Here is a 110523-nt window from a genome sequence, read left to right as displayed (position 1 = left end):
TGGCGTTATCGGCATCGACGCGGGCCAGTACCAGGATCTCGCTGATCAGTGCCTCCAGGCGATCACATTCGCGGGTCAGGCGAGGCCAGAGTTTTTCCCGTTCTTCGGGGCTGGCGCGTTCGGCCAGGGCCAGGGCGATGCGCAGGCGGGCCAGCGGCGAACGCAGTTCATGGGACACGTCGCGCAGCAACTGGCGCTGGCTGCCGATCAGGCTTTGCAGGCGCGCGCCCATGCGGTTGAAGTCGGTGGCCAGCACGCCGAATTCATCGCGTCGGTTGGCCAGCTGCGCCAGGCTGTTTTGCTGGTAGGTGGCTTGCCCCAGGTCATGCACGGCGCCGCGCAGTCGGCTCAAGGGGCGCGTGATGGACAGCGTCACGAACAGGCTGAACAGGGTCAGCACCACCAAGGCGATGACCAATGCGCTCAACGGCCATGTCAGGCTGCTGCGATGCCATTCGTCCAGTTCCGGGTGCGGGATGCGGTAGATCAACAGGTAAGTGTCGCCGGTCTTCTCACTGGTGTATTCAGCGGTCAGGCGGCGCCAGGGCAGGTGGCTGTCCTTGCTATCGTTCTGGCGGGCTTCGAAGGCGGCGGCTCTGCGGGGAAAGGTGCCGCGCACCACCGGCTCGCCGCTTTCGTTCAGCACCTGCACGTCGATGTGGTACTGGCGTTTGCGCTGTTGCAGCAAATCCTGGGCAGCGTCCTCACCCTGGGTTTCGTAGAGTTGGGTCCACTCTTCGGCCAGGTTGTTGAGGCCTGGGTGACGGCTGAGAATCCAGGCATCTTGATTGAGCATATGCCCAAGCAGGATCGACAACCCGGCAACCAAGGCGATGGCCAGCCAGAAACTGGCCAGGATGCGCCAGAACAATGAACGCACAGGAAACCCTCAAGCAGGAAAAGCCCAGTGGCGGGGGCCACTGGGCTGGGAGCGTTAACGCGGGGGCATTATTGCGCTTTTTGCGGCTGTTGCGCTTTCCAGGCCTGGAATTCCTTCCATTCGGCGCGGCGCTGTTCCTGCTGCTTGACGATCTCGTCGAATTTCTTCTGCTGGTCAGGCTTGAGTACGGCGCGGATATCCGCCTGGGTTTTCTGCTTGCCGGCGGCGATTTCGTCCTGCATGGCCTTCTGGTCAGCAGCCGGGAGCTTGTCCAGGTACTTCCTGGTCAGGTCCTTGCGAGCGTGCCACTGGTCGCCCATCAATTTGCGGATCTGCTCGCGCTGTTCCTTGCTCAGGTCCAGTTGGCTGAAGGGCCCGCCTTTGCCACGCGGACCGTGTTCGCCGCCGTGACCCGGGCCACCCATCATATGGCCTTCAGGGCCGCCCATCGGGCCCGGGCCTTCGGGCATTGCCGCCATGGCAACGGTCGGCAGGGCAGCGGCGAACATCAAAGCGATAAGGGTCTTGCGCATGGTGATTCTCCTGTCTCTATTCCGGTGAGTCCGGATGTGAGTAGATTAAGGCGATCAAGGTCAGCGGCGGTCAGGTGTGGGTAAAGCTTGGGTAAAGAGGGTTTTGGGCTGAGTTGACAAAACTGCCGATAGCTATAGGAAAAGAGGCTCACTCAATTGCTACAGCATGTCTTGAGGGAGTTGGCGTGTGGTCGTGATGGCTGTATAAATGAACAGCTTTTTTCGATGAGGCCCTGAGTGCTAAACATTTTTAACCTGTCAACTACAATTTGACGGGGTCTATCGACTTGTTCAGACTTCGATCTCATTTCTGACCCCGTCAAACTATCGTTCCCGCCATCTATTAAGGAGGCCGCATGGAGTACCGAACTGCAGACGACGTCCTGCGTGCCCACTGGAATGGTCGGTTGCCGGTGAACCCGATAGCCATTGCCGAGGCAATGGCTATCGAGGTGAAGGCGCTTGCACCTTTTGAACCGGATACCTGGCGACCGAATGAAAGCGGCCATTACTCCTTCCGGGACGGCGCTCCGCTGATTACTTACAACTTCATGGATGCGCCGGTAAGGCAGCGTTTCACCATTGCGCACGAGATTGGTCACCATGTGCACGGAGACCTGGACGCACCTCGAGATACTTCCGAGCAGTTCAGTGCCAAGTCCAGGGACCCGAAAGAGATCGCAGCCAATCGATTTGCCGCTGCTCTGTTGATGCCGGCCGCGCTGGTGAAACATATGGTGCTTGAGCAGCGCGTCACAGACATCGTAAAGCTGGCCAGTGCTTTTGGTGTGTCGACGGCAGCAATGGAATTCAGGCTGAAGGCGATTGGGCTTTTATGATTGATACCAGCGACGACCTGGCGGGAGGCGAGGCTGATAATCCTGGCCTGATCAGCGACTATCTGAGAAGAGAGTCCTGGCGCTTCAGGTGGGAGAAGCGACTGACGACCGTCACCGTCGTCTTGATCTTGTTGTTTTACATTGCGCTGTTGGGCTTCGTCTTTTTGGGAAACATCCGGGTCTCAGCCGGCGCCTGGTATTTTTTCAGCGCCGTGCGCCCGCACAGTACGGGTGATATTCCCATCATCGTGGCCCTCTCAACCGTCCCGACCCTGCTGTTGATCGCGCTGCTACGGTATTTCCACCACCGGCCCAAGTCAGATCCAGATGATTTGCAGGCACCGCTGCCCATCAGTGTCGAAGCGGCGAAAGCGATCATCAAGGCGACGACCGACGCGATGAAAACCCCTTGAACAACAAGCCCAGCCTGCCAGCTGGGCTTTTTGCATCAGAATGGACCCCGCGTGTTTTTACAGGCTGTAGTAGTAACCCCGACTGCGCAACGCCACGATGCGTGGCCGTCCGTCCGGGTGCGGGCCGATTTTTTTGCGCAGGTTGCTCACGTGCATGTCCAGGCTGCGATCGTAAAGGGTCAACTTGCGACCCAGGGCGATCTGCGCCAGTTCCTGTTTGTCCAGCGGCTCGCCGGGCTGGCGCAGCAAGGCTTCCAGCAGGCGGCTTTCGGAGACGGTGAGGGAAAATTCCTGTTCATCGATGCTGACCACGCCGCGCACCGGGCTGAAACACAGGTCGCCCAATTCGAGCTGGGTGGACACGGCGGCCGGGTGGCTGCGGCGCAGCACAGCGCGCAGCCGGGCGGTAAGCTCGCGCGGGTCGCAGGGCTTGGCCAGGTAATCGTCGGCGCCCAGTTCCAGGCCGAGGATGCGGTCCAGCGGTTCGCCGCGTGCCGAGAGCATCAGCACCGGCAGCTCCGGGTGGTCGTTGCGCAATTGCTTGAGCAGTTCCAGGCCGCTGCCGTCGGGCAGCATCACGTCGAGTACCACCGCGGCCGGGGCACTGTCGGCCAAGGCTTTGCGGGCGCTCAAGCCATCATGGCAGGCACGCACCTGGAAGCCTTCCTGGCTCAACCAACTGGTCAGCAGCTCGCAGAGCTCCTGGTCATCATCTATCAGTAACAGCTCGCTCATGACTCACTCAATTTAGCCATTGTCGACGGCGACGGTGCCCACCGCTGGCGAAGATCCCGCACAGCAAGGCGATCAGCGCGACGGCCCCACCGGTGACGAACCATTGTTGCTGCTCGGTCAGCCATCGGGTCAAGGCGCCGCCCTGTGTTTCTTTGAGTTGCTGGGCCAGGCGTTGGTTCTCTTGGCGAAGGCGACTCAGTTGGGCGCTTTCTCGGGTAGCCTCTACGTTTTGCAGTTGCTTGCTCAATTCTTCACGCTGGCGTTCGCTTTCTTTCAACCGCTGCTGCAACTCGGTGATCTGGGCGCCGGCACTCAAGGACAGAGGCGTGGAACTGCCGGTGTTCGAGGTTTCTTCAGCGTGGGCCGTAGCCCCGATCATTACCACTGCCAACAGACACAACTGACGTAAGCGCATCGGAACTCCTGATTCCACACGAATATTCAGAACGTTGTCGGCAGGTTACCGAGAATAATGAGCAATTAGGAGCGCGCCGAACCGATTAGGTTCGGCGTGGCCGTGATCAAGGCAGGACTTGCTTGAACGGCTTGATCACGACGTCGGCGTAAACGCCGGCAGCTACATAAGGATCAGCCTTGGCCCAGGCCTGGGCATCGGCCAGGGAGGCAAACTCGGCGACGATCAGGCTACCGGTGAACCCGGCGTCGCCTGGGTCGTTGCTGTCTACCGCAGGGTGTGGACCCGCCAGCACGATACGGCCTTCCGCCTGCAGCTGCTTGAGGCGCTCGACATGGGCCGGGCGCACGCTCAGGCGTTTTTCCAGCGAGTCGGCAACGTCGGTGGCAATGATGGCGTAGAGCATGTCAATCCTCGGTTTTCGGGGTGGTAGGGGCGACGTCATGCAGGTGGCGCGACAGGTAGATACCCTGGCCGACCAGGAACAGCACGGTCATGGCCAGGCTGCCGAAGACCTTGAAGTCGACCCAGTAGTCCTGGAAGGTAAAGGCCACGAACAGGTTGGCGGCGCCGCAGAACAGGAAGAACACGATCCACGCAACGTTCAAGCGTGTCCACACCGGATCCGGCAGGGTCAGCGCGTGGCCCATTATCCGCTTGATCAGCAGGCGGTCACCGATGAAGTGGCTGCCGATAAAGACCAGGGCGAACAGCCAGTTCACCACCGGTGCTTTCCATTTGAGGAAGGTTTCGCTGTGGAACGCCAGGGTCAGGCCGCCGAATACCAGGCATGCGACCAGGGTGAGCCATTGGCTTTTTTCCAGTTTGCGCTGGGAGATGAAAATGGCGCCGTAGACGACGATAGAGCTGATGATCAGCACAGCGGTGGCGCTGTAGATGCCACCGAACGAGAACGCATGACCGGCGATTTCGATGACCCTGGGGTCGAGCTTGGTAACGATGAAAAACAGCAACAGCGGGATGAAGTCGATGAATTGTTTCACAGTAAGAGCCAGAAGCTGGATGTGGCGGCATAATAACAAACATCCTTGGTAGCGAAAGCGCCAGCTGACTTGAGGTTACAGATCCCCGTGAATGTTGATTTGCACTGCCACAGCACGGCCTCCGACGGCGCCCTGGCGCCCGCGGTACTGGTTGCGCGTGCGTTTGAAAAAGGCGTGCGAGTCCTGGCGTTGACCGACCACGACACCCTCGAAGGCCTCGACGAAGCCCGGGAAGCCGCGCATGCCTTGGGCATGCAGTTGGTCAACGGTGTGGAATTGTCCTGCACCTGGGGCGGCGCCACCATTCATGTGCTCGGCTACGGTTTTGATCAAAACGCCCCGCCTTTGGTTGAAGCCATCGCCCAACTGCACGATGGCCGCTGGCTGCGGTCCGAAGAAATAAGCCGCAAACTCGGCCTTAAAGGTATGTCCGGTGCCCTGGACGGCGCCCGCGCCATCCAGCAGGAACTGGGTGACAGCGGTAACGCACCGGCCCGGCCGCACTTTGCCGACTGGATGGTACGTGAAGGTTTTGTAAAGGACCGCGCCGAAGCGTTCCGCAAATGGCTGGGCGCCGGCAAGTTGGGGGATGTGAAGCAACACTGGCCGACCCTGGAAGACACCGTCGAGACCCTGCGCACCTCCGGGGCCTGGGTCAGCCTGGCCCATCCCTGGCACTACGATTTCACCCGCAGCAAGCGCCGCAAGCTGATTGCCGACTATATTGGAGCGGGCGGCCACGCAATCGAGGTGGTCAACGGGCATCAACCCGCCGAACAGGTCGGCAGCCTGGCGATTCTTGCCCGCGAATTTGGTCTGCTGGTCAGCGCCGGCAGTGATTTTCATGGCCCAGGCGGCTGGTCCGAGATCGGCGAGTATCGCCCCGTCCCGGAAGATTTGCCGCTCTTGTGGGGGCGATTCAAGCATGACCCCATTATTGCCACCGTCTGAACAGGTAGAACACGTGAGTCAATTCTTCCAGATTCATCCGGAAAACCCCCAGGCGCGCCTGATCAAACAGGCCGTCGAGATCATCCGCGCCGGCGGCGTGGTGATCTACCCCACCGACTCGTCCTACGCCATCGGTTGCCAGATCGGCGACAAGGGTGCGGTCGAGCGGGTAAGACGCCTGCGTCAGCTGGACGACAAGCACAACTTCGCGCTGATCTGCAGCGACCTGTCCCAGTTGGGGCTGTTTGCCAAGGTCGACACCGGCACCTTCCGCCTGCTCAAGGCGCACACGCCGGGGCCCTACACCTTTATTCTCAACGCTACCCGCGAAGTGCCGCGCCTGCTGCTGCACCCCAAGAAGCGCACCATCGGCCTGCGGGTGCCAGAGCACCCCATTGCCCTGGCGCTCCTCGAAGAGCTGGGTGAGCCGTTGATGAGCGTGTCGTTGATCATGCCGGGTGAAGACGAGCCGCTGTACGATCCTTACGAAATGCGCCGGCTGTTGGAAAAGCACGTCGACCTGATCATCGACGGCGGCTACGGCGGCAACAAGGCCTCCACCGTGATCAACTTGGCCGACGGCGAACCCGAAGTGATCCGCGTGGGTTGCGGCGATCCGGCTCCGTTCATGGTCGAGGCCTGAATGTCGGCCGTGGAAACCGTCGACAGCCAGGCGGGGGCCCAGCAGGAACTGCCGTTTGCCATGGTGTATGGCCAGGCGGTCATGGAAATGCCTCTGGACCTGTACATTCCGCCGGACGCGCTGGAAGTCTTCCTTGAGGCGTTCGAAGGCCCGCTGGACTTGCTGCTGTACCTGATCCGCAAGCAGAACATCAACATCCTCGACATCCCGGTGGCGGAGATCACCCGTCAGTACATGGGCTATGTGGAGTTGATGCAGTCGGTGCGCCTGGAGCTGGCCGCCGAGTACCTGGTGATGGCTGCCATGCTCGCCGAGATCAAGTCGCGCATGCTGCTGCCGCGCTCGGAGACGGTGGAAGCCGAAGAAGATGACCCGCGCGCCGAACTGATCCGCCGCCTGCAGGAGTACGAACGCTTCAAGGCCGCCGCCGAAGGCATCGATGGCCTGAGCCGGGTGGGCCGCGACGTGGTGGTGCCCAAGCTGGATGCCCCCGAGGCCCGTGCGCGCAAACTGTTGCCGGACGTGAGCCTGGAAGAATTGCTGATGTCCATGGCCGAGGTACTGCGCCGCGGCGATATGTTTGAAAGTCACCAGGTCAGCCGCGAGGCGCTGTCCACCCGCGAGCGCATGAGCGACGTACTGGAGCGCCTCAAGGGCGGTGGTTTCGTGCCGTTTGTCGAGCTGTTCACCGCCGAGGAAGGGCGCCTGGGAGTGGTAGTGACGTTTATGGCGATCCTCGAACTGGTCAAGGAGTCCCTGGTCGAGCTGGTCCAGAATGAGCCTTTTGCGGCTATCCACGTGCGGGCGCGAGCCGAATAACGAGCTGAATCGATGAATCTGACTGAACCCCGCGAACTGGCACCGCTGCTGGAAGCTTTCCTACTGGCGTCGGGCAAACCGCAATCCCTGGAACGCTTGTTCGAACTCTTTGAAGAAGCCGAACGCCCCGAACCGCCGGTGTTCAAGAAGGCGCTGGAGATTCTGCGCAAGTCCTGCGACGGTCGTGCGTTCGAACTGCGCGAGGTGGCGTCGGGTTATCGCCTGCAGATTCGTGAGAAATTTTCCCCTTGGGTGGGCCGCCTGTGGGAAGAGCGCCCCCAGCGCTACTCGCGGGCGATGCTGGAGACCATGGCGCTGATCGCCTATCGCCAGCCCATCACCCGGGGCGAGATCGAGGACGTGCGGGGCGTGGCGGTCAACAGCCACATCGTCAAGACGCTGCTGGAGCGCGAGTGGATCCGCATCGTCGGTTATCGTGACGTGCCCGGCAAACCGGCGATGTTTGCCACCACCAAGGTGTTCCTCGACCATTTCAACCTGAAAAACCTCGACGACTTGCCGCCGCTGGCCGAATTGCGCGAGATGGAAGCGGAGCCGGTGCTCGACTTCGACGATGCCCCGGTGCCGGCCAGCCTGCAAGAGCTCGCCGATGCGACAGCAGAGCCGGAAGAGCCGAAGGACGAAACCAGTTTCCATACCTTGCTGCTGGAACTGGACGACATGGAGCAGGGCATCAAGACCGACTTTGATGACTTGTTGCGTGACGGTGCGACTGAGGCAGAACCCCAGGAAACCGTTGACCCCGAGCCGGAACCCGACCCTGAAGAAGACATCCTCGGCGTCGCTGAAGCCCGCGAAAAACTCCTGGCCGCCGTCGCCGCCCTCGAACAGCCGCCGTTGAGCGACGAAGAAGACGAAGCCCGGGCCCTGGCTGAAGCCATTGAGGCCGAGCGCCGCCAGTTCGAAGATTGACCCGGACCCCCCATGGCTCACCGGTCGGCGGAAAAACCGACGACCGGCCACTAATCGACTAGTCTCTGATGCGCAACGCGCGCCATGCGCGTATGATTCGCGACCCTTTGCCGAGCTATTCGGCCAAAGCCCCGCTTTCAACACTCTTCAGGCCATGCCTGAATCGACCCACCGGGAGGTGCTTAAGATGAACGACAAAGACCAGAACGACAGCCAGGAAATCGGCCCAGCAGGCGAAAAACTGCAAAAGGTGCTGGCGCGTATCGGCGTGGGCTCGCGCCGCGACGTCGAAGCCTGGATCACCCAGAAGCGCATCAAGGTCAACGGCGTCGAGGCTACCCTCGGCCAGCGCGTCGACCTGCACGACGCAATCACCATCGATGGCAAGGTCATCAAGCGTGAAGAGGCCGCCGAATCGGTGCGCCGCGTGATCATGTACAACAAACCCGATGGCGAGATCTGCACCCGTGACGACCCGGAAGGCCGTCCGACCGTGTTCGACAAGATGCCCAAGCCCAAAGAAGGCCGCTGGATCAACATCGGTCGTCTGGACATCAACACCACCGGCTTGCTGATGTTCACCACTGACGGTGAGCTGGCCAACCGCCTGATGCACCCGTCCTACGAGATGGACCGCGAGTACGCCGTGCGTGTACGCGGCGAAGTCGATGACGAGATGATCGAGCGCCTCAAGGCGGGCGTGGTGCTGGAAGACGGCCCGGCCAAGTTCACCGACATCAAGCAGGCACCGGGTGGCGAAGGTTTCAACCACTGGTACCACTGCGTGGTGATGGAAGGCCGTAACCGTGAAGTGCGTCGCCTGTGGGAATCCCAGGGCCTGGTGGTCAGCCGCCTGAAGCGCGTGCGTTTCGGTCCGGTGTTCCTCAACTCCGACCTGCCGATGGGCCGCTGGCGCGAAATGAGCCAGTACGAAGTCTACATCCTCAGCGCCGAAGTCGGCCTGACGCCGGTGGCGATGCCGCAGATGAACGCCAAGAGCAAAGACAAGCTTGAGCGGATGCAGCGTAAATCGTCGCGCCCGGTGGCGCGCACCGAGCGTGTTGCCCGCACCCTGCGCCCTGCGTTGAATGCACCGGCGACTGGCGGTCGTATCTCCCGAGAGCCGCAGATCGAAGGTGAACGCCGCCCAACCGCGCCGTCGCGTCAGGAAGGCGAGCGTGCGCCGCGTGCGCCGCGTGCACCGCGTCCGGCCCCGGCCGGTGGTCGCAGCAACCGGGGTGAAGCGGATCGCCCAGCCGACAACGCCAGCACCAAGCGTCCAGCCAGGCCGGCGGCGAACAAGCGCCCTGGCCCGAAACTGGTCGCGGACGAGCCGTCTGGCAAGCGCCGTGGCGCACCGGCCGGTTCCGGCCAGCGTCCTGGTTTTGGTCGCAAGAAGCCGCAGTGATTTGATCGCCGCATAAAAAACGCCAACCCTCGAGTTGGCGTTTTTTTTGATCTGAATTTGAAATGCATTCAACTGTGGGAGGGGGCTTGCCCCCGATAGCGGTATGGCAGCCACCACATACATCAACTGACCGACTGCCATCGGGGGCAAGCCCCCTCCCACATTCAGATTTTCAGTGTTAGTTAAAGCTTTGCTCAGAACGCAAAGGCCCCGTCAAACACCGGCTTGTCATCCAGCGCCAACACCCCACTGGCAAAGATCAAGTCCAGGTGATGGCTGCCTTTCTGCCCACCTCCCAGTCCCAGGTGCAACCCGCAATGGCGCTCCTCGAACCCGGCGTTGCGCGCATACAGATCCTTCACCCCTTCATTGGTACCAATCCCCAACTCTTCCACACGCCGGTTCGACGGATTGGCATTCAGGTACTTGTTGAAATCATCGGCCAACCCCGGCACTTCACTGGCCACGCTGCAGATGGTCGAGTTCTCGATCCACAGCTCCAGCGGTGACTCCAGCACGCCGTATTTGCGTGCGAACGGGATAGTGCTGAGAAAGGTGCCGACAAACCGCACCTGGCCATTGATCGCTTCGCTGTGCGTGGCGATCTCACCCGGCGCCAGGTCGTGGTTGCCGACGCCATTGATATTGGTCCACTTCTTGATGCTGCTCATTGGCGCTTCCAGCCGCGAGCCATGTTTGTCGGTAAAGCTCAGCACGTTGGCCTGGGACATGCGCCGAATCAGCATGGCGTTGAGGTCGGCGATGCGCTGCGGCTCGACGCTGAAGGTGTCGTAGAAATAGTCGCCGTAATCCTTGAACAGCAGGGATTTTTTCCAGTGTTCGGCCATCACGCCCTGCAGGGCACGGATGAAGTCCGGGCCTTCGGCGCGTGGGTTGGGCAGGGTGGAGGAATCGTAGAGAAACAGGTACAGGTCGCAGGCTTCGATGGCAGTGGCCAGGGTGTCGCTGGCGGCCAGGTCCAGGCGCTGCACCTGGAAGTTGAAACGCGCGGCGCTGCCCTGGGTGATCGCCTGGGCGATGGCGTCGTAGCGCTCGGTATGGCCCAGCAGCACGGTGGGGCGGCTCAAGCCACTGAGGGCCGGATGGTGCGCGAGGTAGTAGAGAAAGTGTTCGACGGCGCGGGCCTTGTCCATGACGTACATCCTTCTGTGCCTTGGGTAAGGGAGCAGGTGCCGAGCGCGGCACCTGCCGGGAGCGTGCCGGTTTTAGAAGGGCCACATCGCGGTGCCAAATGGCACAACGGCATCGGCTTGCATCATCTCAACGGCGGCGTCATGGGTCGGTGCTTCAAACCAGTCGTCGAGTTGCAGTTCGGTTTCCAGGTCGTTTTCCAGTGCTTGCATGGTGTATCTCCTAGAGGACGGTGTTTGAGAACGGCTTGCCAACGGGCTTCGTCAGCAAGTGGGATGAACCTAGGAGAGAGTGTTTCAAAATGCAAAATTTTTATTGACACGGTTTCATTTGGATATTTTGTTCTGTTTTTCCCATTTGGTTTTTTCTTGAGTAAATACAGGCGGCTGAAGCGACTGCTGGGTCAGAATCTTCCTACCGTCAATTTTTATGAAGATCATGGCTGTAACGTTAATTTTCCGTGCTGTAACGATTAATTTACGAGTAAATGTCGGCATCATTGACCGTTTTTGCCCTGTAAGAATTACCTGACAGATCGTCGCACTCGCTTTTCGCCGGCGCCTCCAAGCTGTCGAGCGGTGTACAATCCGCCGCGTTTTACTGTGACCCCCTTGCGTAACCACGCAAAAGGACAAGACCTCAGGGTTCACCCACCCTGATCACTCCGCCTGGCCATGAGCCGGACGGGTTCGATTTCGTCACAGATAAAAACAAACAGGTGACGCATGACCGTAAGAAAGACGCTGTACTCCTGGTGCCTGCGCTGGGGTTTGAGCGGCGCTGCTTGAGTCGTTGATTCAACGCAGCAACCTGCAGTCAAAATTCTCAAACCTTGCGTGAGACCCTTTTCATGAGTGGACCCCATTCCTCTTCAGGCGAGCTGAAACGCGGCCTGAAAAACCGGCATATCCAGCTGATCGCCCTCGGTGGCGCCATCGGTACCGGCCTGTTCCTCGGCTCGGCCGGGGTGCTCAAATCCGCCGGGCCGTCGATGATTCTGGGTTATGCCATCTGCGGCTTCATTGCCTTCATGATCATGCGCCAGCTTGGCGAAATGATCGTCGAAGAGCCGGTCGCCGGTTCCTTCAGCCACTTTGCCCACAAGTACTGGGGCGGTTTCGCCGGCTTCCTGTCGGGGTGGAACTGCTGGATTTTGTACATCCTGGTGGGCATGTCGGAACTGACCGCCGTCGGCAAATACGTGCACTACTGGTGGCCGGAGATTCCGACCTGGGTCTCGGCCGCGGCGTTCTTCGTGCTGATCAACCTGATCAACCTGGCCAACGTCAAAGTGTTCGGTGAAGCCGAGTTCTGGTTCGCCATCATCAAGGTGGTGGCCATCGTCGGCATGATCGCATTGGGCAGCTACCTGCTGGTCAGCGGCAGTGGCGGGCCACAGGCCTCGGTGACCAACCTGTGGGAACACGGCGGCTTCTTCCCTCACGGCGTCGGCGGATTGGTGATGGCCATGGCGATCATCATGTTCTCCTTCGGCGGCCTGGAAATGCTCGGCTTCACCGCTGCCGAGGCGGACAAACCGCGCACCGTGATCCCGAAGGCGATCAACCAGGTGATCTACCGCATCCTGATTTTCTACATCGGCGCCCTGGTTGTGCTGTTGTCGTTGACGCCGTGGGACAGCCTGCTGGAGACCCTCAACGCCTCGGGTGACGCCTACAGCGGCAGCCCATTCGTGCAGGTGTTCTCGATGCTCGGCAGTAACACTGCCGCGCATATTCTCAACTTTGTGGTCCTGACAGCGGCGCTGTCGGTGTACAACAGCGGCACTTACTGCAACAGCCGCATGTTGCTGGGCATGGCCGAGCAGGGCGATGCGCCCAAGGCATTGGCCAGGATCGACAAGCGCGGCGTGCCGGTGCGTTCCATCCTCGCCTCGGCGGCGATCACCCTGGTGGCGGTGCTGATGAACTACCTGATCCCGCAGCACGCGCTGGAACTGCTGATGTCCCTGGTGGTGGCTACGCTGGTGATCAACTGGGCGATGATCAGCTTCTCGCACTTCAAGTTCCGCCAGCACATGAACCGCACCGGCCAGGTGCCGTTGTTCAAGGCATTGTGGTACCCCTACGGCAACTTCGTGTGCCTGGCGTTCGTGGTGTTTATCCTGGTGATCATGCTGATGATTCCGGGCATCCAGGTGTCGGTGTATGCGATACCGGTGTGGGTGGCGTTTATGGCGGTGTGTTACTGGATCAAGAACAAGCGTCGTGCGCAGCAAGCCTTGGACGCGGCAGTGCCCGCAGTTAAGTAAGCGTAATCCGTGATCAAGCAAACCCGGCCGTGTGCCGGGTTTGCTGCTTAGAGGACGGAGGGAGTGCGCATTCGCGTATCCTTGAGCTTCTCCATTCGAGGTAGCTGCCGCTCATGCTGGTAATTTCCAACAACGTCCACCTGCCCGACACCGAGATCGAGCTGACCGCCATTCGCGCCCAGGGCGCTGGTGGGCAGAACGTCAACAAGGTGTCGAGTGCGGTGCACCTGCGCTTTGATATCCCGGCATCGTCGCTGCCGGCGTTCTACAAGGAGCGTTTGCTGGCGCTGCGCGACAGTCGGATTACCAGTGAGGGCGTGCTGGTGCTCAAGGCCCAGCAATACCGGACCCAGGAGCAGAACCGCGCGGATGCGCTGGAGCGCCTGGTGGAGTTGATCCTCAGTGCGACCAAGGTGGAGAAGAAGCGCCGCCCGACCAAACCGACCCTGGGCTCGAAAAAGCGTCGCCTCGAATCCAAGACCAAGCACGGCAGCATCAAGGCCGGGCGTGGCAAGGTCGACTTTTAGTCGCCGCGTGCCTCACGGGCTTTTGGCGCTTGTCGGTACAGGTAAACACTGAGCAGCAAGCCACCCAAGGCGGCGAGGGCGGCGAACAGGAAGATCGACGCAAAGCCGAAGCCTGCCGCCACGGCCCCGGCGAGCGGGCCGGTGATGCCCAGCGACAGGTCGATAAACAGCGAGTAAGCCCCCACCGCCGAGCCTCGGCTGGACGCCGGTACCAAGTTGACGGCTTCGACGCCCAAGGCGGGAAACACCAGGGAGAAGCCAAACCCGCTCAACGCCGCGCCGGCCAGGGCCAGGCTGGCATCCGGGGCGAGCCACAGCAACAGCAGGCCGAGGATCTCCACCGACAGGCAGGCAATCGCCACGCGAAACCCGCCGATCCGGTTGATCAGGTTGCCGAACAGCAGACGTGCACCGATAAAGCTGGCGCCGAACAGGCTCAAGGCCCACACCGCGTTATCCCAGTGCTGGGTGGTGTAGTACAGGGTGATGAAGGTCGCGATGGTGCCAAATCCAATCGAGCCCAGCGCCAGCGCGCAGCCGTGGGGCAATACCCGGCCCAGCACATTCATGAAGGGCAGGCGCACGCCGGCCACGATCGGTGCGGCGACCTTGTTCCAGGCCAACAGCAGGCCGACGATGGCCAGCAGGATGATGCTGACCCCCATGCTCCACAGCCCGAAACTCTTCACCAGCACGACGCCCAACGGTGCACCGACCGCCAGTGCGCCGTAGCTGGCGATGCCGTTCCAGGAGATGACCTTGGCGGTGTTCTGCGCGCCGACCCGGCCGATGCCCCAGCCGATGGCGCCCGAGCCCACCAGGCTTTCCGCGCTGCCCAGCACCAGGCGGCCGATCAACAGGCTGCCCAGGCTCAAGGCCGGCAGGCTGGAGAACCACGCAGCGAGCAGCATGAACACGCCGCTCAGGCCGCAGCCGGCCAGGCCTATCAGCACGGCGCGCTTGCTGCCCAGGTTGTCGATGATCTTGCCCGCGTACGGGCGGCTCAGCAGGGTAGCCAGGTATTGCACGCTGATCACCAGGCCGGCAATCACCGCGCCGTAGCCCAGCTCACTGTGGACATAGCCCGGCAACACGGCCAGGGGGATGCCGATATTCAGGTAGCCGATGAAGGTGAACAGGACGATGGAAACAACTTGCAGCGTGACCGCCATGGGGCGCTGGGTATCGAGCATGGGAGGGGTCCACTGTCGCAGCAGGTAAAGATAGGTTGCTAATGATACCGGTGGTTTGCTTCGCGCAGGGCGCTAAAACACAAAAACCTCGGATCAAAAAGACCTCAGGCGCGCGCAGGGGCCAGCAGTTGGGTGGTGACCAGGGCGGCCAGCGCGTTTTCCTGGGTGCCGAAACGCTTGAGCAGTACGGCCTGTTTCTCCGCGCTGAGGCGGTTCCACACCTCGACCATCTGCAGGGCTGCGTCGAGTACAGCGGTGTCCGGGTTGTCGGGGAGGGTATCGGTCATGGCGGGGCCTCGATTCATTCAGGCAGTGTGGAAAGCGCTCAACATTGCGCTTTCCACACGGTCTGGTACGGCGTCAGTCCTGGCTTTTGCTGTCGACTGGTTTGGCTTCTTTTTTGGCCTCAGGCTGTTTATCGCTGGCCTGCTGCGGTGTTGGCTGCTCTGTAGGGTGCAGGCTTGGGAAGGGGAGATTAGGTATCTCGTGCATCGTGGTCGCTCCTCGCAAGGTCTGTTTTTTCAATCGCAGGTGATTCCGCGCTCTCAAAAAGCCTTGGCAGGATACAGCACCGCAAATGACAAAAAGATTTTTATGTCGCCGGATGCAGGAACTTTCATCGTTTAAACGGTCGTTCGCCTAGAACGGCACCTTGCCCAGAATCATGTCGCGGTACATCACAAAGTCCCCCAACAAGCTGTAAAACGGGTGCTGAAAGGTCGCCGGGCGGTTCTTTTCGAAGAAGAAGTGGCCGACCCAGGCAAAGCTGTAGCCGGCAATCGGCAACGCCACCAGCAAACCCAACGAACCGCGGCCGATGGCATACGCCAGAATGCCGATTACCAGCGTGGTACCGATGAAATGCAGGCGCCGGCAGGTACTGTTGGCGTGCTCGGCCAGGTAATAGGGGTAGAACTCAGCAAAGCTATTGAATCGCTTGACGTTTTCCACAGTGGCTGGCCCTTTGATTGTTATGCCGCCCAACAGATGTTCGGCGGGGAGCTTATTTGAGTCTAGAGTGATCAGTAGTAACAGCCAGTGACAATAGATGCCACTTTAGTATCCTTGGCTTCCTGGCTGTCGTTTGAGCCTGCTTTATTAAGAAGACGCCATGAGCGAACGAACAACTTCTGCAAGCTGGGCGATGGGGATCGTCAAGGCATTGGAAATGGACGGCCTGGATTGCCGCGCCTTGTTCAGGCAGTTGGGTCTGGACTACGCCGCCCTGAATGACCCCGATGCGCGGTTTCCACAGGATTGCATGACCCGCCTGTGGCAGCGCGCGGTGGAGCTGTCGGGCAATCCGGCGATCGGTCTGAACATGGGCAAGGTGGTGCGCCCGGCGTCGTTTCATGTGGCCGGCTATGCGCTGATGTCCAGCAACACCCTCGCCGAGGGTTTTATGCGCCTGGTGCGTTACCAGCGCATCATCGCTGAAAGTGCCGACCTGAGTTTCCGACTGATCCCCGAAGGGTATGCGCTGATTCTGACGGTGCACGGGGATCACCTGCCGCCGACCCGGCAAAGCGCCGAAGCCTCGCTGGCCAGTGCCCTGGCGCTGTGTGGCTGGCTCACCGGCCGCACCCTGCAGCCGCGCAAGGTGGTGCTGCAAGGTGATCAGCCGGCGGACCTTGGCCCGTACAAACAAGCCTTCCACGCACCCCTGGAGTTCAACGCGCCCTACGACGCGTTGATTTTCGAGCGGGCCGACATGGAAGCGCCGCTGCCCACGGCCAACGAGGCCATGGCGCTGTTGCATGATCGATTTGCCGGTGAATACCTGGCGCGTTTCTCGGAAAGCCGCGTGACCCACAAGGCGCGGCAAGTGCTGTGCCGGCTGTTGCCCCAAGGCGAGCCCAAGCGTGAAGTGGTGGCGCAGACGTTGCACCTGTCCCAGCGCACCTTGCAGCGGCGGCTACAAGAGGAGGGCACCAGCTTCCAGACCCTGCTCGACGACACCCGACGCGAACTCGCCGAGCAATACCTGGCACAGCCGAGCATGACCTTACTGGAAATCGCTTACCTGTTGGGTTTTGCCGACCCGAGCAACTTCTTCCGTGCGTTTCGTCGCTGGTTCGATGCCACGCCCGGCGAATACCGGACGCGGTTGTTGGAAACCTCGGTTGTCAGTGACGCCAAAAAGCCGGAATACACAGAACAAAGACCGTAATGATCTCCAGTCGACCGAGCAGCATGCCCAATGACAGGATCCATTTGGCCGCATCCGGCAGGCTGGCGAAGTTGCCCGCCGGGCCGATGGTTTCCCCCAGGCCCGGGCCGACACCGGACACCGTGCTGGCGGCGCCGGTCAAGGCGGTCATCCAGTCCAGGCCCAGCAGCGACAAAGCGAGGGCGATGGCGCAGATGGTGATGGCGAAGAAAAACGAAAACGTCAGGATCGAACGCACGATCTCTTCGTCCAGACGATGGCCGTTGTACTTCTGCTTGATCACCGCGCGCGGGTGAATCAGCTGGTTCAAGTTGGCTTTGAGCAGGATGTAGGCGACTTGGAAACGGAAGATCTTGATCCCGCCGGCTGTCGAGCCCGAACAACCACCGATAAACCCCAGGTAGAAGAACAGCATCAGTGAGAAGTTGCCCCAAAGGCTGTAGTCCCCCAACGCGAAACCGGTGGTGGTGACCACCGAGGTCACGTTCAACGCCACATGGCGCAGGGCATCGAGCCAATGCAGGTTGGTGGTCCACCAGTACCAGGTACCGAGCACCAACCAGGTCACGATCAGCAAACCGAGCAAGCCTTGTACCTGCTGATCCTTGATCAGTGCCTTGCGGTTGCCGCGCAACGTGGCCACATACAGGGTGAACGGCAGGCTGCCGAGAATCATCACCACCACCGCCACCCAGTGCACCGCCGGTTGTTTCCAATGGGCCAGGGACTCATCCGAGGTGGAGAAACCGCCGGTGGAAATCGCCGACATTGCGTGGTTGATTGCATCGAACAGGCCCATGCCCGCCCACCAGAACGCCAGGCTGCCAAGGATGGTGATGCCCACGTAGGCCGCCACGATCAGCCGCGCCACCATGTGCGAGCGGGGCATGACTTTTTCCGAGCGGTCCGAGGACTCGGTCTGGAACAGGCGCATGCCACCGATGCGCAGCAGCGGCAGGATCGCTACCGCCATGCCGATAAAACCGATACCACCGAGCCAGTGCAGCAGCGAGCGCCACATCAGGATGCCCGGCGACAGGGTGTCCAGGCCGCTCAACACCGTGGAGCCGGTGGCGGTGATGCCGGACATGCTTTCGAAGAACGAGTCGGTGTAGCTGATGTGCTGGGTCAACAGAAAGGGCAGCGCGGCGAAGACACACACCACCACCCAGCTGCTGACGGTCAGCAGGTACATGTCCCGCGGGCGCAGGTGCACATGCTCGGGGCGACCGGGAATCACCAGGGCCAGGCCGGCGAGAAAGGTGATCATGCTGGCCCACAGGAACGAAGGCAGGTCGCTGGTGCGTTCGAAAATCACCAGGGTGGCCATGGGCACGACCATGGCGATCGCGAGGGTGATCAGGAAGATGCCGATGATGAAACCGATGATACGCAGGGTCGGCAACGCCATGAAATTCGCTCGAGGTAGGGCAGAGGCGCCATTCTACCTGGGGTGCGGGGCATGTAAACCGGGGTTTGAGGCAATGCAGTCAAATGTGGGAGGGGGCTTGCCTCCGATGGCGATGTGTCAGTAAACACCTGCTTCACTGACACACCGCTATCGGGAGCAAGCCCCCTCCCACCTGGATCAGAACTCGTGATCAGCGTTATCCGGGTTCAGGTCGCTGATACCCAGCTTGCCCGCTGCCGCTTCGATCGAGCCAGTCTGCTTGACCAATGCGGCGATGGCGTCGCGCACGATCTGGTTGCCCGCGTCATTGCCGGCCGCGATCAACTGGTCGTAGTGCTCACCCTTGTTGGCGTGGTCCACCATGACCTGGATCTTCGCTTCGGTCGCCGCCAGGTCCGCTTTCAAGGCGGTGTCGGCAGCCGGGTCGGCCTTGGCCACCAGGGACGACAGGCTGGCGCCGGTCATTTTGGTGCCGTCGACGCGGGTGTACTCGCCCAGGTAGACGTTGCGGATGCCCTTGGCGTCGTAGAAGTGCGAGTTGTGGGTGTTGTCGCTGAAGCAGTCCTGTTCGTCTTCCGGCGAGTTGGCTTCCAGGGACACCTTCATGCGCTCACCGGCCAGTTCGCCCAGGGACAGGCTGCCCATGCCGAACAACATTTTGCGCAGGCCGTCGGTGGCAGGTTCTGCCTCCAGGGTGGCGCGGTAGTTGTCTTCGACGTTGGGTTTCCAGTTGCCGACCATTTCTTCCAGATCGCTGACCAGCAGTTGGGTCACGGCACGCAGGTAAGTGCGGCGGCGCTCGTTGTGGCCACCGGTGGCACCGTCGCCCGTCAGGTAGTCCGACGCCGGACGGTTGCCGGCGCCTGGGCCGGTGCCGTTCAGGTCCTGGCCCCACAGCAGGAATTCGATGGCGTGGTAGCCGGTGGCGACGTTGGCTTCGGAACCGCCCAGCTCATTGAGGCTGGCGAGTTTTTCCGGCGTGATGTCCTTCACGTCGACCTTGTCTTCGCCGACCTGGATCTGGGTGTTGGCAATGATATTGGCGGTGGCGCCCGGGTTACCCAGGGCGTGCTCGTAGGACTTGTCGACGTAGTCGATCAGGCCTTCGTCCAGCGGCCATGCGTTCACCTGGCCTTCCCAGTCGTCGATGATGGTGTTGCCGAAGCGGAACACTTCGCTCTGCAGGTACGGGACGCGGGCCGCGATCCAGGCGGTACGTGCGGCTTTCAGGGTTTCGTCGTTCGGCTTGGCGAGGAACGCGTCGATCGCGGTCTGTAGGGTTTTCGCGGTGGACTCGGCATCGCTGTAAACCGCAAATACCATGTCTGCGTAATGCGCGACCACGGCCTTGGCGGCCGCTTCGTCGACCTGACCGGCAGGGGTGGCAGCCGCTGGAGCGGTAGTGCTGGCAGCCGGGGTCGGCGCCTGTGGCGCTGCGGCCTTGTCTTTACCTTCGCCACAGCCGGCGAGAGAAATGGCAATGGCCAGCAGACTGGCGGTGGCCAGGGGCATACGAATCATGGCGAACATCCTGCTTCGGTTGTTGATGGGGCGCGCGGGGGGGAGCGCAAAAACTGCGACATAATGCGAAAGATTTGCATTTTGTGTAAAGGGTTATACGCGGGAAATATTCAGTATCGTTTTGGCCGGTCAAAGAATGACGGCGTTGTTACGCTCCGACTGCTTCAGAAATGCCGCCAACTCCCTGGCCTGCAAGGGTTTGCTGTAGTGGTAACCCTGACCCTCATGGCAGCCCTCGGAGATGATATAGGCCTCCTGCTCAGCGGTTTCCACGCCTTCGGCGATCACCTGCATGCCCAGGCTTTTGCCCAGTTGGATGATCGCGCGCACGATGGTGGCATCGTCGTCATCGTCCAGCAGGTCCTGGACGAAGCTCTTGTCGATCTTGATCTTGTCCAGGGGCAGGCTTTTCAAGTAGCTGAGGGATGAGTAACCGGTGCCAAAGTCATCGATGGCAATCAACGCCCCGGAGCGACGCAGGCTCAGCAGATGCTGGGCTGCGGTGCTGATGTCTTCCATCAGGCCGGTTTCGGTGACTTCCAGTTCCAGGCTGCGCGGCGGCAGGCGGTAGATCTGCATCAGGTTATTGACCACCCGTGGCAGTTCGGTGTGGTGCAGTTGCACGGTGGACAAGTTGACCGCCATGCGCAGGTCGGTGAAGCCCAGGTCGTGCCATTCGCGCAATTGCCGGCAGGCCTGGTCCAGCACCCATTCGCCAATCGGAATAATGGTGCCGTTCTGCTCAGCGAGCGGGATAAACAGGTCCGGCGGTACCAGGCCATGCTCTGGATGCTGCCAGCGGATCAGCGCTTCCACACCGACCACGCGGTGATCGCGGTAGCTGATCTGCGGTTGGTACACCAGGTGGAACTGGTCGCGGCTGAGGGCTTCGCGCAGGTCTTTTTCCAGCTCGCGGCGGCGGCGCATTTCGCTGTCGACGCTGGCGATGTAGAACTGATAGCGGTTGCGCGAACGGGTCTTGGCCAGGGTCATGGTCTGTTCGGCTTTTTGCAGCAGCTTTTCGGTGCTGTCGCCGTCTTCCGGGAACAGGGTGATGCCGATGGTGGCGCGCAGGCGGATGCCTTCGTGGTCGAGAGCGAACTCCGCCTCCAGGTCGTCCAGAATGCTTTGTGCCAGTTCGGCGGCCTCGTAAGGCTGGTCGATATCGGCCTGTACCAGGGCGAACTGGTCGCCGCCCAATCGGGCGAGTGCGCCGAGGCGGCCGCTGTGGGCACGCAATCGGTCGGCCAAGGCCAGCAACAATTTGTCACCGGCCTGGTAGGTGAACTGTTCGTTGACGCTCTTGAAGTCATCCAGCCCCACGCACAATACCGCTACGCGCCGTTGTCGACGGCCGGCGTCAATGAGGATCTTGTCCAGTTGCTCCTGCAGTTTCTGGCGGTTCGGCAGGCCGGTCAGGAAGTCGTACTGGGCCATGCGCAACAGGCTGCTTTCGGCCTCATGACGCAAATGGGTGTTACGTTCGATGGATTCGAGCAATTGGTTGGCGGTGTTGATCCACAGCCCCAACTCGTTGCGCTCGTGGCCCTTGAGCTGCGGGATCTTGTGTTCGCTGGGCCGGTCCGGGTTGATCGACGTCAGGTGCTCGATAATCCGTGACAGCGGCTTGGTCAGCAGCCAGTGATAGACCAGGTACAGCACCAGGCCCATGGCCAGGGCACGCAACACCCCGGAAATGAAGATGATCACCGAGTTGACGATAAAGCCCTGGCCATAAGTCGCGGTGTCGAGGGTGATGCTCAGGTCGCCGTAATACTCGCTGTAGGGGCCTTTGCCCACCAGCGCCGTGGTGAAGGTGCGTTCCCGGCCGAGAATCAGGTCAGTCAACCAGCGGCTGGGCGCTTGCTGCAAGGCACGGCTTTTTTCCGCCAGCATGGTTTCGTTGGGGTGGCCGATGGACGCCATGCGCACCGCGTCATCCTGGAACAGGCCCTCAATCACTTGCATGCCCATCTCGCGGTCCAGGCTGTAGACGGCCTGGGTCGAGGGGTCGCGAAACATGTCGAGGATGCGCTGGGCATCGCCGGCTACGGCCTGGCGTGTCTTGTAGGCATCGAACACGATCTGCGCCACGCTCAGCACGACTCCCACGATCAATGCCGACAGCAGCACAACCCGTAGCAACTTCACCGACAAGCTGTTTTTGAGTTCCAGCTTCAAAGGGGCATTCCTTGTCTCATGCGGGTGGCCTTCAATATGCCATGAGTATTGGCAATCTGGGGTTGGCAGTCAAAGGGACATTGGGTCAGCCGCAAAAAGGTCATGAGACATGGAACCCTCTCCTTGGAAATGCCCACTCAGGGCGGGAGAGGAATGTGCCTTTCATTGAATATCGGAGTATTTACTTATGAGCGTAGCAATAGCCGCCGCAGCACTGGCACCCGTCGCCGCCGCCGTGGCCCCCGTGGTTCTCTCCGTTGCAGGTCAGGCAGCAAAAGTGGCTACGGATGCCGCGAGGGACATGGTGGGCGGTGCAATCGATTTGGCAGGAAGCGGTGTCAGCAAACAACCGCAAATCCGGTTCTGACTGGGCGTATCTGTACGTTTCGATCCTATGTCATCAGGGGGGGCGGAGAGAGGCGCTCCCGCCACCCCTTGGTTTCTTCTTTAACTCAGTCAGTGCTTATTGCTTGAAGCTGATGGCTATTTTTCCTGCGCCTTTCTCCATGGGGAGCTCAATGGTTTTGCTTGGGGGCTCTTCCTCTTTGCCGGCAATCTGTTTAGCCAGGGCATCGGCAAAGGGTTGCAGCAGCGGCGCGACCGCTTTGACTATGTCGCCAACCACAGGAAGTCCTGTTTTCACCAGATCACCCACTACGGGAAGTTGTGCCAGTGCACCAATAGTCATTGTTATTTCTCCGACAGGTAAGAGACCTCAATTCGTCTCACTGAATACGTGGCAAATGACAATGGCTGAGTTCCTGAGCCTGAATGACTATATGTTGCGCAAAAAAACCGGCATTCCAGGCTGTCTGAAAACGCAGCCTGCGCCGGTCAAAAGCAAATGCCCCGACTTATCGGGGCATTTGCTTTTTAGGTTTCGGATAATGAAAAAGGGCTTTTCAGCCCATCAACCCCATCATCTTTTGCACACCCAGCACGTTTATGGCTCGTTTCAGGTTGTACGCCTGTATCGCAAGTGCCATTTCCGGTCGCCTTTGTTGAGCGCTTTAAGCGTGAGTACCGTGCCGTTGGGGCAGTGGTAGCTATCACTTTCCTCGTCGTAACTGAAAAGTGTGCGATCAAGATTTTGCTCTTCACCACCCTGGGTATTTACAGCTCGATTGGGCGGGACAAAGGGGGTGATACCAGCATCTTCACACGCCTGGAACTGGCCGCCATCGGCTCAAGCTGACGGTTATCAGTACCTTCCTGGGTTACTTCGTGATGCACGATCAGGCGGTGTTTCGCGTCGACCGCACTTTCGTCCAGTGAGACTGGAAACAGAGCGCCTTGAGTACGGTCTTCACCTTGGATATAGCGCATAAGAAAAATGCCCGTATCTTGCGATACGGGCATTTTCTTAAACCGGGCGGCAGATTGCTAGGTTTTCACACAGCCTGATTCGCCGGGCTTTTTTTACTGCAAGCGTTGCTTAGGCAGTGAAGGTCTTGCCTTCGAACTGCTCAGCCACGAACTTCCAGTTGACCAGGTTCCAGAACGCTTCCACATACTTTGGACGCACGTTGCGGTAGTCGATGTAGTAGGCGTGTTCCCAGACGTCGCAGGTCAGCAGCGGGGTGTCGCCGCTGGTCAGCGGGTTGCCGGCGCCGATGGTGCTGGCCAGGGCCAGGGAACCGTCAGCCTTTTTCACCAGCCAGCCCCAACCGGAGCCGAAGGTGCCGACGGAGGTCTTGGTGAACTCTTCCTTGAACTTGTCGAACGAACCGAACGCAGCGTTGATGGCTTCAGCCAGCGCGCCGGTGGGTTGGCCGCCAGCGTTTGGCGCCAGGCAGTTCCAGTAGAAGGTGTGGTTCCAGACCTGGGCAGCGTTGTTGAAGATACCGCCCGAAGAGGATTTGACGATCTCTTCCAGGGTCTTGCCTTCGAACTCGGTGCCTGGCACCAGGTTGTTCAGGTTCACGACATAGGTGTTGTGGTGCTTGTCGTGGTGGTATTCCAAGGTTTCCTTGGAGATGTGCGGCTGCAGGGCATCGTGTGCGTAGGGCAGCGGCGGCAATTCGAAAGCCATGATAAATCTCCTAATCAGGTCAGTTGCGGTGAGCGCAAGGCCGATCACGGGCGGCCAAACAAGCGCCGGGGAGTTTGTACTCTTTGCGGCGCAGGGTCAGGATCATAGCACCGGGGTTGTGGCAAAACCACGCAACAACTGTGTGGGATAGAGGTTCCAGAGCGTTTTGGAATATTCCTCAGGCACTGATCAATTGATAGGCCACGCTGAACATCATCACCGCCACCAACAGGTCCAGCAGGCGCCAGGTGGCCGGGCGTGCCAGCCAGGGGGCCAGCCACGCCGCGCCGAGCGCCAGGGTTGCGAACCACAGCAGCGACGCACTGGCCGCGCCGGCGACGTAGGCGCCGGGTTCGGTTTGTTGGGCGCCGAGCGAGCCGATCAGCAATACGGTGTCCAGGTACACGTGAGGGTTGAGCAGGGTGACGGCCAGCGCGCTCAGCAGCACCGCGCGCAGCGAGCGCACCTGCAGGTTGCCGCCCTGGTCCAGGCTCTGTTTCGAACAGGCCCGGCGGAGTGCGCAGGCCCCGTACCAGATCAGGAAAGCCGCGCCGCCCCAGCGTGCGATCGCCAGCAGTATCGGGCTCTGCGCCAGCACTGTCGCCAGGCCGAACACCCCGGCGGCCACCAGCAGCGCATCGCACACCACACACAGCGCTGCCACGGGTAAATGATGTTCACGGCGCAGGCTTTGCGCCAAGACAAAGGCATTCTGGGTGCCGATGGCCATGATCAGGCCGAGGGCGACCAGCAAACCATTCAGGTAGCTTTGCCACATAGGGTCTACTCCGCGTTTGCCGCCAGTTGCTGCAACACGTGCATGGCACGCAGGGCATCGGCACGGCCGACGAACAGGTGGTCGTGGTAATAGCCGGCAATCACGTTGCAACTGATGCCGGCCTTGCCCAAGGCACTGGCGAAGGCGGCGGTCAGGCCCACGGCCTCCAGGGCCGAGTGCACATTCAAGGTGATCCACGCGGCGACATAGTCGAAGGCCAGCCCAGCCTGTTCCGCTTGTTGGCGTTCGACGATCAGGGTCAGGCCTTCTTGTTCGCGGAAGCTGCCGATCACCTCGCAATCGGCAGGGATTCGCTGATCGGGCAGGGTGCAGAATACGTAGTCGCCGTCATTCAGATGAGGGCTCATGCTGCGCAGCAGGGTAGCCAGGGCGGTTTCGCCAGCCATGGGAGGTTCCTTATAAAGAGAGAAGCGATGCTGGCTATTCTCATGGCGCAGGCTGTATAAGAAAAACCAATATTGCTGATCGCTCATTAGAGAAACTGATGTTCGACTATAAATTGCTTTCCGCTCTGGCGGCGGTGGTGGAGCAGGCGGGCTTCGAGCGCGCCGCCCAGGTGCTGGGGTTGTCGCAGTCGGCGATCTCCCAGCGCATCAAGTTGCTGGAGGCGCGTATCGGCCAGCCGGTACTGGTGCGGGCCACGCCGCCGACACCCACCGATATCGGCCGTCGCCTGCTCAATCATGTGCAACAGGTGCGCCTGCTGGAGCGCGACCTGCAAAGCCAGGTGCCGTCCCTGGATGAGGAAGGCATGCCCGAGCGCCTGCGTATCGCGTTGAACGCCGACAGCCTCGCCACCTGGTGGGCCGAGGCCGTCAGTGGTTTTTGCGCCGAACAGCATCTGCTGTTGGATCTGGTGGTGGAGGACCAGACCGTAGGCCTCAAGCGCATGCGCGCCGGTGAAGTGGCGGCCTGTATCTGCGCCAGCGAGCGCCCGGTGGCCGGGGCACGCAGCCTGCTGCTGGGGGCCATGCGTTATCGCGCGTTGGCCAGCCCGGCCTTTATTGCCCGGCACTTTCCCGACGGCGTGCGCGCCGACCAACTGGCACGCACCCCGGCATTGGTTTTTGGCCCGGATGATTTCCTGCAACACCGCTACCTGGCATCCCTCGGCGTGGATGGCGGCTTCGAACACCATTTATGCCCATCGTCCGAAGGCTTTATTCGCCTGACCGAAGCGGGCCTGGGTTGGGGGCTGGTGCCGGAATTGCAGGTGCGCGACCAACTGCAAAAGGGCCTGTTGGTCGAGTTATTGCCAGATAAGCCCATCGATGTGCCGTTGTACTGGCATCATTGGCGCAGTGGCGGGCAACTGCTGGGCTTGTTGACCGACCATCTGGCCCAGGCATGCGGGCAGTGGTTGGTGCCGTTGGAGTGATGGCGTGCGTCAAGGCAACAGCGATGAAAAACGAAAGCACACGGGGTAATACATGAAGATTCTGGTCACCGGCGCAAGCGGCTTCATCGGCGGGCGCTTTGCGCGTTTCGCCCTGGAGCAGGGCCTGGACGTGCGGGTCAACGGGCGACGTGCCGAAGGTGTGGAACACCTGGTCAGGCGCGGCGCCGAGTTTATCCAGGGTGATTTGAATGACGCCGACCTGGTGCGCGATCTCTGCCGCGATGTCGAAGCCGTGGTGCATTGCGCCGGCGCCGTCGGGCTGTGGGGCAAGTATCAGGACTTTCATCAGGGCAATGTGCTGGTCACCGAAAATGTCGTCGAGGCCTGCCTCAAGGAGCGCGTGGGCCGGCTGGTGCACCTGTCGTCTCCGTCGATCTATTTCGATGGGCGCGATCACCTGGGGCTGACTGAGGAGCAAGTGCCCAAGCGCTTCAAGCACCCCTATGCCGCCACCAAGTACCTGGCCGAACAGAAGGTGTTCGGTGCCCAGGAGTTCGGCCTCGAAGTCGTGGCCCTGCGTCCGCGCTTCGTCACGGGCGCCGGTGACATGAGTATCTTCCCGCGCCTGCTGAAAATGCAGCGCAAGAATCGCCTGGCCATCGTCGGCGATGGTCTGAATAAGGTCGACTTCACCAGCGTGCACAACCTTAACGAAGCGCTGCTCAGCAGTTTGCTCGCCACGGGCTCGGCGCTGGGCAGGGCCTACAACATCAGCAACGGTGCGCCAGTGCCGGTGTGGGATGTGGTGAACTACGTGATGCGCCAAATGGAGTTGCCGCAGGTGACGCGGTATCGGTCCTACGGTTTGTCCTACAGCGTGGCAGCACTCAACGAAGCGTTTTGCGCGATGTGGCCCGGTCGTCCCGAGCCGGCGTTGTCGCGCCTGGGCATGCAAGTGATGAACAAAGATTTCACCCTCGACATCAGCCGCGCCAGGCATTATCTGGACTACGAGCCCAAGGTCAGCCTGTGGACCGCCCTCGACGAGTTTTGCAGTTGGTGGAAGGCCCAGGACCCTGGGTTGAAGTAAGAACACAACAGGCAACACTTCGGGAACCGAATTCGGCGTTCCGGGTCGATCAGGGCGTCGGGAACGCGGTTTATACTCCCGTCGCTCGCCACCTCACCGATTCAGGGTTGATACATGCGCAACGATGCTAAAGACGATTTCGACAACGTTCCCAGCCTGCGGGCGGATGTCGGGGATGACGATGACTTCGAACCTACCCCGGCCACCTCAGTGCGTTCGCGTAACACCAAGGTGGTCAAGGTCAAGAGCGCCAGCACCGGCCCGTTGTGGGCCTTGATCGGCGCGCTGCTGATCGCCTTTGCGGGCCTGGCCTGGTGGAGCTTCCAGCAGATCTCCCTGATGGGCCAGCAGTTGGTTGCCACCCAGGAGAGCTTTGCGCGCATCAGCGAAGAAGCGGCGGGGCGCCTGCAGGATATTTCCGGCAAGGTGGTGGCCAGCGAGGCCAGCGTCAACAACGGCAGCGAAGCGCTGAAACTGCAGATCAAGCAGCTTGAAAGCCAGTTGCTGGAGCAGGGTAAACAGCAGATCGGCGTGGCCGGCCAGGCCACCGAGCTGGACAAGCGCCTGGCGCAAATGACCGCCAGCACCACCGACCTGTCCAACGCCAACAGCAAGCTGCAAGGCCAGGTCCAGGCGTTGACCGACGCCGTGGCGACCCTCAAGGCGGCGCAGGTTGACGCCGGCAAGCGCGATACCGAGATCAAGGAACTGGCCGCTGACGTGGCCGCCTTGAAGAAACAGGGCAACCCCAGCGCCGCCATCGCCCGGATCGAACAGGACCTCGTGGTGCTCAAGAGCGCCCAGGACAACGCGTCGGCCAACAGTGATGCGCCTACCAACAAGGAGTTCGACGTGTTCCGCATCCAGACCACGCGTAATATCACCACCTTGCAGAGCCAGGTGCAGAACCTCAACCAACAACTTAACGCGCCGGCGAGAGTTACCCCGCTCGGGCAATGAGGTCTCTTGTAGAAATGTCACCACTCGGTGACATTTCCCATCCCCTTCGTTACTTGCTCCCAGTGCGCCCTTGTTTAGACTCCGGTCATCCCACAAACAATAATAAGGGCCACCCATGACCACCCAACCACTGCCTGCCAGCAGTTGGCTGAACGCGCTTGCCCATCACGCCTGGCTCGCTGCCGAAGGCCAGCGCCTGCTGGCGTTTGCCAAGGCGTCTCGACTGCCCGATGGCTTTGGCAACCTGGACGACAAAGGCCGGCTGCCGGCCGATGCCCGCGCTGAAACCATGAACACCGCCCGCATGACTCACAGTTTCGCCATGGCCCACGCCATGGGGTTGCCTGGCTATGCCGAACTGATTGAACACGGGGTTGCCTCCCTCAACGGCCCGTTGCGCGACAGTGAGCATGGCGGCTGGTTCGCCGCACCCCACGCCGTCGACGGCAACCGTGGCAAGGCCGCGTACCTGCACGCCTTCGTGGCCCTGGCCGCCAGCTCTGCAGTGGTGGCGGGCGCTCCCGGCGCGCAACACTTGCTGAATGACGCCATCCATATCATCGACCAGTTCTTCTGGAGTGAAGAGGAGGGCGTGATGCTCGAGTCCTTTGCCCAGGACTGGAGCGGCGTCGAAGCCTATCGCGGCGCCAACAGCAACATGCACGCCACCGAAGCCTTCCTCGCCCTGGCCGATGTGACCGGCGATACACGTTGGTTGGACCGTGCGCTGCGGATCGTCGAGCGCGTGATCCATACCCATGCCGCCGGCAACCAGTTCATGGTGATCGAGCATTTCGATACAGGCTGGCAACCCTTGCTCGGTTACAACGAAGACAATCCCGCCGATGGCTTCCGCCCCTACGGCATTACCCCCGGCCATGGCTTCGAGTGGGCGCGGCTGGTGCTGCACCTTGAGGCCGCGCGTCTGCAAGCCGGGCTCGCCACACCCGAGTGGCTGGTGACCGACGCCAAAGGCCTGTTCGCCAGTGCCTGCGAGTACGCCTGGGCGGTGGATGGTGCCCCCGGCATCGTCTACACCCTCGACTGGAACCACCGCCCGGTGGTGCGCGAGCGCCTGCACTGGACTCACGCCGAAGCCAGCGCTGCTGCCCAGGCCCTGCTCAAACGCACCGGCGAATCGCATTACGAAACCTGGTACCGGCGCTTCTGGGAATTCTGCGAAACCCACTTTATCGACCGCATCAACGGCAGCTGGCATCACGAACTCAGCCCGCATAACCAACCCAGCAGCAAAATATGGGGCGGCAAGCCGGACCTGTACCATGCCTGGCAAGCGGTAGTGCTGCCTGCACTGCCCTTGGCACCCAGCATGGCCAGTGCCATCGGGGCTGGGCGCTATGTCACCAACTGGTGACATTTGTGCGTCCCTTTGTTACCTGCGCCTCAAAAAACCCTGTTTAAACTCCGTGCAGCGCAAGCCTAAGACTTGCATGCATAACAACAAGAAAAGGTACTCAGATGAACGCGATTAATCGCCTCGCCGTCGCTATTTCCATTGCCTCGTTGTTTCCCCTCAGTGCATTTGCCGCCGACTCGAAAGGGACGGTTGAAGTTGTGCATTGGTGGACCTCGGGTGGTGAGAAGGCGGCTGTAGATGTCCTGAAGGCCCAAGTTGAGAAAGACGGCTTCACCTGGAAAGACGGTGCCGTCGCAGGTGGCGGTGGCGCCACGGCCATGACCGTGCTGAAAAGCCGCGCAGTCGCCGGCAACCCGCCAGGCGTTGCCCAGATCAAAGGCCCCGACATCCAAGAATGGGCGTCCACCGGCCTGCTCGACACCGACGTGCTCAAGGACGTCGCCAAAGAAGAAAAGTGGGACTCCCTGCTCGACAAGAAAGTCTCCGATACCGTGAAGTACGACGGTGACTACGTTGCCGTACCGGTCAACATCCACCGCGTGAACTGGCTGTGGATCAACCCGGAAGTCTTCAAGAAAGCCGGTATCACCAAGAACCCGACCACCCTCGAAGAATTCTACGCCGCTGGCGACAAGCTGAAGAAAGCCGGCTTCATTCCGCTCGCCCATGGTGGCCAGCCTTGGCAGGACAGCACCGTGTTCGAGGCGGTGTTGCTTTCTGTGATGGGCGCCGATGGCTACAAGAAAGCCCTGGTCGACCTGGATAACGCTGCGCTGACCGGTCCGGAAATGGTCAAGGCCCTGACCGAGCTGAAAAAAGTCGCGACCTACATGGACGCCGACGGCAAAGGCCAGGACTGGAACCTCGAAGCAAGCAAGGTCATCAACGGCAAGGCCGGCATGCAGATCATGGGTGACTGGGCCAAGTCCGAATGGACCGCCGCCAAGAAGGTCGCCGGCAAAGACTATGAGTGCGTAGCCTTCCCGGGTACCGACAAAGCCTTCACCTACAACATCGACTCCCTGGCGGTGTTCAAGCAGAAAGACAAAGGCACTGCGGCGGGTCAGCAGGACATTGCCAGAGTCGTGCTGGGTGAAAACTTCCAGAAAGTGTTCAGCATCAACAAGGGTTCGATCCCTGTGCGTAACGACATGCTGAACAAAATGGACTCGTACGGCTTCGACTCCTGCGCCCAGACCGCTGCCAAGGACTTCCTGGCAGACGCCAAGACCGGCGGCCTGCAGCCAAGCATGGCGCACAACATGGCCACGACCCTGGCGGTGCAAGGTGCATTCTTTGACGTTGTGACCAACTACATCAACGACCCGAAAGCCGACCCGGCCGACACCGCCAAGAAACTCGGCGCTGCGATCAAGTCCGCCAAGTAACGGTTGACCTTATGGGGGGGACTCCCTCGCCCCCCATAAGGCGTGTTCCTGTAGTCCTTTTTCCCTGTACTGGATTTCCCCATGAGTTCTGTTGCTGTGTTCAGCAAAGCCTCGCCGTTCGATGCACTGCAGCGCTGGCTACCCAAACTGGTGCTGGCGCCCAGCATGTTCATCGTGTTGGTGGGCTTCTACGGCTATATCCTGTGGACGTTTGTACTCTCGTTCACCAATTCCACGTTCCTGCCAAGCTACAAATGGGCGGGCCTTGCGCAATACGCGCGGTTGTTCGACAACGACCGCTGGTGGGTGGCGAGCAAGAACCTGGCGGTGTTTGGCGGGATGTTCATCGGCATCACCCTGGTTATCGGGGTGACCCTGGCGATCTTCCTCGACCAGAAAATCCGTCGTGAAGGCTTTATCCGCACCATTTACCTGTACCCGATGGCGCTCTCGATGATCGTCACCGGTACGGCCTGGAAATGGCTGCTCAACCCGGGCATGGGCCTGGACAAACTCCTGCGTGACTGGGGCTGGGAAGGCTTCCGTCTCGACTGGCTGATCGACCCGGACCGCGTGGTCTACTGCCTGGTGATCGCCGCTGTATGGCAAGCCTCGGGCTTTATCATGGCGATGTTCCTCGCCGGCCTGCGTGGCGTCGATCAGTCGATTATCCGTGCCGCCCAGATCGACGGCGCGAGCCTGCCACGCATCTACTGGAGCGTGGTGCTGCCCAGCCTGCGTCCGGTGTTCTTCAGTGCGGTGATGATCCTGGCGCACATTGCGATCAAGAGCTTCGACCTGGTGGCGGCAATGACCGCCGGCGGCCCGGGCTATTCGTCCGACCTGCCTGCCATGTTCATGTACTCGTTCACCTTCAGCCGTGGCCAGATGGGCATGGGTTCGGCCAGTGCGATCCTGATGCTCGGTGCGATCCTGGCGATCATCGTGCCTTACCTCTACTCCGAGCTGAGGACCAAACGTCATGACTAGTCTCGCCTCCAAATCACCTGTCAGCCTGAGTCGCATCGCGATCTACGCGGTGCTGATCCTTGCCGTGCTGCTGTACCTGGTGCCGCTGGTGGTGATGCTGCTGACCAGCTTCAAAACCCCGGAAGACATCAGCACCGGCAACCTGCTGAGCTGGCCGACCGTGGTCACGGGCATCGGCTGGGTCAAGGCCTGGGCCACTGTGGACGGTTACTTCTGGAACTCGATCAAGATCACCGTTCCGGCCGTACTGATCTCCACCGCCATCGGTGCGTTGAACGGCTATGTGCTGTCGTTCTGGCGCTTCAAAGGCTCGCAGTTGTTCTTCGGCTTGCTGCTGTTCGGTTGCTTCCTGCCGTTCCAGACCGTGCTGCTGCCGGCGTCGTTCACCCTCGGCAAGATGGGCCTGGCCAGCACCACCACCGGCCTGGTGTTTGTGCACGTGGTCTATGGCCTGGCGTTCACCACGCTGTTTTTCCGTAACTACTACGTGAGCATCCCGGACGCGCTGATCAAGGCGGCACGCCTGGACGGTGCGGGATTCTTCACCATCTTCCGTCAGATCATTCTGCCGATGTCGACCCCGATCATCATGGTCTGCCTGATCTGGCAGTTCACCCAGATCTGGAACGACTTCCTGTTCGGCGTGGTGTTCTCCAGTGGCGATTCCCAGCCCATCACGGTGGCGCTGAACAACCTGGTCAACACCAGCACCGGGGCCAAGGAATATAACGTGGATATGGCGGCGGCGATGATCGCCGGGCTGCCGACCCTGCTGGTCTATGTGATCGCAGGCAAGTATTTCGTGCGCGGCCTCACGGCCGGCGCGGTCAAGGGGTAATCATGGCTACGCTTGAACTTCGCAATGTAAACAAGACCTATGGCGCCGGCCTGCCCGACACCTTGAAGAACATCGAACTGTCGATCAAGGAAGGCGAGTTCCTGATCCTGGTCGGCCCTTCAGGGTGCGGCAAATCCACGCTGATGAACTGCATCGCCGGCCTTGAGACCATCACCGGCGGCGCGATCATGATCGGCGACCAGGACGTGAGCGGCATGAGCCCCAAGGACCGGGACATCGCCATGGTGTTCCAGTCCTACGCGCTGTACCCGACCATGAGCGTGCGCGAGAACATTGAGTTCGGCCTCAAGATCCGCAAGATGGCCCAGGCGGATATCGACGCCGAAGTGGCACGCGTGGCCAAGCTGCTGCAGATCGAACACCTGCTCAACCGCAAGCCGGGCCAGCTCTCCGGCGGCCAGCAACAGCGCGTGGCCATGGGCCGTGCCCTGGCGCGTCGGCCGAAGATCTACCTGTTTGACGAGCCGCTGTCCAACCTCGACGCCAAGCTGCGCGTCGAGATGCGTACCGAAATGAAGCTGATGCACCAGCGCCTCAAGACCACCACGGTCTACGTGACCCACGACCAGATCGAAGCGATGACCCTGGGCGACAAAGTGGCGGTGATGAAGGACGGCATCATCCAACAATTTGGCACGCCGAAAGAAATTTACAACGACCCGGCCAACCTGTTTGTGGCAAGCTTTATCGGTTCACCTCCCATGAACTTCGTTCCTATGCGCCTAAAACGCAAGGAAGGTCGTTTGGTCGCGCTGCTCGACAGCGGCCAGGCCCGTTGCGAATTGCCATTAGGCATGAACGACGCAGGTCTGGAGGACCGTGATGTGATTCTGGGCCTGCGCCCGGAGCAGATCGTGTTGGCGGCGGGTGAGGGCAACGGCTCGTCGAGCATTCGTGCTGAAGTCCAGGTCACCGAACCGACCGGTCCGGACACCCTGGTGTTCGTGCAGCTCAATGACACCAAGGTCTGCTGCCGTTTGGCGCCGGATGTGGCGCCCCAGGTCGGCGAGACCCTGACCCTGCAATTTGATCCGGCCAAGGTATTGCTGTTCGACGCCAACACTGGCGAACGCCTAGGCACTGCTTCTTCATTGCCCGCACAGGGGCATGCCGACAACGTGGCCCAATTCAAAGGCCGCTGAAGCAGCTAAGTTGTTGTTTCAAATAAAAAAGTAACCCGCGTTAGATAAAAACAGTTTAATAACAATAAAGACGAGGATGTAGGGATGAAAAAGCAACACAACAACACTCGGCTGATCTGCCAAATGTCAGCTGCAGCAGCCCTGGTTTTGTCCGCCAATGCGATGGCGGCCGATGCATTCAGTGCTGATTCGAAGTGGATGACCGGCGATTGGGGTGGTGAGCGTACCAAGCTGATCGAGCAAGGTATCGACATCAAGGCTGACTACGTTGGGGAGATGGGCTACAACGCCAAGGGCGGTTACAACCACGACAAGACCGGTCGCTACTCTGACCAGTTCGGTCTCGGCGTGGCACTCGACCTGCAAAAACTGTGGGGCTGGGATAACACCCAGGCCAAGATCCAGTTGACCAACCGTAATGGCCAGAACATCTCCAACGACCGCATCGGCGATCCGCGTGCCGGCACCTTGAGCTCGTCTCAAGAAGTGTACGGCCGTGGCCATATGGTGCGTCTGACCCAGTTCTGGATCCAGCACCAGATGTTCGACAACAAGTTGGACGTGAAGCTTGGTTACTTCGGCGAAGGCGAAGACTTCAACACCTTCCCGTGCGACTTCCAGAACCTGTCGTTCTGCGGTTCGCAAGTGGGTAACTACGTCAACACCTGGTACAACTGGCCCGTCAGTCAGGCCGCGATCCGTGTGAAGTACAACATCACGCCTGAGCTGTATGCGCAGATCGGCGCGTACAACCAGAACCCCTCGCAGCTCGAACACGGTAATGGCTTCAAGCTCAGCGGCAGCGGTACCAAGGGCACCGTGATCCCAGTGGAATTGGTCTGGTCGCCGAAGGTCAACAACCTGCCGGGCGAATACCGTGTGGGTTACTACAAGAGCGCGGCTGATGCCTCTGACGTCCGTGAAGACATCAACGGCAATGATGCTGCGACCACCCGCGCCGCCTACCGTACCCGCAGCAGCAAGAAAGGCTACTGGTTCGTTGCTCAACAGCAACTCACCACCCATAACGGCGATGCCTCCCGCGGCCTGAACATCGCGGCCAACGCCACCTTCCACGATAAGGAAACCAACCTGGTCGACAACTATCAGTCGCTCATGCTGGTGTACAAAGGCCCATTCGACGCGCGTCCGAAAGATGACGTCGGCATTGGTGTCGCGCGCCTGCACGTCAACGATGACGTGAAGAAAAACTCTGAACTGCTCAACGCCGCCAATGGTGTGAGCGACTATGACAATCCTCTCTACACGCCGATCCGTGAGACCGAGTACAACGTTGAACTCAACTACGGCTTCCACGTCACCAACTGGCTGACCGTGCGTCCTAACCTGCAATACGTTGTCCAGCCTGGCGGCGTGGACAAAGTCGACAACGCGTTGGTGGCGGGCCTGAAAATTCAGTCTACGTTCTAACGCTGTTGCGATAAGCTCCTTCTCTCTGTGCGCATTTTGCGGGTAGCCATGGCTACCCGCTTTTTTTGGGTCGCACTGTGAAGACAATCAGGACCGTGGCACATGCATGAGCAACCGCTGCAACGCTTTTTCAAATCCCTGCGCGAGCGTCCGGTGTTCGCCTGGGAGCGTTTTCAGATGCGTGATGTGTTGGTGATCGATCATCCGCTGTGCCAGGCGGTGTTCAGTCGCCAGGGCGCGCAATTGCTGCACTTTCAGCCTACCGGCCAGAAACCGTGGTTGTGGTGTGCCGCCAAGTGGCCGCAAGTCGGCGCCATCCGTGGAGGCGTGCCGGTGTGCTGGCCGTGGTATGGCCGTCACCCGAGTGAAAATGCCTGGCCATCCCATGGCTGGGCGCGCTTGATCGACTGGAAATTGCTCGACAGCAGCACTGACGACGACGGTGTGCGCCTGCACTGGCAATTGCAGCTGTGCGACTGGCAGGTCGACCTGCACGCGCACCTGGGCGAAACCTTGGAGCTGCGCCTGAGCACCGAGCATCAGGATGAGTTGCCGTGCCAACTGAGCCATGCATTGCACGCTTACTGGCGTATTGGTCATGTTGATGAGATAGCGCTGTCTGGGCTCGACGGTGCGCAAGGTTACGACCAGCTCAACCGCCAGGTCTGCCAGCAGGAGGGTGAGTTGCGGGTAGAAGGCGGTTGCCAGCGGGTGTTCCAGCACGAAGGCGAATTGCAACTCAAGGACCACGCCTGGCAGCGCGAACTGTGCATCGACACCGGCGACAGCGCCGACACGGTGGTGTGGCATCCGGGCAGCCGACCGCTGTTGGGCGTGAGCTTCAACGAGGCGTCGGGGTTTGTGTGCGTGGAGTCGGCGATGGCCGGGGCGAGCCTGGCGCCGGGGGAGAGGGCGCATTTGAGTTTGCAGGCCAGGGCTGGGGTTTAGCGGGGTGGTTGATGGCCTCATCGGGGGCAAGCCCCCTCCCACACTTTGCTCTGTGAATACAGTCAAAATGTGGGAGGGGGCTTGCCCCCGATAAGGCCAGTACAGCCAACACAAAGGCAGGCCTAGTTGAACTCATCCCCCACCGGATACCGGCTGTCATTCAAACTCTCTTTGATCTTGCGCAAATGCGGCTGGAAATCCACCCCGCGACGCAAGGTCATGCCGGTGGCCAATACGTCCAGCACCGTCAACTGGATGATCCGCGAGGTCATCGGCATGTAGATGTCGGTGTCTTCGGGCAGTGGAATGTTCAGGCTCACCGTACTGGCCTTGGCCAGCGGCGAGTTTTCGGCGGTCACGCCCAACACTGAAGCGCCGTTTCCACGGGCGATGCGCGCCACTTCCACCAGTTCACGGGTACGCCCGGTGTAGGAAATGATCACGAACAACTCGCCGGTGTGTGCCACCGAGGCGATCATGCGCTGCATCAGCACGTCGGCATGGGCGGTGACCGCCAGGTTGAAACGGAAGAACTTGTGCAGCGCATCCATCGCCACCGGTGCCGAAGCGCCCAGGCCGAAGAAGTGGATCTGCCGCGCCTGGATCAACAGGTCCACGGCCTTGCTGATCAGGGCCGGGTCCAGGGCCTGGCAGGCGCTGTCGAGCGACGCGATGGCGCTGCCAAAGATCTTCTGGGTGTAGGCCTCGGGGTTATCATCGGCTTCCACTGCGCGGCTGACATACGCCGCGCCGCTGGCCAGGCTTTGCGCCAGCTGCAATTTCAGTTCAGGGTAGCCGCTCACGCCGAACGAACGGCAGAAACGGTTGACCGTCGGTTCACTGACCGAGGCGGCCTGGGCAAGGGCGGCGATGGAGAAGCGGGTCGCCTGCTGCGGGTTGAGCAGGATGACCTCGGCAACTTTTTTCTCGGCCTTGTTCAATTCTTCGAGGCGGTTCTGGATCTGTTCCAGAAGATTTCGCACGCGGTCCATTCAGTCTTTCCTTCGGGCGACGATGCAAATTAGGGTGGCAACCAATCGACGAGTGGCCTTTTGCGGTGGCCTATCCTACTGAGGGTAGCTGAACACCACCACTCGGAATGCGTATTTCGGGAAAATGTTGTGGTTATTACTACATTTTTCCTTGAGTGATGCCTTGAAAAAAGGTATTTGTAGCTTAACTTGATAAAAGAACAAACATCATGCCTTCGATAACCGTAGAACCCTGCACCTTTGCCCTGTTTGGCGCCTTGGGTGATCTGGCGCTGCGCAAGTTATTTCCTGCCCTCTATCAACTCGATGGCGCCGCGCTCCTGCACGACGACACGCGCATCCTGGCCCTGGCCCGCGAAGCCGGTTCCGAGCAACAGCACCTGGCGCACATTGAAAAAGAACTGCGTAAATACGTCGGCAAGGAACTGGACGAAACCATCGCCCAGCGTTTCCTGGCGCGCCTGACCTATGTTCACGTCGACTTCATGAAAGCCGATGACTACGTGGCCCTGGCGGAAGTCGCCGGCACCGAACAACGCTTGATCGCCTACTTCGCCACACCGGCGGCGGTGTACGGCGCTATCTGCGAGAACCTGTCCAAGGTCGGCCTGGCGGACAACACCCGCGTGGTGCTGGAGAAACCGATTGGTTCGGACCTGGAGTCCTCGCGCAAGGTCAACGACGCCGTGGCCCAGTTCTTCCCGGAGAACCGCACCTACCGCATCGACCACTACCTGGGCAAAGAGACCGTCCAGAACCTGATCGCCCTGCGTTTCGCCAACAGCCTTTTCGAAACCCAGTGGAACCAGAATTACATCTCTCACGTGGAAATCACCGTGGCCGAGCAGGTCGGTATCGAAGGCCGTTGGGGCTACTTCGACAAGGCCGGCCAGCTGCGCGACATGATCCAGAACCACTTGCTGCAGCTGCTGTGCCTGATCGCCATGGACCCGCCGGCGGACCTGTCCGCCGACAGCATCCGTGACGAGAAGGTCAAGGTGCTCAAGGCCCTGGCGCCGATCAGCCCGGACGGCCTGACCACCCAGGTGGTGCGCGGCCAGTACATCGCCGGCTACAGCGCCGGCAAGCCGGTGCCGGGGTACCTGGAAGAAGAGAACTCCAACACCCAGAGCGACACCGAGACCTTCGTTGCCCTGCGTGCCGATATCCGCAACTGGCGTTGGGCGGGGGTGCCGTTCTACCTGCGCACCGGCAAGCGCATGCCGCAGAAGCTGTCGCAGATCGTCATCCACTTCAAGGAACCGTCCCACTACATCTTTGCCCCCGAGCAGCGCCTGCAGATCAGCAACAAACTGATCATCCGCCTGCAACCGGACGAGGGCATTTCCTTGCGAGTGATGACCAAGGAGCAGGGCCTGGACAAGGGCATGCAACTGCGCAGCGGCCCGTTGCAATTGAATTTTTCCGACACCTACCGCAGCGCCCGTATCCCGGATGCCTACGAGCGGTTGTTGCTGGAAGTGATGCGCGGCAATCAGAACCTGTTTGTTCGCAAAGATGAAATCGAAGCCGCGTGGAAGTGGTGTGACCAGCTGATCGCCGGGTGGAAAAAATCCGGTGATGCGCCCAAGCCGTACGCGGCCGGGTCCTGGGGGCCGATGAGCTCGATTGCACTGATCACGCGGGATGGGAGGTCGTGGTATGGCGATATCTGATTTGAAACTGCCCCAGGGCGTAACCCCTCACGAGTACCGCACCCCGGTGCTGTTGGCGGAAGGCCTGGCCAATGACGTGGCCGAGCAACTGCGCACGGCCATCAGTGCCCGTGGTGAAGCGACCCTGGTGGTGTCCGGTGGCCGCAGCCCCGTGGCGTTTTTCCAACACCTGGCCAAGCAGGGCCTGGACTGGTCCAAGGTCACCATCACCCTGGCCGACGAGCGCTGGGTGCCAGTGGAACATGCCGACAGCAATGCCGGCCTGTTGAAGCAGCACCTGCTGCAAGGCCCGGCGGCCAAGGCCAGGTTCTTGAGCCTGTACAGCGCTGCGGCCAATCTTGAAGACGCAGCCGAGCAGGCCGATCGCCTGCTGGCCGAATTGCCAGCCATTGACGTACTGGTGCTGGGCATGGGCGATGACGGCCACACCGCATCGCTGTTCCCCGACAGTCCCAACCTGGGCGAAGCGTTGAAGGCCGACGGTACCCGCCGTTGCTGGCCGATGCTGGCGCCGACCGTGCCGCACCAGCGCCTGACGATGAGTCGCGCGCTGCTGGCCACGGCGAACTACACCGTACTGTCGATTTCCGGCAGTTCGAAATTGACCACCTTGAGCGCCGCGCTGGCCAGCGATGACGTCGCTGCCATGCCGATTCGCGCGTTTCTGCAACCTACATTAGAGATTTACTGGTGCCCATGAGCCAAGGATCAGCCGCTATGAAAAGCCCTCAACCGACCGTGTCCATGGCGGATAAAGTTGCCTTGATCGACAGCCTCTGCGCCAAGGCGCGGATCCTGCCGGTGATCACCATTGCCCGCGAACAGGACATCCTGCCGCTGGCCGATGCCCTGGCAGCCGGCGGTTTGACCGCACTGGAAGTGACCCTGCGTTCGGAGTTCGGCCTCAAGGCCATTCAGGTACTGCGCGAACAACGCCCTGAACTGTGCACCGGTGCCGGCACCGTGCTGGACCGTCACATGCTCGAAGCGGCCGAAGTGGCCGGCTCGCAATTCATCGTCACCCCCGGCATCACCCGCGACTTGCTGGAAGCTTCGGTACACAGCCCGATCCCGCTGCTGCCGGGCATCAGCAATGCCTCCGGCATCATGGAAGGCTATGGCCTGGGTTATCGCCGCTTCAAGCTGTTCCCGGCGGAAGTCAGCGGCGGCGTGGCGGCGATCAAGGCCCTGGGCGGCCCGTTCGGCGAAGTGAAATTCTGCCCGACCGGCGGCGTGGGCCCGGCCAACATCAAAAACTACATGGCGTTGAAAAACGTGATGTGCGTGGGCGGTAGCTGGATGCTCGACCCGGAATGGGTCAAGAACGGCGACTGGGCGCGCATCCAGGAAGTTACCGCGCAGGCGCTGGCCCTGCTGGATTGATCTGCTTTTACTGAATCGTTGTTGCTGTGCTTGACGGCATTTTTGCGGTGCACTTGGTCGGTGTACCGCTTTTTTTTGTCTGTAGAAAAGGCGCTTAGCCGACGCTCAACTCGGTGATGGCTTTGACCAGCACGGCGATCTCGGTTGCCGACGTCACCAGCCCCGGTGTCACCCGGATACAGGTGCCGAACGACGCACCGGTTCGAGTAGTGACAAACAGGTTGTAGTCCTTGAGCAGTCTATCGACCATCGCCTGCTGATCCCGCCCGCTGAACTTGAACGCCGTAATCCCGCAATACACCCTCGGATCATCCGGCGTCAGCACCTCGATCCCCGGCAATGCCCGCACCTGGCTGACCCACAGGTCCCGCAGGTAATTCACCCGTGCGCCTTTTGCCGCCGAGCCACCTAATTGGCGATGCTCTTCAAACACCAGCGGCAAGGTCATCAGCGCCGGAAAGTTCGGCGTGCTGTAGGACGTACGTGCACGCACATCGGTGGCGGGGTAGTGAAACTCACCCATGTCCGGGTCGATATCGGCCAGACGCTCCGGGGCGATGTACAGGAAGCCCAGGGTCAGTGGCGCGCCGATCCATTTGTGCAGGTTGAAGCCGGCAAACTGAATGCCCAGCTCGGCCAGATTGAACTCGATCTGGCCCAGGGCATGGGCACCATCGAGGATCACGTCCACGCCATGCTCACGCGCCGCCCTGGCGACCGCTTCGACGGGCATCACCAGGCCGGTGCGGTGGGTGACGTGGGTCAGCGCCATCAGCTTCAGACGTGGGTACTGGACGAACGCATCAAGATACGTCTGCACCAGGCTGTCGAAACTGGCCGGGTGTACGTGGGACAGTTCGATCACCTCCACCCCGCGAACGCCGGCCAGCCAACGCATGGCACCCTTGACCGTGTCGTACTCCAGGTCACTGATCAGCACCTGGTCGCCCGGTTGCAGGCGGTTGTAGTTGCGGATCAGTGATTGCAAGGCTTCGGTGGCGTTGCGGGTAAAGGCCACCGACTCCGGGGCCACATCAATCAGCTCGGCCAGTTGCCGACGAATCTCGACGTTCTCGCCTCGCTCGAAGCGCTGGCGCACATGCAGCGAATTACTCCGGTTGATAAACGCAACCTGGTCAAGGTAATGGGATTGCACCGTTCGGCTCATACGCCCGAAGTAACCGTTTTCCAGGTTGATCGGGCCGGGCTCCAAGGCGTAGCGCTCGGAAACGGCCTGCCAATGTTGTTCGTTGTCAGCATTGCGTGGCATTGGGAGGTCTCAATGGCGCGGGGCGGGTTTGCCGTGTTTGGCACGTAGCGGTTCGAGTAACTCGGACAATCCGTTGCTGTCGATTTCCTGCATCAACGCCAACAAGCCGCCGAGTTCGCCGTGGGGGAAACCTTCACGGGCGAACCAGTTGAGGTAGGGGCCGGGCAGGTCGGCGATGATCCGTCCCTTGTATTTGCCGAAGGGCATTTCGCGGGTGATCAGCAGTGCGAGTTTTTCGGGATTCATGAAGGCTCGGAAGGTTGAGTCGTGACCTTGGAAAATACAGGCATTCTGCATGAAGGCCAAATGACAGATCATGCAAATAACATACATACAGATGGTTCAATTAATCTTAAGTTATTGAAATGTATATGGATTTTGTTTTTTGAAAACCTGGCACGGGCGCTGCAATCACTAAGACAACCTTCTAACCCGTACAAGGAATTGAAAAATGACTGACATCAATAAAGAATCGATCTCCGTACTGAACGACCTGATCGAAACCAGCATCGACGGCCAAAAGGGTTTCAAGGAGTGCGCTGAAGACATCAAGCACCCAGAGCTCAAAGCCCTGTTCGCCAAGCGTTCCGCCGACTGCGCCACCGCTGCCGCCGAGCTGAAAACCGCCGTGCGTGCCCTGGGTGGCGATCCGGAAGATTCCGGCAGCGTTGCCGGCGCTTTGCACCGTGGTTGGGTCGACGTGAAGTCGATGCTCACCGGTAAAGATGAAGAAGCGGTGCTGAACGAAGCCGAGCGTGGTGAAGACCACGCACTGAAGGCTTACAAGGAAGCGATCGAGAAGATCAACAAGCACAACCTGCTGGGCATTCGTGACCTGGTTGAGCGTCAGTACCACGGCGTGCAACGCAACCACGACCAGGTGAAAGCCCTGCGTAACCAGGCTCGCGCTCAGTCGTAAGCCCTGCGCTGTAAAAGAATGTGGGAGGGGGCTTGCCCCCGATAGCAGTGCCTCAGTCATTGAAATATCGACTGATCTACCGCTATCGGGAGCAAGCCCCCTCCCACATTTGTCTTGCGTAGACTTCAGCCAATGCTGATCGGCGGCAACTCGGTCAGCGTCACCACCTGCTGCTTGCGCGGCGCCAGGATTTCCGCCTCGCCATCCACCACCAACTCATCGCGCTGGTTGAACACACGCGTGGCGATGCGCACGCGGAACTTTGGCAGCTTCTCGAGGATTTCCAGGCGCACGGTCAGGGTATCGCCGATTTTCACTGGCTTCTGGAAGCTCATCTGCTGGCCGATGTAGATCGTGCCCGGCCCAGGCAGCTCGCAGGCAACGGCCGCGCTGATCAGGGCACCGCTGAACATGCCGTGGGCGATACGCTCCTTGAACATGGTCGCCTTGGCGTACTCGGCATCCAGGTGCACCGGGTTGTGGTCGCCGGACATGGCGGCGAACAGCTGGATATCACGCTCCTCCACCAACTTGCTGTAACTGGCGGTCTGGCCGACTTCGAGGGCTTCGTACGGGGTGTTGGTTACCTGGGTCATCTAAACGTGCATCCTGTGGCTAATCGGTAATTTAACTGACTGATTTTAATCGAAAATTTATTCGCAGCGCGTCGGTCTGCGCAAGGTCAGGGCCTGGTCGAGCCAGCTCAGTACATCCGCCGTGACTTCATCACGGTTGGTTTCGTTGAACACTTCATGGCGCGCCTGCGGGTAGATATTCAGTTGCAGGTGCTGGCAGCCCGCTTCACGCAGGGCGTCGGCCAGGCTGTTGAGACGCTTGCCTTCGCTCACCGGATCACATTCGCCACCCATCACCAGGATCGGCAGGCCCGGGTCGATCTGCGCGAGATTGGACGCTTTGCTGATTTGCTGCAAGCCGCCGAGCAGGTCGATCCACAGCTGGTTGGTGCAGCGGAACCCGCACAGTGGGTCGTTGATGTACTTGTCCACCTCGGCCGGGTCGCGACTGAGCCAATCGAAAGCGGTGCGATTGGGTTTGAACGCCTTGTTGAACGATCCAAACGACAGGAAATCGATCAGCGCACTGCGCCCGCGCAATCCCTGGCGCAGTCGTTCGACCCGTGCGATCAATCGCGCCGCGCGGTACAGCGCCACCGGCTGGAAATTCGAACCGCTGAGAATCGCCCCATCCAGGCTGGCACTGTGGTGCAGCAGATAGGCCTGGGCGATATAGCTGCCCATGCTGTGCCCCAGCAAGATGATCGGCAACCCCGGCTGCTGCTGGCCGATGTGCTGGTTGAGGCTGGCGAGGTCGCCCACCACCTTGTTCCAGCCGTCGTGCTCGGCGTACAGGCCCAGGGTGCCTTCGTCGGCGGTGCGGCCGTGACCCCGTTGGTCCGGCGCATATAAACCGTAGCCAGCGTCGCACAGGGCTTGCGCCAGGCGCGCATAGCGCCCGCTGTGCTCGGCCATGCCATGGGACAGCATCACCAGCGCCCTGGGCGGACCGTCGGGCATCCATTGATTGACGTACAGGCGGCTGCGGTCATTCGCGGTCAGCCAGAAGGAGGTGTGGTTCATGGCGGTTCCTTTGCTCAAGGTCTGCTCAAGGTCTGCTCAGCGTCGTTGCAGTGTATAGCTCATCCGCACGGCTGCGTCTGATCAGTGCGAAGCCTTGTAGGAAGATTCACGCAATTAATGACGCTCTTTCCTGTATTTGCCTGTTTGGCCATAGCTGCTAACGTCCCCAAAGCTCCGCTTTTCATAGCAGTCAGAAAGCGGCCGGACACACTCAGGTAAGAGGACAAGAATAATGCAACCTGATTTCTGGAATGACAAACGCGCAGCGGGCGTTCCCAACGACATTGACCTCTCTGCCTACAAGTCGGTGATCGAAGTCTTCGAGCGCTCCTGCAAGGCCTTCGCCGACCGTCCGGCATTCAGCAACATGGGCATCACCCTGACCTACGCCGAACTGGAACGCCAGAGCGCCGCGTTCGCCGGCTACCTGCAACAGCACACCGACCTCAAGCCGGGCGAGCGCATCGCGGTGCAGATGCCCAACGTGCTGCATTACCCGATTGCGGTGTTCGGCGCCTTGCGCGCCGGGCTGATCGTGGTCAACACCAACCCGCTTTACACCCCGCGCGAGATGCGTCACCAGTTCAAGGACGCCGGCGTGCGTGCGCTGGTCTACCTCAACCTGTTCGGTTCGCGGGTGCAGGAGGTGTGCAGCGACACCGAGATCGACTACCTGATCGAAGCCAAGATGGGCGATTTCATGCCCGCTGCCAAAGGCTGGCTGATCAACACGGTGGTCGACAAGGTCAAGAAGATGGTGCCGGCCTACGACCTGCCGCGCGCGGTGTCATTCAAGCGCGCCCTGCACATGGGCGCGGGCCTGGGCGTGACCCGCCACCCCGTCACACTGGACGACATCGCGGTGCTGCAATACACCGGCGGCACCACCGGCCTGGCCAAGGGCGCGATGCTCACCCATGGCAACCTGGTGGCGAACATGCAACAGGTGCGCGCCTGTATGTCCCAGACCGGCGATGACGGTCATCCGCTGATCAAGGAAGGGCAGGAGGTGATGATCGCGCCGCTGCCGCTTTACCATATCTATGCCTTCACGGCGAATTGCATGTGCATGATGGTCTCGGGCAATCACAACGTGCTGATCACCAATCCGCGAGACATCGGCGGCTTCATCAAGGAACTGAAAAAGTGGCGGTTCACCGGGCTGCTGGGGCTCAACACGCTATTTGTGGCGTTGTTGGACCACCCGGACTTCAAGACCCTGGACTTCTCCCACCTCAAGCTCACCAATTCCGGCGGCACTGCGCTGATCAAGGCCACGGCCGAACGCTGGCAGCAGATTACCGGTTGCGCGATTGGCGAGGGTTATGGCCTGACAGAAACCTCACCGGTGGCCAGCACCAACCCCTACGGCAGCAAATCCCGCCTGGGGACGGTGGGTATTCCGGTGCCGGGCACGGCGATGAAAGTGATCGATGATCAGGGTGTCGAGCTGCCATTGGGCGAGCGCGGTGAACTGTGTATCAAGGGCCCGCAGGTGATGAAGGGCTACTGGCAGCAGCCGGCCGCCACCTCCGAGGCGCTGGACGCCGAAGGCTGGCTCAAGACCGGTGATATCGCGGTGATCGATGACGATGGCTTTGTGCGCATCGTTGACCGTAAGAAAGACTTGATCATCGTCTCGGGCTTCAACGTGTATCCCAACGAAATCGAGGATGTCGTGATGGCCCACCCGGCGGTGGCCAACTGCGCGGTGATCGGCGTGCCGGATGAACGCACGGGGGAGGCGGTGAAGCTGTTCGTGGTGGCGCGTGCCCAAGGGGTGAGCCTCGAAGAGTTGAAGGCATACTGCAAGACCAACTTCACGGGATACAAGGTGCCCAAGCACATCGTGTTGCGCGACTCGTTACCGATGACGCCGGTGGGCAAGATCTTGCGGCGTGAGTTGCGCGATATCGCTTGACCTGAAATATGCTGAAAAAAAAGTGGGAGGGGGCTTGCCCCCGATGGCGGTGGGTCAGTCACCAGATGCGTAGACTGAACCACCGCCATCGGGGGCAAGCCCCCTCCCACATTTGTACTGTGTTGTTCTGAAAGCCCCGTTCCAGAGCCATCTATGCCGCTATTTCAGCTTGGTTTAAAGTGTGACCAAATATTGTAGGACAGTCGTGTTTATGACCGTGACCCCCTCTTTTGGCTCTAGGCGGCCTTTGGCAAAGCTGCTACTCTCGGCGCGCTTTGTGACGTCTCGGCCTGCTTGAAAGCGCCAGATTCACCTAAAAAAACATACACCAATAATAATCGCATCAAATGCGATGATGAATTCGCGTCGCTGACGTCGCTGAGGAGTGGGCTTCCATGAACGAAGACTTTTGGAAGGATAAGTACCCCGCCGGGATTGCCGCAGAAATCAATCCAGACGAGTATCCGAATATTCAGGCGGTACTGAAGCAGTCCTGCCAACGCTTCGCCAACAAACCGGCTTTCAGCAACCTGGGCAAGACCATCACCTACGGTGAATTGTACGAACTGTCCGGCGCCTTCGCCGCGTACCTGCAACAGCACACCGACTTGAAGCCCGGCGACCGAATCGCCGTGCAACTGCCCAACGTCCTGCAATACCCGGTCGCCGTGTTCGGCGCCATCCGCGCCGGCCTGATCGTGGTCAACACCAACCCGCTGTACACCGCGCGGGAAATGGAACACCAATTCAACGACTCTGGCGCCAAGGCCCTGGTGTGCCTTGCCAACATGGCGCACCTGGCGGAAAAGGTCGTGCCCAAGACCGCCGTCAAGCATGTGATCGTCACCGAAGTCGCCGACCTGTTGCCGCCGCTCAAGCGCCTTCTGATCAACAGCGTTATCAAGTACGTGAAGAAAATGGTCCCGGCCTATCACCTGCCCAAGGCGATCAAGTTCAACGACGTGCTGGCCAAGGGGCACGGCCAACCGGTCAGCGATGCCAGTCCGGCCAGCAGCGATGTGGCCGTGCTGCAATACACCGGCGGCACCACCGGCGTAGCCAAGGGCGCGATGCTCACCCACCGCAACCTGGTCGCCAACATGTTGCAATGCAAGGCGCTGATGGGCTCCAACCTGAATGAAGGCTGCGAGATCCTGATCACGCCGCTGCCGCTTTACCACATTTACGCGTTCACCTTTCATTGCATGGCGATGATGCTGATCGGCAACCACAACATCCTGATCAGCAACCCGCGCGACCTGCCGGCGATGGTCAAGGAACTGTCGAAGTGGAAGTTCAGCGGCTTTGTCGGCCTGAACACGCTGTTTGTGGCGCTGTGCAACAACGAGGCGTTCCGCAAGCTGGATTTCTCTGCGCTGAAAGTCACCCTGTCCGGCGGCATGGCCCTGCAACTGGCGGCGGCCGAGCGTTGGAAGGCCGTGACCGGCTGTGGCATCTGCGAAGGCTACGGCATGACCGAGACCAGCCCGGTGGCCACGGTCAATCCGATCCAGCATATCCAGATCGGCACCATCGGCATCCCGGTGCCGTCCACCGTCTGCAAGGTCATCGCCGACGACGGCACCGAACTCGCACTGGGTGAAACCGGCGAGCTGTGCGTCAAAGGCCCGCAAGTGATGAAGGGCTACTGGCAGCGCCAGGACGCCACCGACGAGATGCTCGACAGCGAAGGCTGGCTCAAGACCGGTGACATCGCGATCATCCAGCCGGACGGCTACATGCGCATTGTCGATCGCAAGAAAGACATGATCCTGGTCTCGGGCTTCAACGTATACCCCAACGAGCTGGAAGACGTACTGGCGGGCCTGCCGGGCGTGCTGCAGTGCGCGGCCATTGGTGTGCCGGACGAGAAGTCCGGGGAGCACATCAAGCTTTTTATCGTGGTCAAGCCGGGTGCCACCCTGACCAAGGACCAAGTGATGGAGCATATGCGCGCCAACGTCACGGCCTATAAAGTGCCCAAGGCTGTCGAGTTCCGCGATGCCCTGCCGACCACCAACGTAGGCAAGATCCTGCGGCGTGAGCTGCGTGATGAAGAGTTGAAGAAGCTCGGTCTTAAAAAGTAACGCTATACAAATGTGGGAGGGGGCTTGCCCCCTCCCACATTTTGAACAGCGGTTTCTATAGGGCGAACTGCGCGAAGCTCACGCCAGCCCCGGCGGGGCGCACATCTTTCAAGAACGAGTCCTTGTCCGCGCTCAGCTCCAGAGTGATCTCAGGCTTGCGCTTGCCCGCATTGCGCACCACCAGGCCTTCGAGCTTTTCACGCAGGAACACCGTCGGCACCTTCAGGTGCAGCAACTGATCGGTCTCGGCGTTGTGCATCAACAGGTGGATCCACTCGTACTGGCCCACGGCAATCCGGCCCACTGGCAGGTCGAACCACCAGATGTTGCGCTTGCGGTCCAGGTCGGTGAAGTGGCAGTTGTTGACGCCGAGTACGGCACCGCCCAGTTCGGTGTTTCTGCGGGCGATGGCCTGTGCTTTATTGAGTTTCATAACCTTCCTACGGGATCTGTTATTCAGCGTTGTAGCCTGAATGTGCCGGGCATTCTCGTGGGTTGGCCGCAAAACATAAAGCCAAACCTGCGGTCGGCGATGAAATGCCCGACGAAAATAATTGAAACTCTGCCGAACGGCCCCGGGTCAATCTTTAGGTAATGACCAAAACCCTTTGATTGTTCTTTCGGAGAAATACCATGGGCAGCACAGCGGATAAGGCAAAAGGTTTGAAAGACGAGGCCGTCGGCAATATCAAGCAAGGCGTCGGCAAAGTCACCGGTAATGACAAACTGCGCGCTGAAGGCGTGGTGCAGGAAAAGAAAGGCCAGGTGGAAAAAGCCGTCGGCGATACCAAGGATGCAGTAAAAAAAGCGACCAAATAGGCCTGCTTTTGCGCAACCTGACGGCCATCCACGGATGGCCGTTTTTATGTCACATGGCGTGATTAAAGTTTCGAAATTGTTTCAAGGTCGCCAAATAGGCTACCTTGATGTAGAAAACGGCCCCTGAGTCGCCCACAAACTCAACCTTTATGCGGCGAAAGGAGACGCTATGATTTTTCCAGTTCTCGATGGTCTCAAGCTGCATAAAGTGCTGTTGCGTACCGTCAAGGAATTCGTCGATGACGAAATGCCCACCTACGCTTCGGCACTGGCCTACCAGATGCTGTTCTCGCTGTTCCCCTTCCTGCTGTTCCTGATTGCCCTGATCGGTTTCCTGCACCTGCCGGATTTCTTCACCTGGCTGCGCCTGCAATCGGAGCTGGTGTTGCCGCCCCAGGCCCTCGAGCAGGTCAACCCGGTGATCGACCAGTTGCAGCAATCCAAGGGTGGCCTGCTGTCGGTGGGTATCGTGATTGCGCTGTGGACCGCCTCGGCCGGTGTGCGCCTGATGATGAGCGCGATGAACGCCGCCTACGACGTGGTGGAAGGTCGGCCGATCTGGAAGCGCTTCCCGCTGTCGATTTTCTACACCGTCGGCATCGCCGGCATGTTGCTGGCCGCGGCCGCGCTGATGGTACTGGGCCCGCAAGTGATGGAGTGGCTGGCCGGGCAGATCGGCATGCAGGAATTCGTTGTGACCCTGTGGACCATCCTGCGTTGGCCGTTGATCGTGATTTTGCTGATGTTCGCCGTGGCCCTCATGTACTACGTGATGCCGGACGTCGAGCAGAAATTCCGCTTCATCACCCCAGGCTCCGTGCTGGCGGTGGTGGTGTGGATTGTCGCGTCCCTGGGCTTTGGCTACTACGTCAAAACCTTCGCCGACTACAACGCCATGTATGGCAGTATCGGTGCGATCATCGTGCTGCTCCTGTATTTCTATATTTCCGCCGCCGTGTTGCTGCTGGGGGCGGAAATGAACGCGGTGATCGAACACATGTCCGCCGAAGGCAAGGACCCGGGTGAAAAGGAATTCGATCAGTCCGCGCCGCCTGTCGGCGAAAAACAGCACGTCTCCGGCCTCGGCCGGGACCACTCCAAGCCCACCCCTGACGAAGTCTGATCGATGATCCGTGAAATCCTGAAAATGGGCGACGAGCGCTTGCTGCGCATCGCGCCTCCGGTTCCGCCGGAAATGTTCGACAGCCCCGAGCTGTGGCAATTGATCGATGACATGTTCCAGACCATGGAGCACGTGGGCGGCGTAGGCCTGGCCGCACCGCAGATCGGCGTGGACCTGCAATTGGTGATCTTCGGCTTCGAGGCCAGCGAACGTTACCCGGACGCGCCACCGGTGCCGCAGACGATCCTGATCAACCCGTTGATTACCCCCCTCAGCCCGGTGTTGGAAGAGGGGTACGAAGGTTGTCTGTCCGTACCCGGTATGCGTGGTGCAGTGAACCGCTATCAGCAGATTCGCTATGAAGGGTTTGATCCCAAGGGCGAGCCGATTGTGCGGTTTGCCGACGGTTTTCATGCGCGGGTGGTGCAGCATGAGTGCGATCACCTGATCGGCCGGTTGTACCCGTCGCGGATCACCGACTTCAGCAAGTTCGGGTTTATCGAGGTGATGTTCCCGGACATGGACCCCACCGCCGACGACTAACTCTCAGACATACTGAGATCACCCTGTGGGAGGGGCCAAGCCTCCTCCCACAGGGTGACTGTATTTCAAGGCGGGTTACTGGGTCGGTTTGACGAACCGCAACGTCATCCGATCCGACTCGCCAATCGCCACATACTTCGCTTTGTCCTGCTCTCCCAATTTCAACGTCGGCGGCAACGTCCACACGCCCGCCGGGTAATCCTTGGTGTCCTTCGGGTTGGCATTCACCTCGCTCTGTCCCGCCAGCTTGAACCCGGCATCGGTCGCCAGCTTGACCACCTGCGCGGTGGTCAGGTAGCCGCTGTCCTTGATTGCCTGCAGATCCGCCCCGTCCTTGGCCCGGTGATCTTCCACACCCAGCACACCGCCCGGTTTCAGTACCCGGTAGAACGCACTGAAGGTGGCCGGCGCGGTGCCTGCCGCTACCCAGTTATGCACATTGCGAAACGTCAGCACCGCATCCGCCGAAGCGGGTTTGCCGAATACCGGCGCCTTGGGATCGAACTCCACCACCGAGGCCTTACCGTAGCGCGTAGGGTCGGCCGCGAATTTCTTCTTCAGGTTCTCTTCCGACGTGCGCGCGTAGGCGCTGCTGCTCGCGGCCTGCACGGCGGCGATGTAGTGCCCTTGATCCTTGAGCAACGGCGCCAGTACTTCGCTGTACCAGCCGCCGCCCGGGGTGATCTCGATCACGGTTTGCCTGGCGCCCAGGCCAAAAAACTCCAGGGTCTGTTGCGGGTGGCGATAGCCGTCGCGGGCACTGTTGGCCGGGTCGCGCCAACTGCCGGCCAGCACGCTTTGGTACTGCCGGGCGCTGATCGGTGCGTCGGCGGCCTGGCTCAAGGCCGGGGCGAGCAGGGCGGTGAGGGAGAGAGCTGCGAGCGTCGTTTTCATGATCATCCTGTAAAGGGCCATTGTGCCGCCGAGGCTAGCATGGGCCCTGTACATGCTGATCACACATTATCGGTGGTCGACCTCACCAAACGATCTAAGCCCATCGCGATCATCGGTTTGTTGCGCTTGTAGCGCACCAGCCGTTCGTTGAGCGACTGCGGCAGCAGCGTGTCCTGGGTGAAGCCCATGCGCCGGTACATCCCTTCCAGTTCCGGATGGCACAGCAACCACAACGTACCGTTCACATCAGCCGCAGCCGCCGTGATCAGCCGCGCCGCCAAGCCTTGGCCGCGATAGGCCGGGTCAACGAACACCCCGGTCAACCACTGCCCGCCAACCACGGGCGTGAGGCACAGGCCGGCGACAATCTCGCTGTCGCGCGCCACCCACAAGCGCCCGCCCTTGAGCGCTTTCATCGACGAATTGTGGCTGCGGTAAAACTTGTTCAGCAGGGGCCACAAGGGCTCGGCCAGCGGTTCGATGTGCAATGGGGGCATGGTCTTCAGGCAGCGTGATCAAGGGCCGGGGATTATAAACGCCTTGTGCGAGGCAATAGGTGGTATACCCATGACTGCAACCCCTTAAAGTGGAGTACGCATCATGGCCAAAGGTATGGATTCAAAGAAAGCCGCGAAGAAAAAACCGGCGAAGACCGCGGATGAAAAACGCGCCGACAAGAAAGCCAAGAAAACCGAGACAGGCCTGTTCGGTCACTGAGTTACAAGCTTATAGCCAAACGATCTGCAAGATTTTCCCGCGCCATTGCACAGAGCAGGAAACACCTGCTCTGAGCTGCCGATGGCCCACTACCTTGATCCTGCCCAACGCCGGGAAATCGAAACCCTGGCCCAATGCTTTACCGCCAGAACCGAATGGCCGACCTGGCTACTGTTGATCGGCGTATACGCCGGCTGGTTTGCCGTGATCCTTGGCAGTCACTGGCTGGGCTCGTGGTTGAGCACACTGCTGTTGATCCCGCTCGTGACGCTGTGGTTGTCGGTCCAACACGAACTGCTCCACGGCCATCCCACCCGGTCGCTGCTGCTCAATAAACTTCTCGGCTATGCACCCTTTGCCGTGTGGTACCCCTACACGTTGTACCGCGACAGCCACCTGCTGCACCACAACGACGAAGACCTGACCCTGCCGGGCATCGACCCGGAAAGCCGCTACCTCACCCAGCAGCAATGGGACCACAGCTCGCTGTTCGAACGCGGCGTGCACGGGGTGACCAAGACCGTGCTCGGCCGCTTCCTGCTTTCTGCCCCTTTGGCAATTGGCCGCCTGATCCGCCACGAATGCCAGCGCCTGCCACAGGTATGGCCGATGTGGCTGGCCCACGGTGCCGTCACCATGCTGATGTTGATATTCATCGCCCACTGCAGCGCGCTGTCGGTGGGGCATTACCTGCTGCTGGTCAGCGTGCCGGCCTTGTCCCTGGCCTCGATCCGTTCCTACTATGAACACCGCCCGCACCCCCGGCCCGAGCAACGCAGCGTGCTCAACGAAGCGTCCTGGCCGTGGACCTGGCTGTTCCTCAATAACAACCTGCACCTGGTGCACCACGATTTGCCGAAACTGCCCTGGTACTTGCTGCCCACGGTCTACCGTGCCCGGCGTGAACAATGGATCGCGCGCAGCGGCGGCTTCCTGGTGCAAGGCTACGGCCAGTTGATCGGCCGCCACGGGCTCAAGGCCATCGACAGCCCCCGGCACCCCTTTGCGTGAGAGACGAGCATGAGTGAGCACTACGCCGAACTGCTGATGTATGTCGCGCCCGAGCCGATCCGGCAGGCCAACCAACAGTGGCTGGAGCGCATCCTTGAACACCTCGGACTGCGCCGTCTCAATGCCGATCATCTGGACTTGCCCGGCCTGTGGCTCGCCCCCGAATTGCTGGTGACCCAAACCTGCGGTTATCCACTGATGACCCAATTGCGCGGCCAGGTCCGCGTGATCGGTCGACCGCGCTATGAGCTGCCCCACAGCAGCCGGGGCGAACATTGCAGCCTGTTGCTGACCCGCGACGACAACCCGCGCCACCCTCTGGCGGACTTCTACAACAGCCGTGGCGTGATCAACGGCCACGACTCCAACAGCGGCATGAACCTGTTGCGCGAACGCCTGGCGCCGTTGCAGCGCGACGGGCGTTTCTTCGCCAGTGTCGGCATCAGCGGCGCCCATCGCGAAAGCCTGCGCTGGCTGCGCGAAGACCGTGCCGACCTCGCCGCTATCGACAGCGTGACCTACGACTACCTCGCCCGCTTCGCGCCGCAAGAGGTGGCGGGGCTGCGCATCGTCACCCACAGCGCGCCGAGCCCGACCTTGCCCTACATCGGCCCGCCGGGCTTGAGCGATGAACAGGTGGTCCAGGTCCGCCAGGCGATGAACCAGGCGTTGCAGGACTTACCCGAGGTGGCCGAAACACTGGGCTTGCATGAAGTATTCCCCGCCAGCGAAGACGACTACGCAGTGCTCTTGACCTACCAGGATCAGGCCGTCAGCGTCGGCTATCCTGTACTTCAATAGAGTTATATAAAAATACCTTTTAAATATTATTAAAGAATAAGCAGCCTTGCTAGGATCGCTCCACCGGAACACCGGACATAACGTGCAACCCTCTCAAATGGAGCCACTATGTCCGGCGCCGACACTTCTCACAGCGATTACGTGGGCGGATTGTTCCGCAGTCATTACGGCTGGCTGTGCAGCCGTTTGCACCGCCACCTTGATTCCCGCGCCCACGCCGAAGACATTGCCGCCGACACCTTCGTCCAGCTCCTGAGTGCGCCGAGTGTGGTGCCGATCCGCCAGCCCCGCGCCTTGCTCACTACGATCGCCCAGCGCCTGATGTACCAGCTGTGGCGTCGCCGTGACCTGGAACGTGCCTACCTCGATGCCCTCGACAACGATGCGACGTCTACCGCGCCATCCCCGGAAGAGCTGGCACAAATGCTCGAAGCCCTGCACGCCATCGACCAACTGCTCGACGGCTTGCCGGCCAAGGTCAAGGCGACCTTTTTGCTTTCGCAACTCAATGGCCTGACCTACCCGGAAATCGCCGCCGAGCTGGGGATTTCCCAGCGCTCGGTCAGCGACTACATGACCCGCGCCTTCAACCGTTGCCTGCGGCTGTGCCTGGAATGAACGACGACCTGATCAACGACGCCACGCGCTGGTACGTGCTGCTGCGTTCCGGCCAGGCCACGGCGGGCGACTGGCAGCGCTACCAACTCTGGCGTGCCGCCGACCCACGCCATGACGCGTTGTGCCGGCAGTTGGAAACGCGCCTCGGCGTGTTCCAGATTCCCCAGGCACAAGGGGTCAGCGGCCAGCTGTTGCAGCAGGCATTGGACGCACCGTCCAGCCGTCGCCAGGTGTTACAGGTCGCGCTGGTCGGTGCTGGTGTGGCTGCCGGCGCGACTTGGTTGGCCAAGCCGCTGGGTGTGCCGTTGGCGGACCTCACGGCGGATATCCGCACCGGCACCGGCGAGCGCCGCACCGTCACGTTGGACGACGGCAGCGAGCTGTCGCTCAACGCGCAAAGCGCGGCGGATATTCAGTTCGACCCACAACGGCGCCTGGTGCGCCTGCGCGAAGGCGAGTTGCTGGCCAAGGTGGCTGGCGATCGCATTCGGCCTTTTATGATCCAGACCGACCAGGCGCGTTTGCGTGCCTATGGCAACCGCCTCCTGGTGCGCGAGCGGGCAGGGCAGGGCCAGGTCGTCGCGCTGAACGGCGCGGTGGAAATCGACAGCCAGAACGGCGAGCGCCTGCAACTTGCCGCCGGCCATGAGGTGCACTATGACCGTGCCGGTTTCGGCCCGGTGCAGGCCAGCTCCTCCGGAGCCACGGCCTGGGTCGACGGCTTCCTGCAAGTGCGCGACCGCCCGCTGTCTGAAGTCATCGAGGCGCTGCGGCCTTACCACAATGGCGTGTTGCGCCTGGACCCCTCCGTGGCGGGCCTGCGTGTCAGCGGCCTGTACCGCTTGGACAACCCCCAGCAAATCCTCGATACCCTGGCGCGCACCTTGCCGATCCACATCACTCGCCGCACCGGTCTGTGGGTGAACGTCAATGCCGCGTGACCTTGGTTCTATCGACATAACCAAACGATCTGCAAGTTTTCCCCCGGCCGTGCCACATCACTCCCGTAAGCGCTGCGGGGAGCAGCGTTCTCGAGTTTCCTTGGGGGGAGCCAAAGTGAGTCAGTTCAACCGTGTGCCGCGTCGAACCTTTGCCCTGGTGCCGTTGGCCAGTCTGTTTTTCTCGTTCGCCGCCAGTGCCGAAGAGGCGCGCCAGACCTATCACATTGCCCCTGGCCCGTTGGATGAAGTACTGCTCGATATCAGCCTGCAAAGCGGCCAAGTGATCTCGTTCACGCCACAGTTGGCAAACTATTCTTCGTCCAGCGTAGACGGTTCGCTGTCGGCGCAACAGGCCGTCGATGCCGCACTGAAGGGCACCGGCCTGCACGTCCAGGTCAGCCCGGACGGCGCGTTCATCATCAAGGAAAGCGCGAGCAACAACGCCACCCGCAACGTCAAGGCCCAGACCAGCGCCGCCCAGGCCCCGACCCTGGACCGCGTGGTCGCCATCGGCACCCGGCGCAGTGACGCCACGGCCCTCACCAGCGCCGCGCCGGTGGATGTGATCAACGCCGAAGAACTCAAGCAGACCGGCGCCACCAGCCTCAACCAGGCTTTGTTCCAACTGCTGCCGTCGTTCAACTTTCCGCAGAACCAGAGCGCCACCCGTGGCCAGAACCCCAAGGGCGCTTCCCTGCGCGGGCTGGCCCCGGACCAGACGCTGGTGCTGATCAACGGCAAGCGCCGCCATGCTTCGGCGGTGGTGAACATCTCCGGTGGCGTACCGTTCATTGGCGCGCAGCCGGTGGACCTGGACATGATCCCCATCAGCAGCATCGACCACGTCGAAGTGCTGCGCGATGGCGCCTCGGCGCAATACGGTTCGGATGCGGTGGCGGGCGTGGTCAACATCGTGCTCAAGGAGCGTGACAGCGGCGGCCAGGTCAACACCCAGCTGGGCAAATACGCCCAGGGCGACGGCTTCAGCAAGACCACCGATGGCTGGTACGGCCTGGGCTTGCCGGGGGATGGTTTCCTCACGCTGAGCTTCAACACCCTCAACAACAAACCCACCGACATTGGCGACAAATATGTCGCCGACGGCCAACTGCAAGACCCCCGCTGGGGCGGTGCCGGGCGCGATAAATTCAACCTGGCGGCGAATGCCGAAATCGGCCTGAACGACCAGTGGCGGCTCTACAGTTTCGCCACCTTCGGCCAGGACAAGTCGGTGAACAACACGCCGCCGCTGCTGGCCAACAACCCGAACAACGTGCCGGGCATCTACCCCAACGGCACCATTCCCAAGTACCGCTACCGCTATGAAGACGGTGCGCTGACCGTCGGCACCCGCTACGAAGACGAGACCCTCGGCCGCTTCGACCTCAGTGCCACCTATGGGCGCGACCAGCACGATGAACTGGCCTTCAACACGGTCAACCCCAGCTACGGCTTGAACAGCCCGACCCAGTTCGACGTGGCCACCCTGGTCAACGAGCAGACCAACCTCGGCCTGGATTACGCCAAGGATCTGGACGTCAACTGGTCGAGCCATCCGCTGACCGTCTCGGCGGGCATTGCCTACCGCCATGAGCAATATCGGCTGGAAGAGGGCGACTACGAGTCTTACTCCTTTGGCGGCATCAGCGGCGTGCAGGTCGGTGCGGTGCAAGCCTCCGGGCTCACGCCGGATGACGCCGGCACCTACAAGCGTGATGTCGGCGGTGTGTACTTCGGCCTCGAACATCAGCTCACCGATAAATTCCAGATCGGCCTGGCCGGGCGTACCGAGCACTACTCGGACTTCGGTTCGGCCACCACCGGCAAGCTCTCGGCGCGTTATGACTTCACCCCGCAGGTGGGCCTGCGCGCCACGGTGAACAACTCCTTCCGCGCACCGACCCTGGGCCAGATCGGCACGTCGTGGACCACCACCACCAACGTCGACATCAACGGCAACCCGGTGTTGACGCGCATGCTGCCCGCCGACAACCCGGCCGCCCGTGCCTTGGGCGCCGAGCCGCTCAAGCCCGAGAAGTCCACCAACTACTCCCTGGGCCTGGTGCTGCGGCCGGTCGAAAACGCGTCCCTGACCGTTGACGCTTACCAGATTTCGATCCGTGACCGCCTGCTCTACAGCGGCGGCATTTCCGGGCCGCGCGCCGAACAGATCCTGCAGCAGGCCGGGTTTGGCCAGTACACCTGGGCGCAGTTCATGACCAATGCGGCCAATACGCGCACGCGGGGTGTCGACATCGTCGGCAAGTACAACCTGGACCTGGCGCAGTACGGCGCATTGAGCCTGTCGGCCGGTTACACCAGGGCGCGCACCACGATTGAGAAGGTCCACGAGAACCCCAACGGTTTCGACATCCTCACCCGCGAAGCCCGTGGTTTCCTCGAGCACGGTTACCCCGAAGACAAGCTGGTGCTCGGCGCCACCCACCGCATCGGCGCCTGGACCATCGCCCTCAGCGAAACCCGCTACGGCGAGTACCGCAAATACGCCGCCAGCGCAGCCAACGCCCAGTACGACCAGACCTTCGCCGCGCAATGGAACACCGACCTGGACGTGAACTACGCGTTCACCCAGCAACTGCGCCTGTCGATCGGCGCCAACAACCTGTTCGACAGCAAACCCGACGACTTCAACACCCGCCTGCGCCAGACCCCGGGCCAGCAGTACAGCTACCTGTCGCCGTCGGCGCCGGAAGGGGCGTTCTACTACACGCGGCTCAGTTATGACTTTTAACGAACATCACCGCACAACTATGAGGTTGCCGATGAAGCATCTGAAGAAACTCCTGGGCGGCGGCCTGCTGGCCCTGAGCCTGCTGTCCCCAACCGTCCACGCCACCGAAGCCGTCAAACCCATCCACTTCGGTGACATCACCTGGGAAAGCGGCAGCCTGATCACCGAGGTGCTGCGCCTGATCGTCGAGAAGGGCTACGGCTTGCCCACCGACACCCTGCCCGGCAGCACCGTGAGCCTGGAAGCCGCCCTGGCCAAGGACGATATCCAGGTGATCGGCGAAGAGTGGGCCGGGCGCAGTCCGGCGTGGGTCAAGGCGGAAAACGAGGGCAAGGTGTTCGGCCTGGGCGACACGGTCAAAGGCGCTACCGAAGGCTGGTGGGTGCCGGAGTTCGTGATCAAGGGCGATGCGGCGCGCGGTATCAAGCCCCTGGCGCCGGACCTGAAGTCGGTGGCCGACCTGCCGCGCTACAAGGATGTGTTCCGCGACCCCGAAGATCCGAGCCGTGGGCGCTTCCTCAACAGCCCCACCGGCTGGACCTCGGAGATCGTCAACAGCCAGAAACTCAAGGCCTACAAACTCACTGACAGCTTCGTCAACTTCCGCACCGGCTCCGGCGCGGCGCTGGATGCCGAAGTGGCCTCGTCGATCCGCCGTGGCAAGCCGGTGTTGTTCTACTACTGGTCGCCAACGCCGCTGCTGGGCCGGTTCAAGCTGGTCAAGCTGGAAGAGCCGCCGTTCAACGCTGATGCCTGGAAGACCCTGTCCGACGCGAAAAACCCCAACCCCATCGGCACCCGCTCGATGCCGGCACGCCTGGCGATTGGTGTGTCGGCGCCGTTCAAGGCGCAGTACCCGCAACTGGTGAGTGTGTTTGAAAAGGTCGACCTGCCGATTGATCTGCTCAACGGCATTCTCGGCGACATGAGCGAGAAACGCACGCCGCCCCGCCAGGTGGCTGAGGCGTTCCTCAAGGACCATCCAGACGTCTGGCAACAATGGGTGCCGGCGGATGTCGCGGCCAAGGTCAAGGGAGCGCTCTGATGCTTAAAGTCTTCGCTGCAGCTGTACTTTCGTTGATCGCCGGTCACGTGCTGGCGGCCGAGCCCTCCACCTTGCGCATCGGTTACCAGAAAAGCTCGGTGAGCATGGTGTTGGCCCGTGAGCACAAACTCTTCGAAGCGGCGCTGCCCGGCACGCAGGTGCAGTGGATCGAATTCCTCGGTGGCCCGCCGCTGATCGAAGCGCTGAATGGCGGCAGCCTGGACATCGGCAATATCGGCGACATCCCGCCGATCTTTGCCCAGGCCGCCGGCATCGACTTGCAATACTTCGCCGTCGAGCCCAACGAGGGCAAGACCGAAGCGGTGCTGGTGCCCAAGGCCAGTCCGGTGCAGAGCGTGGCTGAACTGAAGGGCAAGCGCGTGGCGCTGCTCAAGGGCTCCAGCGCGCACAACCTGTTCCTCAAAAGCCTGCTGCGCGCCGGCCTGCAATGGAAGGACGTGAACGTGGTGTACCTGTCGCCGTCCGATGGTCGTGCTGCGTTCGAGCAAGGCAAAGTCGATGCCTGGGTGGTGTGGGACCCGTACTACTCCGCCGCCGTGGTCGACGGCTCCGCCCGTGTGCTGGGTGACGGCCAGGGCCTCAACCCGGCCGGCAGTTTCTTTGTGGTCAGCAGCCCGTTTGCCAAGCAGTACCCGCAGTCCATCGGCACGATCATCCAGACCCTGGGCAAGGCGCAGCGCCTGTCCCTCGACAAGCCCGAAGAAAGCATCGCACTGATGGCCAAGACCCTGGGCCTGCAACCGGCGGTGGTGAAAAGCTACTTCGAACACCGCTCCCCCGCGCCGATCCGGCCGCTGCAAGCCTCGGACGTCGCGACCCAGCAACGCACGGCGGACCTGTTCTTCGCCAACGGCCTGATCCCGAAAAAGGTCGACGTGCAGCAAGCCGTCTTCAAGGCGCCATGAATGTGTGGTGAGCGGGCTTGCCACAACCACAAAAGCCCTTAATCAGTGAGCAGACCATGCAACCGATCTACATCGATTTTCTCAACGGCCTCGACATCGACGAACTGGGTCTCTCCAACGATGAAATCCTTAGCGCCATCGAAGCCAGCCTGGCGATCCAGGGCCGTGGCGAGGCGGTGATCGAGCCGCGTACCCACCTGATTCCCGGTGGCGAGATCAACGGCCACTTCAACGTGCTGCGCGGTGTGCTTGGCGGCGCTATCGGTTATGCCGGGGTCAAGGTGGTTGGGGATTTTGTCGACAACTATCGCAAGGGCCTGCCCTCGGAACTGGCGATTCTCAACCTGCTGGACCCGGCCACCGGGATTCCCAGGGCCATCCTGGATGCCTCGGCGATCACCGATATGCGCACCGGCGCGGTCACGGCCATCGGCGCCAAATACCTGGCCCGACCCGACAGTAAAGTGCTGGCGCATATCGGCGCGCGCGGCACGGCCTACTGGAACGTGCGCCTGCTGGATCACCTGTTCGACTTCGACGAAATCCGCGTGCACTCGCGCCGCAGTGAAAGCAGCGAGGCCTTTGCCGAGCGCCTGCGCCGGGACCTGGGCAAGCCGGTGATCGTCACCGACGATTGGGAATCCGCCGTGCGTGGTGCCGACATCGTCGTCGAGGCCTCGCGCCTGGAACAGCCCGAACCACTGTTGCGCACCGAATGGATCAAACCCGGCGCCTTCGTGGTGCCCTACGGCACCATGAGCGCGGTGGAACTGTCGCTCACCGACATCATGAGCAAGGTGGTGGTGGATGATTGGGGCCAGTGCAAGGGTGGTCTGTTCGGTTCGTTGCGTGCCCATGTCGATGCAGGAAAACTCAGCGCCGAGACCCTGCATGCCGAGTTAGGCCAGATCGTGGCCGGCTTGAAGAATGGCCGGGAAACCCCCGAGGAAACCATCCTGTTCTGGCATCGCGGGCTGAGCCTCAGTGATATCGCATTGGGCCATGCGCTGCTGGAGAAATCCAGGCGCCTGGGCATCGGCCAGCGGTTGCGCTGGGCATGATTCACTTCGATCCCCAAGGCTTGGTGCTGGCGGATTTGCTGGCGATTGCGCGGCAGGATATACCGGCGGATTTCAGTCAATCGGCACGTCAACGTATCGACGAAGGCCATCGGCTGCTGGTGAAACTGGCGGCTGACGGCACGCCGATCTATGGCGTCAACACCGGCCTTGGCGCGGCGGTGGATACGCCGGTGGCGCCGGTGCAGGCGAGCATTCCGTTGGGGCGTGCGGTGGGGGTGGGGCGCCTTGCCAATCGCCAGGAGTTGCGCGCCATCACCGCGGCGCGCCTGGCCGGGTTGGCCCAGGGTCGCTCGGGGATTTCACCGGCAGCGGCGCAGGCATTGCTGGACCTGCTCAACTCGGGCGTCGAGCCCGAGGTGCCGTTGCTGGGTTCCCTGGGCGAAAGCGACCTGGCGCCATTGTCGCACCTGAGCCTGGCGCTGGCGGTGCCTTTGACCGGTAAGGATGGCTTGGCGCTGGTCTCGGCGAATGCCGCCAGCGTTGGGCTCGGTGCGTTGCTGGTGGCTGAGGCGCAGCAGGCGTTGGAGGCTGTGCTCGCGGCGCTGGCGTTGTCGTGTGAAGGCTACCGCGCCAATCTCAGTGCGTTCCAGCCATGGGCCTCACGCCTGCGCCCGGCCCCGGGGCAAACCGAGCAATCGGTGGCGCTGTTGCGCTTGCTGGCGGGGGGCGAGTTGGCGGACAGCCCACGTCGCCTGCAAGACCCACTGAGCTTTCGCTGCGCCACGGTGGTCCAGGGCGCGGCGCAGCAGGCGTTGCACCAGTTGCATGAGCTGATCGAACTGGAACTGCGCAGCGGCGCGGACAACCCGGGGTTGATCAGCGAGGAAGCGCTGGTGTTGGCCACGGCGAATTTCGACAGCACGCATCTGGCACTCGCCGCAGAAGGGCTGGGCCTGGCGCTGAATCGAGTGGCGGCGTGCAGTGCAGAACGCATCGCCAAGTTGCTCTCGCCTGGCTCCAGTGACTTGCCGCGCTTCCTGATCACTCAACCAGGTCATGTCGGCATGGCCGCGTTGCAGCGCACCAGTTCGGCGCTGGTCGCGGAAATCGGACACTTGGCCAATCCGCTGCCGGCGGTGAGCGTGCCGGTGGCGGATCGTGTCGAAGACTATGCGGGGCAGGCCTTGGCGGTGGTCGACAAGACCCGGCGGTTGGTCGAGCGGGTCGTGTGGCTGGCCAGCATCGAGCTGATCGTCGCGGCGCAGGCGGTGGACCTGCGGGGTGCGTTGCGATTGGGGCAGGGCTCCGGGCAGATCCATGCCGAGGTGCGCAGCCAGGTGGCGCACCTGGATCAGGATCGCTCGGGCTCGGTGGATGTGTTGGCGCTGAGCCGCTTCATCTCAACTCATGGGTTTTCAGCGGCCAATGCGGCAACCACCGCAGGTCGCTCACCCACGCGTTGCTGAAACGCCGCCAGCGCCGGCCACCGGCCCAGGTCAATTGCGTGAAACGCGGCCCAGCGCAGCACCACGAACAGGTAGGCATCCGCCACCGAGTAGTGCGACCCCAGCAGGTAATCCTGGCGCTCCAGCGTTTGCACCAGCACCGCGAAACGCTTGAAGAGTGTGGCCTCGAACAGCGCGCGCACGTCGCCCTGGATCGCGTCGTTGAAGAACACCGCCAGGCCGCCATGAATCTCGGTGGCGATAAAATTCAGCCATTCCTGCAAACGCACCCGCTCCCAGCTGCCATTGGCAGGGGCCAGGCCGGCGGCGGGTTTCAGGTCGGCGAGGTATTGCAGGATCGCGCTGGCTTCGGTCAGTACCTGGCCGTTGTCCAGTTTCAGGGCGGCGACGTAGCCCTTGGGGTTGATCTGCAGGAAGTCCTCGCCCTCGGCGGTGATCTTGGCCTGGTTATCGACCAGCACCAGGTCGAACGGCAACGCCAATTCGCGCAACACGATATGCGGGGCGAGGGAACAGGCGTGAGGGAAGAAATACAGTTTCATCTGGGGCAGCTCCGTTGAATTTGCGCCAGTCTCGCGGGCGTGGCACCGTGCGTAAAATTAAACCTTCAGACCCCTGCCATAAGGACAGCTACTGCCATGATGAACCTGATGCACTGGCGCCTGCTGGTTGCCGTGGCCGATCACGGCAGCATCACCGCCGCCGCCGAGCGGGTAGGCATGACCCAGTCCGCTGCCAGCCAGGCCATGGCCGGCATGGAGGCGACGCTGGGCGCGCAACTGTTCACCCGTGAACCGCGCAAGACCTTGCCTACGGCGTTGGGCTTGAGTGTGATCGAACAGGCGCGGGTGATGCTCGGTGCCTTGCAGGCGATCCGCAGCACCGTGGACGAAGCCAGGCCCATGCTGCGGGGGACGATTCGCATCGCCAGTTTCCCGAGGGTGCTGGCGACGTTTCTGACACCCGCGTTGCAACGTTTTGCGCAGCTCTATCCCGGCATCGAGGTCACCACCCTGGATGTCACCGACAACGAAGTACTCACCCTGCTCGACACCGGCCTCATCGACCTGGGCGTGGTGCTCAACCCCGCGCCCGAGCGCAATGCCACCGTGTTGGGCCGTGACTTATGGATGGCCGTGCTGCCAGCGAACCATGCCCTGGCGCAACGCCCGGCTGATGCGTGTGTGTCGCTTGAGGAGTTACTGGAGCAGCCTTTCGTACTGGCCACCGGTGGCTGTACCGCCAATGCCCGCAGCCTGGGGGCCGCAGCGGGGCTGACCCTGCGGGATATCCGCGTGGAAGTGCGCGAATGGAACAGTGCCTTCAGCCTGGTGCGCGAGGGGGTTGGCGTTACGCTGGTGCCGGAAATGGCCCTGCCCATCCAGCGTAAGGGGTTGCGGGTGATGGCACTGAAGGTGCCGCTGCACCGTGAATTTGCCTTGGTCGGTACGCCAAATCGTCCACCTTCAGCCGCCGCCCGTGCATTGTTAGAAATGCTGGCTGAATAGTAGCTTGCAGAGTGCCAAGCCCTGTCTATGCTCATCCAGAACCGTTGATGACGCTTGGCATATAAAGCGATTTGGATGGTTTGCGACTGTATTCGATCCGTGAATGGAATGCGCCCCGCCAGGCGCTGGTAATTGAAGGGTGATCCGAACATGTTCAACCTCCACCACAAATCCGACCTGCAGCAAATCGAACGTTTCTCCTGCGCCCTGTCCGAATCCAACGCCAAGCTCGCCGCCATCAGCCGTTCCATGGCCATGATCGAATTCGACCCTGGCGGCGTGATCCTCGACGCCAATGACAACTTCTGCAAAACCATGGGCTACAGCGTTGAAGACATCCGTGGCAAACATCACCGCATCTTTTGCGACGAGGCTTACACCCACACCGACGCCTACGCCAAGCTATGGCACGACCTGGCGCGGGGCGAGGCGCTCAGCGGCACCTTCATGCGCTTGAACAAGCACGGCCAGGAAGTGTGGCTCGAAGCCAGCTACATGCCGGTGCTGGACAAGGACAATCACGTGCAGAGCGTGATCAAGGTCGCTTCGGATATTTCCGCGCGGGTTCACCATGAACATGAAAACCAGAGCCTGATCGATGCCATTAGCCGTTCCATGGCGGTAATCGAGTTCACTCCCCAGGGCCAGATCCTCAACGCCAACGAAAACTTCCTGAAAACCGTGCAGTACTCCCTGGATGAAATCGTCGGCCAGCACCACAGCCTGTTCTGCCATCGCCGTGACGTCGAGTCGCCAGCCTACAAGGCGTTCTGGGCGTCCCTGAACCGCGGCGAGTACCACTCGCACCGTTTCGAGCGCAAAGACAAATACGGCAAGACATTGTTCCTGGAGGCGTCCTACAACCCGATCTTCGACGCCAGCGGGCGCCTGTACAAAGTGGTGAAGTTCGCCAGCGACATTACCGACCAGGTCACCACCCTGCGCAACGCCGCCGACTCGGCTCACGCGACGTCAGTGCAAAACGATGTCTGCGCGCGCAAGGGCTCGGAGGTGGTGCAGCAGACCGTGCAGATCATTGAAGAAATTTCCAACGACCTGAACCAGGCGGCGCAGAGCATTGATGCGGTGAACAAGCAATCGGACATCATCGGCAGCATCGTGCAGACCATCCGCAGTATTGCCGAACAGACCAATATGCTCGCGCTCAATGCGGCGATTGAAGCGGCGCGGGCGGGCGAGCATGGGCGCGGCTTTGCGGTGGTGGCCGATGAAGTGCGCAGCCTCGCGGCACGTACCAGCCAGGCGACGGTGGAGATTGTCGATGTGGTGCGCAAGAACCACGACCTGTCGCTGAGCGCGGTGTTGAGCATGCAGTCGAGCTTGAGCCGCACGGGGCTGGGGGTGGAACTGGCGAATGAGGCGGGGCAGGTGATCCTGGAAATCCAGGAAGGGTCACGGCATGTGGTGGATGCGATCGGGCAGTTCAACTCGACATTGCAACTGCAATAGCCTGCAGGAGCGCGTTCGCTCCCGCAGGGGCGGATGGCGTCAGATCGCAGCCAGGGTTTCTTTGACTGTCTGCGCCTGCGGCTCAGCGGTTTTCGCCGCTACTTGCTGTTCTTGCTGCTGCTTCAGGCGTTCAGCCACCTGCTTGGAAATAGCGTCCTGCTTTTCCTGGGACATGTTCTGCACATCCGCCTCGGTCAAACCCTGCTCCTTGAGCAATTGCTCGCGGATACGCTCGGCCGGGGATTTGCTCATGTAGTCCGTGAATTCGGCACGTGCGCCGGAGGTGGCGCTGGTAGCCGGCACATCCGAGGTCGCCGCGCTGGTCTGCAACTGCACACGTGTCTTGGCGAAGGCTTCGTCGATGCGGTCGGCGGCCTTGTCCAGTTCCTTCTGCGCGGCCGGCACGGTCACGCTTTGCTGCGCGGCCTGCAGGGCACCGCTGTACAGCGCGCTGGCGGCGGCGTTGGCGGGGTCCATGTCGGGCCGTTTGATCTGTTGAACGGTCGACACGGCTTGGGTGTTGTTGTTAACCAGCATGATCGGTCACCTGTGGAAATGTGCGGTGCCACAGGTGGAGCAAATAGCGTGCCGGGCGTGAAGTGCCCGGTTTTATTGGGGATGGCGTGGCCTGCGCGGCAAGGGTTGTCCTGCCGGCGGCCAGCCGTTGCCGTCAATGGGCGATGTGTTCCAGCGCCAGGTTCCGCGTACGCGGCCCGAACCAACTGATGGTGATCATCACGATCAGCATGCTGCTTGCAATGAACGCCAACACTCCAGGCGTGCCCAGATGCTCGAGGATAAAACCGATCAACAAGCTGCTGAACACGGTGGACAAACGGCTGAACGAGTAACAGAAACCCACCGCCCGTGCGCGGATGTTGGTGGGGAACAGCTCGCTCTGATAGGAGTGGTAGCTGAAGCTCAGCCAGGCGTTGCAGAAGGTGATCATCACCCCGCAGATCACCAGACCCACCGCCGTGGTTTGCAGGGCGAACAGGCTGCCGAAGATCATCGCGCCCAGCGCCGATCCGACGATTTGCCATTTGTTTTCAAAGCGATTGGCGACCTTCACGAACAGCAGCGGCCCCAACGGGTAGGCGAGGGTGATGATGAAGGCGTAGAGCAAACTGTGGGTCACGCTGACGCCCTGGCCGGACAGCAACGCCGGCAACCAATTGCCGAAGCCGAAGAAACCGATGGCCTGGAACACATGAAACACGATCAGCATCAACGCACGGCGGCGGTACGGCGGTTGCCAGATATCGGCAAAGCGGCCACTGCCTTGCACGCTGACGGCTTGCGGCTCGGGTTCGTCCAGCGGTTTGCCGTGGTCTTTCTGGCAGCGTGCTTCCAGGTTGTCCATGATCGTCCCCGCTTCTGCGAAGCGGCCCTTTTGCGCAAGCCAGCGCGGTGACTCTGGCAGGCGCTTGCGCAGTTGCCAGATAAACAGCGCAAACACCGCACTGCTCAGCACCACCCAGCGCCAGCCCGACACGCCGAATGGCGCTTGCGGCACCAACCACCACGACATCAATGCCACCGCCGGCACCGACAGGAACTGGATGAAAAACGCAAAGGCAAACGCCGAGCTGCGCATGCGCTTGGGCACCAGTTCCGAGAGGTAGGCGTCGATGGTCACCAGTTCGATACCCAGGCCGATCCCCACCAGGAAACGCATGCCGATGATGCCCAGCGCTGACGTTTGAAGCCCCATCAACACGGTAGCGACGGTGTACCAGATCAACGCAAAGGTGAAGATCGCCCGGCGCCCGAAGCGGTCGGCGATGGGGCTTAGCAGGCTGGCGCCAAGGAACAGACCGAGAAAGGTCGCCGAGGCGAAGGCGGCCTGATCCGAGAAGCCGAACACACCCTCGCTGCCGGTGTGGAAAATCCCGTCGCTGATCAGGCCGGGGCTGATGTAGGCGGTCTGGAACAGGTCATACAGCTCGAAAAAACCACCGATGGACAGCAGCGCGAACAGGCGCCAGACGGTGGCGACGGCGGGCAGGCGGTCAATGCGTGCGCTGATGTGGGCGGCGCGGATCGGGTCGATGCCGTCGGTGCTAGAGAGTACGGGCATGGGAAAACTCAATAAGTGATCGGAATCTCGACTGTTTGAAACGCGCCATCCTGGGGATGCTTTCTCTCGCAGCGTGCTCAGTTATGGCCGTCGAGGGCAAAGGTTTTGAAGCCGGAGCGCTGGCTGAGGCGCTGGTAATACGCTTGCACCGCAGGATAGTCGGGATGCGCCAGTGGGGCGTTGCGCCAGCGGTGCACCGAGAGGCCGATGAGGATGTCGGCCAGGGTGAACTCATCGCCCGCGACGTAGGCGTCGGTCTTGAGCAACTGCTGTTCGAGCAGGCCCATCTTGTCATTCCACGCTTGCACGCCAGCCTGGATGCGCTGCGGGTCCTGGTAGTCCGGGTTCTGGCGCACCAGCGCATGGAACGCATAGCCCCACGACGGATTGAGTTCGGTGGCTTGCCAGTCCATCCATTGCTCGACGCGCGCCCGTGGCGCGGGTTCGGCGGGGAGCAGGTCGTGGCGTTGGTAGAGGCCGACGAGGTAGCGGCAGATGGTGTTGGACTCCCACAGCACGCCGTGGTCGTCGATCAGCACCGGCACCTGGGCGTTGGGGTTCAGGGCGAGGAACTCAGCGGATTGAGTGGGCTTGAAGCCGATGCCCCAGTCTTCGCGCTGGTAGTCGATGCCCAGTTCCTGGCAGGTCCAGAGTACTTTGCGCACGTTGATGGAAGAGGTGCGGCCCAAGATTTTCAGTGAGTGTCCCATGGTGCTTCCCTGGCATTTGGAGAAGGCTCAATCTAGCAGGGGTGATAGCAATGTGGGAGGGGGGTTGCCCCTACCACATGGGTCAAGTGCTTTCCCGTATCTGCAATTCAAAGCCCATATCCACCACCGGCTTGGCGATCTTGCTGCCTGCCATGATCGTCAGCAGATGCTCCGCCGCCCGCCGACCAATCGCTTCCCTTGGTGTACTGATACTGCTCAGGCGCGGCACCATGAACGACGACGCCGGTAAATCGTTGAAGCCCAGCACAGCCACGCGCTCCGGCACCTTGATGCCATGGCGCATGGCCTCCAGCAGGGCGCCCTGGGCCAGGTCGTCGTTGCCGAAAAAGATCGCATCCACGTCCGGATGGGTTGCCAGCAACTGCAGGAACAATTCACCTCCCAGGCCGACTGAGGAAGGGCGCGGCGTCAGCAGTTCCAGCGCCGGGTCGTACTGGCCGGCCTGTTGCAGCGCCCGGCGGAAACCTTCACCGCGCAACAGCGTGCGTTGGTCCAGTTGCGCGCCGATATACGCCAGGCGCTTGCGCCCACGGGACAGCAAGTGCGCCGCCGCCGTCTCACCCGCCGCCAGTTGCGAGAAGCCCACGCAGTTCACCCCGGCGTTGGGGTCCAGGTCCATCATGTACACGCAAGGCACATTGCTGGCCTCGACCATTCGTCGGGCGCTTTCGGTGCGATCAAAGCCGGTCAGCAACAAACCCCGTGGCTGATAGGCCATGTAGTTGCGCAACAGGTTTTCTTCTTCGTCGCGGGAATAGTGGGAATTGCCGATCAGCACTTCGAAGCCCTTGGGCCGCAGAACCTGGTGGATGGCTTCGAGGGTTTCGATAAACAGCAGGTTGGACAACGACGGCACCAACACCACCACCGAATGGCTCTGGGCCGAGGCCAGGGCGCGGGCGGCGGGGTTGACCACATAGTTCAGTGCGGCGGCGGCCTGCTGTACTTTCTCCACCAGCTCGGTGGCGACGGTACTGATGCCGCGCAGGGCGCGGGAGGCGGTAATCGGGCTGACGCCGGCCAGGCGGGCGACTTCGTTAAGGGTCGGGCGACCCGTGGTGCGCATTTTTTTATCGTTCTTGGAGGTCATCAGGCGGCTTGCCAAACAAAAATCGAGGCACTAAGGTAGCGCTGTCTCCAAGTAGCTGCAAATGCTTGAACGCTGGGTTGCCTGATCCGGTTCAAATGATTGGAGAGGATGCACGCGTCACTCCATAAAAATGACAAGACGGCGCGGGAAAGCCTGTTTTTGCACTAGCCTTACAGCGTGCAAAGGTAGCGCTATCTGCGTCCTGAGGTGTTTCATGAGTCAACCTGTTACCGCCCTGGTCATCATGGGTGTCGCCGGCTGTGGCAAGACCAGTGTCAGCGAGGCCCTGTGCCGCCTGAACGGCGCCACCGCGATCGAAGGCGACAGCTTTCACCCCGCCGCCAACATCGAAAAGATGAGCGCCGGCCACCCCCTCAACGACGACGACCGCGCCGGCTGGCTCGACATCCTGTGCGATGAACTGCGCCGTTCGCTCAAGGCGGGCGAGCATCCCGTGCTCACCTGTTCCGCCCTCAAGAAGAAATACCGCGACCACCTGCGCGAAGCCGCCCCGGGCCTGGGTTTTGTGTTCCTGGAACTGACCCGTGAAGTGGCCGCCGACCGTGTGTCCCATCGCCCCGGGCATTTCATGCCGGCCAGCCTCATAGACAGCCAGTTCGCTACCCTTGAATCGCCCAAGGGCGAGCCGCTGACCCTGGCCCTCAATGCCAGCGAAGACAGCGTCGAGCAGTTGGCCGAGCAGACCAATGCCTGGTGGCTGCAACACGGCTTTGAACCAACCCATTGATTTTTTGCCGGAAAAGATAGCGCTGTCCCCGGCAGGAAATTCAACACCCGCTTTAATAACAACAACAAACAGGAGAGACCCCCCATGTTTGGCATGTCCCACGAGTCCTACCTGCTGCTAGACGCAGTGGTTACCATCATCGGGTTGATCGTTCTGATCACCAAGTTCAAGGTGCACCCGTTCATTGCACTGATCATCGCGGCCGGCTTCCTCGGCCTGACCTCGGGCATGCCCGTGGACAAGATCATCAAGGCGTTCCAGGACGGCTTCGGCGGAGTGCTCGGCTTTGTCGGCATCATCCTCGCGCTGGGTACGATGCTCGGCAAGATGATGGCCGAATCCGGCGGTGCCGATCAGATCGCCCAGACCCTGATCCGCGCCTTCGGCAAAGAGAAGGTCCAGTGGGCCATGATGTTCGCCGCGTTCCTGGTGGGCATCCCGCTGTTCTTCGAGATCGGCTTCGTGCTGTTGATCCCGCTGGTATTCATCGTCGCGCGCCGTACCGGTGTGTCGCTGATCAAGATCGGCATCCCGTTGCTGGCCGGCCTGTCGGCGGTACACGGCCTGGTGCCACCGCACCCGGGCCCGCTGCTGGCTATCGGCGTGTTTGGCGCGGACATCGGCAAGACCATTCTCTACGGCCTGATCGTCGCACTGCCGACAGCGATCATCGCCGGCCCGATCTTCGGTACGTTCATCGCCAAGTACATCCCGGGCAACCCGTCCCAGGAACTGGTCGATCAACTGGCCCGCGAGCCTGAGAACAAAGACCTGCCGAGCTTCGGCATTACCCTGGTCACCGTGCTGCTGCCGGTGTTCCTGATGCTGCTGAAAACCTTCGCCGACATCGCGTTTGCCGAAGGCAACGTGGTACGCAACTGGATGGACATGATCGGTCACCCGATCACCGCCTTGCTGCTGGCGTTGCTGCTGTCGCTGTACACCTTTGGCCATCGCCAGGGCATCCACTCCAAGCAGATCCTCAAGCTGCTCGACGCGAGCCTCGCGCCGACCGCCGCGATCATCCTGATCATCGGTGCCGGTGGTGGCTTCAAGCAGATGCTGGTGACCAGCGGCGTGGGCGATGTGATCGGCCACATGGCGGTGAACGCGCAGATCAACCCGATCCTGCTGGCGTGGCTGGTGGCGGCGGTGATCCGTGTGGCGACCGGTTCGGCTACCGTCGCGACCATTACCGGCGCGGGCATCGTGGTGCCGGTGGTGGGGATGATTCCGGGGGTTAACCGTGAGCTGCTGGTGCTGGCGACGGGGGCGGGCTCGTTGATCCTGTCTCACGTCAACGATGCGGGGTTCTGGCTGGTGAAGCAGTACTTCAACATGACCGTGGCCGAGACGTTCAAGACGTGGACGGCGATGGAGACCATTCTGTCGGTGGTCGCGCTGATCTTCATCATGCTGCTGTCGTTGGTGGTCTAAGCCACACCATGGAACAAATGTGGGAGGGGGCAAGCCCCCTCCCACAGTTTTGACTGCAGTTCTACAGGTGGATCCGGTCAGGCTTTGGTGACCAGGCCATCCGCCCGGAACATCCCGCGAATCCCGCGCACTGCCTGGCGGATCCGGTCCTGGTTCTCGATCAGCGCAAAGCGCACGTGATCATCGCCATACTCGCCAAATCCAATCCCGGGCGACACACATACCTTCGCCTCCAGCAGCAGTTTCTTGGCAAATTCCAGCGAGCCCAGGGCGGCATACTGCTTGGGAATCTTGGCCCAGACGTACATCGACGCCTTGGGGTTCTCCACCATCCAGCCCAGCTCATGCAGGCCCTTGACCAGCACATTGCGGCGCTGGCGGTACTGCTCGGCGATGTCCTTCACGCACTGTTGGTCGCCTTCCAATGCAGCAATCGCGGCGACTTGCAGCGGGGTAAAGGTGCCGTAGTCGTGGTAGCTCTTGATCCGCGCCAGGGCGTTGACCAGCTCCGGGTTACCCACCATGAATCCGATGCGCCAGCCGGCCATGTTGTAGCTCTTGGACAGGGTGAAAAACTCCACCGCAATGTCCTTGGCGCCAGGCACTTGCATGATCGACGGGGCTTTCCAGCCGTCGTAGACGATGTCGGCGTAGGCCAGGTCATGCACCACCAGCACGTCGTACTGCTTGGCCAGGGCGATCACGCGTTCGAAGAAATCCAGCTCCACGCACTGCGCGGTAGGGTTGGACGGGAAACCGAGGATCATCATTTTCGGCTTGGGGATCGAGCCGCGAATCGCCCGTTCCAGCTCAGCGAAGAAGTCCACGCCAGGCACCAGCGGCACTGAACGCACCTGGGCACCGGCAATCACCGCACCGTAGATGTGGATCGGATAGCTCGGGTTGGGCACCAGCACCGTGTCGCCCTGGTCCAGAGTGGCGAGCATCAAGTGCGCCAGGCCTTCCTTGGAACCGATGGTGACGATGGCTTCCGACTCGGGGTCGATGTCCACTTCATAGCGGTCCTTGTACCAGCGCGAAATCGCCCGGCGCAGACGCGGAATGCCTTTGGAGGTGGAGTAGCCGTGGGTGTCTTCACGCTGGGCGACGGTGACCATTTTCTCCACGATGTGGGCAGGCGTGGCGCCGTCAGGGTTACCCATGCTCAAGTCGATGATGTCTTCGCCGCGCCGACGCGCAGCCATCTTCAGCTCGGCAGTGATATTGAAAACATACGGGGGGAGTCGATCTATGCGCGCAAAGCGGCGCGGCGAACCTTGGTCGGCCATTGTTGCCTCGAGAGTACGTAAGCGCCCGGAACCGTCCGAGCGACGTCGGCCACTGCGGTGGCCTGCGGGGCAGACAATACGGTCGATGATGGCCAGTTGTCCAGATGCGTAGGAAAATTTTCTGCATGGAGTAGCGCGTGGATATGCCCCTATACTCGATACGGGTTTGTTCCCTCATAAGAAGGAGACTGTTCGTATGGATCAGCAGACAAAACAACCGTTGGAGCCACGCATGGAAGCAGGCAAGGCCCTGGTGATTGCCGGTGTACAAGGGCGTTATTCGAAGGCCACCGTGGGCGATATCCCCAAGCTGTGGGAGTTGTTCGACACCTGCATCAAGGACATCAAGAAGCGCGTCGGCGGTGTGACCTATGGCGTTTGCCATAACCCCAACCATGGCGAATTCGACTACATGGCGGGTGTCGAAGTCCCCAACAAGGGCGACGTGCCGAGCAACTTTGAATACATCGAAATTCCGCCGCTCAACTATGCCGTGTTCCCGCATTACGGGCCGGTGCAGGCGCTGGAACAGACGTACGAACGCATCATGTTCGAGTGGCTGCCGCACTCGGGCTACAAGGTGATGGGTGCGGATTTCGAACGCTACAGCGAGGATTTTGATGCGCGTAAGGGCACCGGGACGGTGGAGATCTGGTTGCCGGTGGGCGAAAGAGGCTGAAGCACTCGCCGATGTCACGTAAACAGGACATTAACGTCTGAAAGTCATGTTTACGTGACATCAAAGGGCTGGGTTAAACACCCTCTTCAATCTGCGCTCATACCCGATCCGCCCTTTATACGCCTCCCCGCTATCGACCCAACCAGCCGACAGATACAACCCCATCGCCGCCACATTGTCCGCGTCCACCGACAACTCCAGGCCCCTGATCTGCGGCCACGCAGCCAATGCCGCCGCCGGCAGCGCCTGCAAGCACGCCTTGCCGAACCCGCGCCCTTGTTGATGCCGATCGACCTGCAACGCATGCAGGGTCGCGCTGTGCTCATCGGCCCAATGGGGCAGGCACGGTGGGCGTTTGAGCAGCAGGAAGGCCACCGGGATTTCATCGGCGAGCAGGGCGAAGCCTTTGATGGCACCGGTGCTGGGATTGACCAGCAGGCTGTTCAGCGCACAGTAGATATCGCCGGAGTACGGCAGTTGCTCGGGATGCACTTGCAGGGTGTCGAGTTGCTGTTTCTGCACAAGGCTCAGCGTCTCATAGGCGACGAGGCGGGTTTCCATCGGTGGCGCATCCGAAATCCTACAAAGAGGCGTGGATTCTAGCGGGTTTGCCGAAGACGAAATTATTTTTAAGCGGGGTGTCGATTTGTCGGCGGGCCATTCGACCAAGGGTGTCTTCCGTGATGTTTTCCAACCCGAGGAGTATCGCCATGAGCACTGCCATCAACACCCTGATCGAACAATGGAAGCAAGCTGTCACCGCCAAGGATGTCGACAATATTGTCAGCTTTTATGCCGAGGATATCGTCGCGTTCGACGCCGTTGGCGCCCTGCAATTCAAAGGCAAGGCCGCCTACCAGGCGCACTGGAAGGCCTGCATGGAGTTCTGTCCCGGCCCCGGCATTTTCGACTTTCATGAGCTGCATATCGTAGCCGGAGAAGACAGCGCCTTTGCCCACTGGCTCGCCCACTGTGGTGGCGCCGGGCCGGATGGCGTGCTCAAGACGTGCTGGATGCGGGTCAGCGCCGGTTACCAGCGCATCAACGGGCAGTGGAAGGTGGTGCATGAGCACTGGTCCGCGCCTTTTGACATGGAAACCGGCGCCGGTCTGTTCGACCTGAAACCTTGACCTGCGCGATCTATAGTCAGTAATCCGAAAACGGAGAACGCCATGAAATACCTGTGCCTGATCTACAGCAACGAACAGGTGCTGCACACCTCGCCGGACAGCCCCGCCGACCCGGAGTGCTTCGCCTACGCGCAGTCCGTGCAGGCCAGCGGTCGCATGCTGGCCGCCGAGCCGTTGGAGTCGGTGAGCACCGCCACCACCGTGCGCATGCGCAATGGCAAGCTGTCGATCACCGACGGGCCGTTTGCCGAAACCAAGGAACAGCTCGCCGGCTTCTACCTGATCGAGGCCCGTGACTTGAACGAAGCGATCCAGGTGGCTGGCGGTATTCCGGCCGCCCGGGTCGGCAGTGTAGAAGTGCGTCCCGTGCGTGAATTGAATCTGTGACTGCAACAACCTCGGTCGATGCCCTTTACCGCAGTGAATCACGTCGGGTTCTCGCAACGCTGATTCGCTTGCTGGGCGACTTCGACCTGGCCGAAGAAGCCCTGCACGACGCGTTTTTCGTCGCCGTGCAGCGCTGGCCCCTGGACGGTGTGCCAGCCAACCCAAGGGCATGGCTGGTGTCGACTGGGCGCTTCAAGGCCATCGACCGTCTGCGTCGCCAGGCGCGGTTTACCCCGTTGTTGCAGGAGCAGGCTGACACGCTGGAAGCGGCTGACTGGAGCGACGAAGACGTGGAAGACGACCGCCTGCGCCTTATTTTCACCTGCTGCCACCCAGCACTGGCGGCAGATGCCCAGGCGGCGCTGACCCTGCGTGAGATCTGCGACCTCACCACCGAGGAAATTGCCCGGGCGTTCCTGGCCACGCCGGCCACCATCGCCCAGCGCATCGTGCGCGCCAAGGGCAAGATCCGCGAGGCGAAAATCCCTTATCAAGTGCCGTCCAGGGACGCGCTGCCGGAGCGTTTGGATGCGGTGCTGCGGGTGATTTACCTGGTGTTCAACGAGGGGTATTCGGCGTCCATCGGTGCCGACCTGACCCGCGAGGAGTTGACCCGCGAAGCGATTCGCCTGGGGCGCCTGCTGCTGGAGTTGCTGCCCGAACCGGAAGTCATGGGCCTGCTGGCCTTGATGCTGCTGCACGAGTCCCGCCGCCCGGCGCGCACCTCGGCCGAGGGTGAGTTGGTGCTGCTGGCTGAGCAGGATCGCTCGCTGTGGGACGCCTCGTTGATTGCCGAAGGTTGTGCCCTGGTCGAGCGCGCGCTGGGCACACGGCGCTTTGGTCCGTATTGCCTGCAGGCCGCCATCGCCGCGGTGCATGCCGAAGCGGCGCGTGCCGATGAGACGGACTGGCCGCAGATCGTCGGGCTCTACGATGTATTGCTCAGGGCCGTGCCGTCACCGGTGATCGAACTGAACCGCGCCGTAGCCCTGGCCATGCGCGATGGGCCGTTGGCGGGGTTGCAGCAGGTGGAGGGCATTCTGGCACGCGGCGAGTTGCTGGATTACCACTTGGTGCATTCGGCGCGGGGGGAGTTCTGCCGGCAACTGGGGCGCGTCGAAGAGGCGCGCGCCGCCTACGCAAAAGCCCAGTCGCTGACCCAGCAGGGCCCGGAACGACGTTTCCTCGAACAACGTTTGCAAAACCTGTAGGCGGTGTCATTCGAGCATTTGACTGAGCATCCAACTGCCCGCCGGCCCAGGTGGGTGTTGTCGCGACCACAACGCATCCACCGCCACCGAGCGTGGCCAACCCCGAACGTTGAGTTCAATCAGTTCGGCATTACCAAAGCGCTCCACCAACCAGCGTGGTAACTCCGCCCAGCCGAAACCGAGTTGAGCCATCTCCATCAGCATCAGAAAACTCGGCGCCGACCACACCCGGCCCATGGGGCGTGTCTCGTTGGGGCTGATGATGCTTGCCAGGCGCAGTTCCCGGTGTTGTTGCAGGGCCTGCGAGTCGATGTTTTCTACGCGCGCCAATGGGTGAGTGGGGGCGACGAACAGTGCGATTTCCGTGCGTTCGGCCACGGGCGAGTGGGTCAGGTCGGGCGGGTAGATGTGCTGGGCTTCGATCAAGGCAATCTGTGCACGGCCGCTCTGCACCAGGGCGATCAGGTCTTCACACTCGGCGATCAGCCATTCCAGTTCAAGGTCCGGGTAGCGATGTTCAAAGGCCTTGAGGGCGATCTCGAAGCGTTCCGACTGATACGTATCGGACATGGCGATCGTGACCTTCGGCTCCAACCCCTGGGACAACTGGCTCGCCGCCAGTTCCAGGCGACTGCTGGCCTCCAGCACCTGTTCGGCGCGCTGCAGCAGCACATGGCCGGCCGGGGTCAGCGTCGGCTTGCGGCTGCTGCGGTCGAACAGCACCACATCCAGGTCAATCTCCAGGCTCGCCACGGCCGCACTGACGGTGGACTGGCTCTTGCCCAGCTTGCGTGCCGCCGCCGAAAACGAGCCTTGGGTGGCGGCCTGGACAAACGCTTGCAGCACTTCGTGGGAGGCCATGACTATCGCCTTGATCGATGGTTATTGGTTATGAAGTATCGATTCAAAGGGTAATCATGGCAACCATCGTCCTTCACAGAGCACAGGTTATGAGCCCTACCAAGTCGATTACTGAACGCGTTTGCCAGGCCCTGGGTTTTGAAGGCCTGGCGTTGTTGATCTGTACGCCGCTGCTGGTCTGGATCACCGGCAGGCCGGCCCTGGAAATGGGCGCGGTGACCCTGGGCCTGAGCCTGTTGGCGCTGACCTGGAACATCATCTTCAACAGCCTGTTCGACCGCCTCAAGGTGCGCCTGCAACTGTCCAACGGCGGTTGGACGCGGGTGTTGCATGCGCTGATGTTCGAAGGCGGGCTGATCATCGTCGCCGTGCCGCTGATCGCGGCGTGGCTGAACATCAGCCTGATGCAGGCGTTCATGCTCGACATCGGCGTGTTGCTGTTTTTCCTGCCGTACACCTATGTGTATCACTGGGGGTATGACGTGATCCGGGAAAAAATCATCAACAGAAACGCGCCTGCAGGTTATGTGTGAAATCAGAGGAACATGCCGCCTGAGGCTTCGATGCGTTGCCCGGTGATCCAGTGGCTGCCATCGGCCAGCAGGGTCGAGATCGCCCCGCCAATGTCGTCCGGCAAACCGGCGCGACCCAGGGCGGTGTTGTTGGCCACCATCGCATTCACATTCGGGTTGTCGCGCACGGCGCCGCCGCTGAAATCCGTGGCAATGGCGCCAGGGGCCAGGGTGTTCACGCTGATCCCGCGCGGGCCCAGTTCCTTGGCCTGGTAGCGCGACAGCACTTCCACCGCACCTTTCATCGACGCATAAGCCGCATACCCCGGCAGGCTGAACCGCGCCAGGCCGCTGGAAATATTGAGGATGCGCCCACCGTCGCAGATCAGCGGCAGCAATTTTTGCGTGAGGAAAAACGGTGCCTTGAAGTGGATCGCTACCAATTGGTCGAACTGCGCTTCGGTGGTCTCGGCAAAACTGGCGTGGGCGCCGATACCGGCGTTGTTGATCAGAAAGTTGAAGTGATCCTGTGCAAACACGTCCTTGAGCAGGGTGCCGACTTCGCCGACAAAGGCATCGAAGCGGTCGCTCTGGCTCACATCCAGTTGCAGCATTGCGGCGCAGCCACCCAGGGCCTGGACCTGCTCGACCACCGTCTGGGCTTCAGCTGCCGCGCTGTGGTAGGTGCCGATGATGTCGACGCCCTGGGCCGCCAGGTGCAACGCGGCGCTTTTGCCCAGGCCACGGCTGGCGCCGGTGATCAGTGCGATTTTACGGGGCATGGTGCAGTCCTCTCAGGTGATTGGTGGGACTGAGTGTATTTATTCGTCCGTAACGTGATAAACAGCGCCATACCGGAATCACTGGCCGGATAAGGCGAACAATCCCATGAATAAACTTGAGCTGTTGCGCACCTTCGTGCGCGTCACCGAACTGTCGAGTTTTACCCAGGCCGGCGAGAGCCTCGGCCTGCCGCGCTCGACCGTGTCCGAGCATGTGCAAGCCCTGGAAGAACTGCTCGGCGCGCGCCTGTTGCAACGCACCACGCGTAAGGTGCAGGCGACCCAGGACGGCCGGGTTTTGTATGAGCGCAGCAAGGACCTGCTGTCGCACATGGAGGAGTTGGAAGGGTTGTTTCGCCAGGATGAGGCGCAACTGAGCGGGCGCATCCGGGTGGACATGCCCACCGTGATGGCGCGGGAGTTGATCCTGCCGCGCTTGCCCGAATTCATGGACGCGCACCCGCTGATCGAGCTGGAGATCAGCAGTTCCGACCGCCAGGTGGATCTGATCGCCGAAGGCTTTGATTGCGTGTTGCGTGTCGGCGCCCAGCCGGATCAAACGGTGGTCGCACGAAAAGTCTGCAGCATGCCGATGGTCAACTGCGTGAGCCCGGTCTACCTGCAACGCTATGGCACGCCGATGACCCTGGCGGACCTGGCGCAGCATCAACTGGTGCATTACGTACGGCCGCTGGGGTCACGCTCGGCGGGCTTCGAATACCAGCAGGGCAACAAGGTGCACCGCGTGCCGATGGCCGGGCGGGTCACGGTCAACAGCACAGATGCCTATCAGGCTGCTTGCCTGGGTGGTTTCGGGATTACCCAGGTGCCGTTGCTCGGTATCCGCGCGTTGCTGGCGCGAGGCGAACTGGTCAGCGTCCTGCCGGATTACCCGGCTCCCCCATTGGACGTGTCGATGCTCTATGCCGGGCAACGGCATTTGCCGCAACGTGTGCGGGTATTCATGGAGTGGCTGGCTGCGACGTTGCAAGCCCAGCTCTAACGCCGTGCCGACAATTGCTGCGGCGCCAGGAACGCGTCGTGGAAGTAATCGCGCACCGCCTGCATCGCCGGGGTGAACGCGCGTTCGCGGTGCCAGGCCAGGCCCACGCTCATCGGCGTGACGGGGTCGGTGACGGTGAGGGTTTCGATGCGCTTGCCTTCCAGGGACCAGGGCCGATGCACCAGGTCGGACAGGATCGCCACGCCGCTGCCATTGGCGACCATGCTGCGCACCGCTTCCACCGAACTGGTGCGCAGCCGCACCTGGGGCGTTTGCCCGGCCTGTTCCCAATAGCGCATGGCGCTGTGTTCGGCCTCGTCGACGGTGAGCAGGATGTAGGGTTCCCGGGCCACATCGGCCAGGCTCACGGCGCCGCGCTCGCACAGCGGGTGGTGGCTGGGCAGCCACAGGCGGCGTTCCGAGTTGAACAAGATCTCCGAGACGATAGCCGGGTGGGTAAGGTTGGCGGTGAGCACCACCGCCATGTCGAACTGGCCGTCGAGCAAACCCTGTTCGATGGCTTGGCGTTCCTGCTCGAAGACCTCGATGGTCACGTCCGGGTGCCAGTGTTCCATGCGCTGCAAGTGGTGCGGCAGGAAGTAGCCGAGCACCGTGTAGCTGGCCGCCAGGCGCAGCACGCCGCTGGCGCGGTAGTCGGGCAGCGGGCTGTTCAGCGCGTCATCGACACTGCGCAGGATCACGTAGGCGCGGTTGAGAAAATGCCGCCCGGCGTCAGTCAGGTTCATGCCCTGGGCCGAACGCACGAACAGTTGCACACCGAGCATGCCCTCCAGCTCCTTGATCGCCGTGGTCACCGCCGACTGGGAGATGTTCAGGTGGATGGCCGCCTGGGAAATCTGGCCGATCTCGGCGGTGGCGACAAAGTAGCGGACTTGGCGCAAGGTCAGGGACATCGGCCTCTCCAAAACGTAGGGCTATCTGATTTTCAGAAGATGGGTCATCTGATAATAGATCTTCCCAAGGGGTCAAGGGGCAGCCTACTTTTCCTGCATCACTTAGGCGGAGCGACTTCGATGCAGGCAGTGGATTTCAATTCGGACATGGGCGAAGGCTTTGGCCCCTGGACCATCGGCGATGGCGTCGACGCTGAGCTGATGGCCTACATCAGCTCGGCCAATATCGCCACCGGCTTCCACGCCGGCGACCCCGGCACCATGCGCCGCACCGTCGAGCGGGCCAGGCAATTGGGCGTGGCCATCGGCGCGCATCCTGGCTTCCGTGATCTGGTCGGCTTTGGCCGCCGCCACATCAACGCTCCGGCCCAGGAGCTGGTGGACGACATGCTCTACCAGCTTGGCGCCCTGCGGGAAATTGCCCGCGCCCAGGGCATGACCCTGCAACACATCAAACCCCACGGCGCGCTGTACATGCACCTGGCCCGCGACGAAGAAGCCGCGCGCCTGCTGGTGCAGAACCTGCGCATCATCGAGCCGACGCTGCTGCTGTACTGCATGCCCAACTCGGTGATCTGGCGTGTCGCGCAGGAGCTGGGACAGCCGGTGGTCCGGGAGTTTTATGCCGACCGTGAGTACGATCTGACCGGCTCCATCGTGTTTACCCGCAATGTGCGGGCGCTGGACCCGGCGACGGTGGCGGCGCGCGTCCTGCGGGCCTGTCAGACGGGACTTGTTCGAACCGTGGAAGGCGAAGACCTGTTTATCGAATTCGACTCCATCTGCCTGCACAGCGACACCCCCGGTGCGCTGGAGCTGGTGGAAGCCACCCGCGAAGCGCTGGACCAAGCGGGCATCACGGTCAAGACACCACAATAAAAATCATCGCCTTATTTTTTCGCCTGCCTTTCTACAATGATTCCAAGAGGAACAGACATGGCTGAAACGTCCCCCATCCGCTACAGCTTCGGCGGTGATGAACACCTGTTTGCCGAGGTCAGCGACAGCATGTCCCTGGAGGCCTTTTTCAAGGGCATGGCGGTGACCCGCGCGGTGGAGCGCCTGGCGCTGGAAGGCGTGCTGGATGTGTGCCTGGCCAACGCATCGTTCCAGATCCGCTTCGACCCCGACCGCATCGCGCCCCATGTATTGCTCGACGCGGTGCAGACCGCCGAAGCCCAGGCCGTGGCCGAACGCACGCTGCACACGCGCATCATCGAAATCCCGGTGCTGTACAACGACCCGTGGACCCATGAAACCCTCATGCGTTTTCGCGACCGCCACCAGGACCCCAGCGGCACCGACCTGGAATACGCTGCGCGTATCAATGGCCTGGCCGATGTCGACGCGTTTATCGCTGCCCACAGCGGTGCGCCGTGGTTTGTGTCGATGGTCGGGTTTGTCGCGGGCTTGCCGTTCATGTTCCAGATGGTCGAGCGCGAGCGGCAGTTGCAGGTGCCCAAGTACCTGCGCCCGCGCACCGACACGCCGAAACTCACCCTCGGCCATGGCGGCTGTTTTGGTTGCATCTACTCGGTGCGCGGTGCCGGCGGTTACCAGATGTTCGGCGTGACCCCGGCGCCGATCTATGACCCGGCGCAGCAGTTGGCCTACCTCAAGGAGCACATGGTGTTCTTCCGGCCAGGCGATATCGTGCAGTTCAAACCCATGGACCGTGACGCCTACGACCGAGCGGTGGCCGAGGTGGACGCAGGACGTTTCGACCTGCGTATCCGTCCGGTGGAATTTTCCCTCGACGCTTTTCTCGCCGACCCCATTGGCTACCCGAAAACCCTGCAGGAGGCGCTGGCATGATCAAGGTCCTCAAACCCGGCCTCGCCACCTCCGTGCAAGACCTTGGCCGCGAAGGTTACTACCACCTGGGCATCCCGCCGTCGGGTGCGTTGGATCAATACGCGTTGAGCGCGGCCAACCACCTGGTGGGCAACCCGGTGGGCGCGGCGGGTCTGGAATGCACATTGATCGGCCCAGAACTGCAGTTCCAACAGGATGCGCTGGTGGCCCTCAGCGGCGCCCTGATGTCGCCGCGCCTGGACGGTGAAGTGGTGCACCAGGACACCGCGTTCCAGGTGCGCGCCGGGCAGGTGTTGCGCTTTGAATTTCCCAAGGCGGGGGCGCGGACTTACCTCGCGGTGGCCGGTGGCATTGATGTGCCGCTGGTACTCGGTAGCCGCTCGACCTACACCCTCGGCGCGCTTGGCGGCTTTCAGGGGCGGCGCTTGCAGGAAGGCGATGAATTGCCCATCGGTGAAGCCAGCTGCACGGGACGCGCGGGCAACAGTCTGCCAATGGCGTTGCGTCGCTCAGTGGGCGGGGATATCACCCTGCGCGTGGTGCCGGGGCTGTATTACGAGCGCCTCACGGATGCGGCAAAAAGCAGCTTTTTCGCCGAGCCCTGGGCCGTGGGTTCCGAAGCCGACCGCATCGGCTATCGCTTCAAGGGCGGCAGTGCGTTGAGCTTCCAGCCACGGGAGCAGCCGTTTGGCGCGGGGTCGGACCCGTCGAACATCGTCGACAGTTGCTACCCGATCGGTTCGATCCAGGTGCCGGCCGGGTTGGAGCCGATTGTGTTGCACCGGGATGCGGTGTCGGGCGGTGGCTACGCGATGATCGGCACGGTGATCAGCGCCGACCTGGATTTGATCGGGCAGATGCAACCGAACCAGCGGGCCGGGTTTGTGGCGGTGACGCTGGAGCAGGCGTTGGAGGCGCGGCGTGTCTACAAGAAGCGGTTGAAGATAATGTCCGGGCTGTTCGCAGGATAAAACTGTGGGAGGGGGCTTGCCCCCGATAGCGGTGGACCAGCCAGCTTCTCTATAGCTGACCCACTGCAATCGGGGGCAAGCCCCCTCCCACATGTTCAATCACTGTTGTGTCAGAAAAGTTGAGTGAACAGCCAGTAGAGGCTGCCGGAAAGCAGAATCGCCGCCGGCAACGTCAGCACCCACGCCATCGCCAGGTTGCGGATCGTGCGCATCTGCAACCCGCCCCCGTTCGCCACCATGGTCCCCGCCACACCCGACGACAGCACATGGGTGGTCGACACCGGCAACCCATACATGTCCGCCGCGCCGATGGTCAGCATCGCCACCATTTCTGCCGAGGCGCCTTGGGCGTAGGTCAGGTGGGTCTTGCCGATCTTCTCGCCCACGGTCACCACGATGCGCTTCCAGCCGACCATGGTGCCCAGGCCCAGGGCGATGGCCACGGCGATTTTCACCCACAGCGGAATAAAGCGCGTGGAATTGTCGATCTGTTGCTTGAACAGTTGCAGCTTGCCCTGGGTGTCGGCGTCGAAGCTGCCGACCTTGCCCTTGTCCATCAGGCGAATGGTTTCGCTGGTCAGGTACATGTCGTTACGCACGTTGCCGACGGCTTCGGCAGGCACCTTGGCCAGGGAGCCATAACCTTTGACTTCATCACCGATCTGCCCGGCGAGGGCGGCGAGGGCGGGGACCAGTTCCGGGGTGGCTTCCTTGGTGCGCACGTAGGTGGAGAGGATCGGGCGCGGGTCACCGGTCAGCGCTTGCGGGGCACTTTTCACCAGGGCGACCTGGGTGACTTCGGCCACTGCCGCGAACTGCAGCGACTGCTCGGCCGGCATGGTGCGGTTCAGCGCGTAGGCCATCGGCAAGGTGCCCACCAGGATCAGCATGATCAGGCCCATGCCTTTTTGCCCATCGTTGGAGCCATGGGCAAAGGACACGCCGGTGCAGGTGGCGATCAGCATGCCGCGGATCCACCACGGTGGCGGGGTGTCGCCCTTGGGCGCCTTGTACAGCGCGCGGTTCTTGACGAAGGCGCGCAGGGCCAGCAACAGCATCGCCGCAAACGCGAAGCCGATCAGCGGCGACAGCAGCAAGGCGTAACCGATCTTGATCGCCTGGCTCCAGTCCACACCGCTGGTGCCGTCACGCCCGTGCATCAAGGCATTCGCCACGCCCACGCCGATGATCGAACCGATCAGCGTGTGGGACGACGACGCCGGCAAGCCCAGCCACCAGGTGCCGAGGTTCCACAGGATCGCGGCGATCAGTAGGGCGAAGATCATCGCAAAGCCGGCGGAAGAACCCACCTGCAGAATCAGCTCGACCGGCAGCAACGCAATAATCCCGAACGCCACCGCGCCGCTCGAAAGCAGCACGCCGAGGAAGTTGAAAAAGCCCGACCACACCACCGCAAAATGCGGCGGCAGCGAGTTGGTGTAGATCACCGTCGCCACGGCGTTGGCGGTGTCGTGGAAGCCGTTGACGAACTCGAAACCCAAGGCGATCAACAGCGCCACGCCCAGCAGCAGAAACGGCGTCCAGGTGGTGAGCTGGGCGCCCATTTCATGCATGTCGTGCATCAGGCTGTAGGCGGTGAACAACAGGCCCATGGCGAGCACGGCAAAGAAGATGATTACCGTCACCAGGCCGGGTTTCTTGTCCAGCCTGGGCTTGGGCGCGGCGGGTGAGGCGTGGGTGGAGGCAGTCAGGGAAGGGGTGGCCATGCCGGGGCATCCAGTGTGGGGAGGATGCCGTTCATAGTCATTGCAGAATGTTACAAAGATACTGCCATAGGTCAGTGTTTGGAGGATTGAGCATGCTGCTGGTCAGTAGTCATTCTAAACGTCCGGTCCGCCATCATCAGGAGGCAATGCCTATTGAAGGAGACAATTTTCAGTGTTGTTAAGTTTGATGTCGGGTCTTATTGGTAATGCCTGTTTCAGAGTGACTTGATACCCGTATGTACCTGTTATATTTGACAGTAGACGTACTAATGAGGGGGGCGGTTTAATCGAGTTGTCGGCCTGATTCAATTAATTTAAAAAAGGTGAATGTGATGGCTATTCCTACTCTCCCAAAAATCCAGATTCCTCAAGCTATACCTAATGCCTATGGTGAAAGCGTCCGCGTGGGGCATTTTGATATATTGAAAGTTGTTGTTCCTCCAATTACTTACGTTCCACCTTTTGGGTATAACACTGTCACAGTACTGATTGATGGCTGGCCAGTCCAAGAAGCATTGCTTGATCCAGGGGACTCCGACATTATTATACTTGATATCCCACCCTTTGCGCTAAAGTGCTGCTGGCAAACAATCGGATATACGGTTGCACATGTCCATGGTACGGATATTTCAGAAACACTCTTGCTTCTCAATGAGGGCACGTGAGGCTGAGATAAATGTTTTAACGGGCGCCAAACTGGGTTGGCGCCTCTATTTATTTGAAAATCACGTGTTTACTTGTCTTTCAAGACGGTGCTGTTTCAGGCGTCAAGGTTTAATTAGGACCCCCTGCTAGGGGCGTGGTTACGCAAATCTCAAGTCAATAGTCTTTACGCTTGCGAAAGGCCCACCGCCCGGCAATCAAGGTAAAGGTCGCCACCAACGCCACCAGGATCCAGAAGCCTTCCGGGTCCTGCGAAAGCGGCACACCTCCCACGTTCATGCCGAAAAAACCGGCGATGATGTTGATCGGCAACGCCAGCACCGTCACCACGGTGAGGGTGAACAGTGTGCGGTTGCTCTGCTCGTTGAGGTTGGCGGCGATCTCTTCCTGTAACAGCTTGATGCGTTCGCCCAGGGCCATCAGGTCGTTGATGATCAGCGCAAACTCCTCGGTGGATTTGCGCAGCTCTTTCACGTCCTCTTTTTGCAGCCATTGCGGCGGGCGGTTGAGCAGGCGCAGCAGCGAACCCGGTTCCAGCGCCAGCAGGCGTTGCAGGCGCACCAGCACCCGGCGTGCGGCCCCCAGTTCAGCGCGGTTGGTGGACAACCGTGACGAGAGCAATTGGTCCTCGATATGGTCGACGCTGATGCTGGTCTTGCGCACGATCTGCGTCAGCACTTCACCCTGGTCACGCAGCAAGTGCACGAGCAAGGCCAGCGGTGAGCGGAAGCTTTCACCGGCTTTCACCGACGAGCGCAGCTTGTCCACCGAGTGCAGCGGTTGCAGGCGTGCGCTGATCAACAGGCGGCTGCGGGCGCACACCCACAGCGTAGAAATGTCCGACGAGACCATGCTGCTGAAGTTGAACACCACGTCGTTGACCACCGCCAGCAAGGCCGAGTCAACATGCTCGATGCGGGTTGAGCGCGAACCTTCATGCAGGGCTTCGAAGAACTCTTCCGGCAGGTCCAGATGCGCCTGCATCCAGCGCTCGCATGCGGCGTGGGCCAGGTTCAGGTGCAACCACAAAAACTCGTCCGGGTCGGCCGGCTGGCGCAAGGCCTGGAGGGCCGTGGCCGAATCGATCTGCTCGCCCTTTTCACCGGGGCGAAAACGGAAACCGTAAAGCAAGCCGAACAGGTCTGAGTCCTGGTGGCTGTGGTCGATGCTGTGGTTCATGGAGACTCGCAGAGAAAGGGCCTGTAGGACGTTTCACAGGTCGCGCAGCGAATCATTGCAAGGTGATATGACGATTCTGTGACCGTTTGACGGTGCCCACAAAAAAACGCGCCACCCGAAGGTGGCGCGTTTTTCACAGGGGGTAAATCAAGTGTCCAGCTTGTCTTCCAGCACGGCGCCGGTCTTGGCGTCGAGCTTCACTTCAAACCGCTTGCCGGCGGTGTCGGTCAGCTCGACTTCGTAGACCAGCACGCCGCTGTTGTTGTGGTCCAACTCGGTGTCGTTGATGGTGGCGCCAGCGTGTTTGGCCAGGGCGGCAGCGTTGAGTTTGTCGAAAGGCATCACGGCGCCGGACTTGAGCAGGCCTTCAATATGATCCGGGCGAACATCCGCCTGGGCCAGGCCGGCGGTCAGGGTCAGGGCGGTAGCGGCGAACAGAGCGGTCAAGGTTTTCATGGTGTGTGTCCTTCTTCGGTGAGCTGTTTAAGTGGCGCCAGATTAACCGGCGCAACTTAACTCATCCTTAATGGCACACTGACCACTCAGTACTTATAGTCGTTCAGCAGGTCTTGCACGCTGGACGACGGCCAGCGCTTGTAGAACTTCAGCAGTTCGGCGGCGCGGTTGGTGAAGATGCCATCGACGCCGGCCTTCATCACTTTGTCGAAGTCCACCGGCTCATCGACGGTGTAGACGTGCACCAGCAGGCCCTTGTCGTGGGTCAGCTTGTTCATCTCCGGTTTGACCAGGTCCGAATAGCTCTGGTCGCCGTGGTTGGTCAGCTCGGCCGATGGGCCGGTGCCGATAGCGCCGAGGCTCTTGGCTTCGTCGACCCATTTTTCGAACTCGGCGGCATCCTTCGGTTCCTGCTTGGCGTAGTAGGCGGCCTTGGTGGTTTCGCCGGACTCAGCGAACGTCTGCTTGTTTTTCGGCTCGATGCTGCCTTCACCCACCCACAACAGCAGGATCTTCGGGGTGTTGGGCATTTCTTTCTGCAGCTCTTTGAGGCTGGCAACCTCGAAGGTTTGCAGCACCACGCGGCCCTTGCCCTGGCCGACGCCGGTGTTGCTCTTGCCCAGCTTGGAGCCGGCGGAGCTCAGCCAGCCTTTATCCAGCAGCTTGTTCTTCAGGTCGGCTTCGATGCCCGGGAATTGCTTGGGCTCCTTGGTCTCGATGTACAGGCCGGGTTTGTGCGACGGGTTGCCTTCGGCGATCTTGATGATGTCGTCCAGGCTCTGGATTTTCAGGCCGACGAAGCCTGGACGCGCGCGGTCCGGGTAGGCGGCGTTGAACCAGCTGCCGGCATCGAGGGTTTGCAGTTCTTTCCAGGTGAACTCGTTGGCCGGGGCGTCCTTGCGGTCGGGGAACTTGGTGGCCACGTCGGTGGTGCGCTGCAGGTTGTTGTCGTGCAGGGCGAACAGCACGCCGTCCTTGCTGCGCTGCAGGTCCATTTCCAGGTAGTCGGCACCCAGGTCGCGGGCAATCTTGTAGGCCGCGGCGGTGGATTCGGGGGCGTCGTAGGACGCGCCACGGTGGGCGATCACGGCTGGGTACGGAATGCCTTCGTTGGTTGCCAATTCAGCCGGGCTGATCGGGTCGGCAGCCTGTGCCTGGCCAAGGCCGAGCATCAGGGCGAGCAGCAAGGCACTCTTGGTAAACGTGACAGGCATATGCGAAGTCCTTTCGTGGAGGTAGCTTTGAGAAGGCCTCCTTTTTAACAATTGATTGCGAAAGGCGCTATCACCAAACCGACATTAACGTGTGCACGCCTCGATTTTCTGCGTTTTTTTGCAGGCACTGCAGTACTCTTGCCCGAAGCTGCCCCGTTAGAGGGCGGTACTTTGTGCCACGCGTGTAAACCATCTTTCCAGTCCCTGTGGGACTTTTCAGTGAGGTTTACCATGCGCATCACCTCCGAGTTTATCTGTCAGGCCGCCGACCAACTCCACGGTTTTGTTGGCCTCAACCGCAAGACCGGCCAATACATCGTGCGTTTCAGCGAAGACTCCTTCGGCATGGACGTGGCCGATGACGGCATCATCCCCACCTCCGAGTTCGTCTGGCTGCCGGCCCCGGAACAGACCATGACTCTGTCTCGCGAGCGCATCCAGTTACTGCTGGACCAGAACATCGACGAGCGTATCAACATCACTGAACCGTTGCGGGTGTATATGCGGCGGGTGGAGGTTCCGCAGATCAGTGCGTTGCGCAGCCTGGTGAGCTAACCCTGTGGCGAGCAGGCTTGCCCTGCGTTGGGCTGCGCAGCAGCCCCAATAAAGATCGCACTGTTCTTTCAGGAAAAACGCAGCCGCTGGTTTCAGGGGCGCTTCGCGCCCCAACGCAGGGCAAGCCTGCTCGCCACAACAAGCCTGTTAACCACAAACAACCCTGCTTTCATCATCAGGCCCTCTCACCCCAAAGCCTCAACCGCTTTCGAAGGCGTACGCCCGTTCGACTTTGCATACCCGCGTCTGGAACGCCGAGTACCAGGTGGTGCGCCCCTGTTCGCGTACCGCCCGGTGCTCGGCCTGCTGCTTCCAGGCCAGGATCGCCGCCTCGCTCTCCCAATACGACACGGTAATGCCCAACCCGTCTTCCCGTGCTGATTCCACGCCGAGAAATCCCGGTTGTCCGCGCGCCAGTTCGAGCATGCGGTTGGCGGCCTGGCCGTAACCCTGGTCGCCCTCGGTGCGCAGTGAACTGAAAATCACCGCGTAGTAGGGCGGGGCGGGTGTGCGGGCGATCATGCCGACACCGACTGGCAAGCCTTGAGCAGGGCAATTGCCAAGGGAGGGGTAATACCCTTTAACGCAGCGCGTTCGGGTTGGAACAAGGTGGCGACGAAGAACGGGTGGTCAAGCAACTCCACTGACCGCAGATCGCCCTCCGAGTCATGGCCGCTGGGGATCAGGTCGCCTTCCAGCAGGGCGTCGAGAAACTCGGGGTTCACGCCGTAGCGGCAACGATAGCCCTCCTGCTGATCAAGGGTGCCGTAGGCCTCGGCGATGCGTGTGTACGGCACCAGGCGCACGGTGTCGGTGGCTTCCACCAGCGCACAACTCAGTGGCGCGATCACGGCGCGCCTGGCGTGCGGCGCAAGTTCGCCGTGCTCGGCATCTTTCCAGCCCAGTACGTTGCGCGCATATTCCACCACCGTGTGCTGAAAACCGCCGCAGGTGCCGAGGAACGGCCGGCGTTGCTCGCGGGCAAAACGGATCGCCCGCAGTGCGCCATCGGTGTCGCGGTAGGGGCTGGCGGGGACGCACCAGAAGCCGTCGAAACCGTGCAGTGATTGCGGCAGGGTATCGGTGTCGAGCCACTGGACATGCACGCTCAACCCCAGGGTTTCGGCGGCCTGTTGCAAAGCCACGGGAATGGCTTGGTGGGCGATGACATCGGGGTTGTAATCGCCGATCAGGGCAAGGTGCAGAGGTGTGGTTTTCATCGTGTACATCCCATGACTTGTGGTGTCCTGGGGCGCACTATAGATTGGCGTTCACGCAATCAATATTGGCGTTTGCCCATATGTTCAATGCAGCTACGCACTATTCACTCGATTACCCTGATTTGTCGCTGATCCTCGCGCTGGTGCGTGGCGGTACGCTCGCACGGGCGGCCGCGTTGTTGCGGGTGGACGTGTCCACGGTGTTCCGCGCGGTGCGGCGCCTGGAGGCGGCGCTGGGCCAGACATTGTTTGAAAAAAGCCGCGCCGGCTACCTGCCCACCAGCCTGGCAAGCAACCTGGCGCAGCAGGCCGAGCGTGCCGAACAAGCGCTGGAGGCGGCGCGCATTGGCGTGGAGCAGGGCGGTGAGGTGATCAGCGGCACGGTGCGCCTGACCTGTACCGACTCCGTACTGCAAGGTCTGCTGTTGCCGGCCCTGGCGCAGTTCATGCCGCACTACCCGGCATTGACCCTGGAACTGAGCACCTCGAATGACTTCGCCAACCTCAGCCGCCGCGACGCGGACATCGCCCTGCGCCTGACCCGCACGCCGCCGGAACATCTGGTCGGCCGACGCCTGGGCAACGTGGCTTATCAGGTGTGCGCCAGCGCGGATTTTGCTCGTCAGCACGCCGGTCGCGAGTTGGCTGACCTGCCATGGATCGCCCCGGATGACTTCCTGCCCGACCACCCCACGGTCGCCTGGCGTCGCGAGCATCTGCCCGGTGTGCGTCCCAGTTATCGCTGCAACAGCATGTTGTCGGTTACCGAGCTGGTACGGGCAGGGTTGGGGGTGGCAGCCTTGCCGGACTTTCTATTGGGTGACGGCCTGCAATCGCTCGGCCCCGCGTTGGCAGGGCATGACACCGCGTTGTGGCTGCTCACGCGCCCGGACTGCCGAGCGTTGCGCTCGGTGGTGACCCTGTTCGATGAGCTGGGACGGCAGGTGCGATTGCCTTAGGTTTTTCGCACAAAATGCTCATGCATTTCGCAGGTCAGGCTTTCAATGTGCTCAGTCAGTTGTTTGGTCATTTCCGTGAGCCGGGTGTTTTGCTCCAGCAGTTCCAGTAACTGTTTGGTGGTCTGCGCCGCCTGGGCCTGGCGCTCGGTATTGGCGATCGCCAGGGCTTCACGGTGCTGCGCATCTGCATCGGACTGCGCCTTGTCGCGCGCGGCCTGGCGGGTCTGGGCCAGCAGGATCAGCGGCGCGGCGTAGGCCGATTGCAGGCTGAACGCCAGGTTGAGCAGGATGAACGGGTACACATCGAAATGCGTGATGCCGGTCATGTTCAGTACCACCCACAACACCACGATGGCGGTTTGTGCGCCAAGGAAGGTCGGCGTACCGAAGAAGCGCGCGAAGGCTTCGGCCTTGAGGGCAAAGGTGTCGTTGCCGAAGGTCGGCGCCAGGTGGGCGTGGGGGCGGTGGAAGCGCAGGTGGTCGACGGGGGTGGCTTCGGGCTTTTCTGGGGTCATGGCGGGCTCGGATCTCATGCTTGAAGAACAACCAGCACTATAGACCGAGCCCCCGGCACTCCGTATGAAGATCGGGTCAGTTGCCGCCACGCTCGTTGGCGAATGCACTCACCGCCTGCACCGCTTCGCTGGTGCCTTGGCGAATCTGCAGGATAACTGTGCCAGCCTGGTTGGCCATTTCAACGCCTTGGGCGGCGCGGTCGCGGGTGGCGTCCATGCTGTCGATGGCTTGTCGGGTTTCAGCCTGAATCATCGCGATCATGCTGGAAATCTCCGTGGTGGAGCCGCTGGTGCGCGCCGCCAGTTGCCGGACTTCGTCGGCTACCACGGCGAAACCACGGCCTTGTTCACCCGCACGCGCGGCCTCGATGGCGGCGTTGAGGGCCAGCAGGTTGGTCTGGTCGGCGATACCGCGAATGGTGTTGACGATGGCAGTGATCTGTTGCGAGCGATCACCGAGCTTGGCGATCAGTTGTGAGGAACCGTCGATGTCGGCAGAAATTTCGCGCATGCCGTTGGCTGTTTTCTGAATCACCTCGGCACCTTTTTCTGCCATGTCCTGAGTGTTCAAGGACAGGTGATAGGCCTGCGCCGCACTCTGCGCGTCCGCCGCATGCTGTTGCACGCGGGCGGTGATGTCCGAGGCGAACTTCACCACTTTGCACAGCCGCCCGCTGGCGTCGTACACCGGGTTGTAGTTGGCTTCGAGCCACACGACCTGGCCGTTTTTATCCACCCGCTCGAACTGGCCGCTGAACATTTCCCCCTGGTTCAGGCGTTTCCAGAAGTCGCCGTAGGTTGAGCTGCTGGCCAGTGCCGCGCTGCAGAACATTCGGTGATGCTGGCCCTGGATCTGCGCCAGGGTGTAACCCATGCGCTGCAGGAAGTTGGCGTTGGCGGTGATGATGGTGCCGTCGAGGTTGAACTCGATCACCGCCATGGCGCGGCCAATGGCATCCAGTTTGGCATTGGCTTCGCTTTCGGCCTGCAGGCGCGGGGTGACGTCCATCGCGTATTTCACCACTTTGGTCACCAGGCCCGCGTCATCACGCACTGGGTTGTAGCTGGCTTCCAGCCACACCGACTGGCCATCGCCGGCCACCCGTTCAAAGGTACCGGACTGGAATTGGCCGTTGCGCAGGTTTGACCACAGTCGGCTGTACTCGGGGCTACGGGCGAAGGCCGGGGTACAGAACATTCGATGGGACTGGCCCTCTACCTGCTCGGCGCGGTAGCCCATGGTCTGCAGGAAATTGGCATTGGCGCGCAGCACATTGCCGGACAGGTCGAATTCGATCACCGCCATGGAGCGCTCGATGGCGTCCAGCAGGCTGGCCTGTTGGGCGATGGTGTGTTGCTGGGTGCTGATGGTTCTTTTATGTGTGTTGAATAGCATGTGCGTTGCTCGGGCAAGCAGACTCTGGGGTTTCCTTGGATATGCGCCTGCCCCCGTAAGGCGTACGCCACACGGTTGACTTGCTCATTGCCAGCTTCCTTGTGCTGACAGAGGGGGGTGGGACAACGGGTTCAGAGTGATCAGCCTGACAAGAAGTTCGCCCGTGTGGGAGGACCTTTTTTGGGTAGGCGACCAGTGGTGGCATTATGCTTTCTTGTTGGGTGCTTTCTGGTCTTTGCAGACGAGGAGTCGTAGGACGACTTCAGGCGGAATGGGCGATCACTTCGTCGCTGACATTGACCCGGTTGCGCCCGGTGTCCTTGGCGGCGTACAGCGCGCGATCCGCTGCATTCAGCCACATCGCGGCATCGCTGAAGAAGGGTTGGAAATCGGCCAGGCCGATACTCAGGCTGACCCGCAATTCGGGGATCTGCGGGTTGCGGTAATTGCTGAAAGTTTCGCGCATGCGTTCCATGATTTCGGCAGCCTGTTCCAACGGCATTTGCGGAAGAATCACACAGAACTCATCGCCCCCGTAACGACCGGCCAGGTCGTTTTCCCGCAGGTTGCGCCGCAACTCCAGGCTCAACTGCCGCAGTACCGCATCGCCGACGATATGGCCGTGGGTGTCGTTGATCTGCTTGAAGTGGTCGATGTCGATCAAGGCAATGGTGGCGTGGCTCCGCTGCTGCCGGCACTTGTGGAACTTGAGGTGCAGCAGGTCCTTCCAGGAGCCGTGATTGAGCAGCCCGGTGAGGCTGTCGGTGCGGCTCAGGGCGCTGAGGGCGCGCTTGTGTTCGGAGAGTTTGATTGCCAGTTGATAACAGACCATGCCGATGGCCATGGGGTAGAGCGTCAGCATCGGCAGGCAGGTGTAGACCTGCAGCAGGCTGACATCGGGGTTGAACCGGATGCCGAACAACGCGCCGGCCACGCCGATTCCAAGCCCTTGTGCGCACAGGCCACGCAGGAACAGGCGCTTGCCGCCGGCGGCGACATTATTCATGGTCATCATCGACAGAATGGTCACGGCCGTCAGTGGCGTGAACTGCGTGGCGGCGGCCCAGAAGCCGCCGAGCAGCGAGTCATACAGCAGGTTGCGTTGTTCTGCCTGGTAGGGGTACTGCGAGCGGGCCGACAGTTGATACGCCACATGCGCCCAGGCAAACCCGTTGAACAGCAGGAGTGCCCACACCCAGCCCGGCATGGCGAGAGTGTAAAGGGCGCCGCTGACGCTGATACAGCCGATAGAAAGGCCGATGATCCTTGGCTTGTAGATACGCTTGGCAAATGAAAGCCCTTTGCCTTGTCTGTTTTCCATAAATTCCTGGGGCAGCTGTTTTTTGCAGATACGGTGGCGCACGTTCGCTGGATCAACCGTTGATCGGATAATGCCTGTGAATATTGTCAGTTATTCGCGTGGGAATAATCAGTGTCCTTCCAGGCCATTTGCGCAAAACAGAGGGCGAATGCGTCAAAAGCGACCTGGAATGTCGCTCACACAACAGGTTTTTTATGGCTGGCGGGGCAGGGTGACTTCGTAGCCGGCGAGGAACAGGTCGATGGCCGACTCGATCACGCTGGCCTGGTGGGCGGCATCCAGGGTGGGTTGGCCGAGGGTAATCTGTGGCCAGAAGGCGAAGGCCTTGAGCAGGCTCTGGATCTGGTGGGCGGCGAAGGCGGGGTCGGAGCAGTTGAGCCGGCCGTCTGCCTTGGCGGCGCGAACCCATTGGGTGAAGCCTTCTTCGCGCTGGCTCAGGCGGGTGACCATGTCTTGCGCACGCTCCGGCGAATGGATGGTGGCGGCGATGGCGACCCGGGCCAGGTCGAGGAAATTGGTGTCCGACATCATCTTCATCTTCGCCTCCAACAACCCGCGCAGTTGTTCGCGCAATGGGCGGTCGCTGGCGTAGCTGACGTCAAGTTGGGCGACGCTGCTGGCCCAGAGCTGATGAAGAATTTCTGCGAACAGTTCTTCCTTGCTGGGGAAGTGGTTGTACACGGTGCGCTTGGATACGCCGGCAGTGGCGGCGATCTTGTCCATGCTGGTGACCTCGAAACCGTTTGCGCGAAATTCGGCGATGGCCGCAGCCACAATGGCTTCGCGTTTACGGTCGGTGAGGCGTTGAGGGGCAGTCATGGGTGGGGCTCGGCTCTTGGACGAAAATTACACTCGGTAGTTTACTTGCTCCGGGTTTTGTTGCAATCTTGAAACTACACTGTGCAGTGTAATTTATAAGCGATCTGTAGGAGTCACCCGGTAATGGCCACGATCTCGTCCCGTGTCGATTCTTCGCCAGCAGCGCCCAAGCAAGGCCAAGGGCACTTCAGCAACGATGCCCCCGTGCAGCACGGTGGCTTCGGCAAAACCTTGCGCATTTTCTGGAACATGCTGTTCAACAAACCCCGCAGCACGCGGCCGGTGGGGCAGATTCCGGTACAACCGCTGACGCGCGAGCAATTGCTGGCGGCCCCGGATCACAGCGTATTCCGCCTTGGACATTCCACCGTGTTGCTGAAAATGCGCGGTAAATTCTGGGTAACCGACCCGGTATTTGCCGAGCGCGCCTCACCGTTCAGTTGGGCCGGCCCCAAGCGCTTCCATCAGCCGCCGATCAGCCTTGAAGAGTTGCCGCCCCTGGAGGCAGTGATTCTGTCCCACAACCACTACGACCATCTTGACCGCAAGGCTGTCGTCCAATTGGCCGACAAGGCTCGTTATTTTCTTGCGCCGCTGGGCGTGGGCGACATCCTGGTCAAGTGGGGGGTGGATGGCAGCAAGGTGCGCCAGCTGGATTGGTGGCAGGGCACCGAGGTGGATGGCGTTCGGTTTGTCGCCACCCCTGCGCAACATTTTTCCGGGCGCGGTCTGTTTGATGCCAACCAGACCCTGTGGTGTTCCTGGGTGATGATCGATGGACCTCGGCGGATTTTCTTCAGCGGTGACACGGGTTACTTCGACGGTTTCAAACGCATCGGCGAACAGTACGGTCCATTTGATCTGACACTGATGGAAACAGGTGCTTACAACGTCGACTGGCCCCATGTGCACATGCAGCCAGAGCAAACCCTGCAAGCGCATATCGACCTCAAGGGCCGCTGGTTGCTGCCGATTCACAATGGCACTTTCGACCTGGCGTTCCATGCCTGGCATGAGCCGTTCGACCGCATCATGGCCCTGGCCTGGGAGCGCAACGTGTCGATCACTACGCCGCAGATGGGGCAGGCGTTCAGCTTGAATCAGCCAGAGCGTGGAGGTGCGTGGTGGCTGGAGGTGGAAACCCAGGGGGCACAGGAACACCTCGCAGGCTGACGGAGGAGGCTATGGAAAAAGGAGTTTTCAAGCTGTTTCAGAGCTGCGACAGGCGCCAGGCAACGGTGCGATGATCCCCGGAAATTTATGTGTCGGGGGACATATTTCATGGAGTGCAAATGTAAGAAATATTGGCAGGCGGGGTTGCCCTGTCCGACGGGGCAACCGGTGTCTGCGCTCACTGACTCGTCAGCCCAGGCAACGACAGCCCAAGAGCATACAAGCCCTCGTGGTATCGTTTTCGGTGTCGATCCCCAGGCTCATGGCACCCGAGGGGGCGTCCCGATCCCGGGGTATGACGCCCCGGGACTTGCCCTCAAACCCCCGCGCGACCCGTCGCTGTCATTGATCGCATTGAGTGGTATTGACCCCTCGGGGCCGTTGATGGCTGAAGTCCCTCCCGTGATGAACAACAGCCCCTTCACCCGCACTCAGGTATTGGTTGGCTGGCGCATAGGGTTTGCCAACCGTTACGTTGGACCCGGTGCAAGCGAGGCCGTCGACCACAGTCCTGCTTTCCTACAAGCCCTGGATACCTTGCGCTCGGCGGGCGCGCAACTGGTGGCGCTGGATGCCTTGCGAGGTGACAGGGCCAATCCATTCGTTGCGTATACTCGCAATGAGATCGATGAGCGCGTCGGTGAGCAAAGTCTTGATGCCCTTGTGTCCGAAAGTAAAAGCGCAGCGTTTCATGGCGCGTGCGCCAGCGGGTATCCCGGAGCATGCGAGCTGCTTGAGGACGGGACGAAACTGTGGTTTTACGGTGCTCGTTGGGCCGGTGACCGCATACTGGTACTGGTTCGGTTCTATCGTCGGTTACTGAAAGATTCCTTGCGGATGCCTACATCGAGTAGTGAATGATCGGACCCCGGAGCAGGATTAGCCTCAACGGTTGTCCACGGGGGACTTCTTAGACTGATGTCGGGTTATCGACCGATAGCCTGACATTCAGTCAAGTAGTGAGGCAGTTTATGACCGGACCGATTATCGCAGGCGGATTAACAGACGGTGTGCTGCAGGCACTTTTGAATCAGCCGCAAGGCTTCAAGAGTGCCTTTCAAATGTCAGAGGAAATGGCAAAAGGCCAAGCCACTTCAGAATCGCTGGTTAACGACTCGCTGAAACAAATCGCCAATATTGATCGCGGGTTGCAAGGTGGCAACGCGTTTATAGAAATCAACCCCGATGCCCGCAAGCAGGCGCAAATGCGCGATCAGGAGCGTGCCAGAGGCATCACTCGTGGATATCTACACGGCGTTCCGGTTGCGTTGAAAGACGTTTTTGAAACCAAGGACCGTATGCAGACAAGTGCAGGTTCCAAGGCATTGGTAGGCGCACCGGCGCCAAAGAACGCCAAGGTAGTGGACAAATTGCTGAAGGCTGGTTCGGTGGTTGTGGGTAAAACCAACATGAGTGAATTTTCCAACTTCCGCTCTGAATTTCCCGTTGATGGGTGGAGTTCCCGAGGTGGCCAGACGCTCAACCCTCATCGGTTGGGAGGCCAGGTGGCTGGGTCGAGTTCCGGTTCTGCTGTTGCGGTTGCCCAAGGGCTTGTTGCTGTGGCGTTAGGGGTGGAAACCAGTGGTTCGATCATTACCCCGGCGGCCTACAACGGTGTTTTCGGTCTGAAAACCACGGTTGGACTGGTCAGTACCGAGGGTGTCATGATCAGTTCACGTATGGATACGGTAGGCACCTTCACACGTATTGTCCGGGATGCGGCAGAGGTACTCAACGCAATGACCGAAAGCAAGCGCTACACTGAAGGCCTGAGGTCTGATGCCTTGAAAGGCAAGAGAATTGGCTACACACCGCTGCCTGAACTGTCTGAAGAGGATGCCAAAGACCCAGCGAAACGGGCAGACCGAAAACACTATGAGGCTGCAATAAAAGTGTTGAAGGATAGGGGCGCTATCTTGGTTCCGGTCGGACAATTGGATGAAGGCATTACTGAACAAAACTACAAGGACTATAACGAAGCGTTGTTTGCAGACGTCAAACAACAACTGGAAAATTACCTGGCAGGTCGGGAGGGGTTGCCGGTCAAGTCGATCTCGGAAGTGATAGCTTTCAACAAACGTCACTTGCAGCCAGGAGAGCCTGACCAGAAGCTTCTGGAAATCATCAACGATCTGAAAGTGACCCAGGAGAGGCGCGATCAGTTGTGGCAGGATATCGTTCCGATTTTCCAGAAAATCATCGATGATCCCATCAAAGAACACAAACTCGATGCCATGGTGTCGAACTTTCTTTCTCACAACTATTATTACGCCGCCGCCGCGGGCTACCCGGGCATGTCCATCCCGTCCGGGATGGATGATGAAGGTATGCCGACAGCGCTCTATTTATATGGCACAGCTAAAAGTGAAGCGACCTTACTCTCGGCTGCTTATGTCTATGAACAAGCTTCCCCGTCGATCAAGGAACCCGCCTTTCTTCCGGGGACGCCCTTCTCGCCAGCACCCGTTGATACAGGCGCCACTATAGAGGAACCTACAAACCTCGCATAAGGTTGATTCAACCTCTGCTGGCAGATGCACAGCAGAGGTCCGTCTCCCTTGATCAACTCGAACCGTAGCGTAAGGCGGGTTTGCGATGTGACAGGTTTGGCCCCAGGGCCAGGGGCCCAAATTGATGCGCCGGGCACTGCAACTGCAGGCCTGAAGCGCTACACACCATTAGGTTGTGGCGTTGGTGAGTCAAGTGATGACGAAGTTGCGCCGATCAACCGAGAGATGATCCCTTGCGCCGCGTGTTCGGTTGTGGCGGTGTCAAAGCGGCGCGCACTCATCCCCCACCCCGGCGCAAACCCCGGGAAGAACGCCAGCCCTTCAGCTTCCAACCGAAACGCCAATGCCAGGCGGGTTTCATCCCCCACGTCGTATTGATTTTCAAACTGTTGAACCGCTTCGACCGCCACGCCGGCCTGAATAGCCAGGTGTTCCCTGCTCCAGCCCAGCATCGCGCGCGCTTGCACGCTGTGTTTGGCGGTGAATTGATGCAGGACGATCTGCTGTTCTACGAAAGAGCTCATTGCCAGAGAGGACATGGGTTTTCTCCAGGATTCGACGGGGGAGGGCAAACTATACTGTGTTTTTGTACAGTTGTTTTGACCGCTCATCAACTGGATGTTCAACGACCCGTTATTCCACCCCTGGCGCCTCGCGAATGATCAGGTGATCCAGGTTCTCGATATTCGCGCTGAACACCCCGAACGTCTGCTCGGGGTTTTTCTTGCTCGGCACCTGTTTCAGCTCCGGCGTCACCCCATAGAAGAAGCAGTACAACGCCCGCTCACTGTCCACCGCCGCCTTGATCTGCTCCAGGAATGCCTTGCGCTTGCGGTAGTTCTCGATGAGTTTCTTGCTCAGGTAGACGTTGACCGAGTAGGGCTTCTTGTCGAGCCACGCCTTCTTTTCGAAATCGATGCGAAAGCTGCTGGTGTAGTCCTTGATTTCTTTGATCTTGCCCCAGTAGATCAGGCCCTTGTTGTCCTGCAGGTATTCGATCTTCTTGAAGAACGTCCAGTAGGTGGCGGTGTGGTCGCCGATCTTCAACGGCATGGACTTGAGCTTGTCCTTGTCGTCGATGTTGGACACATAGCATTCCACCGGGTGGGCGAACACGCTGGTTTTGTCTGGTGTGGTGTCGCTGGCGCCGTGGGAAACGGAGTTGCGGTCTGAGGGGGTCTTGGTTGGTTCTAGTGGCATGCTTCCTTCGGTGCCCGCCAACGGGATCTTGCGCTCGTACTGGCGGCGTGTGAGGACAAATTCCGATGGGAAATTGTCCTCACGCTCGTCATCACTTTCGCCGGCGGTGGTCTTGTGCGTGCTGGCGTAGCGGCAGCCATCGATGTGTTGGGTGCCGGTCTTGTTCTTGAAGTGCGGCGTGCGCAGGTAATTGACGTTTTTGGCGTTGAAGGTGCTCAGGGTATTGTTGGTATCAAACGCTGCCCGGCATTCGTCGTTGGGGCACAGGAAGCGATCTCTGTCGGAATCGAAGTCGGCGGTTTCGTCGAAATTCAGGTCTCGTACGTCGTAGATCGACAGCTTGTCATCGAGACTCAGGCTGTAGGCCGTATCGAATTTCATGGGGCGCTGGTCCGTGGGAGGTTTCGCTATTAATAGCGGGATCCTGGGTAAATATCAGCAAGAACCTGCTACCCGTCGTCCACTCAAGAAACACAAGGTGCCACCTACCGCAGTCAGTGCCCCCAACGCATAGAACATGCTGGCCGGCGTGGCATTGATCAACAGATAGCCGCAAATCACTGGGCTCATTGCCCCGCCAAATGCCGCCAGGTTCTGCGCACCGTAGTAACTGCCGCGCAGCGCATCAGGTGCGATGGTGTCGATAAACAGGAACTCGGAGGGGTAGATGATCATCTCGCCCAGGGTGAACACGAACATTGCCAGGCACCAGGTGACCAGGCTGTTTGCGAGGCTGAAACCGATAAGCCCGGCAATGAACAGCAACGTACCTAGCACGATCCAATAGCGCAGTTGCTCACGCTTGAGGAAACGGCCGATCTGGTACTGCATCAAAATCACAGTGATGGCATTGCAGGCCAGTACCGCAGACAGAATCTTCAGCGCCTCGGCAGGTTTGTAGGCTACGAGCAAAAACTGCGACAGATACAAGGTGTAGCGCCCATGGACAATGGTGCTCAGCAGGCTGCCGCTGGTGAACAGAATCAGCGTGCGGTCGTTGCGCAAGGTGCGCAGGGTGATGAGGAAACTCAAGGGCTTGTTGCTGTCATCCCGTTGGGTGGGCGGGATGCCAATCATCAGGAACAGGCTGCCAAAGGCGATCGCGCTGGCGATCAGGAACGGTGCCAGTTGCATATGGCCGGCAATCACGACGCCGACCATCGGGCCTGTGGCGTAGCCGACGTTGGTCAGTGTGTAGCGCAGGGAAAACACCTTGGCACGCTCGCCCACCGGCAGGTTCTCGCTGATGATGGCTTTTGAGCCAATCAGGAACAGCGCCGACGCCGCTTCGGTGATGACCAGGGTCAGGGTGGTGAGGTAGAGGTTGCTGGCAAAGGTCAGCAATAGAAAACCGATGGAGCTGGAGAGCATGGCCAGGATCAGCAGCTTGCGCTTTTCCAGGCGGTCGATGATGTAGCCACCGTACAGGCCCAGCAATGTCGCGATAAACACCGCGATGCCCATCAGCAAGCCGATGTCCTGCTGGTTCAGGCCCAGGCGGGTACTCAGCAACAGGGCCAGCAACGGGCTGGTCATGGCGCGGCTGACCACGATGGTCACCGAGCAAATCATCAGGCGGCGGATTACCAGGGAGTAGGTGGCCACGGTGGGGCGGGTGTCCTTGTTATCTTTGTGGACAACGAAAATCCAGGGTGGGAGGGGGCTTGCCCCCGATGGCGGTGGCTCAGTCACCAGATGCTTGGCTGATAGACCGCTCTCGGGAGCAAGCCCCCTCCCACATTGTTCAGATCGAGTTATTGGCCGGAGTTGATGGTGATCTTCTCGACCGCACCTTGCTCCAGGTCCCACTTCTTCAGAATCTTGCCGTAGGTCCCATCATCGATCATGCCTTGCAACGCTTCACTGATCGCCGTGACCAATTCTGTGTTGCTCTTCTCAATCCCAAGCCCGGTGAACTGCTTGGAAATCGCCAGGCCCACCGGCTTGTACTTGCCTTTATCCAGCGACATCAGATAAGGAATGGTCTCGCTGCCCTGCATCGCCGCGTCCAGGCGGTTCTGTTGCAACTGCGCCCGTGCATCCGCCGAGCCCTCAGTGCCGATCACCACGATCGCCGGTTTACCCGCCGCTTCGCAGTTTTCCTTGCTCCACGCGGCAATTTCCGACGGCCAGGTGGTACGGCGGCTGGTGCCGACTTTTTTACCGCACAGGTCGGTCAATTCCTTGAGGTCGTCACGCTTGGCCAGGGTGTACAGCTGCGGGCCGCTGGTGAAGTAGTCGATGAAGGTCACCGCTTTCTGGCGCTCGGCGGTGTCGGTCATGCCTGACAGCACGATGTCCACGCGCTTGGTGGTCAGGCCGCTGAGCATCTGCTCGAAGCCGGTTTCCTGCCACTTGATCTTCACGCCCAGGCGCTCGGCGAGGGCGTTGCCCAGGTCGAAATCCAGGCCGGTGATCTTGTTGGTGGCCGGGTCCTTGAAGTCCATCGGCGGGTAGTTCGGCACGATGGCCGCGCTGATCTCACCCTTGTCCTTGATTGCCGCCGGCAATGCCGCGAAAACAACGGAAGAGGCCATCAGGCCTGCGAGCAACGTGGGGATAACTATTTTCTTCATGGAGGCGTTCTCGTTTGTTTTTTAGTTAAGTGCGAACGGCAGAAATAAAGCTTTGGGTACGCGGGTTTTGTGGGCTTATTAGAATTTCTTCGGGGCTGCCGGCTTCCACAATCTGGCCGGCATCCATAAACACCATGCGGTTGGAGACCTCGCGGGCGAAGCCCAACTCATGGGTGACCACGATCATGGTCATGCCAGTGGTGGCCAGGTCGCGCATCACCGACAGCACTTCTCCTACCAGCTCAGGGTCGAGGGCTGACGTCGGTTCGTCAAACAGCATCAGCTTGGGGCGCATCGCCAGCGCACGGGCGATCGCCACACGCTGTTGTTGCCCGCCGGACAACTCCACCGGATAGGCATTGCGTTTGTCCGCCAGGCCGACGCGGGCCAGCAACTCCAGGGCGTCCTCGGTGGCTTCCTTGGGCGAACGCTTGAGTACCTGGCACGGGCCTTCGATGATGTTTTGCAGCACGGTCATGTGCGGGAACAAATTGAAACGCTGGAACACCATGCCGGTGGCCAGGCGCTGGCGGGCAATCTGCGATTCATTCATCTCATGCAGCTTGTTGCCGACCACGCGGTAACCCACCAGTTCGCCGTCGACCCACAGGCCGCCCTTGTCGATTTTTTCCAACTGGTTGACGCAGCGCAGCAGGGTGCTTTTACCCGAGCCGGACGGGCCGATGATGCACATCACTTCGCCTTGCTCGACCTCGATATTGATGTCGCGCAGCGCGTGATACTGGTCGTAGTACTTATTCAGGTTGACGGCCTTGACGATGCTTCTCATGGGGCAATTCTCCTCGACCCAGACTTACGAACGCTTGCCGGCGCCGCGGGCAAAGCGGCGCTCGAGGCGGCTTTGGCCAAATGAAAGAACAGTCACCACCGCCAGGTACCAGATGCCGGCCACAATCAGCAGCTCCATGACCCGGGCGTTGGCGTAGTAGATGTTTTGCGCGTTGTGCAGCAGTTCCGAATACTGGATCACGCTGGCCAGGCTGGTCATTTTCACCATGCTGATGAACTCGTTGCCTACAGGCGGAATGATCACCCGCATGGCCTGCGGCAGAATGATCCTACGCAGTGCTTGTAGGCTCGGCATGCCGATGGACTTGGCGGCTTCGTACTGGCCGGTGTCGACCGAGAGCAAACCGGCGCGCACCACTTCGGCGGTGTACGCACCCTGGTTGATACTCAGGCCGAGCAGGGCGGCCACGAACGGCGTCATCAGGTCGACGGTGTCGATGCTGAACAGACCGGGAATCGCGATCACCGGGAAGATCAACGCCAGGTTGAACCACAGCAGCAGCTGCAGGATCAGCGGCGTACCGCGAAACAGCCAGGTGTAGGTGATTGCCACGTAGCGCAGGATCGGGTTGGCCGACATGCGCATGATCGCCGTGATCACCCCGATCACCACGCCCAGCGCCATGGCCAGGATCGACATGACGATGGTGTTGACCAGGCCCCAGAGGATGGCCTCAGACGTGAGGAACTGCCCGATGTAGGACCATTCGATCTGGCCGTTGGCGAAGGCACGCAGCAATGCAGCCAACACGATCACGATCAACGTGGCAAAGAACATCCGCCCGTAATAACGACGCGGCACGTGTTCGTACTGCGTGATATCGAACTGGTTCTCGGACAACTTGCGCTCGGCTGCCAAGCGCTCGGCCGGGGTTTGGTTCATGGTGAATCTCCAAAACTTACAACGCTCTAACTACTGTACGCGGTCCAAATGTGGGAGCTGGCTTGCCTGCGAAGACGCCAGCCCAAACACCGCAGATTTAAATCCGGAACCCCTGATAACTCTCTGCCCACTGCTGTTGAGCCGCTAATGCGGACTTCAACCGCCCAATCTGCTCCCGAACCCGCTCCGGCGCTGTTCCACCCCACCCACTGCGCGCCGCAATCGCCGCTTCCAGGGTCAGGCAGTCGCGCACTTCTGGTGTGAGTCGTGCATCCACCTCCGCTAACATCGCCGGCGAGGCTTCCCACAACTCAATCTCATGCTTCTCACAGGCCTGCACCAACGCGCCGGTGATCTCGTGGGCCTCTTTAAACGGCACGCCACGGGTGGCCAACCAATCCGCCACCTCAGTCGCCAAGGTGAAGCCCATCGGCGCCTGACGCCGCAGCTCTTGTACCTGCACCTTCATGGTCGCAACCATTCCGGCCATCGCCGGCAACACCAGCAGCAATGTATCCACGCTGTCCAACACGCTGTGCTTGTCTTCACTCAAATCACGGTTGTACGACAGCGGCAATGATTTGAGCGTCGACATCAAGCCGGTCAGGTTGCCAATCAAGCGCCCAGCCTTGCCGCGCGCCAATTCGGCAATGTCCGGGTTCTTTTTCTGCGGCATGATCGAGCTGCCGGTAGCGTAGGCATCGTCCAGCACCACCCAGCGAAATTGCCGCGAGGACCACAGGCAAAACTCTTCGGACAGGCGCGAAATATTCACCCCGAGCATGCCCGCCACAAACAGGAACTCCGCTACATGGTCACGGCTGGCCACCGCGTCGATGGAGTTTTCGCACGGCCCGGTGTAGCCCATTTCCTTAGCGGAATGTTCTGGCTGACGGGCAATCGCAGAACCTGCCATTGCGGCTGCGCCTAAAGGCGACAAAGCCGTGCGTGCATCCCAATCCACCAAACGCTGTACATCCCGCAACATCGATTGGGCATGGGCCAGCAAGTGGTGGGCGAACACAATCGGCTGCGCCTGCTGCAAGTGGGTGAAGCCGGGGCAAATGCTCTCGATATGCTGCTCGGCCTGATCCACCAGCGCCTGCTGCAAACCCAGTACTTCAGTGGTGATGGTGCGCGCATGGTCCCGTAGGAAAAGGCGCAAATCGTTGGCGGTCTGATCGTTACGCGAACGCCCGGCGCGCAATTTTCCGCCCAGGGCACCAAGGCGCTCGGTCAATACGCGTTCGATGAAGGTGTGCACGTCCTCGTCATCCAGGGTCGGATGCAGCGTGCCGGCGGCGAAATCTGCGCCAATACCGTCCAGCGCGTCGAGGGTGCGCAGGGTCTCCGACTCATCCAGCAAACCGGCGCGCTGTAATTCACGGGCATGGGCACGGGAGCCGGCCAGGTCGTAGGGTGTCAGGCGGAAATAGCGCTCAGGGCAACGCGACAACGCGGCCAATGCAACAGACGGGCCGGTCTTGAAACGAGCGCCCCAAAGGCGGTCGGTGGGCTGGGACATGGTTGTTCCTCACGCTTGTTTTTAGAAGAGTCGGAGGCAGTAAAAATAAGTTTTCAACTAGACTGAACCAGCGTCTGACGCGCCGTATTCAAGGTTGCCAAGGGCGGATGTTTATGTTCATTATCGCCGCCTGGCTATGTTCAAGGATTGGGTTGAAGCCTGTTGAATATGGCACTTGAGGTCAACGCGTATTATGGAAACCCCACTTTCCACTTCTGGAAACCTGCTACCCAAACCCGGCACAAGACCGCCCCTGCAGTTGAGCGGGCTGGACTTCAAACTGCTGCGCGTGTTCATGGCCGTGGTCGAAGCCGGCGGCTTCAGTGCCGCGCAAAACGAGCTGAACGTGGGCCTGGCGGCCATCAGCAAACAGATCTCCGACCTTGAGATTCGCATCGGCATGCGCCTGTGCACCCGGGGTCGCGAAGGGTTTGGGCTGACCGAAGAAGGCAAGTTGGTGTATCAGGCTTCCATCGAGTTATTTACCTCGGTGGACAGTTTTCGCGACAAGCTTAGTTCGGCGCAGAACGAGCTTATTGGTGACCTTAGTGTGGGCGTTATTGATAACACGGTGACCGACGTTAATTCCCCGCTCATTACCGCGTTGGGGAAATTACATAGCGAATCGCCAAAGATTAGATTGCGCCTGCATGCCTCACAATTGGACGAAGTTGAACGCGGCGTGGTGGAAGGGCGCTTGATCGTCGGCATCGTGCCGGTGTACCAGCGCCGTGAAGAATTCGACTATTTCCCGCTGTATGAGGAAAAGGCCCACGCCTACTGTGCCGTAGGGCATCCACTGTTCAACGCGAGTGAAATCACACCGGAAGTGCTGCGCCAATACGAAGTGGTCAACCATCGCTATGCGATTCATCGCGACAAGGCCAACTTCGTCAACTATGACAGCCAGTCCGCCTCGGCCTCACAAGTCGAAGCCGTCGCGATCCTGATCCTTACTGGCCGTTTCCTGGGCTTCTTGCCCGAACACTACGCCGCGCCATTGGTAAGAGAAGGGCGCCTACGGGCACTGTGCCCGGAGCAAGTGCACTTGAGCACCGACTTCAACCTCATCCTTCGCCACAACGCCCCGCGCAGCCCGATGGTAAAAGCCTTTGCGACGGCGTTGGGCGTGGACCTCAAAGCCACGGCATAGACCTCCTGCCAAACACGGATCTGGGCTCGGCGAAGATCAAATGTGGGAGCTGTCGAGCTTCGGCGAGGCTGCGAAGGGATCGAATCGGTTTCCCTGGCGAACCTGCCATTCGCATCGATACATTTTCCGCCTAGGCAACAAACAAGCTGGCTTGTATTGTCTTCAGCCAACCCAAAGGAGGGATGCTCATGACTCAAACAAAAAACAGCCCCCCAGCGGAAAGCACCTGGGACAGCTATTTTCTCCATGGCGAATCAGTGTCTGACGACTTTATGTCTGAGGATGATCGATTGGAGGTTCTGAAGTTGAATCAGATTGTTCAGGAGCGACTCGACGTCAGCGAAACACCCATTGGTGTGTCCCTCGAAGAACGAGATTTCGGGGCAACGTAATTCAATCTTTCAACCCCTAGCACCCCTTGCTAGTGCGCGACTACCGCAGCTGCTTGCGCTTCTTCTTCGCATGAAAATGCCGAAAATGCGCATCCTGCGCCGCCGCCAGCAACTCCCGATCCCCACGCGTATCGCCCCATGCCCGCAGCCGATACTCGCCCAAATCCCCATACACCGCCTCAAGCCGCAACACCTTGTTCTCACACCGGCAGTTATTCCCGGTGAGCTTGCCAGTCAACACCCCGTCGACCACCTCAAGCTCCGTGCCGATCAGCTTGATCCCCAGCCGATTGGCAAACGGCTGCAACACCAATGCCGGCGACGCCGAACACAGCGTGACCTCCGCCCCGGAGCCCAACTCCTGCTCCACCGACAAGACCCCCGTCGGCCGCATCAGCCGCGCCCAGGTCTTCTGGCAATACTCCTCGGCCTTCTGCTGCACCCACGCCTTCTCCACCCCGGTCATAAAGGTGCGGATCAACTGCGCCTTCAACTCATCCCGGCTGATCTGCCGCACCAGAAACCGCAGCCCCGGCACCGCCAGCTTGACCATCCGGCCGTAGAACTCACCGGGGCCAAAGGCAAACTTGAGGAAGGGCACGAAACTGTCGTGGTGGGTCAGGGTGCCGTCGAAGTCAAAGACGGAAAGTACTTTGGCGTCAGCGGGGCCGGCTTCGAGCATGTCTGGGTTCACGGGTTGGCCTCGGTCCTATCGGGTATTTTTTGAGTGTGCATCAGGTGTGACAGCGGGAGTCTACTCCCGTGCCAATCTTCCGACCCTGGCGTAAAGCCCCTCGTTGAAGACGTCCCGGTCACTCGACCGGTGACAACACTGATGGCAATTGGGGCACAAGGCTACAGCATTGGTGATGCGATCCGAACCCTTCGGGGCGAGGAGGTCAGCCTGATGTGCTTCAAAAAGTGGCAATTCACCGCGCACAAAAAAGCCCTGAACACGTCAGGGCTTCATGGGGTTGCTTGGCTCAGGAATCAATCCCAGCTCAGCGCGCCGCCAGTCTGGTATTCGATCACACGGGTCTCGAAGAAGTTCTTCTCTTTCTTCAAGTCCATAATCTCGCTCATCCACGGGAACGGATTCGTCGTCCCTGGATACTCTTCCTTCAACCCAATCTGCGACAGACGACGGTTAGCGATGAACTTGAGGTAATCCTCCATCATCGCCGCATTCATGCCCAACACCCCACGCGGCATGGTGTCGCGCGCGTACTCGATCTCCAGCTGAGTCCCTTGCAGGATCATCTGGGTCGCTTCTTCCTTCATCTCGGCATCCCACAGGTGTGGGTTTTCGATTTTGATCTGGTTGATCACATCGATACCGAAGTTCAGGTGCATCGACTCGTCACGCAGGATGTACTGGAACTGCTCGGCCACACCGGTCATTTTGTTGCGACGGCCCATGGACAGGATCTGGGTGAAGCCGCAATAGAAGAAGATGCCTTCCAATACGCAGTAGTAGGCGACCAGGTTGCGCAGCAGTTCCTTGTCGGTTTCGACGGTGCCGGTTTCGAACTTCGGATCGGAGATCGAGCGGGTGTACTTCAGGCCCCAGGCGGCCTTTTTGGCGACCGATGGGATCTCGTGGTACATGTTGAAGATTTCGCCTTCATCCATGGCCAACGATTCGATGCAGTACTGGTAGGCGTGGGTGTGGATCGCTTCTTCGAAGGCCTGGCGCAGGATGTACTGGCGGCACTCCGGGTTGGTGATCAGGCGGTACACGGCCAGCACCAGGTTGTTGGCGACCAGGGAGTCGGCGGTGGAGAAGAAGCCTAGGTTGCGCATGACGATGCGGCGTTCGTCGTCGGTCAGGCCTTCGGGGTTTTTCCACAGGGCGATGTCGGCGGTCATGTTGACCTCTTGCGGCATCCAGTGGTTGGCGCAGCCGTCGAGGTACTTCTGCCAGGCCCAGTCGTACTTGAACGGCACGAGTTGGTTGAGGTCGGCGCGGCAGTTGATCATGCGCTTTTCGTCGACGGCGACGCGGGCGGAGGCGCCTTCGAGTTCAGCGAGGCCTTCGGCGACGTCGAGTTTGTCCAGCGCAGCCTTGGCGCGGACGATGGCGGCGGAGTCACTGGCGGTGACGGCGCGGGCTTCGATGGCGGCGGCAGCGCCGGCACCGTCGAGGCGGTCCATGTTGGCTTCGGTGGCGTGGCCGGCGTTGGCGCCTTTGGTGGCTACTTCGCCTTCTTCTTCTTTGTCGAATTCGTCCCAGCTCAGCATGACGTGTCGTCTCCTGCGTGAGGGCTCAAAGGTGCCCGTGTGAAACCGGATGGTTGGGTGTTCACACGGCCCTGAGGCCGCGGTGGATCTTAAGGAATCGTTTGTTGCAGCTAGCGCACGCATTAAACGGAATAGGCTTACGGGTGCTCTGCGTGAGGCTTGAGGTGCGGAGCGGTGGTTGCTTGCTCCTGCGGGATGCCTCAGGTCTGGCTCTTCATCCCTGTGTAAAGGGATATTGCAGGCCCGATTTACCCGCGCATTGTAGGGGAAAAAAACCGGTTTGTGTTGAGGCGGATGGTCACGGAGAGCGGCCAGAATGGCGTGTTTTTCGGCCAGAGTGCGGGTTTACAAGGCTTTGCCGGGGTTGGATTTTTTTGACGGGCGGTGGGATGTTTTTTGTGGGGAGAGGAGCGGCGTGGTGCGTCAGGCTTTTATAGGTGCGGTGTGGCAGCTAGCGCTATGGGACTGTCAGAAATTTTGTGTTCGGGCATAACATGAGTAAGAGGTGCATGTATGCCAACCAAAAAGAAACCGCTTC

The 110523-nt window shown here is 60.7% G+C and carries 114 protein-coding genes and 4 pseudogenes (1 of these 118 only partly in view); 61 read left to right on the top strand and 57 right to left on the bottom strand.

The features are described from left to right. Window positions 1-880: the 5' portion of a sensor histidine kinase gene (locus AC3WP7_RS17345; protein ID WP_092246915.1), read on the bottom strand. 464 nt of this gene lie to the left of the window's left edge; the window shows 880 of its 1344 coding nt (coding positions 1-880); the start codon lies at window positions 878-880; the stop codon falls past the left edge of the window. 68 nt (window positions 881-948) lie between these two features. Next, a complete protein-coding gene (locus AC3WP7_RS17340; protein WP_093125276.1) occupies window positions 949-1413 on the bottom strand; it encodes an LTXXQ domain protein in 465 nt (154 codons plus the stop codon). A 356-nt stretch (window positions 1414-1769) separates the two neighbouring features. Here AC3WP7_RS17340 and AC3WP7_RS17335 point away from each other — a divergent pair, with 356 nt between their 5' ends. Both AC3WP7_RS17335 and AC3WP7_RS17330 read left to right on the top strand, forming a co-directional pair. Continuing rightward, entirely contained in the window at window positions 1770-2252 is a 483-nt protein-coding gene (locus AC3WP7_RS17335) for an ImmA/IrrE family metallo-endopeptidase (protein WP_092246921.1), read from the top strand. Then, on the top strand, window positions 2249-2665 hold the full coding sequence (locus tag AC3WP7_RS17330; protein WP_092246924.1) for a hypothetical protein: 417 nt from the start codon (window positions 2249-2251) through the stop codon (window positions 2663-2665). The genes AC3WP7_RS17335 and AC3WP7_RS17330 overlap by 4 nt, the downstream gene beginning before the upstream one ends. Window positions 2666-2722: 57 nt before the next feature. Here AC3WP7_RS17330 and AC3WP7_RS17325 read toward each other — a convergent pair whose 3' ends face one another. From AC3WP7_RS17325 to AC3WP7_RS17310, 4 genes are all read right to left on the bottom strand, one after another. Further along, window positions 2723-3400 carry a response regulator transcription factor gene (locus tag AC3WP7_RS17325; RefSeq protein WP_071489415.1) on the bottom strand — a complete coding sequence of 226 codons (678 nt, stop codon included), beginning with the start codon at window positions 3398-3400 and terminating at the stop codon, window positions 2723-2725. Between the two features lie 7 nt (window positions 3401-3407). Further along, the gene (locus tag AC3WP7_RS17320; protein WP_092246926.1) at window positions 3408-3815 is read right to left on the bottom strand and encodes an SH3 domain-containing protein; all 408 of its coding nucleotides are present in this window, start codon (window positions 3813-3815) and stop codon (window positions 3408-3410) included. 106 nt (window positions 3816-3921) lie between these two features. Beyond that, a complete protein-coding gene (locus AC3WP7_RS17315; RefSeq protein WP_071489417.1) occupies window positions 3922-4221 on the bottom strand; it encodes a YciI family protein in 300 nt (99 codons plus the stop codon). Window position 4222: 1 nt separating this feature from the next. Then, window positions 4223-4819, bottom strand: a complete 597-nt coding sequence (locus tag AC3WP7_RS17310; RefSeq protein ID WP_071489418.1) for a septation protein A — start codon at window positions 4817-4819, stop codon at window positions 4223-4225. 87 nt (window positions 4820-4906) lie between these two features. On the opposite strand from AC3WP7_RS17310, the gene AC3WP7_RS17305 reads away from it, so the two are divergent. From AC3WP7_RS17305 to rluB, 5 genes are all read left to right on the top strand, one after another. Beyond that, a complete protein-coding gene (locus AC3WP7_RS17305; RefSeq protein ID WP_092246932.1) occupies window positions 4907-5770 on the top strand; it encodes a PHP domain-containing protein in 864 nt (287 codons plus the stop codon). Between the two features lie 13 nt (window positions 5771-5783). After that, window positions 5784-6413, top strand: a complete 630-nt coding sequence (locus tag AC3WP7_RS17300; RefSeq protein WP_016975422.1) for an L-threonylcarbamoyladenylate synthase — start codon at window positions 5784-5786, stop codon at window positions 6411-6413. Continuing rightward, window positions 6414-7232 (top strand): segregation and condensation protein A, encoded by an 819-nt coding sequence (locus AC3WP7_RS17295; RefSeq protein ID WP_028617720.1) that lies wholly within the window; start codon window positions 6414-6416, stop codon window positions 7230-7232. Between the two features lie 12 nt (window positions 7233-7244). Then, complete coding sequence (gene scpB / locus AC3WP7_RS17290; RefSeq protein ID WP_093125294.1) at window positions 7245-8165, top strand: SMC-Scp complex subunit ScpB; 921 nt, start codon at window positions 7245-7247, stop codon at window positions 8163-8165. 187 nt (window positions 8166-8352) lie between these two features. Next, window positions 8353-9573 carry a 23S rRNA pseudouridine(2605) synthase RluB gene (rluB, locus tag AC3WP7_RS17285; protein WP_102591872.1) on the top strand — a complete coding sequence of 407 codons (1221 nt, stop codon included), beginning with the start codon at window positions 8353-8355 and terminating at the stop codon, window positions 9571-9573. Window positions 9574-9767: 194 nt separating this feature from the next. On the opposite strand, the gene AC3WP7_RS17280 is transcribed toward rluB, so the two are convergent. Beyond that, a complete protein-coding gene (locus AC3WP7_RS17280; protein ID WP_102591871.1) occupies window positions 9768-10727 on the bottom strand; it encodes a CgnE/CgnB domain-containing protein in 960 nt (319 codons plus the stop codon). Window positions 10728-10799: 72 nt separating this feature from the next. Continuing rightward, window positions 10800-10937: a hypothetical protein gene (locus AC3WP7_RS17275; protein ID WP_163034543.1), complete on the bottom strand. Its 138-nt coding sequence runs from the start codon at window positions 10935-10937 to the stop codon at window positions 10800-10802. Window positions 10938-11575: 638 nt separating this feature from the next. Here AC3WP7_RS17275 and AC3WP7_RS17270 point away from each other — a divergent pair. Together AC3WP7_RS17270 and arfB are read left to right on the top strand one after the other, a co-directional pair. Beyond that, on the top strand, window positions 11576-12997 hold the full coding sequence (locus tag AC3WP7_RS17270; RefSeq protein ID WP_092246945.1) for an amino acid permease: 1422 nt from the start codon (window positions 11576-11578) through the stop codon (window positions 12995-12997). Between the two features lie 113 nt (window positions 12998-13110). Continuing rightward, entirely contained in the window at window positions 13111-13524 is a 414-nt protein-coding gene (arfB, locus tag AC3WP7_RS17265; RefSeq protein WP_092246948.1) for an alternative ribosome rescue aminoacyl-tRNA hydrolase ArfB, read from the top strand. Here arfB and AC3WP7_RS17260 read toward each other — a convergent pair. Together AC3WP7_RS17260 and AC3WP7_RS17255 are read right to left on the bottom strand one after the other, a co-directional pair. Beyond that, complete coding sequence (locus AC3WP7_RS17260) at window positions 13521-14717, bottom strand: MFS transporter (protein ID WP_071489426.1); 1197 nt, start codon at window positions 14715-14717, stop codon at window positions 13521-13523. The two genes, arfB and AC3WP7_RS17260, sit on opposite strands and share 4 nt — an antisense overlap. Window positions 14718-14821: 104 nt before the next feature. Further along, window positions 14822-15004: a hypothetical protein gene (locus AC3WP7_RS17255; RefSeq protein ID WP_071489427.1), complete on the bottom strand. Its 183-nt coding sequence runs from the start codon at window positions 15002-15004 to the stop codon at window positions 14822-14824. On the opposite strand from AC3WP7_RS17255, the gene AC3WP7_RS17250 reads away from it, so the two are divergent. Next, on the top strand, window positions 15003-15344 hold the full coding sequence (locus tag AC3WP7_RS17250; RefSeq protein ID WP_156682176.1) for a hypothetical protein: 342 nt from the start codon (window positions 15003-15005) through the stop codon (window positions 15342-15344). The genes AC3WP7_RS17255 and AC3WP7_RS17250 overlap by 2 nt on opposite strands. Before the next feature lie 12 nt (window positions 15345-15356). On the opposite strand, the gene AC3WP7_RS17245 is transcribed toward AC3WP7_RS17250, so the two are convergent. Next, a complete protein-coding gene (locus AC3WP7_RS17245) occupies window positions 15357-15668 on the bottom strand; it encodes an Mpo1-like protein (RefSeq protein ID WP_092246957.1) in 312 nt (103 codons plus the stop codon). A gap of 160 nt (window positions 15669-15828) precedes the next feature. Here AC3WP7_RS17245 and AC3WP7_RS17240 point away from each other — a divergent pair, with 160 nt between their 5' ends. Further along, on the top strand, window positions 15829-16887 hold the full coding sequence (locus AC3WP7_RS17240) for an AraC family transcriptional regulator (RefSeq protein WP_071489430.1): 1059 nt from the start codon (window positions 15829-15831) through the stop codon (window positions 16885-16887). On the opposite strand, the gene AC3WP7_RS17235 is transcribed toward AC3WP7_RS17240, so the two are convergent. The 8 genes and pseudogenes from AC3WP7_RS17235 to AC3WP7_RS17200 all read right to left on the bottom strand — a co-directional run bounded on the left by AC3WP7_RS17235 (window position 16844) and on the right by AC3WP7_RS17200 (window position 25217). Next, complete coding sequence (locus tag AC3WP7_RS17235; RefSeq protein WP_071489431.1) at window positions 16844-18298, bottom strand: TrkH family potassium uptake protein; 1455 nt, start codon at window positions 18296-18298, stop codon at window positions 16844-16846. The two genes, AC3WP7_RS17240 and AC3WP7_RS17235, sit on opposite strands and share 44 nt — an antisense overlap. Before the next feature lie 177 nt (window positions 18299-18475). Then, the gene (locus AC3WP7_RS17230) at window positions 18476-19819 is read right to left on the bottom strand and encodes an imelysin family protein (RefSeq protein WP_071489432.1); all 1344 of its coding nucleotides are present in this window, start codon (window positions 19817-19819) and stop codon (window positions 18476-18478) included. 129 nt (window positions 19820-19948) lie between these two features. Then, a complete protein-coding gene (locus tag AC3WP7_RS17225) occupies window positions 19949-22000 on the bottom strand; it encodes a putative bifunctional diguanylate cyclase/phosphodiesterase (RefSeq protein WP_092246961.1) in 2052 nt (683 codons plus the stop codon). Window positions 22001-22463: 463 nt separating this feature from the next. Continuing rightward, complete coding sequence (locus AC3WP7_RS17220) at window positions 22464-22688, bottom strand: hypothetical protein (RefSeq protein ID WP_092246967.1); 225 nt, start codon at window positions 22686-22688, stop codon at window positions 22464-22466. 300 nt (window positions 22689-22988) lie between these two features. Next, a pseudogene (locus AC3WP7_RS17215) lies at window positions 22989-23266 on the bottom strand (IS5/IS1182 family transposase); the annotation flags it as partial. Between the two features lie 169 nt (window positions 23267-23435). After that, window positions 23436-24032, bottom strand: coding sequence for a superoxide dismutase (locus AC3WP7_RS17210; RefSeq protein WP_003212997.1), 597 nt, complete (start codon window positions 24030-24032; stop codon window positions 23436-23438). 178 nt (window positions 24033-24210) lie between these two features. Further along, window positions 24211-24810 carry a LysE/ArgO family amino acid transporter gene (locus AC3WP7_RS17205; RefSeq protein ID WP_092246970.1) on the bottom strand — a complete coding sequence of 200 codons (600 nt, stop codon included), beginning with the start codon at window positions 24808-24810 and terminating at the stop codon, window positions 24211-24213. Window positions 24811-24815: 5 nt separating this feature from the next. Next, window positions 24816-25217, bottom strand: a complete 402-nt coding sequence (locus AC3WP7_RS17200) for an ACT domain-containing protein (RefSeq protein WP_102591870.1) — start codon at window positions 25215-25217, stop codon at window positions 24816-24818. 98 nt (window positions 25218-25315) lie between these two features. Between AC3WP7_RS17200 and AC3WP7_RS17195 the strand changes: the two genes are divergently transcribed. From AC3WP7_RS17195 to AC3WP7_RS17150, 10 genes are all read left to right on the top strand, one after another. Beyond that, a complete protein-coding gene (locus tag AC3WP7_RS17195) occupies window positions 25316-26209 on the top strand; it encodes a LysR family transcriptional regulator ArgP (RefSeq protein WP_071489437.1) in 894 nt (297 codons plus the stop codon). A gap of 52 nt (window positions 26210-26261) precedes the next feature. Further along, entirely contained in the window at window positions 26262-27260 is a 999-nt protein-coding gene (locus AC3WP7_RS17190; protein WP_093125323.1) for an NAD-dependent epimerase/dehydratase family protein, read from the top strand. 114 nt (window positions 27261-27374) lie between these two features. Beyond that, the gene (locus AC3WP7_RS17185; RefSeq protein ID WP_071489439.1) at window positions 27375-28220 is read left to right on the top strand and encodes an ATPase; all 846 of its coding nucleotides are present in this window, start codon (window positions 27375-27377) and stop codon (window positions 28218-28220) included. Between the two features lie 115 nt (window positions 28221-28335). Next, the gene (locus AC3WP7_RS17180; RefSeq protein WP_092246981.1) at window positions 28336-29595 is read left to right on the top strand and encodes a D-mannose isomerase; all 1260 of its coding nucleotides are present in this window, start codon (window positions 28336-28338) and stop codon (window positions 29593-29595) included. Between the two features lie 104 nt (window positions 29596-29699). Further along, window positions 29700-30986, top strand: coding sequence for an ABC transporter substrate-binding protein (locus AC3WP7_RS17175; protein WP_102591869.1), 1287 nt, complete (start codon window positions 29700-29702; stop codon window positions 30984-30986). Window positions 30987-31067: 81 nt separating this feature from the next. Next, window positions 31068-31976, top strand: a complete 909-nt coding sequence (locus AC3WP7_RS17170) for a carbohydrate ABC transporter permease (protein ID WP_071489442.1) — start codon at window positions 31068-31070, stop codon at window positions 31974-31976. Further along, on the top strand, window positions 31969-32814 hold the full coding sequence (locus AC3WP7_RS17165) for a carbohydrate ABC transporter permease (protein WP_102591868.1): 846 nt from the start codon (window positions 31969-31971) through the stop codon (window positions 32812-32814). The genes AC3WP7_RS17170 and AC3WP7_RS17165 overlap by 8 nt, the downstream gene beginning before the upstream one ends. A gap of 2 nt (window positions 32815-32816) precedes the next feature. Next, window positions 32817-33977, top strand: a complete 1161-nt coding sequence (locus tag AC3WP7_RS17160) for an ABC transporter ATP-binding protein (RefSeq protein WP_071489444.1) — start codon at window positions 32817-32819, stop codon at window positions 33975-33977. A gap of 84 nt (window positions 33978-34061) precedes the next feature. After that, a complete protein-coding gene (locus AC3WP7_RS17155; protein WP_071489445.1) occupies window positions 34062-35408 on the top strand; it encodes a carbohydrate porin in 1347 nt (448 codons plus the stop codon). A 102-nt stretch (window positions 35409-35510) separates the two neighbouring features. Beyond that, window positions 35511-36356 (top strand): D-hexose-6-phosphate mutarotase, encoded by an 846-nt coding sequence (locus AC3WP7_RS17150; protein WP_071489446.1) that lies wholly within the window; start codon window positions 35511-35513, stop codon window positions 36354-36356. 122 nt (window positions 36357-36478) lie between these two features. Here AC3WP7_RS17150 and AC3WP7_RS17145 read toward each other — a convergent pair whose 3' ends face one another. Next, entirely contained in the window at window positions 36479-37339 is an 861-nt protein-coding gene (locus AC3WP7_RS17145; protein ID WP_170856097.1) for a MurR/RpiR family transcriptional regulator, read from the bottom strand. 218 nt (window positions 37340-37557) lie between these two features. Between AC3WP7_RS17145 and zwf the strand changes: the two genes are divergently transcribed. The 3 genes from zwf to AC3WP7_RS17130 are packed head-to-tail and all read left to right on the top strand — an operon-like array spanning window position 37558 to window position 40407. Beyond that, a complete protein-coding gene (zwf, locus tag AC3WP7_RS17140; protein ID WP_092246987.1) occupies window positions 37558-39024 on the top strand; it encodes a glucose-6-phosphate dehydrogenase in 1467 nt (488 codons plus the stop codon). Then, window positions 39011-39724, top strand: a complete 714-nt coding sequence (gene pgl / locus AC3WP7_RS17135) for a 6-phosphogluconolactonase (protein ID WP_071489448.1) — start codon at window positions 39011-39013, stop codon at window positions 39722-39724. Before zwf ends, pgl begins: the two co-directional genes overlap by 14 nt. 17 nt (window positions 39725-39741) lie before the next feature. Further along, window positions 39742-40407 (top strand): bifunctional 4-hydroxy-2-oxoglutarate aldolase/2-dehydro-3-deoxy-phosphogluconate aldolase, encoded by a 666-nt coding sequence (locus AC3WP7_RS17130; RefSeq protein ID WP_026013852.1) that lies wholly within the window; start codon window positions 39742-39744, stop codon window positions 40405-40407. A 94-nt stretch (window positions 40408-40501) separates the two neighbouring features. Here AC3WP7_RS17130 and AC3WP7_RS17125 read toward each other — a convergent pair whose 3' ends face one another. Beyond that, window positions 40502-41677: an aminotransferase class V-fold PLP-dependent enzyme gene (locus AC3WP7_RS17125; protein WP_102591867.1), complete on the bottom strand. Its 1176-nt coding sequence runs from the start codon at window positions 41675-41677 to the stop codon at window positions 40502-40504. A 9-nt stretch (window positions 41678-41686) separates the two neighbouring features. Continuing rightward, window positions 41687-41923: a DUF3820 family protein gene (locus AC3WP7_RS17120; protein ID WP_092247157.1), complete on the bottom strand. Its 237-nt coding sequence runs from the start codon at window positions 41921-41923 to the stop codon at window positions 41687-41689. 205 nt (window positions 41924-42128) lie between these two features. On the opposite strand from AC3WP7_RS17120, the gene AC3WP7_RS17115 reads away from it, so the two are divergent. Then, window positions 42129-42596, top strand: a complete 468-nt coding sequence (locus AC3WP7_RS17115) for a ferritin-like domain-containing protein (protein ID WP_010208206.1) — start codon at window positions 42129-42131, stop codon at window positions 42594-42596. Between the two features lie 125 nt (window positions 42597-42721). Here the strand turns inward: AC3WP7_RS17115 and AC3WP7_RS17110 are convergent, their stop codons facing one another. Further along, window positions 42722-43192, bottom strand: a complete 471-nt coding sequence (locus AC3WP7_RS17110) for a MaoC family dehydratase (RefSeq protein ID WP_010208208.1) — start codon at window positions 43190-43192, stop codon at window positions 42722-42724. A 57-nt stretch (window positions 43193-43249) separates the two neighbouring features. Further along, window positions 43250-44194, bottom strand: coding sequence for an alpha/beta hydrolase (locus AC3WP7_RS17105; protein ID WP_102591866.1), 945 nt, complete (start codon window positions 44192-44194; stop codon window positions 43250-43252). A gap of 232 nt (window positions 44195-44426) precedes the next feature. On the opposite strand from AC3WP7_RS17105, the gene fadD2 reads away from it, so the two are divergent. Further along, complete coding sequence (gene fadD2, locus AC3WP7_RS17100) at window positions 44427-46115, top strand: long-chain-fatty-acid--CoA ligase FadD2 (protein ID WP_102591865.1); 1689 nt, start codon at window positions 44427-44429, stop codon at window positions 46113-46115. A 395-nt stretch (window positions 46116-46510) separates the two neighbouring features. Further along, a complete protein-coding gene (fadD1, locus tag AC3WP7_RS17095; RefSeq protein ID WP_092246999.1) occupies window positions 46511-48202 on the top strand; it encodes a long-chain-fatty-acid--CoA ligase FadD1 in 1692 nt (563 codons plus the stop codon). A 55-nt stretch (window positions 48203-48257) separates the two neighbouring features. Here fadD1 and AC3WP7_RS17090 read toward each other — a convergent pair whose 3' ends face one another. Next, a complete protein-coding gene (locus AC3WP7_RS17090) occupies window positions 48258-48635 on the bottom strand; it encodes a hypothetical protein (protein WP_016973105.1) in 378 nt (125 codons plus the stop codon). A gap of 200 nt (window positions 48636-48835) precedes the next feature. Here AC3WP7_RS17090 and AC3WP7_RS17085 point away from each other — a divergent pair, with 200 nt between their 5' ends. The 3 genes from AC3WP7_RS17085 to def all read left to right on the top strand — a co-directional run bounded on the left by AC3WP7_RS17085 (window position 48836) and on the right by def (window position 50687). Next, complete coding sequence (locus AC3WP7_RS17085; RefSeq protein WP_016973106.1) at window positions 48836-49021, top strand: CsbD family protein; 186 nt, start codon at window positions 48836-48838, stop codon at window positions 49019-49021. A 169-nt stretch (window positions 49022-49190) separates the two neighbouring features. Next, window positions 49191-50144: a YihY/virulence factor BrkB family protein gene (locus tag AC3WP7_RS17080; RefSeq protein WP_058423207.1), complete on the top strand. Its 954-nt coding sequence runs from the start codon at window positions 49191-49193 to the stop codon at window positions 50142-50144. Between the two features lie 3 nt (window positions 50145-50147). Then, window positions 50148-50687, top strand: a complete 540-nt coding sequence (gene def, locus AC3WP7_RS17075; protein ID WP_092247002.1) for a peptide deformylase — start codon at window positions 50148-50150, stop codon at window positions 50685-50687. A 75-nt stretch (window positions 50688-50762) separates the two neighbouring features. On the opposite strand, the gene AC3WP7_RS17070 is transcribed toward def, so the two are convergent. Then, window positions 50763-51581, bottom strand: a complete 819-nt coding sequence (locus AC3WP7_RS17070) for a class I SAM-dependent methyltransferase (protein ID WP_102592894.1) — start codon at window positions 51579-51581, stop codon at window positions 50763-50765. Between the two features lie 59 nt (window positions 51582-51640). Further along, window positions 51641-52078 (bottom strand): GNAT family N-acetyltransferase, encoded by a 438-nt coding sequence (locus AC3WP7_RS17065; protein WP_071489464.1) that lies wholly within the window; start codon window positions 52076-52078, stop codon window positions 51641-51643. A gap of 301 nt (window positions 52079-52379) precedes the next feature. Here AC3WP7_RS17065 and AC3WP7_RS17060 point away from each other — a divergent pair, with 301 nt between their 5' ends. The 9 genes from AC3WP7_RS17060 (at window position 52380) to AC3WP7_RS17020 (ending at window position 62880) form a co-directional block, all read left to right on the top strand. After that, window positions 52380-53309: a fatty acid desaturase gene (locus tag AC3WP7_RS17060; RefSeq protein ID WP_102592895.1), complete on the top strand. Its 930-nt coding sequence runs from the start codon at window positions 52380-52382 to the stop codon at window positions 53307-53309. A gap of 9 nt (window positions 53310-53318) precedes the next feature. Beyond that, window positions 53319-54110: a phosphate/phosphite/phosphonate ABC transporter substrate-binding protein gene (locus tag AC3WP7_RS17055; protein WP_093513932.1), complete on the top strand. Its 792-nt coding sequence runs from the start codon at window positions 53319-53321 to the stop codon at window positions 54108-54110. A 108-nt stretch (window positions 54111-54218) separates the two neighbouring features. After that, window positions 54219-54728, top strand: coding sequence for a sigma-70 family RNA polymerase sigma factor (locus AC3WP7_RS17050; RefSeq protein WP_102592896.1), 510 nt, complete (start codon window positions 54219-54221; stop codon window positions 54726-54728). Further along, window positions 54725-55669: a FecR domain-containing protein gene (locus tag AC3WP7_RS17045; RefSeq protein WP_093513933.1), complete on the top strand. Its 945-nt coding sequence runs from the start codon at window positions 54725-54727 to the stop codon at window positions 55667-55669. The genes AC3WP7_RS17050 and AC3WP7_RS17045 overlap by 4 nt, the downstream gene beginning before the upstream one ends. A gap of 115 nt (window positions 55670-55784) precedes the next feature. Then, window positions 55785-58421 (top strand): TonB-dependent receptor plug domain-containing protein, encoded by a 2637-nt coding sequence (locus AC3WP7_RS17040; RefSeq protein ID WP_102592897.1) that lies wholly within the window; start codon window positions 55785-55787, stop codon window positions 58419-58421. Between the two features lie 31 nt (window positions 58422-58452). Then, window positions 58453-59466, top strand: a complete 1014-nt coding sequence (locus AC3WP7_RS17035) for an ABC transporter substrate-binding protein (RefSeq protein WP_092247024.1) — start codon at window positions 58453-58455, stop codon at window positions 59464-59466. Next, on the top strand, window positions 59466-60392 hold the full coding sequence (locus AC3WP7_RS17030) for an aliphatic sulfonate ABC transporter substrate-binding protein (RefSeq protein WP_092247027.1): 927 nt from the start codon (window positions 59466-59468) through the stop codon (window positions 60390-60392). Before AC3WP7_RS17035 ends, AC3WP7_RS17030 begins: the two co-directional genes overlap by 1 nt. A gap of 56 nt (window positions 60393-60448) precedes the next feature. Further along, the gene (locus AC3WP7_RS17025) at window positions 60449-61453 is read left to right on the top strand and encodes an ornithine cyclodeaminase family protein (protein WP_102592898.1); all 1005 of its coding nucleotides are present in this window, start codon (window positions 60449-60451) and stop codon (window positions 61451-61453) included. Then, on the top strand, window positions 61450-62880 hold the full coding sequence (locus AC3WP7_RS17020; protein WP_102592899.1) for an aromatic amino acid lyase: 1431 nt from the start codon (window positions 61450-61452) through the stop codon (window positions 62878-62880). The genes AC3WP7_RS17025 and AC3WP7_RS17020 overlap by 4 nt, the downstream gene beginning before the upstream one ends. On the opposite strand, the gene gstA is transcribed toward AC3WP7_RS17020, so the two are convergent. Continuing rightward, window positions 62820-63422, bottom strand: coding sequence for a glutathione transferase GstA (gene gstA, locus AC3WP7_RS17015; protein ID WP_092247036.1), 603 nt, complete (start codon window positions 63420-63422; stop codon window positions 62820-62822). The genes AC3WP7_RS17020 and gstA overlap by 61 nt on opposite strands. Window positions 63423-63518: 96 nt before the next feature. On the opposite strand from gstA, the gene AC3WP7_RS17010 reads away from it, so the two are divergent. From AC3WP7_RS17010 to AC3WP7_RS17000, 3 genes and pseudogenes are all read left to right on the top strand, one after another. Continuing rightward, on the top strand, window positions 63519-64388 hold the full coding sequence (locus AC3WP7_RS17010) for a LysR family transcriptional regulator (RefSeq protein WP_093529864.1): 870 nt from the start codon (window positions 63519-63521) through the stop codon (window positions 64386-64388). Window positions 64389-64538: 150 nt separating this feature from the next. Continuing rightward, window positions 64539-65315, top strand: a pseudogene (locus tag AC3WP7_RS17005) (PAS domain-containing protein); the annotation flags it as partial. Beyond that, on the top strand, window positions 65289-65858 hold the full coding sequence (locus AC3WP7_RS17000) for a methyl-accepting chemotaxis protein (protein ID WP_371918791.1): 570 nt from the start codon (window positions 65289-65291) through the stop codon (window positions 65856-65858). The pseudogene AC3WP7_RS17005 and the gene AC3WP7_RS17000, both read left to right, overlap by 27 nt. A 39-nt stretch (window positions 65859-65897) precedes the next feature. On the opposite strand, the gene AC3WP7_RS16995 is transcribed toward AC3WP7_RS17000, so the two are convergent. From AC3WP7_RS16995 to gntR, 4 genes are all read right to left on the bottom strand, one after another. Next, on the bottom strand, window positions 65898-66395 hold the full coding sequence (locus AC3WP7_RS16995; protein ID WP_071489477.1) for a hypothetical protein: 498 nt from the start codon (window positions 66393-66395) through the stop codon (window positions 65898-65900). Window positions 66396-66528: 133 nt separating this feature from the next. Further along, window positions 66529-67938 (bottom strand): MFS transporter, encoded by a 1410-nt coding sequence (locus tag AC3WP7_RS16990; RefSeq protein WP_102592900.1) that lies wholly within the window; start codon window positions 67936-67938, stop codon window positions 66529-66531. Window positions 67939-68015: 77 nt separating this feature from the next. Beyond that, window positions 68016-68648 carry a glutathione S-transferase family protein gene (locus AC3WP7_RS16985; RefSeq protein ID WP_092247047.1) on the bottom strand — a complete coding sequence of 211 codons (633 nt, stop codon included), beginning with the start codon at window positions 68646-68648 and terminating at the stop codon, window positions 68016-68018. Between the two features lie 82 nt (window positions 68649-68730). Then, window positions 68731-69762 (bottom strand): HTH-type transcriptional regulator GntR, encoded by a 1032-nt coding sequence (gene gntR / locus AC3WP7_RS16980; RefSeq protein WP_172963360.1) that lies wholly within the window; start codon window positions 69760-69762, stop codon window positions 68731-68733. 211 nt (window positions 69763-69973) lie between these two features. Here gntR and AC3WP7_RS16975 point away from each other — a divergent pair, with 211 nt between their 5' ends. After that, the gene (locus tag AC3WP7_RS16975) at window positions 69974-70507 is read left to right on the top strand and encodes a gluconokinase (RefSeq protein WP_071489482.1); all 534 of its coding nucleotides are present in this window, start codon (window positions 69974-69976) and stop codon (window positions 70505-70507) included. 84 nt (window positions 70508-70591) lie between these two features. Further along, window positions 70592-71944 (top strand): GntP family permease, encoded by a 1353-nt coding sequence (locus tag AC3WP7_RS16970; RefSeq protein ID WP_058423189.1) that lies wholly within the window; start codon window positions 70592-70594, stop codon window positions 71942-71944. Window positions 71945-72021: 77 nt separating this feature from the next. On the opposite strand, the gene alaC is transcribed toward AC3WP7_RS16970, so the two are convergent. Then, entirely contained in the window at window positions 72022-73233 is a 1212-nt protein-coding gene (gene alaC, locus AC3WP7_RS16965) for an alanine transaminase (protein WP_102592902.1), read from the bottom strand. Between the two features lie 196 nt (window positions 73234-73429). Between alaC and AC3WP7_RS16960 the strand changes: the two genes are divergently transcribed. Then, entirely contained in the window at window positions 73430-73912 is a 483-nt protein-coding gene (locus tag AC3WP7_RS16960) for a GyrI-like domain-containing protein (protein WP_071489484.1), read from the top strand. 60 nt (window positions 73913-73972) lie between these two features. Here the strand turns inward: AC3WP7_RS16960 and AC3WP7_RS16955 are convergent, their stop codons facing one another. After that, window positions 73973-74473, bottom strand: coding sequence for a GNAT family N-acetyltransferase (locus AC3WP7_RS16955; RefSeq protein ID WP_071489485.1), 501 nt, complete (start codon window positions 74471-74473; stop codon window positions 73973-73975). Window positions 74474-74622: 149 nt separating this feature from the next. On the opposite strand from AC3WP7_RS16955, the gene AC3WP7_RS16950 reads away from it, so the two are divergent. Genes AC3WP7_RS16950 through AC3WP7_RS16940 form a run of 3 tightly spaced genes read left to right on the top strand, consistent with a single transcriptional unit; the run spans window position 74623 to window position 76640 of the window. Beyond that, on the top strand, window positions 74623-75042 hold the full coding sequence (locus AC3WP7_RS16950; RefSeq protein WP_093125399.1) for a YybH family protein: 420 nt from the start codon (window positions 74623-74625) through the stop codon (window positions 75040-75042). Between the two features lie 42 nt (window positions 75043-75084). Further along, window positions 75085-75429, top strand: coding sequence for a YciI family protein (locus AC3WP7_RS16945; protein ID WP_016978318.1), 345 nt, complete (start codon window positions 75085-75087; stop codon window positions 75427-75429). After that, window positions 75426-76640: an RNA polymerase sigma factor gene (locus tag AC3WP7_RS16940; protein ID WP_093529856.1), complete on the top strand. Its 1215-nt coding sequence runs from the start codon at window positions 75426-75428 to the stop codon at window positions 76638-76640. Before AC3WP7_RS16945 ends, AC3WP7_RS16940 begins: the two co-directional genes overlap by 4 nt. 6 nt (window positions 76641-76646) lie before the next feature. On the opposite strand, the gene AC3WP7_RS16935 is transcribed toward AC3WP7_RS16940, so the two are convergent. Next, window positions 76647-77501, bottom strand: coding sequence for a LysR family transcriptional regulator (locus AC3WP7_RS16935; protein WP_092247065.1), 855 nt, complete (start codon window positions 77499-77501; stop codon window positions 76647-76649). A gap of 89 nt (window positions 77502-77590) precedes the next feature. Here AC3WP7_RS16935 and AC3WP7_RS16930 point away from each other — a divergent pair, with 89 nt between their 5' ends. Next, the gene (locus AC3WP7_RS16930; protein ID WP_092247068.1) at window positions 77591-78034 is read left to right on the top strand and encodes a multidrug/biocide efflux PACE transporter; all 444 of its coding nucleotides are present in this window, start codon (window positions 77591-77593) and stop codon (window positions 78032-78034) included. A gap of 2 nt (window positions 78035-78036) precedes the next feature. Here the strand turns inward: AC3WP7_RS16930 and AC3WP7_RS16925 are convergent, their stop codons facing one another. After that, window positions 78037-78795: an SDR family NAD(P)-dependent oxidoreductase gene (locus AC3WP7_RS16925; protein WP_102592903.1), complete on the bottom strand. Its 759-nt coding sequence runs from the start codon at window positions 78793-78795 to the stop codon at window positions 78037-78039. Between the two features lie 106 nt (window positions 78796-78901). Here AC3WP7_RS16925 and AC3WP7_RS16920 point away from each other — a divergent pair, with 106 nt between their 5' ends. Continuing rightward, on the top strand, window positions 78902-79798 hold the full coding sequence (locus AC3WP7_RS16920; protein ID WP_092247071.1) for a LysR family transcriptional regulator: 897 nt from the start codon (window positions 78902-78904) through the stop codon (window positions 79796-79798). Here AC3WP7_RS16920 and AC3WP7_RS16915 read toward each other — a convergent pair. Continuing rightward, window positions 79795-80712 (bottom strand): LysR family transcriptional regulator, encoded by a 918-nt coding sequence (locus AC3WP7_RS16915; RefSeq protein WP_071489492.1) that lies wholly within the window; start codon window positions 80710-80712, stop codon window positions 79795-79797. The two genes, AC3WP7_RS16920 and AC3WP7_RS16915, sit on opposite strands and share 4 nt — an antisense overlap. 120 nt (window positions 80713-80832) lie before the next feature. On the opposite strand from AC3WP7_RS16915, the gene AC3WP7_RS16910 reads away from it, so the two are divergent. Genes AC3WP7_RS16910 through AC3WP7_RS16900 form a run of 3 tightly spaced genes read left to right on the top strand, consistent with a single transcriptional unit; the run spans window position 80833 to window position 83498 of the window. Further along, window positions 80833-81591 (top strand): 5-oxoprolinase subunit PxpA, encoded by a 759-nt coding sequence (locus tag AC3WP7_RS16910; RefSeq protein ID WP_092247074.1) that lies wholly within the window; start codon window positions 80833-80835, stop codon window positions 81589-81591. Between the two features lie 57 nt (window positions 81592-81648). Next, on the top strand, window positions 81649-82527 hold the full coding sequence (locus tag AC3WP7_RS16905) for a 5-oxoprolinase subunit B family protein (protein ID WP_071489494.1): 879 nt from the start codon (window positions 81649-81651) through the stop codon (window positions 82525-82527). Then, window positions 82524-83498, top strand: a complete 975-nt coding sequence (locus AC3WP7_RS16900) for a 5-oxoprolinase subunit C family protein (protein WP_102592904.1) — start codon at window positions 82524-82526, stop codon at window positions 83496-83498. Before AC3WP7_RS16905 ends, AC3WP7_RS16900 begins: the two co-directional genes overlap by 4 nt. A 110-nt stretch (window positions 83499-83608) precedes the next feature. Here the strand turns inward: AC3WP7_RS16900 and AC3WP7_RS16895 are convergent, their stop codons facing one another. Further along, on the bottom strand, window positions 83609-85225 hold the full coding sequence (locus tag AC3WP7_RS16895; RefSeq protein WP_071489496.1) for an inorganic phosphate transporter: 1617 nt from the start codon (window positions 85223-85225) through the stop codon (window positions 83609-83611). 332 nt (window positions 85226-85557) lie between these two features. Between AC3WP7_RS16895 and AC3WP7_RS16890 the strand changes: the two genes are divergently transcribed. Beyond that, the gene (locus AC3WP7_RS16890; protein ID WP_139217564.1) at window positions 85558-85890 is read left to right on the top strand and encodes a hypothetical protein; all 333 of its coding nucleotides are present in this window, start codon (window positions 85558-85560) and stop codon (window positions 85888-85890) included. A 154-nt stretch (window positions 85891-86044) separates the two neighbouring features. On the opposite strand, the gene AC3WP7_RS16885 is transcribed toward AC3WP7_RS16890, so the two are convergent. From AC3WP7_RS16885 to AC3WP7_RS16875, 3 genes are all read right to left on the bottom strand, one after another. Next, on the bottom strand, window positions 86045-87067 hold the full coding sequence (locus tag AC3WP7_RS16885) for a transporter (protein WP_058423173.1): 1023 nt from the start codon (window positions 87065-87067) through the stop codon (window positions 86045-86047). 147 nt (window positions 87068-87214) lie between these two features. Continuing rightward, a complete protein-coding gene (locus tag AC3WP7_RS16880) occupies window positions 87215-87523 on the bottom strand; it encodes a PepSY domain-containing protein (RefSeq protein ID WP_092247089.1) in 309 nt (102 codons plus the stop codon). 86 nt (window positions 87524-87609) lie between these two features. Beyond that, entirely contained in the window at window positions 87610-88737 is a 1128-nt protein-coding gene (locus AC3WP7_RS16875; RefSeq protein WP_092247092.1) for a glycerophosphodiester phosphodiesterase family protein, read from the bottom strand. 231 nt (window positions 88738-88968) lie between these two features. Between AC3WP7_RS16875 and AC3WP7_RS16870 the strand changes: the two genes are divergently transcribed. Continuing rightward, window positions 88969-89292, top strand: coding sequence for a DUF2025 family protein (locus AC3WP7_RS16870; protein ID WP_102592905.1), 324 nt, complete (start codon window positions 88969-88971; stop codon window positions 89290-89292). 198 nt (window positions 89293-89490) lie between these two features. Here the strand turns inward: AC3WP7_RS16870 and AC3WP7_RS16865 are convergent, their stop codons facing one another. Next, window positions 89491-89814 (bottom strand): antibiotic biosynthesis monooxygenase family protein, encoded by a 324-nt coding sequence (locus AC3WP7_RS16865; protein WP_058427268.1) that lies wholly within the window; start codon window positions 89812-89814, stop codon window positions 89491-89493. Further along, the gene (locus AC3WP7_RS16860; RefSeq protein ID WP_172963359.1) at window positions 89811-90512 is read right to left on the bottom strand and encodes a CTP synthase C-terminal region-related (seleno)protein; all 702 of its coding nucleotides are present in this window, start codon (window positions 90510-90512) and stop codon (window positions 89811-89813) included. The genes AC3WP7_RS16865 and AC3WP7_RS16860 overlap by 4 nt, the downstream gene beginning before the upstream one ends. Before the next feature lie 80 nt (window positions 90513-90592). On the opposite strand from AC3WP7_RS16860, the gene AC3WP7_RS16855 reads away from it, so the two are divergent. Next, window positions 90593-91471 carry a LysR family transcriptional regulator gene (locus AC3WP7_RS16855; protein WP_102592907.1) on the top strand — a complete coding sequence of 293 codons (879 nt, stop codon included), beginning with the start codon at window positions 90593-90595 and terminating at the stop codon, window positions 91469-91471. On the opposite strand, the gene AC3WP7_RS16850 is transcribed toward AC3WP7_RS16855, so the two are convergent. The 5 genes and pseudogenes from AC3WP7_RS16850 to AC3WP7_RS16830 form a co-directional block, all read right to left on the bottom strand. Continuing rightward, window positions 91468-91986 (bottom strand): DUF1003 domain-containing protein, encoded by a 519-nt coding sequence (locus AC3WP7_RS16850; RefSeq protein ID WP_058427265.1) that lies wholly within the window; start codon window positions 91984-91986, stop codon window positions 91468-91470. The genes AC3WP7_RS16855 and AC3WP7_RS16850 overlap by 4 nt on opposite strands. Window positions 91987-92062: 76 nt before the next feature. Then, window positions 92063-92500, bottom strand: a pseudogene (locus tag AC3WP7_RS16845) (methyl-accepting chemotaxis protein); the annotation flags it as partial. A gap of 159 nt (window positions 92501-92659) precedes the next feature. After that, a pseudogene (locus AC3WP7_RS16840) lies at window positions 92660-93292 on the bottom strand (PAS domain-containing protein); the annotation flags it as partial. Between the two features lie 352 nt (window positions 93293-93644). Further along, on the bottom strand, window positions 93645-94703 hold the full coding sequence (locus tag AC3WP7_RS16835) for a diguanylate cyclase (RefSeq protein ID WP_071489505.1): 1059 nt from the start codon (window positions 94701-94703) through the stop codon (window positions 93645-93647). 192 nt (window positions 94704-94895) lie between these two features. After that, a complete protein-coding gene (locus AC3WP7_RS16830) occupies window positions 94896-95522 on the bottom strand; it encodes a TetR/AcrR family transcriptional regulator (RefSeq protein WP_092247108.1) in 627 nt (208 codons plus the stop codon). 123 nt (window positions 95523-95645) lie between these two features. Between AC3WP7_RS16830 and AC3WP7_RS16825 the strand changes: the two genes are divergently transcribed. The 3 genes from AC3WP7_RS16825 (at window position 95646) to AC3WP7_RS16815 (ending at window position 99205) form a co-directional block, all read left to right on the top strand. Then, window positions 95646-96695: an MBL fold metallo-hydrolase gene (locus AC3WP7_RS16825; RefSeq protein ID WP_092247111.1), complete on the top strand. Its 1050-nt coding sequence runs from the start codon at window positions 95646-95648 to the stop codon at window positions 96693-96695. A 384-nt stretch (window positions 96696-97079) separates the two neighbouring features. Then, window positions 97080-97556: a hypothetical protein gene (locus tag AC3WP7_RS16820; RefSeq protein WP_256575532.1), complete on the top strand. Its 477-nt coding sequence runs from the start codon at window positions 97080-97082 to the stop codon at window positions 97554-97556. Between the two features lie 110 nt (window positions 97557-97666). Continuing rightward, a complete protein-coding gene (locus tag AC3WP7_RS16815) occupies window positions 97667-99205 on the top strand; it encodes an amidase family protein (protein WP_256575439.1) in 1539 nt (512 codons plus the stop codon). A 158-nt stretch (window positions 99206-99363) separates the two neighbouring features. On the opposite strand, the gene AC3WP7_RS16810 is transcribed toward AC3WP7_RS16815, so the two are convergent. The 7 genes from AC3WP7_RS16810 to argH form a co-directional block, all read right to left on the bottom strand. Further along, on the bottom strand, window positions 99364-99744 hold the full coding sequence (locus AC3WP7_RS16810) for a helix-turn-helix domain-containing protein (RefSeq protein WP_092247114.1): 381 nt from the start codon (window positions 99742-99744) through the stop codon (window positions 99364-99366). A 94-nt stretch (window positions 99745-99838) separates the two neighbouring features. Continuing rightward, window positions 99839-100786, bottom strand: coding sequence for a hypothetical protein (locus AC3WP7_RS16805; RefSeq protein ID WP_092247117.1), 948 nt, complete (start codon window positions 100784-100786; stop codon window positions 99839-99841). 54 nt (window positions 100787-100840) lie between these two features. Further along, entirely contained in the window at window positions 100841-102010 is a 1170-nt protein-coding gene (locus tag AC3WP7_RS16800) for an MFS transporter (RefSeq protein WP_092247120.1), read from the bottom strand. 149 nt (window positions 102011-102159) lie between these two features. Beyond that, window positions 102160-102981, bottom strand: a complete 822-nt coding sequence (locus tag AC3WP7_RS16795; protein ID WP_092247123.1) for an ABC transporter substrate-binding protein — start codon at window positions 102979-102981, stop codon at window positions 102160-102162. A gap of 25 nt (window positions 102982-103006) precedes the next feature. Then, on the bottom strand, window positions 103007-103771 hold the full coding sequence (locus AC3WP7_RS16790) for an amino acid ABC transporter ATP-binding protein (RefSeq protein ID WP_016974699.1): 765 nt from the start codon (window positions 103769-103771) through the stop codon (window positions 103007-103009). A 24-nt stretch (window positions 103772-103795) separates the two neighbouring features. After that, the gene (locus AC3WP7_RS16785) at window positions 103796-104674 is read right to left on the bottom strand and encodes an amino acid ABC transporter permease (RefSeq protein WP_058427255.1); all 879 of its coding nucleotides are present in this window, start codon (window positions 104672-104674) and stop codon (window positions 103796-103798) included. A gap of 97 nt (window positions 104675-104771) precedes the next feature. Then, the gene (gene argH / locus AC3WP7_RS16780; RefSeq protein WP_093125473.1) at window positions 104772-106199 is read right to left on the bottom strand and encodes an argininosuccinate lyase; all 1428 of its coding nucleotides are present in this window, start codon (window positions 106197-106199) and stop codon (window positions 104772-104774) included. 193 nt (window positions 106200-106392) lie between these two features. Here argH and AC3WP7_RS16775 point away from each other — a divergent pair, with 193 nt between their 5' ends. Then, on the top strand, window positions 106393-107352 hold the full coding sequence (locus AC3WP7_RS16775) for a LysR family transcriptional regulator (RefSeq protein ID WP_093125477.1): 960 nt from the start codon (window positions 106393-106395) through the stop codon (window positions 107350-107352). 188 nt (window positions 107353-107540) lie between these two features. Next, window positions 107541-107744 (top strand): AbrB/MazE/SpoVT family DNA-binding domain-containing protein, encoded by a 204-nt coding sequence (locus tag AC3WP7_RS16770; RefSeq protein ID WP_071489515.1) that lies wholly within the window; start codon window positions 107541-107543, stop codon window positions 107742-107744. A 40-nt stretch (window positions 107745-107784) separates the two neighbouring features. On the opposite strand, the gene AC3WP7_RS16765 is transcribed toward AC3WP7_RS16770, so the two are convergent. Both AC3WP7_RS16765 and AC3WP7_RS16760 read right to left on the bottom strand, forming a co-directional pair. Beyond that, window positions 107785-108426: an HAD-IB family hydrolase gene (locus tag AC3WP7_RS16765; protein ID WP_038846731.1), complete on the bottom strand. Its 642-nt coding sequence runs from the start codon at window positions 108424-108426 to the stop codon at window positions 107785-107787. A gap of 308 nt (window positions 108427-108734) precedes the next feature. Further along, entirely contained in the window at window positions 108735-109985 is a 1251-nt protein-coding gene (locus tag AC3WP7_RS16760) for a ribonucleotide-diphosphate reductase subunit beta (RefSeq protein ID WP_093529834.1), read from the bottom strand. Window positions 109986-110523: the final 538 nt, after the last annotated feature.

It is taken from the genome of Pseudomonas sp. FW305-3-2-15-C-LB1 (assembly GCF_058787615.1).
The sequence above is the reverse complement of the archived record's forward strand: the minus strand, read 5'-3'. Positions and strand labels throughout refer to the sequence as shown.

Coding starts and splice junctions, on each gene's coding strand:
- AC3WP7_RS16830 (WP_092247108.1), bottom strand. CDS start 95,522: ATGACTGCCCCTCAACGCCTCACCGACCGTAAACGCGAAGCCATTGTG.
- AC3WP7_RS16890 (WP_139217564.1), top strand. CDS start 85,558: ATGGCTATTCCTACTCTCCCAAAAATCCAGATTCCTCAAGCTATACCT.
- AC3WP7_RS16920 (WP_092247071.1), top strand. CDS start 78,902: ATGAATAAACTTGAGCTGTTGCGCACCTTCGTGCGCGTCACCGAACTG.
- AC3WP7_RS16915 (WP_071489492.1), bottom strand. CDS start 80,712: ATGTCCCTGACCTTGCGCCAAGTCCGCTACTTTGTCGCCACCGCCGAG.
- AC3WP7_RS17180 (WP_092246981.1), top strand. CDS start 28,336: ATGACCACCCAACCACTGCCTGCCAGCAGTTGGCTGAACGCGCTTGCC.
- AC3WP7_RS17035 (WP_092247024.1), top strand. CDS start 58,453: ATGAAGCATCTGAAGAAACTCCTGGGCGGCGGCCTGCTGGCCCTGAGC.
- AC3WP7_RS17255 (WP_071489427.1), bottom strand. CDS start 15,004: ATGACCGATACCCTCCCCGACAACCCGGACACCGCTGTACTCGACGCA.
- AC3WP7_RS17060 (WP_102592895.1), top strand. CDS start 52,380: ATGGCCCACTACCTTGATCCTGCCCAACGCCGGGAAATCGAAACCCTG.
- AC3WP7_RS17030 (WP_092247027.1), top strand. CDS start 59,466: ATGCTTAAAGTCTTCGCTGCAGCTGTACTTTCGTTGATCGCCGGTCAC.
- AC3WP7_RS16910 (WP_092247074.1), top strand. CDS start 80,833: ATGCAGGCAGTGGATTTCAATTCGGACATGGGCGAAGGCTTTGGCCCC.
- AC3WP7_RS16990 (WP_102592900.1), bottom strand. CDS start 67,938: ATGCCCGTACTCTCTAGCACCGACGGCATCGACCCGATCCGCGCCGCC.
- AC3WP7_RS16930 (WP_092247068.1), top strand. CDS start 77,591: ATGAGCCCTACCAAGTCGATTACTGAACGCGTTTGCCAGGCCCTGGGT.
- AC3WP7_RS16820 (WP_256575532.1), top strand. CDS start 97,080: ATGGCTGAAGTCCCTCCCGTGATGAACAACAGCCCCTTCACCCGCACT.
- AC3WP7_RS16995 (WP_071489477.1), bottom strand. CDS start 66,395: ATGCTGGTTAACAACAACACCCAAGCCGTGTCGACCGTTCAACAGATC.
- AC3WP7_RS16860 (WP_172963359.1), bottom strand. CDS start 90,512: ATGAAAACCACACCTCTGCACCTTGCCCTGATCGGCGATTACAACCCC.
- AC3WP7_RS17205 (WP_092246970.1), bottom strand. CDS start 24,810: ATGTGGCAAAGCTACCTGAATGGTTTGCTGGTCGCCCTCGGCCTGATC.
- argH (WP_093125473.1), bottom strand. CDS start 106,199: ATGTCCCAGCCCACCGACCGCCTTTGGGGCGCTCGTTTCAAGACCGGC.
- gstA (WP_092247036.1), bottom strand. CDS start 63,422: ATGAAACTGTATTTCTTCCCTCACGCCTGTTCCCTCGCCCCGCATATC.
- AC3WP7_RS16855 (WP_102592907.1), top strand. CDS start 90,593: ATGTTCAATGCAGCTACGCACTATTCACTCGATTACCCTGATTTGTCG.
- AC3WP7_RS17010 (WP_093529864.1), top strand. CDS start 63,519: ATGATGAACCTGATGCACTGGCGCCTGCTGGTTGCCGTGGCCGATCAC.
- AC3WP7_RS16985 (WP_092247047.1), bottom strand. CDS start 68,648: ATGGGACACTCACTGAAAATCTTGGGCCGCACCTCTTCCATCAACGTG.
- scpB (WP_093125294.1), top strand. CDS start 7,245: ATGAATCTGACTGAACCCCGCGAACTGGCACCGCTGCTGGAAGCTTTC.
- AC3WP7_RS16760 (WP_093529834.1), bottom strand. CDS start 109,985: ATGCTGAGCTGGGACGAATTCGACAAAGAAGAAGAAGGCGAAGTAGCC.
- AC3WP7_RS16795 (WP_092247123.1), bottom strand. CDS start 102,981: ATGAAGAAAATAGTTATCCCCACGTTGCTCGCAGGCCTGATGGCCTCT.
- AC3WP7_RS17250 (WP_156682176.1), top strand. CDS start 15,003: ATGGCGGGGCCTCGATTCATTCAGGCAGTGTGGAAAGCGCTCAACATT.
- AC3WP7_RS16785 (WP_058427255.1), bottom strand. CDS start 104,674: ATGAACCAAACCCCGGCCGAGCGCTTGGCAGCCGAGCGCAAGTTGTCC.
- zwf (WP_092246987.1), top strand. CDS start 37,558: ATGCCTTCGATAACCGTAGAACCCTGCACCTTTGCCCTGTTTGGCGCC.
- AC3WP7_RS17080 (WP_058423207.1), top strand. CDS start 49,191: ATGATTTTTCCAGTTCTCGATGGTCTCAAGCTGCATAAAGTGCTGTTG.
- AC3WP7_RS16810 (WP_092247114.1), bottom strand. CDS start 99,744: ATGTCCTCTCTGGCAATGAGCTCTTTCGTAGAACAGCAGATCGTCCTG.
- AC3WP7_RS16960 (WP_071489484.1), top strand. CDS start 73,430: ATGGATCAGCAGACAAAACAACCGTTGGAGCCACGCATGGAAGCAGGC.
- AC3WP7_RS17230 (WP_071489432.1), bottom strand. CDS start 19,819: ATGATTCGTATGCCCCTGGCCACCGCCAGTCTGCTGGCCATTGCCATT.
- AC3WP7_RS17050 (WP_102592896.1), top strand. CDS start 54,219: ATGTCCGGCGCCGACACTTCTCACAGCGATTACGTGGGCGGATTGTTC.
- AC3WP7_RS17090 (WP_016973105.1), bottom strand. CDS start 48,635: ATGAAACTCAATAAAGCACAGGCCATCGCCCGCAGAAACACCGAACTG.
- AC3WP7_RS17235 (WP_071489431.1), bottom strand. CDS start 18,298: ATGGCGTTGCCGACCCTGCGTATCATCGGTTTCATCATCGGCATCTTC.
- AC3WP7_RS17055 (WP_093513932.1), top strand. CDS start 53,319: ATGAGTGAGCACTACGCCGAACTGCTGATGTATGTCGCGCCCGAGCCG.
- AC3WP7_RS16950 (WP_093125399.1), top strand. CDS start 74,623: ATGAGCACTGCCATCAACACCCTGATCGAACAATGGAAGCAAGCTGTC.
- rluB (WP_102591872.1), top strand. CDS start 8,353: ATGAACGACAAAGACCAGAACGACAGCCAGGAAATCGGCCCAGCAGGC.
- AC3WP7_RS17200 (WP_102591870.1), bottom strand. CDS start 25,217: ATGGCTGGCGAAACCGCCCTGGCTACCCTGCTGCGCAGCATGAGCCCT.
- AC3WP7_RS16925 (WP_102592903.1), bottom strand. CDS start 78,795: ATGCCCCGTAAAATCGCACTGATCACCGGCGCCAGCCGTGGCCTGGGC.
- AC3WP7_RS16895 (WP_071489496.1), bottom strand. CDS start 85,225: ATGGCCACCCCTTCCCTGACTGCCTCCACCCACGCCTCACCCGCCGCG.
- AC3WP7_RS17270 (WP_092246945.1), top strand. CDS start 11,576: ATGAGTGGACCCCATTCCTCTTCAGGCGAGCTGAAACGCGGCCTGAAA.
- AC3WP7_RS17325 (WP_071489415.1), bottom strand. CDS start 3,400: ATGAGCGAGCTGTTACTGATAGATGATGACCAGGAGCTCTGCGAGCTG.
- AC3WP7_RS17340 (WP_093125276.1), bottom strand. CDS start 1,413: ATGCGCAAGACCCTTATCGCTTTGATGTTCGCCGCTGCCCTGCCGACC.
- AC3WP7_RS17185 (WP_071489439.1), top strand. CDS start 27,375: ATGCGCAACGATGCTAAAGACGATTTCGACAACGTTCCCAGCCTGCGG.
- AC3WP7_RS16825 (WP_092247111.1), top strand. CDS start 95,646: ATGGCCACGATCTCGTCCCGTGTCGATTCTTCGCCAGCAGCGCCCAAG.
- AC3WP7_RS17165 (WP_102591868.1), top strand. CDS start 31,969: ATGACTAGTCTCGCCTCCAAATCACCTGTCAGCCTGAGTCGCATCGCG.
- AC3WP7_RS16875 (WP_092247092.1), bottom strand. CDS start 88,737: ATGCCTGTCACGTTTACCAAGAGTGCCTTGCTGCTCGCCCTGATGCTC.
- AC3WP7_RS16790 (WP_016974699.1), bottom strand. CDS start 103,771: ATGAGAAGCATCGTCAAGGCCGTCAACCTGAATAAGTACTACGACCAG.
- AC3WP7_RS17315 (WP_071489417.1), bottom strand. CDS start 4,221: ATGCTCTACGCCATCATTGCCACCGACGTTGCCGACTCGCTGGAAAAA.
- AC3WP7_RS16905 (WP_071489494.1), top strand. CDS start 81,649: ATGGCTGAAACGTCCCCCATCCGCTACAGCTTCGGCGGTGATGAACAC.
- AC3WP7_RS17065 (WP_071489464.1), bottom strand. CDS start 52,078: ATGCCCCCATTGCACATCGAACCGCTGGCCGAGCCCTTGTGGCCCCTG.
- AC3WP7_RS16865 (WP_058427268.1), bottom strand. CDS start 89,814: ATGATCGCCCGCACACCCGCCCCGCCCTACTACGCGGTGATTTTCAGT.
- AC3WP7_RS17220 (WP_092246967.1), bottom strand. CDS start 22,688: ATGACTATTGGTGCACTGGCACAACTTCCCGTAGTGGGTGATCTGGTG.
- AC3WP7_RS16815 (WP_256575439.1), top strand. CDS start 97,667: ATGACCGGACCGATTATCGCAGGCGGATTAACAGACGGTGTGCTGCAG.
- AC3WP7_RS16775 (WP_093125477.1), top strand. CDS start 106,393: ATGGAAACCCCACTTTCCACTTCTGGAAACCTGCTACCCAAACCCGGC.
- AC3WP7_RS17175 (WP_102591869.1), top strand. CDS start 29,700: ATGAACGCGATTAATCGCCTCGCCGTCGCTATTTCCATTGCCTCGTTG.
- AC3WP7_RS17110 (WP_010208208.1), bottom strand. CDS start 43,192: ATGACCCAGGTAACCAACACCCCGTACGAAGCCCTCGAAGTCGGCCAG.
- AC3WP7_RS17170 (WP_071489442.1), top strand. CDS start 31,068: ATGAGTTCTGTTGCTGTGTTCAGCAAAGCCTCGCCGTTCGATGCACTG.
- AC3WP7_RS17190 (WP_093125323.1), top strand. CDS start 26,262: ATGAAGATTCTGGTCACCGGCGCAAGCGGCTTCATCGGCGGGCGCTTT.
- AC3WP7_RS17115 (WP_010208206.1), top strand. CDS start 42,129: ATGACTGACATCAATAAAGAATCGATCTCCGTACTGAACGACCTGATC.
- AC3WP7_RS17195 (WP_071489437.1), top strand. CDS start 25,316: ATGTTCGACTATAAATTGCTTTCCGCTCTGGCGGCGGTGGTGGAGCAG.
- AC3WP7_RS17025 (WP_102592898.1), top strand. CDS start 60,449: ATGCAACCGATCTACATCGATTTTCTCAACGGCCTCGACATCGACGAA.
- AC3WP7_RS16870 (WP_102592905.1), top strand. CDS start 88,969: ATGCGCATCACCTCCGAGTTTATCTGTCAGGCCGCCGACCAACTCCAC.
- alaC (WP_102592902.1), bottom strand. CDS start 73,233: ATGGCCGACCAAGGTTCGCCGCGCCGCTTTGCGCGCATAGATCGACTC.
- AC3WP7_RS17160 (WP_071489444.1), top strand. CDS start 32,817: ATGGCTACGCTTGAACTTCGCAATGTAAACAAGACCTATGGCGCCGGC.
- AC3WP7_RS17155 (WP_071489445.1), top strand. CDS start 34,062: ATGAAAAAGCAACACAACAACACTCGGCTGATCTGCCAAATGTCAGCT.
- AC3WP7_RS17260 (WP_071489426.1), bottom strand. CDS start 14,717: ATGCTCGATACCCAGCGCCCCATGGCGGTCACGCTGCAAGTTGTTTCC.
- AC3WP7_RS17125 (WP_102591867.1), bottom strand. CDS start 41,677: ATGCCACGCAATGCTGACAACGAACAACATTGGCAGGCCGTTTCCGAG.
- AC3WP7_RS16975 (WP_071489482.1), top strand. CDS start 69,974: ATGAGTCAACCTGTTACCGCCCTGGTCATCATGGGTGTCGCCGGCTGT.
- AC3WP7_RS16880 (WP_092247089.1), bottom strand. CDS start 87,523: ATGAAAACCTTGACCGCTCTGTTCGCCGCTACCGCCCTGACCCTGACC.
- AC3WP7_RS17210 (WP_003212997.1), bottom strand. CDS start 24,032: ATGGCTTTCGAATTGCCGCCGCTGCCCTACGCACACGATGCCCTGCAG.
- AC3WP7_RS17280 (WP_102591871.1), bottom strand. CDS start 10,727: ATGGACAAGGCCCGCGCCGTCGAACACTTTCTCTACTACCTCGCGCAC.
- def (WP_092247002.1), top strand. CDS start 50,148: ATGATCCGTGAAATCCTGAAAATGGGCGACGAGCGCTTGCTGCGCATC.
- AC3WP7_RS16955 (WP_071489485.1), bottom strand. CDS start 74,473: ATGGAAACCCGCCTCGTCGCCTATGAGACGCTGAGCCTTGTGCAGAAA.
- AC3WP7_RS17240 (WP_071489430.1), top strand. CDS start 15,829: ATGAGCGAACGAACAACTTCTGCAAGCTGGGCGATGGGGATCGTCAAG.
- AC3WP7_RS16885 (WP_058423173.1), bottom strand. CDS start 87,067: ATGAACCACAGCATCGACCACAGCCACCAGGACTCAGACCTGTTCGGC.
- AC3WP7_RS17085 (WP_016973106.1), top strand. CDS start 48,836: ATGGGCAGCACAGCGGATAAGGCAAAAGGTTTGAAAGACGAGGCCGTC.
- AC3WP7_RS17020 (WP_102592899.1), top strand. CDS start 61,450: ATGATTCACTTCGATCCCCAAGGCTTGGTGCTGGCGGATTTGCTGGCG.
- AC3WP7_RS16850 (WP_058427265.1), bottom strand. CDS start 91,986: ATGACCCCAGAAAAGCCCGAAGCCACCCCCGTCGACCACCTGCGCTTC.
- pgl (WP_071489448.1), top strand. CDS start 39,011: ATGGCGATATCTGATTTGAAACTGCCCCAGGGCGTAACCCCTCACGAG.
- fadD1 (WP_092246999.1), top strand. CDS start 46,511: ATGAACGAAGACTTTTGGAAGGATAAGTACCCCGCCGGGATTGCCGCA.
- AC3WP7_RS17335 (WP_092246921.1), top strand. CDS start 1,770: ATGGAGTACCGAACTGCAGACGACGTCCTGCGTGCCCACTGGAATGGT.
- AC3WP7_RS17130 (WP_026013852.1), top strand. CDS start 39,742: ATGAAAAGCCCTCAACCGACCGTGTCCATGGCGGATAAAGTTGCCTTG.
- AC3WP7_RS17150 (WP_071489446.1), top strand. CDS start 35,511: ATGCATGAGCAACCGCTGCAACGCTTTTTCAAATCCCTGCGCGAGCGT.
- AC3WP7_RS17295 (WP_028617720.1), top strand. CDS start 6,414: ATGTCGGCCGTGGAAACCGTCGACAGCCAGGCGGGGGCCCAGCAGGAA.
- AC3WP7_RS17070 (WP_102592894.1), bottom strand. CDS start 51,581: ATGAAAACGACGCTCGCAGCTCTCTCCCTCACCGCCCTGCTCGCCCCG.
- AC3WP7_RS16770 (WP_071489515.1), top strand. CDS start 107,541: ATGACTCAAACAAAAAACAGCCCCCCAGCGGAAAGCACCTGGGACAGC.
- AC3WP7_RS17275 (WP_163034543.1), bottom strand. CDS start 10,937: ATGCAAGCACTGGAAAACGACCTGGAAACCGAACTGCAACTCGACGAC.
- AC3WP7_RS17120 (WP_092247157.1), bottom strand. CDS start 41,923: ATGAATCCCGAAAAACTCGCACTGCTGATCACCCGCGAAATGCCCTTC.
- AC3WP7_RS17330 (WP_092246924.1), top strand. CDS start 2,249: ATGATTGATACCAGCGACGACCTGGCGGGAGGCGAGGCTGATAATCCT.
- AC3WP7_RS17045 (WP_093513933.1), top strand. CDS start 54,725: ATGAACGACGACCTGATCAACGACGCCACGCGCTGGTACGTGCTGCTG.
- AC3WP7_RS16945 (WP_016978318.1), top strand. CDS start 75,085: ATGAAATACCTGTGCCTGATCTACAGCAACGAACAGGTGCTGCACACC.
- AC3WP7_RS16900 (WP_102592904.1), top strand. CDS start 82,524: ATGATCAAGGTCCTCAAACCCGGCCTCGCCACCTCCGTGCAAGACCTT.
- AC3WP7_RS17320 (WP_092246926.1), bottom strand. CDS start 3,815: ATGCGCTTACGTCAGTTGTGTCTGTTGGCAGTGGTAATGATCGGGGCT.
- AC3WP7_RS16835 (WP_071489505.1), bottom strand. CDS start 94,703: ATGGAAAACAGACAAGGCAAAGGGCTTTCATTTGCCAAGCGTATCTAC.
- AC3WP7_RS16805 (WP_092247117.1), bottom strand. CDS start 100,786: ATGAAATTCGATACGGCCTACAGCCTGAGTCTCGATGACAAGCTGTCG.
- AC3WP7_RS17105 (WP_102591866.1), bottom strand. CDS start 44,194: ATGAACCACACCTCCTTCTGGCTGACCGCGAATGACCGCAGCCGCCTG.
- arfB (WP_092246948.1), top strand. CDS start 13,111: ATGCTGGTAATTTCCAACAACGTCCACCTGCCCGACACCGAGATCGAG.
- AC3WP7_RS16970 (WP_058423189.1), top strand. CDS start 70,592: ATGTTTGGCATGTCCCACGAGTCCTACCTGCTGCTAGACGCAGTGGTT.
- AC3WP7_RS16935 (WP_092247065.1), bottom strand. CDS start 77,501: ATGGCCTCCCACGAAGTGCTGCAAGCGTTTGTCCAGGCCGCCACCCAA.
- fadD2 (WP_102591865.1), top strand. CDS start 44,427: ATGCAACCTGATTTCTGGAATGACAAACGCGCAGCGGGCGTTCCCAAC.
- AC3WP7_RS16765 (WP_038846731.1), bottom strand. CDS start 108,426: ATGCTCGAAGCCGGCCCCGCTGACGCCAAAGTACTTTCCGTCTTTGAC.